This window comes from Streptomyces sp. NPDC056835, assembly GCF_042789485.1.
Classification (GTDB): Bacteria; Actinomycetota; Actinomycetes; order Streptomycetales; family Streptomycetaceae; genus Streptomyces.
Genome location: NZ_JBHUBB010000007.1, coordinates 1 through 113214, shown reverse-complemented (window position 1 = coordinate 113214; position 113214 = coordinate 1). Strand labels below are relative to the sequence as shown.

General features: G+C 70.0%; 104 protein-coding genes, 1 tRNA gene and 1 pseudogene (1 of these 106 only partly in view). 52 read left to right on the top strand and 54 right to left on the bottom strand.

The window, feature by feature from the left end; all coding sequences use genetic code 11:
• A protein-coding gene (locus tag ACFRMN_RS10040; RefSeq protein ID WP_383016101.1) for a helix-turn-helix domain-containing protein crosses the window boundary here: on the bottom strand, positions 1-34 show its 5' end (the start). 722 nt of this gene lie to the left of the window's left edge; 34 of the gene's 756 nt are visible here — the first part of the coding sequence; the start codon lies at positions 32-34; the stop codon falls past the left edge of the window.
• Positions 35-272: 238 nt separating this feature from the next.
• On the opposite strand from ACFRMN_RS10040, the gene ACFRMN_RS10035 reads away from it, so the two are divergent.
• From ACFRMN_RS10035 to ACFRMN_RS10010, 6 genes are all read left to right on the top strand, one after another.
• Entirely contained in the window at positions 273-938 is a 666-nt protein-coding gene (locus ACFRMN_RS10035; RefSeq protein ID WP_383016098.1) for a DUF4097 family beta strand repeat-containing protein, read from the top strand.
• 51 nt (positions 939-989) lie between these two features.
• A complete protein-coding gene (locus ACFRMN_RS10030) occupies positions 990-1808 on the top strand; it encodes an alpha/beta fold hydrolase (RefSeq protein ID WP_383016095.1) in 819 nt (272 codons plus the stop codon).
• A 171-nt stretch (positions 1809-1979) separates the two neighbouring features.
• Positions 1980-3092: a PucR family transcriptional regulator gene (locus ACFRMN_RS10025; protein WP_383016551.1), complete on the top strand. Its 1113-nt coding sequence runs from the start codon at positions 1980-1982 to the stop codon at positions 3090-3092.
• Between the two features lie 224 nt (positions 3093-3316).
• Positions 3317-3832, top strand: a complete 516-nt coding sequence (locus tag ACFRMN_RS10020; protein ID WP_383016548.1) for a hypothetical protein — start codon at positions 3317-3319, stop codon at positions 3830-3832.
• A gap of 160 nt (positions 3833-3992) precedes the next feature.
• Positions 3993-5423 (top strand): flotillin family protein, encoded by a 1431-nt coding sequence (locus ACFRMN_RS10015; protein ID WP_383016092.1) that lies wholly within the window; start codon positions 3993-3995, stop codon positions 5421-5423.
• 279 nt (positions 5424-5702) lie between these two features.
• The gene (locus ACFRMN_RS10010; protein ID WP_383016089.1) at positions 5703-6281 is read left to right on the top strand and encodes a molybdopterin-dependent oxidoreductase; all 579 of its coding nucleotides are present in this window, start codon (positions 5703-5705) and stop codon (positions 6279-6281) included.
• On the opposite strand, the gene ACFRMN_RS10005 is transcribed toward ACFRMN_RS10010, so the two are convergent.
• Together ACFRMN_RS10005 and ACFRMN_RS10000 are read right to left on the bottom strand one after the other, a co-directional pair.
• Positions 6254-7039 (bottom strand): SAM-dependent methyltransferase, encoded by a 786-nt coding sequence (locus tag ACFRMN_RS10005; protein WP_383016086.1) that lies wholly within the window; start codon positions 7037-7039, stop codon positions 6254-6256. The two genes, ACFRMN_RS10010 and ACFRMN_RS10005, sit on opposite strands and share 28 nt — an antisense overlap.
• 6 nt (positions 7040-7045) lie before the next feature.
• Positions 7046-7906, bottom strand: a complete 861-nt coding sequence (locus ACFRMN_RS10000; RefSeq protein WP_383016083.1) for a helix-turn-helix domain-containing protein — start codon at positions 7904-7906, stop codon at positions 7046-7048.
• A gap of 320 nt (positions 7907-8226) precedes the next feature.
• Here ACFRMN_RS10000 and ACFRMN_RS09995 point away from each other — a divergent pair, with 320 nt between their 5' ends.
• A complete protein-coding gene (locus ACFRMN_RS09995; protein ID WP_383016080.1) occupies positions 8227-9102 on the top strand; it encodes a glycosyltransferase family 2 protein in 876 nt (291 codons plus the stop codon).
• Positions 9103-9184: 82 nt separating this feature from the next.
• On the opposite strand, the gene ACFRMN_RS09990 is transcribed toward ACFRMN_RS09995, so the two are convergent.
• From ACFRMN_RS09990 to ACFRMN_RS09975, 4 genes are all read right to left on the bottom strand, one after another.
• Positions 9185-10411, bottom strand: coding sequence for a cytochrome P450 (locus ACFRMN_RS09990; protein WP_383016077.1), 1227 nt, complete (start codon positions 10409-10411; stop codon positions 9185-9187).
• A 12-nt stretch (positions 10412-10423) separates the two neighbouring features.
• Complete coding sequence (locus ACFRMN_RS09985; protein WP_383016075.1) at positions 10424-11815, bottom strand: NAD(P)/FAD-dependent oxidoreductase; 1392 nt, start codon at positions 11813-11815, stop codon at positions 10424-10426.
• Positions 11805-12014, bottom strand: coding sequence for a ferredoxin (locus ACFRMN_RS09980; RefSeq protein ID WP_383016072.1), 210 nt, complete (start codon positions 12012-12014; stop codon positions 11805-11807). The genes ACFRMN_RS09985 and ACFRMN_RS09980 overlap by 11 nt, the downstream gene beginning before the upstream one ends.
• Before the next feature lie 117 nt (positions 12015-12131).
• Positions 12132-12707 (bottom strand): hypothetical protein, encoded by a 576-nt coding sequence (locus ACFRMN_RS09975; RefSeq protein WP_383016069.1) that lies wholly within the window; start codon positions 12705-12707, stop codon positions 12132-12134.
• Between the two features lie 209 nt (positions 12708-12916).
• On the opposite strand from ACFRMN_RS09975, the gene ACFRMN_RS09970 reads away from it, so the two are divergent.
• The 4 genes from ACFRMN_RS09970 (at position 12917) to ACFRMN_RS09955 (ending at position 17096) form a co-directional block, all read left to right on the top strand.
• Positions 12917-13795, top strand: a complete 879-nt coding sequence (locus ACFRMN_RS09970) for a hypothetical protein (protein WP_383016066.1) — start codon at positions 12917-12919, stop codon at positions 13793-13795.
• Between the two features lie 83 nt (positions 13796-13878).
• Positions 13879-14397 carry a hypothetical protein gene (locus ACFRMN_RS09965; RefSeq protein ID WP_383016064.1) on the top strand — a complete coding sequence of 173 codons (519 nt, stop codon included), beginning with the start codon at positions 13879-13881 and terminating at the stop codon, positions 14395-14397.
• Positions 14398-14649: 252 nt separating this feature from the next.
• Complete coding sequence (locus tag ACFRMN_RS09960; RefSeq protein ID WP_383016061.1) at positions 14650-14919, top strand: DUF2630 family protein; 270 nt, start codon at positions 14650-14652, stop codon at positions 14917-14919.
• A gap of 32 nt (positions 14920-14951) precedes the next feature.
• Complete coding sequence (locus ACFRMN_RS09955) at positions 14952-17096, top strand: FUSC family protein (RefSeq protein ID WP_383016059.1); 2145 nt, start codon at positions 14952-14954, stop codon at positions 17094-17096.
• Here the strand turns inward: ACFRMN_RS09955 and ACFRMN_RS09950 are convergent.
• The 3 genes from ACFRMN_RS09950 to ACFRMN_RS09940 form a co-directional block, all read right to left on the bottom strand.
• Positions 17074-17523 (bottom strand): ATP-binding protein, encoded by a 450-nt coding sequence (locus tag ACFRMN_RS09950; RefSeq protein WP_383016057.1) that lies wholly within the window; start codon positions 17521-17523, stop codon positions 17074-17076. The genes ACFRMN_RS09955 and ACFRMN_RS09950 overlap by 23 nt on opposite strands.
• Positions 17524-17625: 102 nt before the next feature.
• Complete coding sequence (locus ACFRMN_RS09945) at positions 17626-18021, bottom strand: RNA-binding S4 domain-containing protein (protein ID WP_383016054.1); 396 nt, start codon at positions 18019-18021, stop codon at positions 17626-17628.
• 144 nt (positions 18022-18165) lie between these two features.
• Positions 18166-20253, bottom strand: coding sequence for a PhoX family protein (locus ACFRMN_RS09940; protein WP_383016545.1), 2088 nt, complete (start codon positions 20251-20253; stop codon positions 18166-18168).
• Between the two features lie 331 nt (positions 20254-20584).
• On the opposite strand from ACFRMN_RS09940, the gene ACFRMN_RS09935 reads away from it, so the two are divergent.
• Positions 20585-22054, top strand: a complete 1470-nt coding sequence (locus ACFRMN_RS09935; RefSeq protein ID WP_383016051.1) for a VWA domain-containing protein — start codon at positions 20585-20587, stop codon at positions 22052-22054.
• 162 nt (positions 22055-22216) lie between these two features.
• On the opposite strand, the gene ACFRMN_RS09930 is transcribed toward ACFRMN_RS09935, so the two are convergent.
• A complete protein-coding gene (locus tag ACFRMN_RS09930; RefSeq protein ID WP_383016049.1) occupies positions 22217-23341 on the bottom strand; it encodes a sensor histidine kinase in 1125 nt (374 codons plus the stop codon).
• Between the two features lie 107 nt (positions 23342-23448).
• A complete protein-coding gene (locus ACFRMN_RS09925; RefSeq protein ID WP_351394535.1) occupies positions 23449-24102 on the bottom strand; it encodes a response regulator transcription factor in 654 nt (217 codons plus the stop codon).
• A 293-nt stretch (positions 24103-24395) separates the two neighbouring features.
• Between ACFRMN_RS09925 and metG the strand changes: the two genes are divergently transcribed.
• Complete coding sequence (metG, locus tag ACFRMN_RS09920) at positions 24396-26120, top strand: methionine--tRNA ligase (protein WP_383016045.1); 1725 nt, start codon at positions 24396-24398, stop codon at positions 26118-26120.
• Between the two features lie 154 nt (positions 26121-26274).
• Here metG and ACFRMN_RS09915 read toward each other — a convergent pair whose 3' ends face one another.
• Positions 26275-27090 carry a hypothetical protein gene (locus ACFRMN_RS09915; RefSeq protein WP_383016042.1) on the bottom strand — a complete coding sequence of 272 codons (816 nt, stop codon included), beginning with the start codon at positions 27088-27090 and terminating at the stop codon, positions 26275-26277.
• A gap of 241 nt (positions 27091-27331) precedes the next feature.
• Positions 27332-29116, bottom strand: a complete 1785-nt coding sequence (gene aspS / locus ACFRMN_RS09910) for an aspartate--tRNA ligase (protein WP_383016039.1) — start codon at positions 29114-29116, stop codon at positions 27332-27334.
• Between the two features lie 154 nt (positions 29117-29270).
• Between aspS and ACFRMN_RS09905 the strand changes: the two genes are divergently transcribed.
• Together ACFRMN_RS09905 and ACFRMN_RS09900 are read left to right on the top strand one after the other, a co-directional pair.
• Positions 29271-31064: a PP2C family protein-serine/threonine phosphatase gene (locus tag ACFRMN_RS09905; protein ID WP_383016036.1), complete on the top strand. Its 1794-nt coding sequence runs from the start codon at positions 29271-29273 to the stop codon at positions 31062-31064.
• A complete protein-coding gene (locus ACFRMN_RS09900) occupies positions 30989-31459 on the top strand; it encodes an ATP-binding protein (RefSeq protein WP_383016542.1) in 471 nt (156 codons plus the stop codon). Before ACFRMN_RS09905 ends, ACFRMN_RS09900 begins: the two co-directional genes overlap by 76 nt.
• On the opposite strand, the gene ACFRMN_RS09895 is transcribed toward ACFRMN_RS09900, so the two are convergent.
• The 3 genes from ACFRMN_RS09895 to ACFRMN_RS09885 form a co-directional block, all read right to left on the bottom strand.
• Entirely contained in the window at positions 31420-32499 is a 1080-nt protein-coding gene (locus tag ACFRMN_RS09895; RefSeq protein ID WP_383016033.1) for an AI-2E family transporter, read from the bottom strand. The two genes, ACFRMN_RS09900 and ACFRMN_RS09895, sit on opposite strands and share 40 nt — an antisense overlap.
• 217 nt (positions 32500-32716) lie before the next feature.
• Entirely contained in the window at positions 32717-33670 is a 954-nt protein-coding gene (locus ACFRMN_RS09890; RefSeq protein ID WP_383016030.1) for a pirin family protein, read from the bottom strand.
• Between the two features lie 137 nt (positions 33671-33807).
• Positions 33808-34296 (bottom strand): SseB family protein, encoded by a 489-nt coding sequence (locus ACFRMN_RS09885; RefSeq protein ID WP_383016027.1) that lies wholly within the window; start codon positions 34294-34296, stop codon positions 33808-33810.
• Between the two features lie 163 nt (positions 34297-34459).
• On the opposite strand from ACFRMN_RS09885, the gene ACFRMN_RS09880 reads away from it, so the two are divergent.
• Entirely contained in the window at positions 34460-36286 is a 1827-nt protein-coding gene (locus ACFRMN_RS09880; protein ID WP_383016024.1) for an acyl-CoA dehydrogenase, read from the top strand.
• A 273-nt stretch (positions 36287-36559) separates the two neighbouring features.
• On the top strand, positions 36560-37861 hold the full coding sequence (locus ACFRMN_RS09875) for a M18 family aminopeptidase (RefSeq protein ID WP_383016021.1): 1302 nt from the start codon (positions 36560-36562) through the stop codon (positions 37859-37861).
• 155 nt (positions 37862-38016) lie between these two features.
• On the opposite strand, the gene ACFRMN_RS09870 is transcribed toward ACFRMN_RS09875, so the two are convergent.
• Positions 38017-39891 (bottom strand): NHL domain-containing thioredoxin family protein, encoded by a 1875-nt coding sequence (locus tag ACFRMN_RS09870; RefSeq protein ID WP_383016018.1) that lies wholly within the window; start codon positions 39889-39891, stop codon positions 38017-38019.
• Positions 39892-40050: 159 nt separating this feature from the next.
• Between ACFRMN_RS09870 and ACFRMN_RS09865 the strand changes: the two genes are divergently transcribed.
• Positions 40051-40548, top strand: a complete 498-nt coding sequence (locus ACFRMN_RS09865; protein ID WP_383016015.1) for an LURP-one-related/scramblase family protein — start codon at positions 40051-40053, stop codon at positions 40546-40548.
• A 128-nt stretch (positions 40549-40676) separates the two neighbouring features.
• Here ACFRMN_RS09865 and ACFRMN_RS09860 read toward each other — a convergent pair whose 3' ends face one another.
• Positions 40677-41522 (bottom strand): carbon-nitrogen family hydrolase, encoded by an 846-nt coding sequence (locus ACFRMN_RS09860; RefSeq protein WP_383016012.1) that lies wholly within the window; start codon positions 41520-41522, stop codon positions 40677-40679.
• Between the two features lie 184 nt (positions 41523-41706).
• Between ACFRMN_RS09860 and ACFRMN_RS09855 the strand changes: the two genes are divergently transcribed.
• Entirely contained in the window at positions 41707-42531 is an 825-nt protein-coding gene (locus ACFRMN_RS09855; RefSeq protein ID WP_383016009.1) for a maleylpyruvate isomerase family mycothiol-dependent enzyme, read from the top strand.
• Between the two features lie 133 nt (positions 42532-42664).
• Here the strand turns inward: ACFRMN_RS09855 and ACFRMN_RS09850 are convergent, their stop codons facing one another.
• Together ACFRMN_RS09850 and ACFRMN_RS09845 are read right to left on the bottom strand one after the other, a co-directional pair.
• Positions 42665-43966, bottom strand: a complete 1302-nt coding sequence (locus tag ACFRMN_RS09850) for a nitrate/nitrite transporter (RefSeq protein ID WP_383016006.1) — start codon at positions 43964-43966, stop codon at positions 42665-42667.
• Entirely contained in the window at positions 43963-44646 is a 684-nt protein-coding gene (locus tag ACFRMN_RS09845; RefSeq protein ID WP_383016003.1) for a GntR family transcriptional regulator, read from the bottom strand. The genes ACFRMN_RS09850 and ACFRMN_RS09845 overlap by 4 nt, the downstream gene beginning before the upstream one ends.
• 143 nt (positions 44647-44789) lie before the next feature.
• On the opposite strand from ACFRMN_RS09845, the gene ACFRMN_RS09840 reads away from it, so the two are divergent.
• Positions 44790-45821, top strand: coding sequence for a Bro-N domain-containing protein (locus tag ACFRMN_RS09840; RefSeq protein WP_383016000.1), 1032 nt, complete (start codon positions 44790-44792; stop codon positions 45819-45821).
• Positions 45822-45953: 132 nt separating this feature from the next.
• A complete protein-coding gene (locus ACFRMN_RS09835; RefSeq protein ID WP_383015997.1) occupies positions 45954-46886 on the top strand; it encodes a D-alanyl-D-alanine carboxypeptidase family protein in 933 nt (310 codons plus the stop codon).
• A 9-nt stretch (positions 46887-46895) separates the two neighbouring features.
• On the opposite strand, the gene ACFRMN_RS09830 is transcribed toward ACFRMN_RS09835, so the two are convergent.
• Together ACFRMN_RS09830 and ACFRMN_RS09825 are read right to left on the bottom strand one after the other, a co-directional pair.
• Positions 46896-47072: a DUF397 domain-containing protein gene (locus ACFRMN_RS09830; RefSeq protein ID WP_383015994.1), complete on the bottom strand. Its 177-nt coding sequence runs from the start codon at positions 47070-47072 to the stop codon at positions 46896-46898.
• Positions 47072-47962, bottom strand: coding sequence for a helix-turn-helix domain-containing protein (locus tag ACFRMN_RS09825; protein ID WP_383015991.1), 891 nt, complete (start codon positions 47960-47962; stop codon positions 47072-47074). Before ACFRMN_RS09825 ends, ACFRMN_RS09830 begins: the two co-directional genes overlap by 1 nt.
• A 262-nt stretch (positions 47963-48224) precedes the next feature.
• Between ACFRMN_RS09825 and ACFRMN_RS09820 the strand changes: the two genes are divergently transcribed.
• The 3 genes from ACFRMN_RS09820 (at position 48225) to ACFRMN_RS09810 (ending at position 51229) form a co-directional block, all read left to right on the top strand.
• The gene (locus tag ACFRMN_RS09820) at positions 48225-48671 is read left to right on the top strand and encodes an ATP-binding protein (RefSeq protein ID WP_383015988.1); all 447 of its coding nucleotides are present in this window, start codon (positions 48225-48227) and stop codon (positions 48669-48671) included.
• Positions 48668-48913, top strand: coding sequence for a hypothetical protein (locus ACFRMN_RS09815; protein ID WP_383015985.1), 246 nt, complete (start codon positions 48668-48670; stop codon positions 48911-48913). Before ACFRMN_RS09820 ends, ACFRMN_RS09815 begins: the two co-directional genes overlap by 4 nt.
• Before the next feature lie 1329 nt (positions 48914-50242).
• Positions 50243-51229: a hypothetical protein gene (locus ACFRMN_RS09810; RefSeq protein WP_383015982.1), complete on the top strand. Its 987-nt coding sequence runs from the start codon at positions 50243-50245 to the stop codon at positions 51227-51229.
• A gap of 98 nt (positions 51230-51327) precedes the next feature.
• On the opposite strand, the gene ACFRMN_RS09805 is transcribed toward ACFRMN_RS09810, so the two are convergent.
• The 3 genes from ACFRMN_RS09805 to pdhA (ACFRMN_RS09795) are packed head-to-tail and all read right to left on the bottom strand — an operon-like array spanning position 51328 to position 54994.
• Positions 51328-52815, bottom strand: a complete 1488-nt coding sequence (locus tag ACFRMN_RS09805; protein WP_383015979.1) for a dihydrolipoamide acetyltransferase family protein — start codon at positions 52813-52815, stop codon at positions 51328-51330.
• Positions 52816-52829: 14 nt separating this feature from the next.
• A complete protein-coding gene (locus tag ACFRMN_RS09800; RefSeq protein ID WP_383015976.1) occupies positions 52830-53810 on the bottom strand; it encodes an alpha-ketoacid dehydrogenase subunit beta in 981 nt (326 codons plus the stop codon).
• 2 nt (positions 53811-53812) lie between these two features.
• Positions 53813-54994 carry a pyruvate dehydrogenase (acetyl-transferring) E1 component subunit alpha gene (pdhA, locus tag ACFRMN_RS09795; protein WP_383015973.1) on the bottom strand — a complete coding sequence of 394 codons (1182 nt, stop codon included), beginning with the start codon at positions 54992-54994 and terminating at the stop codon, positions 53813-53815.
• Positions 54995-55317: 323 nt separating this feature from the next.
• Between pdhA (ACFRMN_RS09795) and ACFRMN_RS09790 the strand changes: the two genes are divergently transcribed.
• The 3 genes from ACFRMN_RS09790 (at position 55318) to ACFRMN_RS09780 (ending at position 57784) form a co-directional block, all read left to right on the top strand.
• Entirely contained in the window at positions 55318-55974 is a 657-nt protein-coding gene (locus tag ACFRMN_RS09790; protein ID WP_383016539.1) for a response regulator, read from the top strand.
• A gap of 133 nt (positions 55975-56107) precedes the next feature.
• On the top strand, positions 56108-56524 hold the full coding sequence (locus tag ACFRMN_RS09785; protein WP_383015970.1) for a pyridoxamine 5'-phosphate oxidase family protein: 417 nt from the start codon (positions 56108-56110) through the stop codon (positions 56522-56524).
• A 240-nt stretch (positions 56525-56764) separates the two neighbouring features.
• On the top strand, positions 56765-57784 hold the full coding sequence (locus ACFRMN_RS09780) for a phosphotransferase (RefSeq protein WP_383016536.1): 1020 nt from the start codon (positions 56765-56767) through the stop codon (positions 57782-57784).
• Positions 57785-57859: 75 nt separating this feature from the next.
• Here the strand turns inward: ACFRMN_RS09780 and ACFRMN_RS09775 are convergent, their stop codons facing one another.
• The gene (locus tag ACFRMN_RS09775; RefSeq protein ID WP_383015967.1) at positions 57860-59506 is read right to left on the bottom strand and encodes a protein kinase; all 1647 of its coding nucleotides are present in this window, start codon (positions 59504-59506) and stop codon (positions 57860-57862) included.
• A 407-nt stretch (positions 59507-59913) separates the two neighbouring features.
• Here ACFRMN_RS09775 and ACFRMN_RS09770 point away from each other — a divergent pair, with 407 nt between their 5' ends.
• The 6 genes from ACFRMN_RS09770 to ACFRMN_RS09745 all read left to right on the top strand — a co-directional run bounded on the left by ACFRMN_RS09770 (position 59914) and on the right by ACFRMN_RS09745 (position 67849).
• On the top strand, positions 59914-61611 hold the full coding sequence (locus ACFRMN_RS09770) for a protein kinase (protein WP_383015966.1): 1698 nt from the start codon (positions 59914-59916) through the stop codon (positions 61609-61611).
• Positions 61612-61867: 256 nt separating this feature from the next.
• Complete coding sequence (locus ACFRMN_RS09765; protein WP_383015963.1) at positions 61868-62500, top strand: hypothetical protein; 633 nt, start codon at positions 61868-61870, stop codon at positions 62498-62500.
• A gap of 142 nt (positions 62501-62642) precedes the next feature.
• On the top strand, positions 62643-63332 hold the full coding sequence (locus ACFRMN_RS09760) for a PadR family transcriptional regulator (RefSeq protein WP_383015959.1): 690 nt from the start codon (positions 62643-62645) through the stop codon (positions 63330-63332).
• A gap of 289 nt (positions 63333-63621) precedes the next feature.
• On the top strand, positions 63622-64338 hold the full coding sequence (locus ACFRMN_RS09755) for an ABC transporter ATP-binding protein (RefSeq protein ID WP_383016533.1): 717 nt from the start codon (positions 63622-63624) through the stop codon (positions 64336-64338).
• Positions 64335-67184, top strand: coding sequence for an FtsX-like permease family protein (locus ACFRMN_RS09750; RefSeq protein WP_383015956.1), 2850 nt, complete (start codon positions 64335-64337; stop codon positions 67182-67184). Before ACFRMN_RS09755 ends, ACFRMN_RS09750 begins: the two co-directional genes overlap by 4 nt.
• A gap of 122 nt (positions 67185-67306) precedes the next feature.
• Positions 67307-67849, top strand: a complete 543-nt coding sequence (locus tag ACFRMN_RS09745; protein ID WP_030350912.1) for a bacterial proteasome activator family protein — start codon at positions 67307-67309, stop codon at positions 67847-67849.
• Between the two features lie 133 nt (positions 67850-67982).
• Here the strand turns inward: ACFRMN_RS09745 and ACFRMN_RS09740 are convergent, their stop codons facing one another.
• The 7 genes from ACFRMN_RS09740 to pdhA (ACFRMN_RS09710) all read right to left on the bottom strand — a co-directional run bounded on the left by ACFRMN_RS09740 (position 67983) and on the right by pdhA (ACFRMN_RS09710) (position 76231).
• On the bottom strand, positions 67983-68972 hold the full coding sequence (locus ACFRMN_RS09740; protein ID WP_383015953.1) for an NAD(P)H-quinone oxidoreductase: 990 nt from the start codon (positions 68970-68972) through the stop codon (positions 67983-67985).
• A gap of 59 nt (positions 68973-69031) precedes the next feature.
• Positions 69032-70087: a potassium channel family protein gene (locus ACFRMN_RS09735; protein WP_383015950.1), complete on the bottom strand. Its 1056-nt coding sequence runs from the start codon at positions 70085-70087 to the stop codon at positions 69032-69034.
• A gap of 20 nt (positions 70088-70107) precedes the next feature.
• Positions 70108-71616: a molybdopterin molybdotransferase MoeA gene (locus ACFRMN_RS09730; protein WP_383015947.1), complete on the bottom strand. Its 1509-nt coding sequence runs from the start codon at positions 71614-71616 to the stop codon at positions 70108-70110.
• Positions 71613-72488: an NTP transferase domain-containing protein gene (locus ACFRMN_RS09725; RefSeq protein ID WP_383015944.1), complete on the bottom strand. Its 876-nt coding sequence runs from the start codon at positions 72486-72488 to the stop codon at positions 71613-71615. The genes ACFRMN_RS09730 and ACFRMN_RS09725 overlap by 4 nt, the downstream gene beginning before the upstream one ends.
• 70 nt (positions 72489-72558) lie before the next feature.
• A complete protein-coding gene (locus ACFRMN_RS09720) occupies positions 72559-74040 on the bottom strand; it encodes a dihydrolipoamide acetyltransferase family protein (RefSeq protein ID WP_383015941.1) in 1482 nt (493 codons plus the stop codon).
• Complete coding sequence (locus tag ACFRMN_RS09715; protein WP_383015938.1) at positions 74040-75044, bottom strand: alpha-ketoacid dehydrogenase subunit beta; 1005 nt, start codon at positions 75042-75044, stop codon at positions 74040-74042. The genes ACFRMN_RS09720 and ACFRMN_RS09715 overlap by 1 nt, the downstream gene beginning before the upstream one ends.
• A complete protein-coding gene (pdhA, locus tag ACFRMN_RS09710; protein ID WP_383015935.1) occupies positions 75041-76231 on the bottom strand; it encodes a pyruvate dehydrogenase (acetyl-transferring) E1 component subunit alpha in 1191 nt (396 codons plus the stop codon). Before pdhA (ACFRMN_RS09710) ends, ACFRMN_RS09715 begins: the two co-directional genes overlap by 4 nt.
• A gap of 188 nt (positions 76232-76419) precedes the next feature.
• Here pdhA (ACFRMN_RS09710) and ACFRMN_RS09705 point away from each other — a divergent pair, with 188 nt between their 5' ends.
• Positions 76420-76959, top strand: coding sequence for an Lrp/AsnC family transcriptional regulator (locus tag ACFRMN_RS09705; RefSeq protein ID WP_383015932.1), 540 nt, complete (start codon positions 76420-76422; stop codon positions 76957-76959).
• 69 nt (positions 76960-77028) lie between these two features.
• On the opposite strand, the gene ACFRMN_RS09700 is transcribed toward ACFRMN_RS09705, so the two are convergent.
• Positions 77029-77634, bottom strand: a complete 606-nt coding sequence (locus ACFRMN_RS09700) for a TetR/AcrR family transcriptional regulator (RefSeq protein ID WP_383015929.1) — start codon at positions 77632-77634, stop codon at positions 77029-77031.
• A complete protein-coding gene (locus ACFRMN_RS09695) occupies positions 77631-79151 on the bottom strand; it encodes a 3-hydroxyacyl-CoA dehydrogenase (RefSeq protein ID WP_383015926.1) in 1521 nt (506 codons plus the stop codon). Before ACFRMN_RS09695 ends, ACFRMN_RS09700 begins: the two co-directional genes overlap by 4 nt.
• Positions 79152-79409: 258 nt before the next feature.
• Between ACFRMN_RS09695 and paaN the strand changes: the two genes are divergently transcribed.
• The gene (paaN, locus tag ACFRMN_RS09690) at positions 79410-81143 is read left to right on the top strand and encodes a phenylacetic acid degradation protein PaaN (RefSeq protein WP_383015923.1); all 1734 of its coding nucleotides are present in this window, start codon (positions 79410-79412) and stop codon (positions 81141-81143) included.
• 123 nt (positions 81144-81266) lie between these two features.
• On the opposite strand, the gene ACFRMN_RS09685 is transcribed toward paaN, so the two are convergent.
• The 3 genes from ACFRMN_RS09685 to ACFRMN_RS09675 form a co-directional block, all read right to left on the bottom strand.
• A complete protein-coding gene (locus ACFRMN_RS09685; protein WP_383015920.1) occupies positions 81267-82058 on the bottom strand; it encodes a TrmH family RNA methyltransferase in 792 nt (263 codons plus the stop codon).
• Positions 82059-82110: 52 nt separating this feature from the next.
• Positions 82111-83361 (bottom strand): HTTM domain-containing protein, encoded by a 1251-nt coding sequence (locus tag ACFRMN_RS09680; protein WP_383016529.1) that lies wholly within the window; start codon positions 83359-83361, stop codon positions 82111-82113.
• 65 nt (positions 83362-83426) lie between these two features.
• A complete protein-coding gene (locus tag ACFRMN_RS09675; protein ID WP_383015917.1) occupies positions 83427-84209 on the bottom strand; it encodes a DUF5819 family protein in 783 nt (260 codons plus the stop codon).
• Positions 84210-84250: 41 nt separating this feature from the next.
• Between ACFRMN_RS09675 and paaA the strand changes: the two genes are divergently transcribed.
• From paaA to ACFRMN_RS09650, 5 genes are read left to right on the top strand one after another with little or no spacing between them, the layout of a single operon-like run.
• Complete coding sequence (paaA, locus tag ACFRMN_RS09670; protein ID WP_383015914.1) at positions 84251-85270, top strand: 1,2-phenylacetyl-CoA epoxidase subunit PaaA; 1020 nt, start codon at positions 84251-84253, stop codon at positions 85268-85270.
• A complete protein-coding gene (gene paaB / locus ACFRMN_RS09665) occupies positions 85267-85557 on the top strand; it encodes a 1,2-phenylacetyl-CoA epoxidase subunit PaaB (protein WP_383015911.1) in 291 nt (96 codons plus the stop codon). Before paaA ends, paaB begins: the two co-directional genes overlap by 4 nt.
• Positions 85554-86297, top strand: a complete 744-nt coding sequence (paaC, locus tag ACFRMN_RS09660) for a 1,2-phenylacetyl-CoA epoxidase subunit PaaC (protein ID WP_383015908.1) — start codon at positions 85554-85556, stop codon at positions 86295-86297. Before paaB ends, paaC begins: the two co-directional genes overlap by 4 nt.
• Positions 86291-86839 (top strand): 1,2-phenylacetyl-CoA epoxidase subunit PaaD, encoded by a 549-nt coding sequence (gene paaD / locus ACFRMN_RS09655; RefSeq protein ID WP_383015905.1) that lies wholly within the window; start codon positions 86291-86293, stop codon positions 86837-86839. Before paaC ends, paaD begins: the two co-directional genes overlap by 7 nt.
• The gene (locus tag ACFRMN_RS09650) at positions 86840-87901 is read left to right on the top strand and encodes a 2Fe-2S iron-sulfur cluster-binding protein (RefSeq protein WP_383015902.1); all 1062 of its coding nucleotides are present in this window, start codon (positions 86840-86842) and stop codon (positions 87899-87901) included. It abuts the gene before it with no gap.
• A gap of 28 nt (positions 87902-87929) precedes the next feature.
• Here ACFRMN_RS09650 and ACFRMN_RS09645 read toward each other — a convergent pair whose 3' ends face one another.
• From ACFRMN_RS09645 to ACFRMN_RS09630, 4 genes are all read right to left on the bottom strand, one after another.
• On the bottom strand, positions 87930-88274 hold the full coding sequence (locus ACFRMN_RS09645; RefSeq protein WP_383015899.1) for a rhodanese-like domain-containing protein: 345 nt from the start codon (positions 88272-88274) through the stop codon (positions 87930-87932).
• Between the two features lie 165 nt (positions 88275-88439).
• Positions 88440-89297, bottom strand: coding sequence for a J domain-containing protein (locus tag ACFRMN_RS09640; protein WP_383015896.1), 858 nt, complete (start codon positions 89295-89297; stop codon positions 88440-88442).
• A 49-nt stretch (positions 89298-89346) separates the two neighbouring features.
• Positions 89347-90756, bottom strand: coding sequence for a DUF2252 domain-containing protein (locus ACFRMN_RS09635; RefSeq protein ID WP_383015893.1), 1410 nt, complete (start codon positions 90754-90756; stop codon positions 89347-89349).
• A gap of 355 nt (positions 90757-91111) precedes the next feature.
• Complete coding sequence (locus ACFRMN_RS09630) at positions 91112-91462, bottom strand: winged helix-turn-helix transcriptional regulator (RefSeq protein ID WP_383015890.1); 351 nt, start codon at positions 91460-91462, stop codon at positions 91112-91114.
• A gap of 120 nt (positions 91463-91582) precedes the next feature.
• Between ACFRMN_RS09630 and ACFRMN_RS09625 the strand changes: the two genes are divergently transcribed.
• The gene (locus tag ACFRMN_RS09625; protein ID WP_383015887.1) at positions 91583-92200 is read left to right on the top strand and encodes an FMN-dependent NADH-azoreductase; all 618 of its coding nucleotides are present in this window, start codon (positions 91583-91585) and stop codon (positions 92198-92200) included.
• A 273-nt stretch (positions 92201-92473) separates the two neighbouring features.
• On the opposite strand, the gene ACFRMN_RS09620 is transcribed toward ACFRMN_RS09625, so the two are convergent.
• A tRNA-Leu gene (locus tag ACFRMN_RS09620) sits at positions 92474-92557 on the bottom strand.
• A gap of 315 nt (positions 92558-92872) precedes the next feature.
• Here ACFRMN_RS09620 and ACFRMN_RS09615 point away from each other — a divergent pair.
• The 6 genes from ACFRMN_RS09615 to pknB all read left to right on the top strand — a co-directional run bounded on the left by ACFRMN_RS09615 (position 92873) and on the right by pknB (position 100988).
• Positions 92873-93721 (top strand): FhaA domain-containing protein, encoded by an 849-nt coding sequence (locus tag ACFRMN_RS09615; RefSeq protein ID WP_383015884.1) that lies wholly within the window; start codon positions 92873-92875, stop codon positions 93719-93721.
• Positions 93722-93731: 10 nt separating this feature from the next.
• Positions 93732-94250 (top strand): FHA domain-containing protein, encoded by a 519-nt coding sequence (locus tag ACFRMN_RS09610; protein ID WP_383015877.1) that lies wholly within the window; start codon positions 93732-93734, stop codon positions 94248-94250.
• Between the two features lie 141 nt (positions 94251-94391).
• Positions 94392-95891 carry a PP2C family protein-serine/threonine phosphatase gene (locus ACFRMN_RS09605; RefSeq protein ID WP_383015874.1) on the top strand — a complete coding sequence of 500 codons (1500 nt, stop codon included), beginning with the start codon at positions 94392-94394 and terminating at the stop codon, positions 95889-95891.
• Positions 95892-95920: 29 nt separating this feature from the next.
• Positions 95921-97333, top strand: a complete 1413-nt coding sequence (locus ACFRMN_RS09600) for an FtsW/RodA/SpoVE family cell cycle protein (RefSeq protein WP_383015872.1) — start codon at positions 95921-95923, stop codon at positions 97331-97333.
• Entirely contained in the window at positions 97330-98796 is a 1467-nt protein-coding gene (locus tag ACFRMN_RS09595) for a peptidoglycan D,D-transpeptidase FtsI family protein (protein ID WP_383015869.1), read from the top strand. The genes ACFRMN_RS09600 and ACFRMN_RS09595 overlap by 4 nt, the downstream gene beginning before the upstream one ends.
• Before the next feature lie 167 nt (positions 98797-98963).
• Complete coding sequence (pknB, locus tag ACFRMN_RS09590) at positions 98964-100988, top strand: Stk1 family PASTA domain-containing Ser/Thr kinase (protein ID WP_383015866.1); 2025 nt, start codon at positions 98964-98966, stop codon at positions 100986-100988.
• A gap of 87 nt (positions 100989-101075) precedes the next feature.
• Here pknB and ACFRMN_RS09585 read toward each other — a convergent pair whose 3' ends face one another.
• From ACFRMN_RS09585 to ACFRMN_RS09565, 5 genes are all read right to left on the bottom strand, one after another.
• On the bottom strand, positions 101076-101849 hold the full coding sequence (locus ACFRMN_RS09585; RefSeq protein WP_383015864.1) for a class E sortase: 774 nt from the start codon (positions 101847-101849) through the stop codon (positions 101076-101078).
• A 47-nt stretch (positions 101850-101896) separates the two neighbouring features.
• Positions 101897-103234: a class E sortase gene (locus tag ACFRMN_RS09580; protein ID WP_383015862.1), complete on the bottom strand. Its 1338-nt coding sequence runs from the start codon at positions 103232-103234 to the stop codon at positions 101897-101899.
• Entirely contained in the window at positions 103231-103869 is a 639-nt protein-coding gene (locus tag ACFRMN_RS09575; RefSeq protein WP_383015860.1) for an aminodeoxychorismate/anthranilate synthase component II, read from the bottom strand. The genes ACFRMN_RS09580 and ACFRMN_RS09575 overlap by 4 nt, the downstream gene beginning before the upstream one ends.
• Positions 103866-104045, bottom strand: coding sequence for a hypothetical protein (locus ACFRMN_RS09570; protein WP_383015858.1), 180 nt, complete (start codon positions 104043-104045; stop codon positions 103866-103868). Before ACFRMN_RS09570 ends, ACFRMN_RS09575 begins: the two co-directional genes overlap by 4 nt.
• 144 nt (positions 104046-104189) lie before the next feature.
• The gene (locus ACFRMN_RS09565; RefSeq protein ID WP_383015856.1) at positions 104190-104957 is read right to left on the bottom strand and encodes a DUF881 domain-containing protein; all 768 of its coding nucleotides are present in this window, start codon (positions 104955-104957) and stop codon (positions 104190-104192) included.
• A 142-nt stretch (positions 104958-105099) separates the two neighbouring features.
• On the opposite strand from ACFRMN_RS09565, the gene crgA reads away from it, so the two are divergent.
• Entirely contained in the window at positions 105100-105357 is a 258-nt protein-coding gene (crgA, locus tag ACFRMN_RS09560; RefSeq protein ID WP_383015854.1) for a cell division protein CrgA, read from the top strand.
• A gap of 289 nt (positions 105358-105646) precedes the next feature.
• On the opposite strand, the gene ACFRMN_RS09555 is transcribed toward crgA, so the two are convergent.
• Both ACFRMN_RS09555 and ACFRMN_RS09550 read right to left on the bottom strand, forming a co-directional pair.
• Complete coding sequence (locus tag ACFRMN_RS09555) at positions 105647-106558, bottom strand: rhomboid family intramembrane serine protease (protein WP_383015852.1); 912 nt, start codon at positions 106556-106558, stop codon at positions 105647-105649.
• A gap of 140 nt (positions 106559-106698) precedes the next feature.
• Positions 106699-107226, bottom strand: coding sequence for a peptidylprolyl isomerase (locus ACFRMN_RS09550; RefSeq protein WP_383015849.1), 528 nt, complete (start codon positions 107224-107226; stop codon positions 106699-106701).
• A gap of 470 nt (positions 107227-107696) precedes the next feature.
• On the opposite strand from ACFRMN_RS09550, the gene ACFRMN_RS09545 reads away from it, so the two are divergent.
• Positions 107697-108407 carry a DUF5324 family protein gene (locus tag ACFRMN_RS09545; RefSeq protein WP_383015846.1) on the top strand — a complete coding sequence of 237 codons (711 nt, stop codon included), beginning with the start codon at positions 107697-107699 and terminating at the stop codon, positions 108405-108407.
• A 289-nt stretch (positions 108408-108696) separates the two neighbouring features.
• On the opposite strand, the gene ACFRMN_RS09540 is transcribed toward ACFRMN_RS09545, so the two are convergent.
• Positions 108697-109068 (bottom strand): DUF6344 domain-containing protein, encoded by a 372-nt coding sequence (locus tag ACFRMN_RS09540; RefSeq protein WP_383015843.1) that lies wholly within the window; start codon positions 109066-109068, stop codon positions 108697-108699.
• A 465-nt stretch (positions 109069-109533) separates the two neighbouring features.
• Between ACFRMN_RS09540 and ACFRMN_RS09535 the strand changes: the two genes are divergently transcribed.
• Positions 109534-110508, top strand: coding sequence for an alpha/beta fold hydrolase (locus ACFRMN_RS09535; RefSeq protein ID WP_383015840.1), 975 nt, complete (start codon positions 109534-109536; stop codon positions 110506-110508).
• Positions 110509-110677: 169 nt separating this feature from the next.
• Here ACFRMN_RS09535 and ACFRMN_RS09530 read toward each other — a convergent pair whose 3' ends face one another.
• Entirely contained in the window at positions 110678-111184 is a 507-nt protein-coding gene (locus ACFRMN_RS09530; protein ID WP_383015837.1) for a MarR family winged helix-turn-helix transcriptional regulator, read from the bottom strand.
• Positions 111185-111220: 36 nt separating this feature from the next.
• Here ACFRMN_RS09530 and ACFRMN_RS09525 point away from each other — a divergent pair, with 36 nt between their 5' ends.
• Complete coding sequence (locus ACFRMN_RS09525; RefSeq protein WP_383015834.1) at positions 111221-112390, top strand: DMT family transporter; 1170 nt, start codon at positions 111221-111223, stop codon at positions 112388-112390.
• A gap of 197 nt (positions 112391-112587) precedes the next feature.
• On the opposite strand, the pseudogene ACFRMN_RS09520 reads toward ACFRMN_RS09525, so the two are convergent.
• Positions 112588-112878: pseudogene (locus ACFRMN_RS09520) on the bottom strand (helix-turn-helix domain-containing protein); the annotation flags it as partial.
• 124 nt (positions 112879-113002) lie between these two features.
• Between ACFRMN_RS09520 and ACFRMN_RS09515 the strand changes: the two are divergent.
• The coding region (locus tag ACFRMN_RS09515; RefSeq protein WP_383015831.1) for an alpha/beta hydrolase at positions 113003-113214 on the top strand (212 nt) is incomplete at its 3' end.

Sequence of the window (113214 nt, the reverse complement as noted above, 5' to 3'; positions counted from 1 at the left end):
CGCGTTCCTGCTGGGTGAGTCTGCCTCCCGGCATCGCGATCTCCTCGGTGATCCTTCGCGGTGGTCCATGATCCCCCGACTATAGCGTTCACTCTTCACTCATTGCAATGCCAAGAGGGATCACCATTGCGTTACCACTCAAACCGTTGCAACACTTTGGCGGCTCCCACCTGCATGAATGCAACTTCAACGCAATAACGCTATTCACAGTTCTTGGAAAGCAACGTAGCGTTTCCGGTGTCAGAAAACACGAACGAACACCGGAGAGCACGATGCTGAAGTTCCACACCCCCGCCCCGATCTCCGTCGTCCTGGACATCCCCGCCGGACGCGTCCAGTTCATCGCCGCGGACCGCGCCGACACCACCGTCGAGGTCCTGCCCGCCGACTCCTCCAAGAGCCGCGACGCCAAGACCGCTGAACAGACCACCGTCGTCCACGCCGACGGCGTGCTGCGGATCACGGCCTCGAACCCCGGCAACCAGCTCCTCGGCCCCTCCGGATCCCTGGAGGTCACCGTCCAACTGCCCGCCGGCTCCCGCGTCGAGGCCAAGGCCGACAGCGCCGAGCTCCGCGGCGTCGGGCGCCTCGGCGACATCGCCTTCGACGGCGCGTACCGGCAGATCAAGATCGACGAGGCAGCGAGCGTCCGCCTCACCGCGATCGACGGCGACGTCGAGGTCGGCCGGCTCAACGGACCCGCGGAGATCAGTACCGCACGGGGCGACATCCGGATCACCGAGGCCGTGCGCGGCACGGTCGTGCTCCGCACCCAGTCCGGCGATATCTCGGTCGGCGCCGCCGCCGGAGTCTCGGCCGCCCTGGACGCCGGCACCGACTACGGCCGTGTCAGCAACGCCCTCAAGAACGACGGCACCGCCGGCCTCGACATCCGCGCCACCACCTCCCACGGCGACATCACCGCCCGCAGCCTCTGAAACCCGCGCCCTGAAGAACGTGACCACGCCTCACACGAACAGGTGGAACACATGACGAAGAACAGCACGTCCTCGACCGGTTCGAAGTGGACCGGCATGGTGCCGGTCGACGATACGGCCCTGGCCGTCACCGACACCGGCGGTCCCGGCATCCCCGTGGTCTACCTCAACGGCCAGTTCGCCACCCAGGGGTACTGGCGCCGGGTCATCGCCGAACTGGGCCCGGGGTGGCGGCACATCACCTACGACGAGCGTGCTCGCGGCAGGAGATCGAAGCGTTCGGCGGACTATTCCTTCGAGGCCGCCGTCCGGGACGTCGACGCCGTCCTCGCGGCCAGGGGGGTGAACCGGGCGCTGGCGGTGGGCTGGTCCTACGGGGCGAACGTCGGGGCGCACTGGGCCGGCCGGAATCCGGACCGCGCTCTGGGCGCGGTCCTGGTCGACGGCGCGTTCCCGTCCGACTGGCTCGACGAGGCCATGGAGCAGCGCGTCCGGAAGCTGTTCCGGCGGATGCGCTGGTTCATGCCGCTGCTGCGCCCGACGGGCCTGGCCCCGCGGATGACCGCCGCACAGCAGGCGGAGAGCAACATCGAGCTCGGCAGGCTCTCCCGCGAGTGCGAGCTGGGCCCCGTGCTGGACAGCATCACCGTCCCGGTGCGGTACGTGGTCGCTTCGGGAACGTCCTTCGGGAGCCGCGGTGATGAGCAGGAACGTATACGCGCCGGCCTCGGTACGGTGACCGCCCGCAACCCGAATATCCGGATCGGCGCGAAGGTCGCCGCCAATCACGGGGCGATCCTCAAGAAGGAGTTCCCGGCCATCGCCGAGGCCGTACGCGAGGTCGCCGCCCTCGACCCCCTGGGGCGCTGACGACACGACCTGCGCACCCTCGGCACACGCTCCTCGGGGCGCGCGACGGGCGGTCCGCGCGCCCCCGTGCACCATGGTGGGGACGCGCGACATCCGTATACCGCGCGACATCCGTACACCGCGAGACATCGCGAGACCAGGGCAGGGGCAGGCGTGACTGGCGTGACAGGCGTGACGGGGAACGGGATACCCGACGAGTATCTGGACGGGTACGCCCGCATCCTGGCGGCGGTCGCCCCGACGGGCCGCCGGCTCACCCGGGACGAGCTGCTGGCCCGCCGGGAGATGGGGGAACGCGCCGCCGAGGCCGGTTTCGGGCTGCGTGCCCTGGTCGGCGCGCATCTCGCCGCGGCCCGTGTCCACTGGCCCGTCACCGCGACCCCCGGCACCGGCGACAGCGGCGGGTCCGGCTCCGGGTCCGGGTCCGGGTCCGGGTCCGCCGACAGCGTGCTCGCCGCCATCGAGCAGGCCGTGGACGCGTTCGCCGAGGGGTACGAACGCGCGCAGCGGCTCGCCGTACGCCAGGAGGTCGCCGCGCGACGGGAGTTCATCGACGACCTGCTGTACGGGCGCAGCGATCTGGGGCGGCTGGCCGAGCGGGCCGAGCGGTTCGGGCTGCGGCTCTCGTACGAACATGCCGTGGCGGTCGCGGAGGGCTCCGCCGCGTACGACGAGGAGGACGCCGTTCCGCGCTCGGTGGAGCAGGCGCTGATCGGACGGTTCGGCGATCGCAGCGTGCTGCTCACGACGAAGGCGGGCCGGCTCGTCTGTATCGCGCCGGGCGACCAGGGGGAAGTCCTCACCTACTTCGCCAAGCAGGCGTTCGCCGCCACGGACGGCGGCCGGGTAGCCATCGGCCGGCCGCGGCCCGGGGTGGGCGGGGTGGTGCAGTCGTACGAGGAAGCGCTGAACGTACTCGACCTCGCCGGGCGGCTCGACCTGGACGGTCCCGTCCTGCACGCCGCCGATCTGCTCGTCTATCCGGTCCTCACCCGGGACCGGCAGGCCATGACGGAACTCGTCCTCAGCGCGCTCGGTCCGCTGGAGGCGGCGCGCGGCGGCGCCCGGCCGCTCATCGAGACCCTCACCGTCTACTTCGACGCGGGCTGTGTGGCGGCGGAGGCGGCGCGGCGGCTCTCGCTGAGCGTGCGGGCCCTGACATACCGGCTGGAAAGAATCCATAAGCTCACCGGCGCCGACCCCGCCGATCCGGTGCATCGCTACACCTTGCAAACAGCCGTGATCGGGGCCAGGCTCATGGACTGGCCGGCGAAGTCCTTCTGAACCGGAGGACGTTCGAACCGGAAGACGTTCGAGCCGGGAGTCGTTCGAACCGGGAGACCTTCCGGACGGAAGTCCTTCCGGCCGGGGAGAGCTGCGGCTGTCGGCATTAAGAACGCGTTAAGACTGCCGGAAAACGGCAATGTCCGGTTGGGGAAAAAGATGGGACCATGGGGCCCTGCCGCGGAAATCAGCGGCAGAGGGGGAGGGGGGAACCGATGGATCCGATGACCTTGTTTCTCGGTCTCGGCATCGCGGGGATCGTGCTGCTCGTCCTGTCGCTGATCTTCGACGGCATTCTCGAAGGGCTCTTCGACGGGGTCGGGGTACTGAACGGACTGTTCGACGGGCTGCTCTCGCTGCCGGTGATCGCCGGGTTTGTCTCGATGCTGGGCTTCGGGGGCGCGATCGTACTGGGTACCACGCAGCTCGGCACGGGACCGGCCGCCGTCACGGGGGTGGCGGCCGGTTTCGGTGCCGGGTGGCTGACCTGGAAGTTCAGCAAGGCGTTGATGCGTGACCAGACGGCCGTCACACCGCGGGGCGACGATCTCGTGGGCTCGGCGGGCACGGTGGTCACCGCGATCCCGGCCGGCGGCTACGGCGAGGTACTGCTGCGACTCGGCGGCCAGCCGGTGAAGTACTCCGCGAAGAGCGCGCAGCCCGTGGAGAACGGCGCCGAGATCTGGGTGGAGGAGACGCTTTCGTCGACCTCGGTCCTGGTGCGTCCCGTCCAGCGCTGACCCGCCCGGCACCGACAGCACCGGCCTGCCCGGCACCACCCTGCTCGGCGCCGCCCTATCCATCCCCATTCACCCCGATAACTCCAATCCATCGAATCATCCCAACTCGCGTCAATCGCCTTAATTTGCCGTCCCTTCGGGAGGCAAGGGAGAGAGCACCATGAGCCCACTTCTCATCGCCGTGCTGGGGGTCGTCGCACTCGTCGTCCTGCTGGCACTCGCCGTCATCACGCGCTACAAGGTCGCCGGGCCCAGCCAGGCGTTCATCGTCACCGGCCGGCGCGGCAAGCAGTCGACCGATCCGACCACCGGCCGGGTGTCCATGGACACCAGCGGCCAGAAGGTCGTGGTCGGCGGCGGCGTCTTCGTCGTCCCGTTCGTACAGCAGAAGTTCACGCTGGACCTGTCCAGCCGGCACATTCCGGTGGCCGTGCGCGGCGCGGTCACCCTGCGCGGGGTGAAGGCGAACCTCGAAGGCGTCGCCATCGTCAAGGTCGGCGGCACCGAGGACTCCATCCGGGCCGCGGCACAGCGCTTCCTCCAGCAGCAGGGCGGCATCGTCGGCTTCACCCAGGAAGTGCTCTCGGGTGCGCTGCGCTCCATCGTCGGCCGGATGTCGGTCGAGGACATCATCCGCGACCGCGCGGCCTTCGCCGGGCAGGTCGCGGAGGAGGCGGAGGCGAGCCTTTCCGGGCAGGGCCTGGTCCTGGACGCCTTCCAGATCCAGGACATCACCACCGAGGGCTCGTATCTGGAGGACCTGGGCCGGCCCGAGGCCGCGCGGGCCAAGCAGGAGGCCGACATCGCCGAGGCGGTGGCGCGCCGCGCCGCCGAGCAGGCACGGCTCAAGGCGGAGGAAGAGATCGCGATCGCCCAGCGGACCTTCTATCTGAAGCAGGCCGAGATCAAGGCCGAGACGGACGAGGCCGCGGCGCGCGCCGCGGCGGCGGGACCGCTGGCGCAGGCGGCGCGCGAGCAGGACGTGCTCATGGAGCAGGAGAAGGTCGCCCAGCGCCAGGCCGCGCTGACCGACCGCGAGCTGGACACCAAGGTACGTAAGCCCGCGGACGCCGCGCGGTACCAGGCCGAGCAGGAGGCCGAGGCCCGGCGGATCGCGCTGGTCAAGCAGGCCGAGGCGGACGCCGAGCGGTCCCGGCTCACCGGTGAGGGCGAGAAGGCGCACCGCGCCGCGCTCGCCGCCGCCGTACGGATCGAGGGTGAGGCGGAGGCCGCCGCGATCGGCGCCAAGGGTGCCGCGGAGGCGGACGCGATGCACAAGAAGGCGGACGCGTTCGCGCGGTACGGGGACGCGGCCGTCCTCCAGATGCTGGTCGAGGTGCTGCCGTCGGTCGTCGCGAAGGCGTCCGAGCCGCTGAGCGCGGTGGACAAGATGACGGTGATCTCGACGGACGGTGCCGGTCAGCTGGCGCGTACCGTCGCGGACAATGTCGCGCAGGGCGTCGAACTGCTCAGCTCCACCACCGGAGTTGACCTGGCCGAGCTGCTGAAGGGCATCGCCGCGGGCAAGACGGGCGGCGCGGGCGCGGCGGACGGCGCCAAGGTCAACGGACAGATCGAGGTCACGGACTGAGCGGTCTGTCCTGACCACGAGCAGGGCCCGGTCGGCGGCGGGGGAGCCGATCGGGCCCTCGGCGTTCCCGGCCCGGCAACCGGCGTGAGCGTGTACGCACTTGCCCTTGCCCGCCCTCCGCCCTTGCGCTTGCTAGCCGATGCGCGGGTATCGCCTCACAAAGGCGAGGCAAAGAAGCACTGTCGGCTCGTATCCGCGATTCCCCGGCGGGTCGGCGGGGCATCACCAGGGTGCAGCCGCCACGCGGACCTCTCAGCGAACCTCCCGAGGGGGAATCTGATGAGCCGACCCTGTCTTCCGCCGGGCACGACCGCATCGCCAGAGCCGAGCGCATCGCCGGACCCGGCCGCATCGCCGGACCCGGCCGCCCCGGCGCGTACGTCTCTCGCTCTCCGTGGAGAGGTCGCGTGCCCGGTCTCGCTGACCGTCGCCGATCTGCGGGAGCGCTGGGAGCAGCACCGCGCCGAGGTGGTCTTCGACTGCGCCACCAGCGGGCCGCGGCACCACACCTTCGAGGGCCCGCTGCTCCGGGAGGTGGTAGACGACGCGAAGCCGGTCTTCGACCCCCGCCGGCGCAAGGACAGGTCCCGGTTCCTGCTCGCCGTCACCGGCGGGGACGGGCACCATACGGTGCTCTCCTGGGCGGAGATCGACGCCGACTTCGGCAACGTACCGATCCTGCTGGCCACGACCATGGACGGGCGCAGCCTGGAGTCGGCGGGCAGCCAGCTGGTGGTGCCCACGGACCGCTGCGGGGCGCGCTACATCAGCGCGATCACCAGCGTGTGGGTGGGCGCGTGCGCGGTCCCGCCCGCGGTCACGGTCCCGCCTCAGCGGACCCGGGCCACGCCCACGTAGAAGTTGCTCTGCTCGTCCTCGGGCGCCGGTGTCCCCTTGAACCACTCCGGGGCCGTCACCAGCCCCGGGTCCACCAGATCCAGCCCGTCGAAGAACCGCAGGACCTCGGCCCGTGTGCGCAGCCGGAGCGCGATGCCGCCCTTGCCGTACGTATTGGTGACCCCGCCCGCCTTCAGCGGCTGGAAGTCGGCGGTGCCCTGCGAGAAGACGAAGAGACTGCCGGACGGCAGCGCGTCCACCAGGGTGCGGGTGATGCCGTACGGGTCGTCCTCGTCCGGGATGAAGTGCATCAGGGCGATGAGGGACAGGGCGACCGGCCTGCTGAAGTCCAGGAAGCCAAGGGCGTGTTCAAGGATCTCGTGCGGCCGGCGGACATCCGCCTCGATGTAGTCGGTGGCGCCCTCGGGCGTGCTGATCAGCAGGGCCTCGGCGTGACGCAGCACGATCGGGTCGTTGTCCGTGTAGACGACGCGTGAGGTCGGCGCGATCTTCTGGACGATCTGGTGGAGGTTCGGCTCGGTCGGGATTCCCGTACCGATGTCGAGGTACTGGTCGATACCGCTCTGCGCCACCCAGGCCGCGGCGCGGTGCATGAACGCGCGGTTCAGCCGGGAGTCGCGCCGGGAGTCCTCGGGCAGCTTGTGCCCTATCTCCCGGTCGACCGGGTAGTTGTCCTTACCGCCCAGCAGGTAGTCGTACACCCGCGCCGGGTGGGGCTTGCTGGTGTCGACCTGGGGCTTGGGTGTGCCTGCCGTCATCTCGGTTCACAGTTCCTTACGGAAATCGGCGAGGATTTGTTTGGTGCGGCGCGCGGATTCCGCGTGAGCCACCATGCGGTCCATCGCCTCCATGTGTTCCGCGACCTCGCCGGTGTTGTCGATATAGAGCGCGCCGGTCAGATATTCGACGATGACCATATCGGGCAATTCGGGTATGGCGAAGCGGAACAGCACGAAGGGGCTATAGGTGCCGGGGTGATGCCCGGCGGCGAACTCGGCTATCTGAAGCGTCACATTCGGCAGCTCGGTCGCGGCCAGCAGCCGGTCGATCTGGGCGCGCATCACGGCGGACGAGCCGACAGGGCGGTGGAAAACCGTCTCGTCCATGACAACCCAGAAGGCCGGGGCGTCCGGTCCGGTCAGCAATGACTGGCGCTCCAGACGCAGCGCCACATGGCGCTCTATGCGCGCCGGGTCGTTCCGGCCGACCTCGCCGTAGGTCAGTATCGCGCGCGCGTAGTCCTCGGTCTGGAGGAGTCCCGGCACGAAATGCGGCTCGTAGCACCGTATGGTCTTGGCCGCTTCCTCCAGGCTGACATGGCCGCCGAACCACTCCGGCAGAACGTCATGGAAGCGCTGCCACCAGCCGGGCTTGTTGGCCTCGTCGACCAGCTGGAGAAAGGCGGCGGCCTCGTCGCCCGTCACGCCGTACGCGGGCAGCAGCAGCTGTACGTACGGGACCTTGAGCGCGACCTCGGCCATCTCCATGCGCCGAATCGTCGCGGGGGCGACATGCAGCACTTTGGCGGCCTGGTCGCGGCCGAGGCCCGCTCTCTCGCGCAACCCCTGGAGCCGTTTGCTCAGGACGAGTTGCCCGATTGTCGGGGCAGACCGAGGTTCGCTCACACCCCACCACCAGCCACCAGCATGCGGGCAGTTTGCCACAGCGACCCGAACACGCACACGGGGGCATCGGCATGGATGGACGCCACGGTTCCGGCCGGACGGCAAGATGAACCCGCGACGTCGACGGGGATACCTTCCGGTGTCCTGAGGATGGCGCCCGCCGGTTAGCATCGAATCGCGGCACTTTTCTCGCTGCCCGTCGTTTACCTGCCCTGTCCCTTCTCTGCCCCGCCTCTTTCCTTTCCTGACTCTTTCCCTTCCTGCCTCTTCCCTTCCCTGCCTCTTCCCTTCCCGTCACCGAGAGCTGGAGTGATCTGGACGTGTCCCGACCGCGTGTGGGTGTGGCCGTGCTGACGATGGGGAACAGGCCCGTCGAACTGCGGGCCCTGCTGGACTCCGTCGCCAAGCAGCGGGAGGCCCCGACGCGGATCGTGGTCGTGGGCAACGGCGCTCCGCTGCCCGAGCTGCCCGAAGGCGTCATCGGGGTCGAGCTGACGAAGAACCTCGGGGTCTCCGGAGGGCGCAATGTCGCCATGAAGAAGCTCCGCGACTGCGGCGACGTGGACGTTCTGGTGGACCTGGACGACGACGGCCTGCTGATCGAGGCCGATGTGATCACCCGTGTCGCCGATCTGTACGAGGCGCACGCCCGGCTCGGCATCGTCAGCTTCCGTATCGCGGACGAGACCGGCCTCACCCAGCGGCGGCACGTGCCCAGGCTGCGGGTCGGCGATCCGATGCGCGCGGGCGAGGTGACCACGTTCCTCGGCGGCGGACACGCGCTGTCCATGGCGATGCTGGACGAGACGGGCGGCTGGCCCGACGCGTTCTTCTTCACCCACGAGGAGACCGACCTCGCGTGGCGTGCGCTGGACGCGGGCTGGACGATCCGTTACCAGCCGGAGCTGGTCCTCCAGCACCCGCGCACCTCACCGGCGAGACACGCCGAGTTCTACCGGATGACCGCCCGCAACCGGGTGTGGCTGGCGCGCCGGCACCTGCCCGCGCCGCTCGTACCGCTCTACCTCGGTACGTGGATTCTGCTCACCGTGGCGCGTACGCGGTCGGTGAGCGGGCTGCGCGCGTGGTTCGGCGGCTTCTTCGAGGGCGTACGGACGGCGTGCGGGACGCGCCGGCCGATGCGCTGGCGAACCGTACGGCGCATGACGGCGCTGGGCCGCCCGCCGGTCATCTGACGCGGGAGTGCGGGGTGCGGGTTCGTGCTGAGGGGTAGCCGGGGTTACCTCTCAGCACGAACCCAAACCCGCACCCACCCCCTCACCCACCCCCCGCCGGCTCGATCGGCAAGTGCCGGGGGCCCCGGAGGATCGGGCTGCGGCGGTAGGGGGGCGGGTCCTCGGACAGTTGGAAGCCCTCCAGGCGGGGGAGCAGCGCGTTCAGGGCGATCTGGGCCTCCACGCGGGCCAGCGGCGCGCCGAAGCAGTTGTGGACGCCGCTGCCGAAGCCGAAGTGCTGGTTGTCCTCGCGGGTCGGGTCGAAGTGGTCGGGTTCGTCGAACCGCAGCGGATCCCGGTTCCCCGCGGCGAGTACGAGGACCAGCGGGGCGCCCTCGGGGACGGTGACGTCCGAGACCTCGATGTCCGCGAGCGGGGTGCGCTGTGGGAGCAGGTGGACGGGCGGTTCGTAGCGCAGCAGTTCCTCGACCGCCCTCGGCATCAGTTCGGGCTTGTCGCGCAGGAGCCGGTAGGCGTCGGGGAAGCGCAGGAACGTGAGCGCGCCGTTGCTGATGAGATTGACCGTCGTCTCGTGCCCGGCGATGAGCAGGAGAGTCCCGGTCGCCTTCAGTTCGGCCCTGGTCAGCCGCCCGTCGGGGCCGGCGTCGTGGACGAGCGCGGAGAGCATGTCGTCCGAGGGGTGGTCACGGCGCTTGTCGGAGAGATCCCCGAGGTACTCCGACATCGCCTCCCGGGCATCCACTGCCGCCACGCGGTGGCTGTCGTCCTGCTTCCCCGGCTTCAGGTCGAGACTGGCGATGATCTCGTTCGTCCAGGCGCGGATCCGGGGCACGTCCTCGCGGGGCACACCGAGCAGCCGGCAGATCACGGTGACAGGGAGCGGGTACGCGAACTCCTCGACGATGTCGACGCGGTCCTTGTCCCGGAACGCGTCGATCAGTTCGTCGGAGATCCGGGTGATGTCCGCGCGCAGCGCGTCGATCCGGCCCGGGGAGTGGGGCGGTCCGAAGGGGCGCATCGCGATGCGGCGCAGCCGGTCGTGCTCGGGGTCGTCGAGGCCGATGAAGGCCGCCTGAGCGCCCCACCTGAGCAGTGGGACCGTGGACGGGTCGGCGCGGTTGCGGGAGTCCGAGCTGATCCGCGGGTCATGGAGCAGTGCGGCGATCTCGTGGTACGTGCCGACCAGATAGCTGCCGTCGGTCTGCCGCGTCACCCCGTTCTCGCGGAGTTCGGCGTAGAGCGGATAGGGGTCGGCGCGGTTCGCGTAGTCGGTGATGCGCTGGTAGAGGGTGTCCGGGGACGGGGACATGCGTGGGGCTCCTCAACGACGGTGGGCGGCGGTCGGGATCGGTTCGTGCCGCACCACGGTCAGGCGCCGGTCCGGCAGATGGCCGGTGAGGGCCACGGTCGGTCCGTGCGAGAGCAGTTGGGGGTCCGGCACATCGGAGGGGACGGGCACGGCCGAGTCGGGCCGGTCTGCGGCGCCGGGTTCGGGGGGAAACGGCGCCGCCGTCTCGATGAGGTACTGGTAGTGCTCAAGCCACTTGGCCCGGTTCACGGTGACCGCCGCGGTGATCCGCCCCCGGTAGCCGTAGACGGCGACGAGCCGGCGCTCCCGCAACGAGCCCTGGGCGATGACCACTTGGTCGGAGTAGGTCGGGACGCCGACGGACTTGATGTTGAGGCCGAACTGACTGGACCAGAAGGCGGGCACCGCCAGATGCGGGCGCCTGTGCGGGCCCGTGCTGACCATGTTGTGCGCCGCCACCTCCGCCTGCGCGACCGCGTTGCCCCAGTGTTCGAGCGCCAGCATCTGGTACTCGAAGAGCGGATGCGGGAAGCGGGCCACGTCACCCGCCACGAAGACGTCGTCGGTGACGATCCCGTACATGTTGAACGCACGGCACCCCGCGTCGCAGGCGACGCCCCGGGGGCCCGCGGCGAGTCCTGATTCGGCGAGCCATTCGGTGTTGCGTACGGCGCCCAGGGCGACCACGGCGACATCCGCTTCGATCCGGCCGCCGTCGGAGAACTCGGCGCCGGTGAGCCGGCCGTCGCGGCCTTTCAGGGAGGTGACGGTCACGCCGCAGCGCAGATCGACGCCGTGCGCGCGCTGAAGCTTGGCGGCGAACGCGCCGAGCGCGCCGCCGAGCGCCCCGACGAGCGGTGCGGGACCGCGTTCGGCGACGGTCACCTCCAGGCCGCGTTCCCGGCAGGCGGAGGCGATCTCCGAGCCGGTGAACCCGGCGCCGATCACCAGGACCCGGCGTGGCCCGGCGTCGAGCCGCCGCGCGAGTTGTGCCGCGTCGTCGCTCGTACGCAGGGTCAGTACGCCGTCCAGCCGGGCTTCCGCGGGGTCGGGCCAGGGGCGGGCCCGGGTTCCGGTGGCGATCAGCAGCCGGTCGTACGGCAGGAGTTCACCGTCGGCGAGGATCACCCGCTTCTCGTTCGCGTCGATCCCGCCGGCCCGTACGCCGAGCTTCCACCGCGCGTCCACCTCGCGGCGGCGCGGCAGCCCGATGTCCGCCGCGCGCGCCCGCCCGAGCAGTACCTGTTTGGACAGTGGCGGCCTGTCGTACGGGGGGTGCGGTTCGTCCCCGACCAGCGTCAGCGGTCCGGTGAAGCCTTCGTCGCGCAGTGTCTCGGCGGCGCGCAGACCGGCCAGCGACGCGCCGACGATGACGATCCGGCCGTCCCACGGTTCACCGGTCACCGGGGCCCGCCCGCTCGCCGACGAGGATGGCCTGCACCGGACACGCCGCCGCGGCCCTGCGTACGTGCCCACGCTGATCGTCGGGCACGGCCGGCGTGAACATCAGGGCCTCCTCGCCATGCAGCTCGAACACCTGAGGGGCGAGGAACACGCACTGCGCGTATGCCTGGCAGCGATTGAGGTCGACAACGATCTGCATCCCGGTCCACTCCTCCGCGCGCCGCCCACCGCCTCCGTCCTATGGCCTGCGGGGGAGCGGCGCGAGCGGTGGGGTGCCGATGGGGTGACCTCTGTGGCCTCTGTGACCTCTGTGTTCTCAGAGCTTTCGGGACCCTCGGAGCTCTTGGGGCTCCTTGGGCTCTCCGGGTTCATGGGTGTAGACCGCGTAGAAGTCCACGATGACCGTGGCGGCGCCGAACGCCAGTCCGATGCCCGAGGACAGCAGAACGCTGTGGTTGGTCAGGCTGTAGAGGAAGCCCATGCCCCCGCCGACGAGTACACCCCAGGCCGCGGCGCGTACTTCGCGCATCAGTCTGTGCTGTACGCGGACGAGGCCGAAGACCAGGAGGGCCGCGAGCGCGCCGGAGATCAAGGCCAGGGCGAGCTGTCCGAAGGTGGCGGGGCCGCCGCCCCGTGCGATGTACGACGCGTAGGCACCGTAGGCGATGCCCAGCAGGAGGGAGGTCCCCACCAGGCCGGGCGAGACACGGCGCCGCCCCGAGTCCTGGGGGCGTACGCTCGGCGCGCCCGGAGGCCGCGCGCCGCCGTGCCGCAGGCCTTCGCCGTGCCGCGGGCCTTCGCCTTCGTACCGCGCGCCGTCGTGCCGAGGGAGATGAGGGAGATGAGGCCTCAGCTTGCGGTGCCGCGTGGGCGTCGGTGTCTGGGTCGCCATGACAGGGGGCTCCTTCCGTCGCACTCCCCCACTCCCCCCATTTCCACTCCTCCCCCATTTCCGCCCCCCGCTACTTCCACCCCCGCTTATCCAGGGCACACCCGCCCGCCGTACGCGTCAACCTCAGCGGAGGTGACGAGCCGACGCGCTCTCACCGGGTCGGCGGCGCACCGCTCGCGCCCGTCGCCCCGTGCCCGTTCCCTTGAGGAGTGCGGACCTACCTCTCCACGGCGCTGATCGTCCTGCTGACGGTCCTCGCCCCGCTGAGCGCGGTCGCGGCCTGGGTCGATCTGGAGATCGGCGACACGGACCGCTTCGTCTCCACCATGGCGCCGCTCGCCTCCGATCCGGACGTACAGAACGCCGTCGCCGACCGGATCACCGCCGAGGTGCTGACCGAGGTCGAGGTGGGGCCGCTCCTACAGGAGGGGGTCCGCGGGCTGCTGCACGACGCCGTGCTGTCGTTCGAGACCACCAACGCCTTCAAGAACGCGTGGAAGACGGCGACCCGCGCCGCCCACGCCACCGCGGAACAGGCGCTGACCAGCGGCGGCGGTAATGCCGTGACAATCGATCTGGCGCCCATCACCGCGCGGGTGAAGAAGCAGCTGACCGACGACAGCGTGCCGTACGCGAACCGGATCCCCGTGCGGCATACGCAGATCATCGTCCTGGAGGCCAACGGACTCGGGATCTGGCGCGATGTCACCCAGGGGCTGCGCGCGGCGGGGATCTGGCCCGCCGTCGGAACGCTGGCCCTCACCGGCGCGGCCGTGCTGCTCGCCGTCCGCCGGCGCCGCGCGCTCATCGGCGCCGGTCTCGCGTACGCGGCCGGCGCGGGGCTGCTGTTCCTCGTTGTCGCCGTGGCGCGGGGGGCGGTCCTCCAGGACCTGCCGGACAACGGGGACAGGTCGGCCGCCGCCGCCATCTTCGACGCGCTGACCGCGTCCCTGCGTACCGCGGGCTGGTGCGTGCTCGCCGGCGGACTCGCCCTGGCTCTCGGCGCCTGGCTGAGCGGGCGGTTGCCCCGGGCTCCGCACGCGCCGCGTATCGCTCCCAGCGCCCCGCGCAGCTCCTCCCCCGTCTGACCTCCGTCCGACTTTACGAAATCTTTATGCCGATACCACTCGACCGAATGTCCCTTTTGAGGCATTTGGAGCACCATGGGGTTATGAGCCAGAACACAGCACAGAGGCCCCCCACCACGGGCATGGGCACAGGTACGGGCACAGGAACAGGCATGGGCACCGGCACCGGAGCAGGCACCGGCGCGCATACCGGCGCACATGCGGAAAGGAAGGCGGCCTGGGCTACTGGCGGTAGCTTCTTCGCCGGTGTTCTCATGCTGGTCGCGGGAGCGGTAGACATCCTTCAGGGCGTGGCGGCCGTACGACACGACGCGGTGTTCAACAGGGTCACCGGCTACGCCTACACGTTCAACCTCAGCTCCTGGGGCTGGATCCACGTAGCCCTCGGAATCCTGATCGCCATCACCGGGCTGGCCATTCTCATGCGAGTCCCGATGGCCAGGTACATCGGGATAGGAGTGGCGGCGCTCTATCTGGTCGCACAGTTCATGTACCTGCCGTACGCGCCGATCTGGGCGATCGTCGGCATGGCGCTGGCGGCGTTCGTGATCTGGGCACTGGCCACGGATCGCGCGGCGTCCTGGGCGGGCAACAGACACTGACGTCCGGCCCCCTCCCACCCAAAAGCCGACAATCCGACCGACCATCCGACAGCGCGTCAACAAGCGCTCGACCACGCAACGTCCGCGCATACGGACACAGCGGCTCCCCGCTTCTGTGCCCGTATGCGCGTGCGTACGGACACAGGCAGTACGGACAGAGGCCCTGCGGGCACGGACGTACGGGCACGGACGTATGGGCACGGACGTACGGGCCGAGGTGCGAGGGTGCCCGGGGAGCGCGAGGATCGAACCATGAACGCAGCCAGCAACGCCGCCGGCAAGGACGACGAGATCCTCGACACCATCAGTGCCCTCGTCGCGGAGGAGCGCACCCTGCGCGAACGCTCGTCCGAGAATCTCGGCCTCGGCTCCGACGAACAGGCGCGGCTGCGCTCCGTCGAGGTCCAGCTCGACCAGTGCTGGGACCTGCTGCGGCAGCGGCGCGCCAAATCGGAGTTCGGCGAGAACCCCGACGAGGCGGCGGTACGGCCCCCGAGCGAGGTCGAGGGCTACCAGGGCTGAAGCCGCCCCACCGCCCCGCCTCAAACCCTCATATGACGCGGAAAGATCGACACCCCCGACAACCCCGTCCGCTCCGGCGGCGCCTGTCCGCACGCCTGGCACCGGCCTCCCGGCTCGCCCCGCCCGAATGGCTGCTCGCCGGGCTGCGCCCCGGGTCCGCACCCATCCCCTGGGCCGCCGTCGCCCGCGCCTCCGTCGCCCTGACCGTGCCCCTGGCCGTCGGTCTCGCCATCGGCGCCCCCGGCTACGGCGCGCTCGTCTCGTTGGGCGCCCTGCTCGCCGTCGCCGGCCACACCGCGGACGCGTACCGGATGCGGATCCTCACTATCGCGGTCCCCCAGTTCTTCGGCGCCCTCGGCGTCACGTTCGGCACGCTCGTCTTCGGACACGGGTGGGTGGCCGTCGGGGTACTGACCCTGGTCGCGCTCGTCTCCGGGATGATCTCCTCGATCGGCGCGGTGGCCTCGTCCGCCGGGCTGCTGCTCCTGATCGACGCGGTGATCGGCGCGGGATTGCAACTGCCCCAGCCCTGGTGGAAGGCCCCGCTGCTGTTCGCTCTCGGCGGGCTGTTCGTGCTCGCGCTCTCGCTGCTGGCCTGGCCCCTGCGCCGCGGGGTGCCGGAACGGACCGCCGTGGCCGCGACGTACCGCGCGCTGGCCGGTCTGCTGGAGGCGGCGGGCCGTAGCACCGGGGGCGGGAAGGCGGACACGTACGACACCGAACGGCAGGCCGTCACCGAGTCCCTCAACCACGCCTACGACCTCATCCTCGCCCGCCGCGCCCGCGAACACGGCCGTTCCAGCCCGCTCGTACGGCTGCTCGCGCAGCTCAATGTGATCATCCCGCTGATCGAGGCCGCGCCCGCGGCCCATCTGCGCGGCCGGCCGCTGCCCGCCGCGATCCCCGCCGCCGTAAGGGAGTTGGCGGACGTGGTCGCCATGGGCCGTACCGAAGGCCCGGTGCCGGAACCGCCCGAGCTGCCCGCGCCCGACGACCCGTCCGCCCGCGCCGTCGACACCGCGCTGCGGCACGCGTTCACCGTGGTGCACCGCCCCGACACCCACCGCGGCACCGACCCCCGCACGCTCCACGTCCACGTCGACACGGGCATGGACGCCGACGCGGACATGGGCGGTGGCGTGGACATGGGCGGTGGCGTGGACATCGACGACCAGCTGGGGCGCCCCGCCCCGCTACGGGTCCGCGCCCGCCGCGGCGCGCGCAACGTACTGCTCTCCGAGGCGTCCTGGCGGTACGGGCTGCGCCTCGCGCTCTGCATCGGCCTCGCCCAGGCGCTGGTGTCGCTCATCCCCGTACCCCGTTCGTACTGGGTGGCGCTCACCGTCACCTTCATCCTCAAACCGGACTTCGGCTCGGTCTTCTCGCGCGCCGTGCTGCGCGCGCTCGGCACGGCGCTCGGCCTCATCACCTCCGCCGCGATCCTGGCGGCGGTGCCGCTCGGCTGGTGGGACGTGGCGGTCATGATCGTCATCGCGGGGCTGGTCCCGGCGTTCTCCGCGAAGGGGTACGCGTTCCAGACGGCGGCCATCACGCCGGTGATCCTGCTGATTTCCGACACCCTCAACCACGAGGGTTTCGAACTCGTGGTCCCGCGCTTCGTCGACAGCATGATGGGCTGTGCGATCGCCCTGATCGTGGGCTATCTGCTCTGGCCGGAGAGCTGGCGCAGCCGGATCGGGCACCGGCTCGCGGACACGGTCGAGGACACGGCGGAGTATGTGCGCCGCGCGTTCGCGTACGGGCCGGACCACGGCGAACGGGTGCGCATGCGGCGCCGTCTCTACCGCGATCTGTCCGTCGTACGCAGCGAGTTCCAGCGGGCCGTGACCGAGCCGCCGCCCACCGGGCCGCGCGCCACGGCCTGGTGGCCGCTGGTCGTCGCGGTGGAGCGCGTCGTGGACGCGACGACGGCGGCCCGGGTCCGCGTCGACTACGGCGCCGAGCCGCCCACCCCGGCCGAGATCGCCGGCATCGAGCGGCAGTTGCGTGAGCTGGCGGCCGGGGTGCGGTCGAGCGAGGTCCCGGTGGCGGTACGGCCGGAGCCGGCGGGCGACGAGAAGGGCGTGCTGGCTCCACTGCGCCAGGAGGTACGGGCGGCGCGGGCGATCACCTCTCCGCAGCGCGGGACCGGTCTCACCGATCGGACGACGCCCTGAGCGTCCGCTCGGGCACTTTGAGCGTCACCCAGACTCGCTTCCCCGGCCCCAGCCTGGGCGCCACACCCCAGTCGTCGGCGAGCGCGGCCACCAGCGCCAGCCCCCGCCCGCACTCGTCCTCCGGATCGGGGGTACGCGGGCGCGGCAGATAGTCCCCCGCGTCCTCGACCTCCAGCCTGAGCAGCCCTTCGGCCCGCTCCAGGGTGACGGCGATCTCCCGGCCCGGCGGGCTGCCATGGCGCAGCGCGTTGGTGACGAGCTCCGACAGCAGGAGGGCGGCGGTCTCGCCGGGATCTCCTGGCAGATCAACTTCCGTATGAAGAACTTCGCGGGCCCGGCCGACGCTACGGGGGTGACTGGGGAGGCGGAACGTGAAGCGCTGTGTGTGCTGGTGCGGCTGGTCGCGCTGTTCACCGTCGTGGTTCATGGGGAGGACCTTCCCAATGGTGCCGGTTTTACTTTCCGTGCACCAAAGGTGACTGTATGCAGCTAAACTCACCCGTTCGCTGACATTCCCGGAACCCCGTGATCAGCCCTGAAACCGCCGTTCCTGAAGCCGGTCCAGCTCTCTGCGATCGCGCTTCGTCGGGCGGCCCGTACCCCGGTCGCGAAGGGCGATGGGAACGGTCAGTTCGCGCGGCGGGGGCGGCGGGCTGTTGTCCACGTAGCACTCCACGGCGACCGGCGCGCCGACCCGCTTCTTCACGACGCGCGAGACCACCACGACCCGGTCGCGGGCCGCGTGGCGCAGCCGGATCTCATCGCCCGGCTTGATCGCGTACGCGGGCTTGACCCGCTCGCCGTTGACGCGGACGTGGCCGGCGCGGCAGGCGGCGGCGGCCTGGGAGCGGGTCTTGGTGAGCCGTACGGACCAGATCCAGGAGTCGACCCGTGCGGTCCCCGCGTCCGAAGCCTCAGAAGTCATACATCGAGGGTAAGCGCGGACACCCCGGCGGCTCTCCCTCTTTATCCGTGTCAATATCCGTGTCAATGCCGAGCGGGGTGACGCCGGTCCGAGACGGCGCCACCCCGCGGTCAGGTCAGGTCAGGCGGGTCAGGTCAGTCGGCGTCAGACGCCGATGTCGCCGCCGTCCTTGCGCCAGACCGAGACCACCGACGGACGGACCATCTTGCCGGGGCCGTCGGGCCACGCGCTCGCCGGCTTCTCGACGGTCGCGCCGTCGATCTCACCCGGGTGCTGCACCGCGACCAGGACCCGGCGGTCCTGGATGACCGGACCACAGGTCTCCGCGCCGTTCGGCATGGTCAGGAACTGCTTCAGCTCACCGCGCCGCTCGCCCTGCGTCGCGACGCCGAACAGACCGTCGTGATTGCCGAGCGCGTTGCCGTCCGTCGAGATCCACAGGTTGCCGTGGGCGTCGAAGGCGACATTGTCCGGGCAGGAGATCGGGCTGACCTTGTCCTTGGGGAAGCCCGCGAAGTAGGTGGCCGGGTCGTTGGGGTCACCCGCGACCAGGAAGAGCCGCCAGGCGAACCCGTCGCCCGCCGGGTCGTCCCAGTTCTCCGCCAGCTCCAGGATGTGACCGTGCTTGTTGGCGTTACGGGGGTTGGCCTCGTCGGCGCCCGCCTTGCCCGCCTTGCCGCGGTCGGTGTTGTTCGTCAGCGCGACGTAGACGCGGCCGGTGCGCGGCGACGGCTCGACGTCCTCGGGACGGTCCATCTTGGTGGCGCCGACCTTGTCGCCCGCGAGGCGCGTGAAGACGTACACCTCGTCGGCGCTCATGCCGGGCACGTGCGAGACATCGCCGGTCGCCAGCGGTATCCAGACGCCGGAACCGTCGAACTCGCCGTCGTTCGGGAGCTTGCCCGTGCCGTCGAACTCGCCCGCCGGGCTGTCACCGGTCAGCTTGGCCACGTACAGCGTGCCCTCGTCGAGCAGCGTCAGGTTGTGCTCGTGGGCGGCGCGGCTGTCGCCCTTCTTCATCTGCTTCGACGAGACGAACTTGTAGAGGTAGTCGAAGCGCTCGTCGTCACCCATGTAGACGACGGGGCGGCCGTCGGCGGTGAGGCGGGGCTGCGCGGCCTCGTGCTTGAAGCGGCCGAGGGCGGTGCGCTTACGGGGTGTGAAGTCCGGGTCGTACGGGTCGAGCTCGACGACCCACCCGTGGCGGTGGACCTCGTTGGGCTCCTGCTTGAGGTCGAAGCGCTTGTCGAACAGCTCCCACTTGCGCTCGCTGGCCGCGGTGCCGACGCCGTAGCGCTTGTCCGTGTCGCTCGAACCGTTGGCGAAGTACTGGTTGAAGTTCTCCTCGCCGTGCAGCGTCGTACCCCAGGGGGTGGTGCCGCCGGCGCAGTTGTTCAGCGTGCCGAGCACCCTGCTGCCCGTACGGTCCGCCGAGGTACGGAGCAGATCGCTGCCCGCGGCCGGGCCGGTGAGCCGGAACTCGCTGGTGACGGTGAGGCGGCGGTTGAGCTGGTGACGGGTGACGGCGGTGAGCTTGCCGCTCTTGCGGTCCTCCTCGACCACGACGACGGAGAGACCGTGGGCGGCCCAGGCGATCTCCACCTGCTCGCGGGTCGGCTTGGCCGAGTCGTAGCCCTTGAACATCAGGATCTCGTCGGTGTACTCGTGGTTGGCCACGAGGACCTGACGGTCGCGCTCGCCCTTCAGCGGGAGCAGGCTCAGGAAGTCGTTGTTGTAACCGAACTGGCCGGCCTGCGCCTTGGCGGTCTGCTTGTCCGGGTTGAAGTCCGGCGCACCGCGCAGGATCGGGTCGCCCCAGCGGATGACCACGTTCTGGGCGTAGCCGGAGGGGATGGTCACCTTGTCCGCGGTGTTGGGGGCGACCGGGGTGAAGCGCAGACCGCGGGCGCCGTCGGCCTTGCCTGCCGCGCCACCGGCGTTGCCGTTGCCGTTTCCGTTACCGGCGAGCGCGGCGGCGGACGCCGGGGACTCACCGGGGCCGAACGCGAGCGCGCTGCCCGCCGCGGTGGCGACCGTCACGACGGCGGCGGCGCGCATCATCGAACGTCTCGACATGGCACCGGCGATGATGTCACCGACGTACTCGTTGTCGCTCTTGTTCGGGACCTCGTGGAAACAGGCGTCGCCGCAGCGGAAGCGGCAGGTCAGGGCCGAACGCCCGCCCGGGTGAGGGCTGGAACTTGAGTTGAGCAGCGGCAGCAGTTTGCGCACGTTCGCCTCCAGGAATGCGATGTGTTCGGCGCGCACCGCGCCGACAGGGTGTCGGGATGTCTCGGCTGGTGACGCTAGGTGCGGTCGCCACCACGATGGCGGCCTCCAGGTGAACGACACATGAATCTGCGCCGACCGCATGGTCGGGGAAGAGTAATGGCGCGGGCGGCGGGGAGGGTACCGTCCTGCCCGTAGGGCCCGTCCTACACGTGGACCGACCCTGCCGGAGATCATTCGCGGCGGCCGCTAACCTTACGTATCCGCCCTGGCCAGGGATGCGTGTTTCCCCGGTGGCGGACACCGCACCCAACTCATCTGAAAGGCCTCGCCCATGGGCATTCGGAGCTTGCTGCGCAAGGTGTTCGGACGCGACCGTGCGGAGGAGCACCACGAGTCGGCGCCGGTCTCGGCCTCGGTACCGTCTCAGGCGGGGCGTTCCGACCGTACGGATCCGGCGGAGCCGACGCCCAAGGACTCGGGTACGGATACGGACACGACGGCCGTCCCGGACGCGACCACGGCCACGGTCTCGGCTACGGCCTCGGCCTCGGACCCGGCGCCTGCCGCCGCTCCCGCCCGGGTTGAGTCCAAGGAATCGGTGGAGCCCAAGGAATCCGTGGAGCCCGGGGACTTGGCGGAGCCCAGGGACGTCGGAGGGGCGGCGGCGGATCTGGTGGCCGCGGCGTTCGACAACCCCCGTCCGGCCGACCCGGACCGCGCCGTCCCTTCGCAGCTGCCGAGGACGAGCGCGATCGAGGAGCCGCCGGCGGCCACGGCCTCGCCCGCCCCGGCTGCCACCCCTGCCGCGGCCCCCACGCCCACGGTCCCCGCGCAGGCCACGGCGGAGCCCGAACTCGATGTGCCTCCCGTACGGGAGGCGGTTGTTCCGGCGGAGCCGGAACGGGAACCGGAACCCGAACCCGAGGTCACGGCGGAAGCCAAGGCCGAGGTCAAGGCCGAGGTCAAGGCCGAGGTCGCGCCCGTACTCGAAGCCGAGCCCGTACGTGAAGCCGAGCCCGTACCGGCGCCCGCCGCCGAGCCGGAGCCGGAGCGGGAAACCGTCCCCGAGCCCGAGCCCGTCGCCGCCGACGCCGGCACCACCACCGGTGCCGCCGCCCGCCCCGCCTTCACCCTCGCCCGCGTCAAGTCCCGCGCCCCCGGCCTCGCCGACCACTACAAGGCCGCCGGCGCCGCCCTCAAGAAGCGCGGCCTCGCCGGGCAGCGGGCCACCGTCTATCTGGTGCTCGACCGGTCCGGCTCCATGCGGCCGTACTTCAAGGACGGCAGCGCCCAGCACCTCGGCGAGCGGGCCCTCGCGCTCTCCGCGCAGCTGGACGAGAGCGCGACCGTCTCCGTCGTGTTCTTCTCCACCGAGATCGACGGGACCGGCGAGATCGGTCTCACCGACTACGAGGGGAAGATCGACGAACTGCACGGCTCCCTCGGGCGCATGGGGCGTACGAACTACCACCGCGCCGTCGAAGAGGTCGTCACGCTGCACGAGAAGTCCGGTTCGGCCGGGCCCGCCCTGGTGATCTTCCAGACGGACGGTGCGCCCAGCGCCGTACGCCTCGCCGAGCAGGCTCTCGCCGAGGCCGCGAAGCTGCCGCTCTTCTGGCAGTTCGTGGCATTCGGCGAGGAGGACGCCAAGGGCTTCGACTTCGCGCGGAAGCTCGGCGCGGACGAGGCCACGGCGAACGTCGGCTTCTACCACGCGGGTCCGGCGCCCAGCGAGGTCCCGGACGCCACGTTCTACCGCGAACTGCTCGCCACCTGGCAGCCGTCCGCCCCCGCCAACTGACCTGCCCTTAACGGCACTTACCGGCTCTTACCGACCCTTACTGGCCCTTACCGCCGTCGGCCCGCGTCCCGTACGCGGCGCCGGCGGCGGTTTCCGTCGCGGCCCAAGTCGCAGTGCTGGCAACCGTTTTGGCCGCCGTAGAAGCCGCTGTAGTGGCCGCCGTCAGCCACCGTCGCGCTCCGCCTTCGGCAGCGACACCGTCACGCTCAGCCCCCCGCCCGCGCCGCCCGGCTCCGCCGTGGCCGTCCCCCCGTGCGCCACCGCGATCGAGCGGACGATGGAGAGGCCGAGCCCCGCGCCGAGCCCCATCCGGTCGCGGCCCTCACCCCGCCGGAACGGTTCGAACAGCGCGGGGATGTCCGCCTCGGCGACGACAGGGCCGGTGTTGCGCACCACCAGCTCCGTGCCGCGTACATCGACGTCCACGGTCCCCCCGGGCACGTTGTACGTCACCGCGTTGGCCAGCAGGTTTCCCATCAACTGCCCGAGCAGCAGCCGGTTTCCGCGTACCACTCCGGCGTCAACGACACACAGGGACACCCGCCGCCCGTAGCGCGCCGTCTCCTCCGCCACCGCCTCGCCCAGATCGACCGGCTCCAGGTCCTCCACCTCGCGCTCGCTGCGCGCCAGCACGAGCAGCCCTTCGATGAGCCGCTCGCTGCGCCGGTTGTTGTCGAGCAGGGTCTCCTTCGTACGGGCCAGCTCGTCCGGCGTGCAGAGGTCGTCCAGCCCGACCTGGATCGCGGCGCGCTGGGTAGCGAGCGGGGTGCGCAGCTCGTGCGAGGCGTTCGCGATGAACCGGCGCTGGCTGTCGAAAGCTTTCTGCAGGCGCGCCAGGAGCGCGTCCAGGGTGTCGCCCAGCTCCTTCAGCTCATCGTCCGGGCCGCTCGCGCCGATCCGTTCGTGAAGATTGTGTTCGGACAATCGGCGGGCCTTCGCCGTCATCGCGTGCACCGGACGCAGCACGCGCCCCGCCGTCCACCAGCCGACCCCGACCGCGCACGCCGCCATGACCAGCAGCGCGGCGACCGACCAGAACAGCATCTCGTCGGAGGCGGCGTCCGTGACCGTGTCCGTGAGCTGGTACACGGCGATGGGCTGGCCCTGTTGCCGGCGGATCAGCCCGCTCCCCGGCGAGTCGGGGAGCGCGGGCGACACCTGGACCGGCGCCACCCGGGCGGCGATCTCCTGCGCCTCGTTCTGCGTACCGACGGTGGAGAGCAGATTGACGACGGTGAGCAGACAGCCGCCGAGGACGACGAAGACGCCCCCGTAGATCAGGGCCATGCGGGTACGGATGGTGGAGCCGGGCCCCAGCGCCCTGCCCCGCCCAGGTCGGCATGTGCGGCCCGTTCGCCCCGTTCCCTTCGCGGCGCGCGCGCTCGCGTCGCCTATCACAGCGCGTACCCCACCCCCTGGACCGTACGGATCAGCGGCGGATCCCCGAGTTTCGCCCGCAGCTTGCTGAGACAGACCCGGACCGCGCCGGTGAACGGATCCGCGTGCGCGTCCCAGGCCCGCTCAAGCAGCTCCTCGGCCGAGACCGGCGCCCCGTCCGCCTCCAGCAGGATCTGGAGCACCGAGAACTCCTTGGGCGAGAGGTCGAGCGCCACCCCGTCCCGCGACGCCGTCCGGCGTACGGAATCGAGCCGTACGCCGTGCCGCTCCAGCTGCGGTGGTACGGGCCTGGCGCTGCGCCGCCGCAGCGCGCGCACCCGCGAGACCAGTTCGGGGAAGTCGAAGGGCTTGCCCAGATAGTCGTCGGCGCCCAGATCGAGCCCCTCGACGCGCTCCTCCATGGAGGCGGACGCGGTGAGCATCAGGATGCGCGTACGGGACGACTCGGCGACCAGCTTGCGCGCGACGTCGTCGCCGTGGACACGTGGCAGATCGCGGTCGAGGACGACGACGTCGTAGTCGTGCAGTCCCAGATAGGCGAGGGCGGCGTCACCGCTGTACACGGTGTCGACGGCGAATCCCGCCCGCCGCAGCCCGGTGGCCACCAGCTCGGCCAGGACCTCCTCGTCCTCGGCGACCAGTACCCGCATGCTGCCGTCCCCTGCCCCTGCCCCTGCACCCAGCCCCGCCTCGTACATGATGCCCTTTCTCTCCCGGGATGTGCCTGTCTACTGGAAGGGGTGTTTCGGAAAGCTCTCTCCACGCCCCAGTGCTTCCACGCGCTTCCACCCGGCCCCCCGCGCCTCGGCCCCCCCGCGCACCCCCGCGCACCCTCGGGCACCCCCGGCAAACGCGGGCGACTCGCGCTTGATGGGTCGGATACGATATTGACATTCCGTAGACCAATCGGTCACTCCATGTAGCGACTTGGGAGCAGCCCGCAATGGCTCGACACCTCATCACCAGCGCCCTTCCGTATATCAACGGGATCAAGCACCTGGGCAACATGGTGGGGTCCATGCTCCCGGCGGATGTGTACGCCAGGTACCTCCGCCAGCGCGGCCACGAGGTCCTGTACATTTGCGCCACCGACGAGCACGGCACCCCCGCCGAGCTGGCGGCCAAGGAGGCGGGCGTACCGGTCGACGCCTTCTGCGCCGAGCAGCACGACGCCCAGAAGGCGATCTACGACGGCTTCGAGCTGGCCTTCGACTACTTCGGGCGCAGCTCGTCCGCGCAGAACCGCGAGATCACCCAGCACTTCGCGCGTCGGCTGAAGGAGAACGGCTTCATCGAGGAGCGGGCGATCCGCCAAGTCTTCTCGATCGCCGACGACCGCTTCCTGCCGGACCGCTACATCGTCGGTACGTGCCCGCACTGCGGCTACGACAAGGCCCGCGGCGACCAGTGCGAGAACTGCACCCGCGTCCTGGACCCGACCGACCTGATCAACCCGCGCTCCGCGATCAGCGGCAGCAGCGAGCTGGAGGTCCGCGAGACCAAGCATCTCTTCCTCCTCCAGTCGAAGCTGGCGGGCGAGGTCGAGACCTGGATCGACGCGACCAGCACGGAGTGGCCGCAGCTCGCCTCCTCGATCGCCCGCAAGTGGCTGACCGAGGGCCTGCACGACCGCGCGATCACCCGCGACCTGGACTGGGGCGTACCGGTCCCGGCCGACACCTGGCCGGAGCTGGCCGCCGAGGGCAAGGTCTTCTACGTCTGGTTCGACGCGCCCGTCGAGTACATCGGCGCGACGAAGGAGTGGTCCGACCAGGACCCGGCGAACCGCGACTGGAAGTCCTGGTGGTACAAGGCCGACGACGCCGTCCGCTACACGGAGTTCATGGCCAAGGACAACGTCCCGTTCCACACGGTGATGTTCCCGGCCACCCAGCTCGGCACCCGCGAGCCCTGGAAGAAGGTCGACTACGTCAAGGCCTTCAACTGGCTCAACTACTACGGGGGCAAGTTCTCCACCTCACAGAAGCGGGGCGTCTTCACCGACGCCGCGCTGGACCTGCTGCCCGCCGACTACTGGCGCTACTTCCTGATCGCGAACGCGCCGGAGTCGGACGACACGTCCTTCTCGTGGGAGCACTTCACGGCGACGGTGAACAAGGACCTCGCCGACACCCTCGGCAACTTCGTCAACCGCGTCCTGTCCTTCTCGCGCAAGCGCTTCGGCGACGCGGTGCCGGCCGGCAAGCCGGCGGGCCAGGCGGAGGCGAAGCTCGGCGAGGAGATCGCGGGGCTGCTCGCCGAGTACGAGGGCCACATGGAGACGCTCCAGTTCCGCAAGGCCGCCGCCGCGCTGCGTGCCCTGTGGTCCGCGGGCAACTCGTATCTGGAGGAGAAGGCTCCGTGGCTGGAGATCAAGTCCGACGAGGAGGGTGCGGCGCTGACCCTGCGGACGGCGATGAACCTGATCCATCTGTACGCGGTGATCTCCGAGCCGTTCATCCCGGCGTCCTCCAGGGCCATGCGGGAGGCGTTCGCGCTGACCGACGACACGGCGCGCTGGGTCACGGCCGAGGAGGCGAAGGCGCTGGCGTCCGTTCCGGCCGGTACGGCGTTCACCGTCCCGCCGGTGCTCTTCGCGAAGATCAGCGACGAGGACCTGGCGGCGTACCGGGAGCGCTTCGGCGGCGAGGACCCGGCGGCGGCGTAACGCGCGGACGCGTAACACGCGGCTGCCGCTGACAGCTGGAGGGCGAGGGCCCGGGACGGCAGGTCCCGGGCCCTCGCGCGTACGTACGGACGTATGTACGGAACGGGGCGAGCGCCTTCGTAGCGTCAGTCGCCGAGCGAGCCCGCGTCACCGATCAGTCGCTGAGCGAATCCGCGTCGCCCATCACCACGGTCGGCCGCTTCGCCGGGTCCAGCATCCTCAGCAGCTCCTTCATGCGCCGGCGCGGCAGCGAGACACACCCCTGGGTGGGCCCGCCGTGGTCCACGTGGAGCCAGATGCCGCCGCCCTTGTCCTCGCCGAGCGGCCGGGTCCAGTCAAGGGGTGAGGTGCCTGGCAGCCGGTTGTAGTTGATCGCGACCACATAGTCGAAGGACCCCGCGAGCGCCTCGCCCTCGAAGCCGTCGCCCGACGCCTCGAAGATGGAACGGCGGTCGTACGGGAGCTTCGAGCCGGGGTCGGGCAGCTTGCCGCCCGCATCGGTGAGGTCGAACACCCCGATGGGCGAACGCAGATCGCCCTGGAAGTGGTCGTCGGTCCAGCCGCGCACGGCGTTGTGGGCGGGCCAGACGTCCGAGACGGCATGCCAGCCGGTGACCGGATCGCGTTCGTAGACGACGGCCGAGGCCGTGCTGGAGTTCCGGTCCTTGCCGGTCACCACGACGGCCTGGAACGCCTGGGGGGAGATCTCGGCGCGGGTCGCGGGACCGAGCCCGGGGATCTCCTCCGGCTCGACGATCTGCGGCTCGGGGGCGGGCTGTCCGGCGGCGCCGCTGGTGGCATCGGCGCCGGGCTTGTCCTTCGCGGCCGTCCCGCCCGGCGCCGAGCCCACGTTGTCCGCGTGGTCCGTGGTGCCGGTGAGGCCCGAGCAGCCGGTGAGCAGCAGGCCGGTCGCCAGCAGCGCGGCGATCAGCGGGCCTCTGCGGACAGGGCGGACAGGGCGCACGGACATGTACGGGCCTCTTTCATCTCGCGTTCCGGGGATGCTCGGTAGTGCTGGGAGCGATCGCAGGTGCTCTGCCGAAGTCTGCGCCGGTGATCAACGCGCGGGGCGTCCTCGACGGTCCCCGGCGAGTCGCCCGCGACGCACAGAGTGACGGTGACCGCCGAGCAGGGACTGACCCGGCGGCCGGACACGCGGAAGGGGCCCGGAACCGTGTGGTTCCGGGCCCCTTCGGGTGGGTCTGGAGGGACTACTCGCCGGACTTCTCGCCGGACTTCGCGGCCGGCTTGCGCAGCGCGATGTTCAGCTCGCGGAGGCGGGACTCCGCCAGCTCCGTGGGCGCGCCCATCATCAGGTCCTGCGCGTTGCCGTTGAGCGGGAAGGCGATCGTCTCGCGGATGTTCGGCTCGTCGGCCAGCAGCATCACGATGCGGTCGATGCCCGGGGCGATACCGCCGTGCGGCGGGGCGCCGAGGCGGAACGCGCGGAGCATGCCCGCGAACTCCTGCTCGACGGTCTCGCGGTCGTAGCCGGCGATCTCGAACGCCTTGATCATCAGCTCGGGCTCGTGGTTACGGATCGCACCGGAGGACAGCTCGATTCCGTTGCAGACGATGTCGTACTGCCACGCCAGGATGTCCAGCGGGTCCTTCGTCTCCAGGTCTTCCAGACCGCCCTGCGGCATCGAGAACGGGTTGTGCGAGAAGTCGATCTTCCCGGTCTCCTCGTCCTTCTCGTACATCGGGAAGTCGACGATCCAGCAGAACCGGAAGACGCCCTCCTCGAAGTGGCCCGCGCGCTTGGCGGCCTCGACGCGCACCGCGCTCATGATCTTGGAGACCTCGTCGAACTCACCGGCGCCGAAGAAGACGGCGTGGCCGGGGACGAGCCCCAGGCGCTCGGTGAGCAGCTTGACGTTCTCCTCGGTGAGGAACTTGGCGATCGGGCCGCTCAGCGCGCCGTCCTCGCCGACCCGCACCCAGGCCAGGCCCTTCGCGCCGTGCTCGACGGCGTACTCACCGAGCCCGTCGAAGAACTTCCGCGACTGGCCCGCCGTGTCCGGCACCGGCAGCGCGCGGACGTGCTTGCCGGCGAACGCCTTGAACTCGGAGCCCTCGAAGACATCCGAGATGTCGGACAGTTCGAGCTTGGCCCGCAGGTCCGGCTTGTCGTTGCCGTACTTCAGCATCGACTCGCGGAACGGGATGCGCGGGAACGGCGAGGTGACATGGCGGCCGTTGCCGAACTCCTCGAACAGCTCGGTCATCAGCTTCTCGATCGGCCGGAAGACATCCTCCTGCTCGACGAAGCTCATCTCGACATCGAGCTGGTAGAACTCGCCGGGCGAGCGGTCGGCGCGGGCGTCCTCGTCGCGGAAGCACGGCGCGATCTGGAAGTAGCGGTCGAAGCCCGAGATCATCAGCAGCTGCTTGAACTGCTGCGGGGCCTGCGGCAGCGCGTAGAACCTGCCCGGGTTCAGCCGGGACGGGACCACGAAGTCACGGGCGCCCTCGGGGGAGGTCGCGGTGAGGATGGGCGTGGCCATCTCGTTGAAGCCCAGCGCCGTCATCTTGTGCCGGATGGCGGAGATGACGGACGTACGCAGCATGATGTTGCGGTGCATGCGCTCGCGGCGCAGGTCGAGGAAGCGGTACTCCAGGCGCCGCTCCTCGTTCACTCCGTCCTCGGCGTTGACCGTGAACGGCAGCGGGCCCGCCGCGCCGAGGATCTCGACCTCGGAGACCTCGATCTCGATCTCGCCGGTCGACAGCTCCGGGTTGACGTTCTCCGCACCGCGCGCGGAGACCTTGCCGTCGATACGGACGACGGTCTCCTTCGTGAGCTTGGACAGCTCCTCGTTCGCGGGGGTGCCGGGGCGGGCCACGAGCTGGACCAGACCGTAGTGATCGCGGAGATCGATGAAGAGGATGCCGCCCAGGTCTCGGCGATTGTGCAGCCAGCCGCTCAGCCGGACGTCGGCACCGACGTCAGAGGCGCGGAGCTCGCCGCAGGTGTGGGACCTGTACCGATGCATCGTCGTTTCATCCAGTTCTTGGCAAGTCGGGGGTGGCCGGGCGGAAGCGCTGCGTCGGACGACAGCGTTACGTCGTACGACGTAACAGGTTACCGCCCGGCCATGACACACCCCTCGGTGGCGTTTGTTCTACTCATATTCATAAAGTGGGACAATGCGCACCGAGGATGTCCTGGCCGCGATCGCGACCGGTCTATGGCGCTGGGAGAACGCGTCCGGCACAGTCACCCTCGACGGGGAGGCGGCCCGGCTGCTCGCCATGCCCGGAGAACCCGTGACGCTCACCGAGTCCGCCACACGCTCCCGTTTCCACCCCATCGACTGGAACGAGATCGACGGCATCGTCCATCTCGCGCTCGCCGAGGGGACCCTCGCCGAGGCCCGGCTGCGGGTCGTGGACGAGGGCGGCCGGGTGCTCCGTACCGTACGGGTCAGGGCCAGGCCGATCATCGCGTCCCCGGCCGAGGGGGACCACGAGATGGTCGGCACGGTCCAGGAGGTCACCGAGCCCCACCCGGACGCCACCGTCGAACGGTCCTCCGTCACCGGCGACTGGCGCCGCTCCCGCGAGGCCTTCCTGCTCGACGCGGGCCGCGCGCTGGCCGAGGCGCGCTCCACCGCCGAGGTGCTGCGGGTCGCCGCCTCCCTCTCCATGCCCGGCTTCTCGCCGGACGGCCTCGCGGTCTACGGCGTCTCCGGCGAGCGGCTGACGATCATCGGCCACCACGGGCACGCCCCCGAGGACACGGCCCCGTTCGAGACCATGACGCTGGACTCCGACTACCCGGCGTCCGAGGTCGTACGGACCGGCCGGGCCATCTACCTGCCGACCCCGGACGCGTATGCCGACCGGTACCCCGCCACCTGGCGCTACGTGAAGCGCTTCGGCCGCCGCTCCTGGGCCTTCCTCCCGCTGATCGTCGCGGGCCGCACGCTGGGCACCTGGATGGCCGCCTTCAAACACCGGGTCGCGTTCTCGCCCGACGAGCGGTCCGTCCTGACGACGGTGGCCCGCATGCTGGCGCAGGCGCTGGCCCGCGCGAGTGCCGCCGAGACCGAGCGCGAGCTGTCCCTCGGCCTCCAGCGCACGATGATGCCGACGCTCGGGCCCCAGATCCCCGGTATGACGATGGCGGCCCGCTACGTACCGACCGGCGGCGGGCTCCAGATCGGCGGCGACTGGTACGACATGATCCCGCTGCCCGGCGGCACATCGCACTCCGAGGGCCGCTGGCGCGGGCGCTTCGCGCTGGTCATCGGGGATGTCCAGGGCCATGACGTACGGGCCGCCGCCCTCATGGGCCAGCTGCGGATCGCCCTGCGCGCGTACGCCTCGGAGGGCCACCGGCCGGACGCGGTGCTCGCCCGCGCCTCCCGCTTCCTGGCCGGTCTCAACCACTACCCGGGGCGCGACGGCGGACCACCCAGGGACGCGGGCGCCGCCGTGATGAACGAGTGGTACTCCGTGGCGGGCCCGCGCTTCGCGACCTGCCTCTATCTGGAGGTCGACCCGGAGAACGGCACCATCGACATCGCCCGCGCGGGCCACCCCGACCCGGTGATCCGCACGGCGGACGGGACGGCGTTCGTCCGGCAGACCGAAGGCGGGCTGCCGCTCGGCATCGAGACCGACTCCGACTATCCGACGACCCGGCTCGTCCTGGGGCCCGGCGAAACGCTCATGCTCTACACGGACGGGCTCATCGAGACCGCGGACACGATCTGGCGAGCGGCTGGGCACGGCTGCGGCCCGTACTGGAGCAGGACAGCGGCGGATCCCTGGAGAAGCTCGCCGACAGTCTCATCCAGGCCGTGCACGGCCCCACCTCGCACTACACGACCGGACCGCTCGCGGACCGCCGCGAGGACGACATCGCGCTCCTGCTCCTCTCCCGGGACCTCGCGACGGCCCGGCTCCCCGGCGGGATTCCCCGGCGTGCCGCGCTGACCGTCGCCCAGGCCGAGCCCGAGCGGATCGCGGGCGTACGGCGGCAGCTGCGCGAGCTGCTGCACGACTGGGCGGACGAGGAGCAGATCGACTCCGCGGAGCTGATGGTCTCCGAGATGATCACCAACGTCCTCCTGCACACGGACGGCGACGCCCTGCTGGTCGCGGAGGCGCGCGGCGAGCCGGGAGACCGGCGTCTGCGCGTCGAGGTCGCCGACACCAGCGACGAACTGCCGCATCGCAGGCACCCCGGGGAGCTGGCGTCCAGCGGGCGCGGCCTGGTGCTGATGGAGGTGCTGGCCGACGCCTGGGGGGTGGATCCGCGCGGCGAGGGGAAGTCGATCTGGTTCGAGCTCTACGAGTGCGGAGGGGCGGAGCCCGGGGCCTCCTCGTAGTGGCCGTAGCGGTCCCTGAGCTCGGAGAGGACACCGAACGCGGCGGCCGTCAGCGGTACGGCGAGCAGCATGCCCAGAATCCCGGCCACGCTGGCGCCCGCGGTGATCGCCAGTATCACCACGGCCGGGTGCATCTGGACCGTACGGCTCTGGATCATCGGCTGGAGCACATGCCCCTCAAGCACCTGCACGGCGAGCACCACCCCCAGCGCCCACAGCCCGATCACCCAGCCCCGGTCGGCCAGGGCGACCAGCACGGCGACGGCGCCCGAGAGGAAGGCGCCGAGATACGGGATGTACGCCCCGACGAAGACGAGCGCGCCGAGCCCGACCGCGCCGGGGACGCGCAGGATCAGCAGGCCGACGGTGATACAGACCGCGTCGATGAGGGCGATGACGGTGGTGCCGCGCATGAACCCCTCGACGGCGCCGAAGGCACGGCGGGCCATGGCCTCGACGGTGTCCCCGGTCGTACGCGGGGCGAAGGCCCTGAGCGCGCCGGCCGCGCGCTCCGAGTCGCGCAGGAAGAAGAACATCAGCAGCAGCGCGAGCACGGCGGTGGCGATCAGCTCGCCGACGACACTGATCCCGGTGAGGACCCCGGAGGCGGCGGTGGCGCCGAACTTCCCGATCAGGTTCTTGGCGTTCTTCGCCAGATCGTCGAGCGAGGTCCCGGCGGCGCCGAAGTGCCGGGCCAGGTCCCGCGCCGCCTGCCGCAGCGAGGTCATGATCTGGTCCCCGTTGTCGACCAGCGCGCTGACGACGATGTACCCCGCGCCGCCGACCACGGCCACGACGGCGACGCAGGTGAGCCCGGCGGCGAGCGACCGGTTCAGCCGCAGTGCGACGAGCCGGCGGTACAGGGGGCCGAGCAGCGCCGTGCCGAGGATGGCGAGCAGTACGGGCGTGACGGCGGTCTTGAAGGTGACGACCAGCCAGATCCCGACGGCCCCGACCCCGGCGATCACCAGCACCACGACGCACCATGCGGCGAGGCGCCGGGCGCTCTCGGGGAGGACGGACGACGGCGAGATCTGCACGCTCCCACCCGACCACGCGGGAGGGGGCCTGTCCCCTGTAGGGCTCCGCGTGGGTGACGGTGCGCACGGGGTGCGTTCTCCTCGGCGGGGGCCGGTTTCCGGGGGCGGGTGCGTCCGTCGTGGTGCCGGGTGCCGGGGCCTCCGGAGGTCCGTGGGCGCGGTTGCCCCGGAGCGCACCCCGCCGAGGAGAACGCGCCCCGGACAACGCCCCCGCCGGTTACGCCGGCCCCGCCGGCACCGTGCCCAGGCGCCCCGACTGGAAGTCATCGAACGCCTGCTTGAGCTCCGCGTGACTGTTCATCACGAACGGGCCGTAGTGCGCCATCGGCTCCCGGATCGGACGCCCGCCCAGCAGCACGACCTCCAGGTCCGGCGTGTTCCCGTCCTGGGACTCGTCCGCGCGCACGCTCAGCGCGCCGCCCGCGCCGAACACCGCCGTCTGCCCCATGTGGACCGGACGCCGGTCCGTACCGACCGTGCCGCGCCCCGCCAGTACGTACGCGAGACCGTTGAAGTCCTCGCGCCACGGCAGGTTGATCTCCGCACCCGGCCGCAGTGTCGCGTGGATCATCGTGATCGGGGTGTGCGTGATGCCTGGACCCTCGTGCCCGTCCAGCGCGCCGGCGATCACCCGGAGCAGCGCGCCGCCGTCGGGCGAGGTCAGCAGCTGGACCTGGCCGCCGCGGATGTCCTGGTACCGAGGGTTCATCATCTTGTCGGACGCCGGGAGGTTCACCCAGAGCTGGAGGCCGTGGAACAGCCCGCCGGACATGACCAGCGACTCCGGCGGAGCCTCGATGTGCAGCAGGCCGGAGCCCGCCGTCATCCACTGGGTGTCGCCGTTCTGGATGGTGCCGCCGCCACCGTTGCTGTCCTGGTGGATGAAGGTGCCGTCGATCAGGTACGTGACGGTCTCGAAGCCGCGGTGCGGGTGCCACGGGGTGCCCTTGGGCTCGCCCGGCGCGTACTCCACCTCACCCATCTGGTCCATCATGATGAACGGGTCGAGGTACTCGTAGTTGATCCCCGCGAACGCGCGACGCACCGGGAAGCCCTCGCCCTCGAAACCGCCGGGGGCGGTCGTGACGGCGAGCACGGGGCGGGCCACGGCGTCGGCCGGAGCCGCCACCCGGGGCAGGGTCAGCGGGTTTTCGACAGTCACAGCGGGCATGGGGGCCTCCTTGATGATTCAACGTTCAATTTAGTTGAACAGTGAACATCTGGCAAGGCGCACCGATTCCCCCGTCCGCGGCACCCCGGCGGACGGGCTGATAAATGGGGTTCTGGGCCTTGTCCGGTCGACAGGACCTAGCCGTACATACGGCGCATGGCGAAGTCCACCATCTGCTCGACCGCCTTCGCGTCGAACACCATGCGGTGGTCGCCCTCTATGTCCAGGACGAAGCCGTAGCCCGTGGGCAGCAGATCGATCACCTCGGCGCCGGTGATCACGAAGTACTTCGACTCCTTGCCCGCGTACCGCCGCAGCTCCTTGAGCGTGCTGAACATGGGGATCACCGGCTGCTGCGTGTTGTGCAGCGCCAGGAACCCGGGGTTGTCACCCCGCGGGCAGTAGACCTTCGACGTCGCGAAGATCTGCTGGAAGTCCTCGGCCGACAACGACCCCGTCGTGAACGCCCGCACGGCGTCCCCGAGCGATGGGGGCGAGGGCTCCGGATACAGCGGCTGTTCGCCGTATCCGCCCGCGCCGGGGCCGCCCATCGGCTGCTGCTGCGGCTGCTGAGGCGGGTGCGTGTACTGCTGCTGAGCGCCCGGGTTCTGGTCGTAGCCGTACATGAGCGCAAGAGTACTGAGGAATGGTGCCCGGGGGAGCCGAGTCGACCTCGTCACAGTATCCCGGACGGGGTTGCGCCTTATTACCCATGGGTAGCATCATCGTAGCTACTTACCGGTACATGTATGAGGAACCTGCCTCCCCGAGCCTTACGGAGTCGTCGCCATGGGGCACTACAAGTCGAATCTGCGCGACATCGAGTTCAACCTCTTCGAGGTCCTCGGACGCGACAAGCTGTACGGCTCCGGACCGTTCGCGGAGATGGACGTGGAGACCGCCAAGAGCATCCTCGAAGAGGTCACGCGCCTCGCGGAGAGCGATCTCGCCGAGTCGTTCGCGGACGCCGACCGCAACCCGCCGGTCTTCGACCCGGAGACCAACACGGCTCCGGTCCCGGCGGCCTTCAAGAAGAGCTACCAGGCGTACATGGACTCCGAGTACTGGCGTCTGGGCCTGCCGGAGGAGATCGGCGGCACGACCTCTCCGCGTTCTCTGATCTGGGCGTACGCGGAGCTGCTTCTCGGCGCGAACCCCGCCGTGTGGATGTACGCGTCGGGCCCCGCCTTCGCCGGCATCCTCTTCGACGAGGGCAACGAGGCACAGAAGAAGGTCGCCGCGTTCGCCGTCGAGAAGCAGTGGGGTTCCACGATGGTCCTCACCGAGCCGGACGCCGGCTCGGACGTCGGCGCGGGCCGTACGAAGGCCGTCGAGCAGGAGGACGGCAGCTGGCACATCGAGGGCGTGAAGCGCTTCATCACCTCCGGTGAGCACGACATGTCGGAGAACATCCTTCACTACGTCCTCGCCCGCCCCGACGGCGCCGGCCCCGGCACCAAGGGCCTGTCGCTGTTCCTCGTACCGAAGTACGAGTTCGACTGGGAGACCGGCGAGCTGGGCGCGCGCAACGGCGTGTACGCCACGAACGTCGAGCACAAGATGGGCCTCAAGGCCTCCAACACCTGCGAGATGACCTTCGGCGACCGCCACCCCGCCAAGGGCTGGCTGATCGGTGACAAGCACGAGGGCATCCGCCAGATGTTCCGCATCATCGAGTTCGCCCGGATGATGGTCGGTACGAAGGCCATCGCCACGCTGTCCACCGGCTATCTGAACGCGCTGGAGTACGCCAAGGAGCGCGTCCAGGGCCCCGATCTGGCGCAGTTCATGGACAAGGCCGCGCCCAAGGTCACCATCACGCACCACCCCGACGTACGCCGCTCGCTGATGACGCAGAAGGCGTACGCCGAGGGCATGCGCGCCCTCGTCATGTACACCGCCTCCGTCCAGGACGAGATCGCCGTCAAGGAGGCCGAGGGCGAGAACGCGAAGGCGCTGCACGGGCTGAACGATCTGCTGCTGCCGATAGTGAAGGGCTACGGCTCGGAGCGGTCGTATGAACAGCTCGCGCAGTCCCTCCAGATCTTCGGCGGCTCCGGCTATCTCCAGGAGTACCCGATCGAGCAGTACATCCGGGACGCCAAGATCGACACCCTCTACGAGGGCACCACCGCGATCCAGGGCCAGGACTTCTTCTTCCGGAAGATCGTCCGCGACCAGGGCCAGTCGCTGAACACGCTCGCCGAGGAGATCAAGACGTTCCTGGCGGTCGGCACCGGCGGTACGGAGCTGGCCCCGGCCCGCGACGCGCTCGCCAAGGCGGCCGTCGACCTGGAGGCGATCGTCGGCCGGATGCTGACCGACCTCACCTCCACCGGCGAGGACGTCAAGAACATCTACAAGGTCGGGCTGAACACGACGCGGCTGCTGATGGCCTCGGGCGATGTGGTCGTCGGCTATCTGCTGCTGCGCGGCGCCGCGGTGGCCACCGAGAAGCTGGAGACGGCCGCCGCGAAGGACGTGGCGTTCTACCAGGGCAAGATCGCGGCGGCGAAGTTCTTCGCCGCGAATGTCCTGCCGGACGTCTCGACGCAGCGCGCGCTCGCCGAGTCCGTCGACGACTCCCTCATGGAGCTGGACGAAGCGGCCTTCTGACCGGACCCGCCCCCGCGGCCCCGCGCGGACCCGCTTGATCGCGACGACAGGACAACAGGACGGCAGGACACCTCTCCCCGGGGAGGTGTCCTGCCGTCTGTCCTGCCGTCTGTCCCGCCGTCTGTCCTGCCGTCTGTCCTGCCGTTCCCAGCCGCCCGAAGCTCCGTCCCGCGTGCCTGTTCTCCCCATGTGCGGGAGCTTGTCCCGCCCAGTTCCGTGCCGTTCCAACCGGTGGCGGGCCCGGTGCCAGGGCCCGTCGTTATGGTGAACCCCATGAGCACTTCCGCCCGCTTCGACCGCGGCCACACCGACGACCTCATCTCCTTCTTGACGGCCAGTCCTTCGCCGTATCACGCGGTGGCCAACGCCGCGGAGCGGCTGGAGAAGGCCGGCTTCCGGCAGCTGCGGGAGACGGACGCCTGGGACGGATCGGCGGGCGGGCGGTTCGTGCTGCGCGGCGGGGCGATCATCGCCTGGTTCGTGCCGGAGGGCGCCGACCCGCACACCCCCTTCCGTATCGTCGGGGCCCACACGGACTCCCCGAATCTGCGGGTGAAGCCGCTGCCGGACACCGGCTCGTACGGCTGGCGCCAGATCGCCGTCGAGATCTACGGCGGGACGCTGCTCAACACCTGGCTCGACCGCGATCTGGGCCTCGCGGGCCGTATCTCCCTGCGCGACGGCTCGCACCGGCTGATCAATGTCGACCGCGCCCTGCTCCGCGTCCCGCAGCTGGCCGTGCACCTGGACCGCTCCGTCAACACCGACGGTCTGAAGCTGGACCGGCAGCGGCACATGCAGCCGATCTGGGGCCTCGGGGACCCCCAGGAGGGCGATCTGATCCGCTTCGTGGCGCAGGAGGCGGGCGTCGACGCCGCGGACATCACCGGCTGGGACCTGATGCCGCACGCCATCGAGCCGCCCGCCTATCTCGGCCGCGACCGCGAGCTGCTGGCCGGGCCCCGGATGGACAACCTGCTGTCGGTGCACGCGGGTACGGCGGCGCTGGCCGCGGTCGCCACGTCCGCCGCCGCCGAGCCGCTTCCGTACATCCCGGTGCTCGCCGCCTTCGACCACGAGGAGAACGGCTCACAGTCGGACACCGGCGCGGACGGACCGCTGCTCGGCACCGTCCTCGAACGCTCGGTGCTCGCCCGCGGCGGTACGTACGAGGACCGGGCACGGGCCTTCGCCGGCACGGTCTGCCTGTCGTCCGACACCGGCCACGCCGTGCACCCGAACTACGGCGACCGCCACGACCCGACGCACCACCCGCGCGCCAACGGCGGCCCCATCCTCAAGGTCAACGTCAATATGCGGTACGCGACGGACGGCAGCGGCCGGGCCGTGTTCGCCGCCGCCTGCGAGAAGGCCGGCGTGCCCTGGCAGTCGTTCGTCTCCAACAACTCGATGCCGTGCGGCACGACGATCGGTCCGATCACCGCGGCGAGACACGGCATCCAGACCGTCGACATCGGCGTGGCGATCCTGTCGATGCACAGCGCGCGCGAGCTGTGCGGCGCGGACGACCCGTATCTGCTGGCGAACGCCCTGGTGGCGTTCCTGGAGGGCTGAGCGTCCGCCGGGCCGAACTCCCGGCTCCCGCATGGCTGTTACGGAACGGGGTACGCGAATCCCATGGCCCGGACGGTCACCACTCGGGCCCCTTCTCCCACCGTTCCCCCTCCAGGCTCCTTCCGGGCTCCTTCCGGCCCGGTCACACCGTCGGATTACGCGCCGAGGCCCGCCAGTACGAGTGCGAGCCGGGACGTCCCGGTGTCGCCGACCCGGACGGGCACGCCCCAGTCCTGCTGATGAACGTGGCAGGCCGGGTACTCGTTCGCCGGGTCGTCGTCGCAGGAGGCCGCCATCGCGGAGACATGCAGCACGCCCTCGGTGACTCCGTCGGCCAGCACCAGTTCGCGGTGGAGGTCCGTACCTGCGCCGCCGCCCTCCGCCAGCAGTTCGGGCGGGGTGGCGGAGACCAGCAGCCGGGTCGAGGGGCCGTAGCGCGTGTCGAGCTTCTGGCCCGTCGGCGCCGTGAAGACGACGTCCAGCGTCAGCGCGCCGGGGGCGACCTCGGTGGCCTCGCGCTGGGTGCGGTGGGCGACGGCCTCGACCTTGACCGCCTCGTCGGGCAGCCGCAGCCGGGTCAGCCGGTGCCGCGCGGACTCGACGACCACGATGTCCTCACCGACGAGCACCGCGTCGCTCGGCTCCCGCAGATCCGTTGCCAGCGTGGTCACTTCACCGGTCGCCGGGTCGTAGCGGCGCAGCGCGTGGTTGTACGTGTCCGAGACGGCGACCGAGCCGTCCGGCAGCGCGGTGACGCCCAGCGGGTGCTGGAGCAGGGCCTGTTCCGCGGCGCCGTCGCGGTGCCCGAAGTCGAAGAGCCCGGAGCCGACGGCCGTACGGATCACGAACCCGTCCCCGTCCCCGTCGCCGTCCCCTTCGCCGTCCCGGTCGCCGTCTCCCGCCCGCTCCACGTAGCGCAGGGCGCTGGTCTCCGAGTCCGCGATCCACAGCCGGTCCCCGGCCGCCGCGAGTCCGGACGGCTGGGCGAACCACGCCTCGGCGGCGGGCCCGTCCACCAGCCCCTCATTGGTCGTACCGGCCGCGACCGCGACCGTCCCGGCGGCCGGGTCGTACGTCCACAGCTGGTGGACCCCGGCCATCGCGATCCAGACCCGGTCCGCCCACCACGCGACGTCCCACGGCGAGGAGAGGTCCACCTCCAGGGCGGGCCCCTCGGTCGGCGAGCCCTGCCACCACTGCCTGCCGGTCCCGGCGACGGTCTCGATCGCGCCGCTGACCGGGTCGTACGTCCGCAGCGCGTGGTTCACGGTGTCCGCGACGATCACCTTGCCGTCGGGGAGCAGCGCGAGCCCCTGCGGTTCGCTGAAGGAGTCCGGGCCCGAGCCGCGCACGCCACCGCCGATCCGCCGGACGACCGTCTCGCCGTCCGCCTCCAGCTCGACCAGCTGATGACGGGTGGAGTCCGAGACGAGGAAGTGCCCGCCGGGCAGCACCAGCGCCTTGCCGGGGAAGCGCAGATCGGTCGCGACGGGCTCCGGCGGCACGTACGGGCCGTCCCCGCGCCGCAGCGTCCCCTTCGCCGCGTGCTCGGACTCCAGCTCCTCCACCAGCTTCGCGATGGCGTGCGCATGACCCTCACCGGCGTGCTGGGCCACGACATAGCCCTCGGGGTCGATGACGACCAGCGTCGGCCAGGCGCGTACGGCGTACTGCTTCCAGGTCGCCAGCTCGGGATCGTCCAGCACCGGGTGGTGCACCCCGTACCGCTCGACGGCGTCGACGACGGACTGGTGCTCGGCCTCGTGCACGAATTTCGGCGAGTGGACACCGATGATCACGACCGTGTCCCGGTGCTTCTCCTCCAGCTCCCGCAGCTCGTCGAGGACATGCAGACAGTTGATGCAGCAGAACGTCCAGAAATCGAGAATGACGATGCGTCCGCGCAGGTCGGCGAGGGTGTACGACATCTCGCCGGTATTGAGCCAGCCGCCCTTGCCGATCAGCTCGGGGGCACGGACCCGGGCGCGGCGGGACGGGGGTGAAGCGGGGGCGGGGGTCGCGTCGGTCATGAAACAAGGGTGCCACCACCGAAAACGCCCCGGCGTCCAGGGACCCCACAACCGCGGGCGCCGCACCCCGCGCACGGCCGTACGCGTGCGCCCGCGCTCGTATGCGTGCACCTGCGCCCCTGCCGACCGTCGTCTCCGCTCCCCGGGTACCCGTCCTCCATGAGATATCTCGTGCGCGACAAGATCTTCGCGATCGGCGACGACTACTGGATCGAGGACGAACAGGGCCGGCGGGCCTTCCGCGTCGACGGCAAGGCGCTGCGGCTGCGCGACACCCTTGAACTGAAGGCACCCACCGGGCAGGTGCTGATCACCCTGCGGCAGAAACTGCTCAGCCTGCGGGACGCCATGATCATCGAGCGGGACGACCGGACGCTCGCGACGATCCGCAGAAAGCGGCTCTCGCTGCTGCGCAATCACTACCGGGTCTCCCTGGCCGAGGGCACCGAGCTCGATGTGAGCGGGCGGATCCTGGACCTGGAGTTCGCGATCGAGTACGACGGCGAACTGCTGGCCCATGTCTCACGGCGCCGGCTGCGGATGCGGGAGACGTACGGCGTGAATGTCGTACGGGACGACGCGGACCACGCGCTGCTGATCGCCGTGGCGGTGTGTGTGATCAGGATGGCGGAGAAGGAGTACGAAGAAGACGTCTGAGCGGGGGCTCGGGGGGCGCGGCTGAGCGGGGCGCGGGGGCGCGGGGCGCAGGGCGCGGCGCCTTCGGCCATGGGCCTGAGCGGGCGCGCGGGGCGCGGCGCCCTTCGGCCACGGGCCTGACCGCGGGCCTATCCGGTCACTCTCGGCGTCTCCAGCCCCAGCCGGCGGTCCTTCAGAGCCGGGAAGCGCTCGCGGGTCGTCGCGACCACCGCCGGATCGAGATCCACGGTCAGGACCTCCTCGTCCGTCCCCGCTTCGGCAAGCACCTCGCCCCAGGGGTCCACCACGATGCTGTGCCCGGACTGCTCCACCCCGGCGTGCGTACCGGCGGTCGCGCAGGCCAGGACGTACGCCTGGTTCTCCACGGCGCGTGCGCGGGCGAGCAGCGTCCAGTGCGCGCGCCTGCGGGCGGGCCAGCCGGCCGGGACGACGAGCGTCTCGGCGCCCGCGTCGACCAGCCCGCGGAACAGTTCGGGGAAGCGCAGGTCGTAGCAGGTGGCAAGGCCGAGGGTGGTCTCCGGCAGCCGGACAGTGACCAGTTCGCCGCCCGCGCCCATCAGCGTCGCCTCGCCCTTGTCGAAGCCGAAGCGGTGGATCTTGCGGTACGTACGGACCAGCTCACCGGCGGGGGAGAGCACGAGCGAGGTGTTGTAGAGGGTCCCGTCCGGAGCGTGCTTGTCCGGCGCGTAACCGTCCGGAGCATGCCCGTCCGAGGCCCGCTCCACGATGGATCCCGCGTGCAGCCAGACGCCCGCGTCCCTCGCCGCCCTGGACATCTCCCGGAAGGTGGGCCCGTCCACCGGCTCCGCCTCGTCGGCGAACGACTCGTACGCGAAGGCCCCCACCGGCCAGAGCTCCGGAAGCACGACCAGATCGGCGCCGCGCTGCTCCATTACCATCGCCGCCGCGCGCTGTCTACGCGAATCGACCGATTCGTACGGGTCTACTGCGATCTGAATCAACGAGGCGCGCACGGTACCACCGTCCTGGCATTCGAGCCGTCAACACGGGCCTACGATCGTCACACGAAAGCACTGCCGGGGTGCCATCGGGCAGCGTAACTTAGCTGCCAAACCTCCCACGCAGCCCGCAGCCCGCAGCCCGCAGCCCGCCCGCCAGCAAGCCAGCCCGCGTACCGCAGAACCGCCGAGGGGTCCCGTGACCGTCCATCCCAGCCTTCAAAACTACGCCGATGCCTGGACCCACTCCATCGATGCCATAGCCGAGCTGGTGCAGCCGCTCGTCGAGGGCGAATGGAACCGCCGCACACCGTGCCCCGGTTGGTCCGTACGAGACATCGTCTCGCATGTCATCGGCCTGGAATGCGAGATGCTCGGGGACCCGCGGCCCATTCACTCGCTGCCGCGCGACCTGTACCACGTACGGGACGACCACACTCGCTACATGGAGATGCAGGTCGATGTGCGGCGCCACCACACCGCGCCGGAGATGACCTCCGAACTGGAGTACACGATCATCCGCCGCAACCGGCAGCTGCGGAACGAGAACCGCTCCCCCGACACCATGGTCCGCGCCCCGCTGGGCGCCGAGCAGACCCTCGAAGCCGCCATGCGCGCGCGGGCGTTCGACATCTGGGTGCATGAGCAGGATCTGCGCACCGCGCTGAACAGGCCCGGAAACCTGGACTCACCGGGCGCGGTGGTCGCCCGCGACGCGCTGCTGGCCGCGCTGCCGAAGGTCGTCGCCAAGAAGGCGGGCGCGCCGCCGAACTCGGCGGTCGTCATCGATGTCAGCGGCCCGGTGGAGTTCCTCCGTACGGTCAGGGTGAACGCCGACGGACGCGGTTCGGTGGACGGCTCCCCCTCGCTCGGCCCCTTGGTGACGCTCGCGACGGACTGGGAGACGTACTTCCGGCTGGCGTGCGGACGCGTGCGGCCCGCGGCGGTGGCGGATCGCGTCAAGATCGACGGTGATCTTGATCTGGCCGAGGCGATTCTGCGGGAGTTCGCGGTCACGCCGTAGGGCGGCCGGGCACGGCGGCAGGCACCGGGCCCGGCTCGTACGTACGCGTCATCCGGTACGTAGGCGTCACCGGTACGCACGCGTCAGCCGGTACGTACGTACACGTCACCTCACGTCACGCCGGTCACGCCGGTCACGCCGGTACGTGCACGGCCTCCACCCGGCTCGCCACCAGCCGCTCCCGCTCCCGGCGCGCGGTGCGGTTCCGCAGCCGCAGGATCTGCACGATCCCGATCGCCTGGAGAACGAAGACGGTCGAGAACGCGATCCGGTAGTTGTCGCCGGTCGCGTCCAGCAGGACGCCGACCGCGAAGAGCGTCGTCATCGAGGCTGTGAAACCGCCCATGTTGACGATTCCGGAGGCCGTGCCCTGACGCTCCGGCGGGTTCGCGGGCCTGGCGAAGTCGAAGCCGATCATCGACGCGGGCCCGCACGCGCCCAGGACCGCGCAGAGCGTGATCAGCAGCCACATCGGGGCATGGTCACCGGGGTACACGATCGTCACCGCCCAGGCCAGCGCCGACGCCCCGACGGTGCCCAGGGCCAGCGGCGCCCTCGCCGCGTGGTGGCGGGCGATGACCTGCCCGTACACGAGCCCGACGACCATGTTGGAGAGCACGATCAGGGTGAGCAGTTCGCCCGCGACGGCACGGGACAGGCCCTGCGCCTCGACGAGGAACGGCATCCCCCACAGCAGCAGGAAGAACATCGCCGGGAACTGGGTGGTGAAGTGCACCCACATCCCCAGCCGGGTACCGGGTTCACGCCAGGACTCGGCGATCTGCTTCCGTACGTACGCGGCGCCCGCGTGCTCGGCGGGCGGCGGCTCATGGCCCTCCGGGTGGTCCTTGAGGAAGAGCAGCAGCAGTACGAGGACGAAGACCCCGGCGAGCGCGCTGCCCGCGAAGGTCGTGGTCCAGCCGAGACCGTTCAGGGTGCGGGAGATGAAGATGGTGGAGACGAGATTGCCCGCCATCCCGAAGAGCGCGGCGACCTGGGCGATCATCGGCCCGCGCCGGGCCGGGAACCAGCGGGTGCCGAGCCGCAGCACGCTGATGAAGGTCATCGCGTCACCACAGCCGAGAAGCGCGCGGGAGACGAGGGCGGTGCCGTACGAGGGGGAGAGCGCGAAGCCGAGCTGCCCGACGGTGAACAGCACGACGCCGATGGTCAGCACCTTCTTGGTGCCGAGCCGGTCGACCATCAGGCCGACGGGTATCTGCATGCCCGCGTACACGAGCAGCTGAAGTATGGAGAACGTCGACAGGGCCGAGGCGTTGACCCCGAAGCGGTCGGCGGCGTCGAGGCCGGCCACGCCCAGGCTGGTACGGAAGATGACGGCGACGAAGTAGACGGCGACGCCTATGCCCCATATCCAGGTGGCACGGCGCCCGCCGGGTGGATCGCCTGGGAGGGCGACCGAGGCGGCGCTCACCGGGCCTCACCCCGGACCAGCACCTTGACCCGGCTGACATGCCGGCGCAGACACTGCGCGGCGCCGTCCGCGTCGCCGGTTCTGATGGCGTCGAGCATCTCGGTGTGCTCGGTGATGTTCTTGGCGATGCGGTCGGGGTGCGCTTCGAGTACGGCGACGCCCATCCGCAACTGACGGTCCCTGAGCTGGTCGTAGAGCTTGGAGAGGATCTCGTTGCCCGCGTGGCGCACGATCTCGGCGTGGAAGCACCGGTCCGCGACGGCGACGGCCGCGAGATCCCCGTCCTCGGCCAGCCGCCGCTGCTCGTCCAGCACCTCCTCAAGCCGCGCGATCAACCGCACGGACGCCGGCACGGCCTTCCGTACGGCGAACTCCTCGACCAGCAGCCGGGTCTCGACGACATCCGCGATCTCCTGCGCGGAGACGGCGAGCACGAGGGCACCCTTTTTCGGATAGAGCTTGATCAGCCCCTCGACCTCCAGCTTGAGCAAGGCCTCCCGCACGGGCGTACGAGACACCCCGACGGCTTCGGCCAGCTCACCTTCGGTCAGCAGGGTGCCGCCTTCGTAACGGCGGTCGAGAACGGCTTCCTTGATGTGGCTGTACACGCGGTCGGCGGCGGGCGGTTGCTTCATGGAGGCGGCAGGGGCAGCAGGGGCGGGGGCAGGAGCGGGCGGCATGCGCACAGCTTAGATACAACAGAGGCACAACAGCAGGCCGCGTCCGGGATTCGGACATGAGTCACCCAGAGTGATGAACCTCGTCGCGGACGCTGGCATATTCGATTTGCTCCGCTTTACGTTCCGCCAAGGAGGTGGTTCGTATGAACGGACCTAGCAGGCAATCGAACACGCCCGCACGGCGCGAGGCGATCGACATCAACGACTTCGTGTACGGAGCGACGGGCTTCCGGATCCGGCGGCTGACGATGCCGGACGGGAGGCACTGGTTCCCGGCGGTGGACGTATGCAAGCAGCTTGGGCACAGTAATTCGAGACAAGCTCTTCTCGACCATGTCCCCGAGAGACATCGAGACTTTCTTGAGACCGTCACTCAGGGATATGGTCTCAGCATTCCCGCAGGTAGAGAGTGGCGCCGAGACTTGCAACTCATCGACCTGAAGGGCCTGATTCTTCTCGTCAACGGGTGCACGAAAGTCTCGTGCAGACCGTTCAAGGAGTGGGTCACCGAGGTCATCCTGACGGTCCAGCGCGAGGGTTCCTACACGTTCCCCGAAGCCGGAACGGAGTCGGCCGGTCCGGCGGCGACGAGGGCAGTGCCGGAGCCGGCGGCACCCGTGTCGTACGCGCTGCCCGAACAGGTCGCCGACGCGATCGTCCGTCTCGAAGAGCGGAACGTTCGAATGGACGAGGAGTTCGCGGCCGTACAGCGCGAATCCCTCGCGTTACGACGCGAATCGCTCACCACCCAGCGTGAGGTGCTCGCGGCGCATCAGGCCACCGCGCGCGCGATGGAGCGGATAGCGGACCGCCTCGACGGCCTGCTCACCGAGCGTTCGGCAGCCACCGCCCCGGCACCGGCCGCCCAGCCCCCGCGCCCCACCGCCGAGGCGGTCCTCGCCGACTGGAAGACGCGGATGTCCGTGACGGAGGACGTCTGGGCCGTCGCCGTCACCATCGCCCCGGCACTCGCCGAAGAGGGAGAGTTGCGTCAGCCGCTGGAGACCATCGCGGCCAGGACGGGCCTGTCGGTCCGCCGCGTCAACGAGTGCCTGCGGTTCATGCGGAAGCACGCGTGCATCGAGGCGCGGGGCGGGGCCCCGGACGGCTCACCGGTCTACGTACTCCGCAGCCGTACCGACTCACCGCAGCGATCCGAGCCGGAGCCGTCATGACCTGAATCACGGATTCCCTCCCGTGTCGCGTACATCCCTCCGGTCCGCTCGTGCGTCATCTAGTGGGGCCCGTTTCCCAAGACGGCCCCACTTGGTGCTTTCCCTCGCATTCGCGGATTCGGAGCGTTTCTCTTGATACCCAGCCTCCCGGGCGCGCGCAGAGCCGCCGTTATCTCCCTCACCGCCGGCGCTCTCATGGCCGTCTCGGCCCTGGCCTCACCCGCTCAGGCGGCCACCGCGCCGTCCGTCAGCGCCAAGGGCGGGTTCGTGCTCAACAACGCGACCGGCGCGACGGTCTACAGCAAGACCGCCGACACCAGGCGTCAGATGGCGAGCACGACGAAGATCATGACCGCCGCCGTGGTGCTCAGCACCAAGGGCGTCGACCTCAACCGCAAGGTGACCGTCAAGCAGGCCTACCGCGACTACGTCGCCAAGGAGGGCGCGAGCACGGCGGACCTGCGGACCGGTGACAAGGTCACCGTGCGGCAGCTGCTCTACGGCACGATGCTGCCCTCCGGCTGCGACGCGGCCTACGCCCTCGCCGACACCTTCGGCACCGGCTCCACCAACGCCGCCCGCACCAAGTCGTTCATCGCGAAGATGAACGCGAAGGCCGTCGAACTCAAGCTCAAGAACACCAAGTTCGACTCCTTCGACGGCATATCGCAGGCCGGGAACAACTACACCACCCCGCGCGACCTCGCCAAGATCGCCCAGTACGCGATGAAGAACTCCAACTTCCGCGCGGTCGTGAAGGCCACCTCGTACAAGACCACGGCGCCGACCAGCACCGGCGGCACGCGCACCTACACCTGGTACCAGACGAACAAGCTGCTCGGCTCCTACAACGGCGCCATCGGCATCAAGACCGGAACCGGCACGGCTGCCGGCCCCTGCCTGGTCTTCGCCGCCACGCGCGGCAGCAAGACCCTCGTCGGTGTCGTCCTGAACGGCGCCGACCGTTACAAGGACGCGGCGAAGCTGCTGGACTACGGCTTCGGGACGTCGACGGCGAAGACGATGAAGCTGCGGACGCTCCCGGCGGACGCGCAGCAGGACTGATCCAGGGTTCTACGACTTGAGCAGGCCGGCCCGGAACGCCTCCCATGCGGCGGGGGCGAGGAGCAGCACCGGGCCGGCTGAGTCTTTGGAGTCACGGACGGCGACGGTTCCGGGGAGGTTGAGGGCCACCTCTACGCAGTCGTTGGATGCTGCGCTGTAGCTCGACTTCTTGAACTCAAACAACATCACTTGCTCAATCCCTTGCTAATGCTGCCAATGAACCGGATGGAGTCGTAGGGCGACAGACTCGCCCTGGCCGCTCGGTCGAAGAGCGTAGCGAAAACGGCGCTCTCCTCAGCGTTTTCAATCCAGATCGTGGACCCAAGAGCGTCCATGTGCACGACGTCGACAGCCTCATCCTCCCCGAAGGAGAGGATGTTGAACGGACCACCGCTGCATGGGTGCGCGCCAGCCCGGAAGGGCAGCACCTGAATCTGAACATTCGGGAGTTCTGCCAGCTCGCAAAGGTGTGCGAGCTGCCGACTCATCACCTCCGGTCCGCCCATCAACTGCCGGAGCGCCCCCTCCCAAATCACCGCGTGGATCCGCAGCGGTTGCTCACCGTACAGCCGCTCCTGACGCTTCGCCCGTCCCGTGACGACGTCCTCAATCCGATCGATGTCATCCCAGGACATGTCCGCGACACACATTGCCCGAACGTATTCCGGTGTCTGGAAGAGCCCTGGGATGAGGGCCAGTTGCCATTGTCTGACCCTGTGCGCTCCGTCTTCCATCTCGATGTACTCGACTTGGGTGGCGATGGTGGGAGTGTCGTTCCACCACCCTTTCACTTTGCGTCGCTCCCGGTCCGTCTTCGCCAGTTCCAGCATCCGGTTGACGACCTCGGTGTCCTTTACTTCATACAGTTGACACAGCGCCTTGATGTCCGGGTCCCGCATAGGAACCCAGCCACGCTCCATCTTGACGATCTTCGTCGCGGTCGCGCTCAGTATCTGGGCCGCTTCCTGCTGCGTCTTGCCCGCAGCCACTCGCAAAGCGAGTAGCTCGCCACCCAACCTGCGGCCAAGCACTGTGGAAGCTCGGTTGCCATTTGCGCGCGCTCCGGATGTCGCCATATCGCCCTCCTGCTGACTTGCGAACAGTGTTGCAGTCCGCACCTTCGGGTTGACCCTCGTCACCCGTCTGGGGAATATATTCCCCAGACATCTTGCTCTCAAGTTGCCGACGCAGTTACGTTCAGCGCCCAACCGCTCGCACTGTGGCGCCAACTTGGTGGAAGTGCACCGCCCTGCCCTGCGCCAGAGCAGCCCGCGGCATCGCCACTGCCATGCGCACCACGTGCGGGCAGACCCGCCGCACACGGAAAGGTGCGCGTCCATGACCTCAGCCCAACAAGAGGCGTCCGAACCCGAGTTCTCTCCGGTTCTCCAGGAGGACCGGCTGAACTACACCCCCACCGCCGGCAGCGTCAGCCTCGCGCGGCGGCGCGCCGCGCGGCTCGTCACTCAGTGGGGGCATCCCGAACTCGCCTGGTCCACCGCCCTGGTGGTCAGCGAGCTCGCCACCAACGCCCTGCTGCACGGCAGCTTGCGTGACCGCCTCTTCCAGGTACGAACCACCCTCCGGCCGAGGACCCTCCGTATCGAGGTCAGCGACCCGCGCGGAGAGCGACTGCCGAGCCTGCGCATCACCGAGGACGACGAATGCTTCGGTCGGGGACTGCACATCGTCACGCAGCTCGCGGACCGCTGGGGCACCCAGCCCCGCAGCGTCGGCAAGACCGTCTTTGCCGAGCTCAACGTACGGACAGGCACCGCGCGGTGATCGATCCCGTCACCGACAGAGCCCTGTGGGGCGTCGTCGCGCTCGCCATCAGCCTCATCGTGCTGGTGATCGGCATTCTGTACGCGGCGACCTGGCGCCCCGAGCACGAGCCACCCCAGGCTCCGGCAGCCGCCGAAGAGGTGTACACGTACATCTGTTACTGCCACCGCGAGCCGGTCCACATCACCCTCCGCGCCTCCGAACTCCCCCGCAGACACGCACGCGGACACTGGAGACGGTGAGGGGCGGGAAGTAGCCGGGGGGGGGCTGGGTTTGTGGGCCGGTTCTGTTCTTGGCTTGCTGGCTGGTGGGTGGTCTACGCAGTAGTGGAGTGGGGCGGCCCGGCACAGGCTCAGCGGCTGCCCCCCGTGGGCGGCTGGGATTCATGCCCCGCTGGTGGAGAAGGACTTCGACTGCCGGTCAGGACCGAGGGGTAGTCGGGGTGACCCGGTAGGTTTGGTGTCGGGTGGGGGCCGCCCCTAGGTTTCAGTTTCGCGGTTCCGGGTCGGGCGTCAAGGGCGCTCCTGCGTCGCGTCGGCTGCGCCGATTGCGCTTCGCTCCACCCTTGACACCCGCCCCTCCACCGCAAGTGCAGCTTTGAGGGGGGCGGCCCGGGGGAGGGGTCCCCGGAGGGGATCCGTGCATGGGGGCGGTCCGTTGCCGACCGTCGGTCCGGTGGGTGGGGGCGCGGCAGTGGAGTGGGGCGGCCCGGCACCGGCTCAGCGGGCTGGTGTGGATGGTTGGTCAGGACTCATGCCCCGCTGTGAGGGTCCTTTGTCGGGTGGCACCTGTTGGCAGGGGTGGACGAGCCCGCCACCTGCTCCCTATGTCCCAGTTTGGAAGGGGCTTTGGGGGGTCCTCCGGCGGGTGATGCGTCCTGAGGTCGGTTAACCCGTCACCACGACACATCACCGCCCCTGACCGGCCCACTCGGCGCCTCATCAGTCACACCTGTCCCCTCACCCACACACCCTCACCAGCGGGGCATGAGTCCCGGCCACTTCCCGACCGTCAGACGCTTTGCCGGGGCCGGGCCGCCCCACTCCACTGCCGCGCAGACCAACCACCGGACCAGCGGTCGGCAACCGGCCCCCGGAACAAGCGAGCCTCCCCGGGGACCCCTCCCCCCGGGCCGCCCCCCTCAAAGCAGCACTTGCGGTGGAGGGTTGGGTGTCCAGGGTGGAGCGAAGCGCAATCGGCGCAGCCGACGCGACGCAGGAGCGCCCTTGACGCCCGACCCGGAACCGCGAAACTGAAACCTAGGGGCGGCCCCCACCCGACACCAAACCCCCGGCCATATCACCGCGTCGCAGGTGGATTCTCGAACGAACGCCCCGCAATTACCCGATTGGGCACCGGCCTTACTCAGAAAATCTCCCCCAAGAGGAAAAGCGCCCGGCCCCGATCTCCCGCGCTCGAACTGGGAGCCGAATTCAAGCCGTAGAGGGGTTCGACGTGTACTCCTCCATGTCGGCGTGGCTGTGCCGGTGGCGTGCGGAGGTATGCGCAATTCTGAGTCACGGACCGCGAGGAGCGCGGGCCATGGGGAACGTTCCTGCTGGAGGTAAAGAGTGTCAAGACAGCGTCTACGGCTGGGAGTTCTCGCCGCCGCGGCCCTGGTTCTGTCGGGTCCTTCGGTCGCTCCGACCGCCGCGGTAACCCCTTGGTCGGTCGGCACGAGCGTCCATGCGCAGACCGTCCGAGCGAGCCCGTCGGCCGACGAGGACCCCGGCTTTGCCAAGAGGCGCCAGGAAGCCCAGGCCAAGGGGCTCATCGACGCCGACGGCAGGGTCCCGGGAAGTCAGCGCGAGGGGATCCGGGCGTGGCCACACGATGACACGGGATACCGAATCCAGCCCCGGGACCTGGCGTTCCTCGGGCTGACGCGGCAGCAAGTCGACTGGTGGCGCCGCTACCAGGCACCCTTGGGGACGACTCCGAAGCAGTTCAAGGACATGTCGTCGTCTCTGTCCAGGGTCCTGTGCTCCGACTGCAAGCGTCCTCAGGACTACGACGTACGGCTCCAGGGATCATGGGCGTTCTTCTTCTCGGGCCGCCACAAGAACTTCCCGACCGAACGGGAATTGGCCGGACAGCCTCTGGCGCTGGAAAGGCTCCGGCAGTGGATGGGCTCCACACCTCCCAGCGAGCGACCGGCACGCCGTCCATTCGAAACGCTGTACAAACTGGGGGCGCTCGATGAGAACGGGCAGCCGGTCGGACCCAGCGACGGCGACTTTCACATCTCATCCGATGTAATGGTGGCCGCGGCCCGGCAGAAATGGGATGAGCTGAGGGACGCGGGAAAGCTCACCGATGAAGATCTCCGGAAGGGGTTCATTCATCAGAAGTACAGTTTCGTCAACCGGACGGCGGTTCGGGAGGCATTCCCGGAGCTTGAGAAGTGGGCGATCATGTGGGAGGAGCGATTGGGGCGTCCTGTCGCTCCTTCGCTGTTCCCCAGCTCCGGACCTCCCAACAAGTCCCAGGTGGGGACTGGGGTGTCCACTCATTTCCGGAACTCCGACTGGCTGGTGACGGTCTCGTCGAAACGCTGATTCCGTCCCGGTCCTGCGGGAGACCGCGAGGACCGAAGGAGCCCCACGGCCGTGCGCGCCGTGGGGCTCCGTCGTCGGGGCGCTCGGGCCCCATGCTGCTACGCCCAGGTGATCAGGCGCTTCGGCTGCTCCAGGATCGCGGCGATGTCCGCCAGGACCTGGGAGCCCAGTGCGCCGTCGACCAGGCGGTGGTCGAACGAGAGCGCCAGCGTGGTGACCTGCCGGGGCTTCACCTTGCCCTTGTGGACCCACGGCTGGGGCTTGATCGCGCCGACCGCGAGGATCGCGGACTCGCCCGGGTTGAGGATCGGCGTACCGGTGTCGACTCCGAAGACGCCGACGTTGGTGATCGTGACCGTGCCGCCCTGCATCGCCGCCGGGGTCGTCCTGCCCTCGCGGGCCGTGGACACCAGCTCCCCCAGCGCTTCGGCCAGTTGGGGCAGCGTCTTGTCGTGCGCGTCCTTGATGTTCGGGACGATCAGACCGCGCGGGGTCGCCGCCGCGATGCCCAGGTTGACGTAGTGCTTGAGGACGATCTCCTGGTTCGCTTCGTCCCAGGCCGCGTTGACCTCGGGGTTCCGCTTGATCGCGACCAGCAGCGCCTTGGCGATGAGGAGCAGCGGGTTGATCCGCAGGCCCGCCATGTCCTTGTCGGACTTCAGCTCCTCGACCAGCTTCATCGTGCGCGTCACATCGACGGTGATGAACTCCGTGACATGCGGCGCGGTGAAGGCGCTGCCGACCATGGCCGCCGCCGTGGCCTTCCGTACGCCCTTGATCGGGATACGGGTCTCCCGGCCGGTCGCCACGCCCGTCACCTGGGCCGGCGTCGCCGGTTCGGCGGCCGGAGCCGGGGCGGGAGCCGCGACCGCCGGGACGGTGGCCGCCGCGGGAGCCGTCGCCGCGTGGACGTCCTCGCGGGTGATGATCCCGCCCGGACCCGTCGGCGTGATCGTCGCCAGGTCCACGCCGAGGTCCTTGGCGAGCTTGCGTACGGGGGGCTTGGCCAGCGGACGGGACTGCGGCGGCGTGGCCGGGTGCCCGTTCATCTCCGCCTGGATGGCCGCGGTCGCCGCCTCCGCGGCGGTCGCCTGCTCCGGCACCGAGGCACCCGGAGCGCCCTTGCGCGCGCGCCGCTTCGTGGACGCCTCGGCGACCCCGTACCCGACGAGGACCGGCGTACGCCCCATCGGCTCGGCGGGCTCCGCCGGTTCCCCGGTGACAGCAGGGGCAGCGGGGGCAGGCGTGGCAGACGCGGCAGGCGTGGCAGACGCGGGAGGCGTGGCAGGCCCCGGTTCAGCGCTGCCCGGTGTCACGTCCACCGAGATGATGGACGCGCCGACGTCGACCGTCGTGCCCTCCTCGAAGCGCAGCTCGTGCACCACCCCGTTGTACGGAATGGGCAGTTCGACAGCCGCCTTCGCGGTCTCGACCTCGCACACCACCTGGCCGTCGGTGACGGAATCGCCCGGCTGTACGTACCACTTGAGGATCTCGGCCTCGGTAAGGCCCTCGCCCACGTCGGGCATCCTGAACTCGCGGTAGCGAGCCGAGGCGCCGGAAGCGGTGGAAGTGTCAGCAGTCATGGTCACGGCACTCCTCAGTACGCGAGCGAGCGGTCGACGGCGTCGAGCACCCGGTCCAGACCCGGAAGGTACTCGTCCTCCAGCCTGGCCGGCGGATACGGCGCGTGGTAGCCGCCGACCCGCAGCACGGGGGCCTCCAGGTGGTAGAAGCACCGCTCCGTGAGGCGCGCGGCGATCTCCGCGCCGGAGCCGTAGAAGACCGGTGCCTCGTGCACCACGACCAGCCGGCGCGTCTTCTCCACCGACGCCTGGATCGTGTCGAAGTCGATCGGGGACATCGACCGGAGATCGACGACCTCCAGCGACTTGCCCTCCTCCTCGGCCGCCGCGGCGGCCTCCAGACAGACCTTCACCATCGGACCGTACGCCGCGAGCGTCAGGTCCGTACCCTCCCTGGCGACCCGCGCGCCGTGCAGCGGGCCGGGGATGGCCTCGGTGTTGACCTCGCCCTTGTCCCAGTAGCGCCGCTTCGGCTCGAAGAAGATCACCGGGTCGTCGCTCTGGATGGCCTGCTGCATCATCCAGTACGCGTCCGACGCCGTGGACGGCGAGACGATCTTCAGACCCGCGACATGCGCGAAAAGCGCCTCGGGGGACTCGCTGTGGTGCTCGACAGCGCCGATGCCGCCGCCGTACGGGATACGGATCACGACGGGCAGCTTGATCTTGCCCAGCGAGCGGGCGTGCATCTTCGCGAGCTGCGTGACGATCTGGTCGTAGGCGGGGAAGACGAAACCGTCGAACTGGATCTCCACCACCGGCCGGTAGCCGCGCAGCGCGAGACCGATGGCCGTGCCGACGATGCCCGACTCGGCGAGCGGGGTGTCGATGACGCGGTCCTCGCCGAAGTCCTTCTGCAGGCCGTCCGTGACGCGGAAGACGCCGCCGAGCTTGCCGACGTCCTCGCCCATGATCAGGACCTTGGGGTCGGTCTCCAGCGCCTTGCGGAGCGACTCGTTGATCGCCTTGGCGATCGGGAGCTTCTGTACGGCCATGGCTACTTGCCCTCCCCGGCGGAACCACTCTGGGTGTCCTCGAACGACGCCTGGTACGCGGCGAACTGCGCGCGCTCCTCGTCGACAAGCGCGTGCCCGTCGGCGTAGACATGGTCGAAGATCGCCATGGGGTCCGGGTCGGGCATGGCCCGCACTACCTCTCGTACCCGCTTTCCGAGCGTCTCGCTCTCCTCGTCCAGAGCCGTGAAGAACGCCTCGTCGGCATGGCCCTCCCGCTCCAGGTACCTGCGCAGCCGCAGGATCGGGTCCTTGGCCTCCCAGGCCTCCCGCTCCTCGTCCGCGCGGTACTTGGTCGGGTCGTCGGAGGTGGTGTGCGCGCCCATCCGGTAGGTGAAGGCCTCGACCAGCATGGGCCCCTCGCCCCGGCGGGCCCGCTCCAGCGCGGCGCGGGTCACGGCGAGACAGGCCAGTACGTCATTGCCGTCGACCCGGACGCCGGGGAAGCCGTACCCCTGCGCGCGCTGGTAGAGCGGCACCCGGGTCTGCTTCTCGGTCGGCTCGGAGATCGCCCACTGGTTGTTCTGGCAGAAGAAGACCACCGGCGCGTTGTAGACCGCGGCGAAGGTGAACGACTCGGCGACATCGCCCTGGCTGGAGGCGCCGTCCCCGAAGTACGCGATCACGGCCGAGTCCGCGCCGTCCTTGGCGACGCCCATGGCGTAGCCGGTGGCGTGCAGGGTCTGGGAGCCGATGACGATGGTGTAGAGGTGGAAATTGTTGCTGTTGGGGTCCCAGCCTCCGTGGTTCACACCACGGAACATCCCCAGCAGATTCGTCGGGTCGACCCCGCGGCACCAGGCCACGCCGTGCTCACGGTAGGTCGGGAAGACATAGTCGTCGTCGCGCAGCGCGCGACCCGAGCCGATCTGCGCGGCCTCCTGGCCCAGCAGTGAGGCCCATAGTCCCAGCTCGCCCTGTCGCTGGAGCGCCGTGGCCTCGGCGTCGAAGCGGCGGGTCAGGACCATGTCCCGGTACAGCCCGCGCAACTCCTCCGGGGTCAGGTCGATCCCGTAGTCCGGGTGCTCGACCCGCTCGCCCTCGGGGCTGAGCAGTTGTACGAGCTGAGGCTCAGAACTCTGGGGCTGCGGCGTCCTCTTGGCGCTTGCGCGCTTGGTGCCGCTGCTGCGTCGCGGTTTGCGAGCGGCAGTGCTCTCCACGGTCACGTGCGTGCTCCTCCGTCTGTCCGGCTCCCGGGATCCGCCGGGAACCAGTCGGCTCGCCTGTTTCCGCCGCGTGCACGGGGTGGGTGCGACCCGGCCGGGACAGGCGTGACAGGTGCCCCGGCGAGCGCCCTGTCACAGGCACGTTACCCAGTGGGGGCTATTACTGTGAAACCCCTTCTGACCTGCAATTTTGCTTGGATTTCCAAGTAAATCGCCAAAGTCTGGAACAACCACTGGTCACAGCCTTGCAGGCCGCCGGAACAACGGCACGTTATCCCGCTGATCTGCGGCAGGGAAGGGGTGAATGTGTGAGACTGGATTCTGTGTACAAGGACGGAAAAATTACGGTATTTCTTGTTGATGACCATGAAGTCGTCCGCAGGGGCGTCTTTGAGCTTCTGTCCGTCGAGGACGACATCGAGGTGGTCGGGGAAGCGGGTACGGCGGCGGACGCGACGGCCAGAATCCCGGCGACCCGGCCCGATGTGGCGGTGCTCGATGTCCGGCTGCCGGACGGCAGCGGCGTGGAGGTCTGCCGGGAGATCCGCTCGCGGGACGAGTCCATCAAGTGCCTGATGCTCACCTCGTTCGCCGACGACGAGGCGCTGTTCGACGCGATCATGGCCGGGGCCTCGGGTTACGTACTGAAGGCGATCCGCGGCAATGAGCTGCTCACAGCGGTACGGGACGTGGCGGCGGGGCGGTCGCTGCTCGACCCGGAGGCGACGGCGCGGGTGCTGGAGCGGCTGCGTACGGGCAACACCCCGAAGGACGACAAGCTGGCCGGCCTCACCGACCAGGAGCGCAGGATCCTGAATCTGATCGGTGAGGGCATGACCAACCGCGCGATCGGCGAGGAGCTGCATCTCGCCGAGAAGACGATCAAGAACTATGTCTCCAGCCTGCTCTCCAAGCTGGGGATGGAGCGCCGGTCGCAGGCGGCCGCGTATGTGGCGCGGCTCCAGGCGGAGAAGCCCTGACCCGGACTCCGCGGCAGTACGTGCCGGGACGGTGCGTACCGCGTCCGGCCCGGTCCTAATCGGGACCTACGTCCCGCGCATCCGGGGCCGCCTCCTCTGTTGGCGCGCCCTTTGGTAACGGACAGTGGACAACATGTTCACCGAGGAACTCCGAGCCATCGACCTGCTCAGCCGGGTGTCTTACGGGCGGGTGGCGACGAGTATGCGCGCGATGCCGTTCGTGGCGCCCGCCCGCCATGTCGTGGCCGGCGGTTCCGTCCTGCTGTGCATGCACGCGGGCCTCGGCTACCACCGGGCGTGCGGCGGCGGCGTGGTGGCGTACGGAGCGGACAACTTCAGCAGCGACGAGGCGGACCGGTGGTCGGTGGAGTTCACCGGCACCGCCGAGATCATCGAACCGACGGCCCCCGAGCGGGAAATGTTCGGCACGGGCCCGCATCGCGTGGACGGTGAACCATTCGATCCGGTCTATATACGGCTTACACCCCAGTTCGTTACCGTACATACGCTCGACTATTCCTTGGAGCGACGAAGCAAACACGTTGCGTGATCTAACATCTGACAAGTGCCGCGCTCATATGAAATCGCCGCACCTGCTGCGACCGCCGTGATCCCCATTCCCGCGCCTGCCGCCGCTCGTGCATCTCGTACCGTGCTTCCCCCCGTACATCCCTCCGCACCACCGCATCGCTCCGCACCACCGCACCCCTCAGCCCCGCTCCACCCGTCAGGCCCGCTCCACCCGTCAGCCCCGCTCCACCCGTCAGCCCCGCCTCACCCCTCCGCACCACTGCACTCCACCCTCCCGCTCCACGCCGCCGCTCCCCCCGTCCGCACGCTGCTCCGCCGCTACCGGAACGCGGGCGAACCGCTCTCCTGCGAGCCCGTCGCCCAAGGGCTCCTCAACCGCGGCTACCGGCTCCGCACCACCCGGGGCGCCTACTTCCTCAAGCACCATCTGGACGGCGACCGCGACACCATCACCCGCCAGCACCGCGCCACCCAGCGGCTCCAGACGCTCGGCGTGCCCGTCGCCCCGCCCGTCGAGAACGCCGACGGCGACACCGTCGCGGTCATCGGCGGCCACTGCTACGCCCTGCACCCGTGGATCGACGGACGCCATCGCGACGGCTCGCAGCTGTCCACCGCCGGGTCGGGGCACCTGGGCGCGCTCCTCGGGCTGGTGCACACCTGTCTGGAGCGGGTGATGGAACCGGACCCGACGACGCTCGCGTATGTCAGCCCCGACCCCGCCGACACCTTCGACCTCATCGATGAGCTGCTCTCCCTGGCCCGGGGCCGTACCCGCAGGGACGTCTTCGACGCGCTGGCCGAACACCGCCTCATGGAGCGCCGGGACCTGCTGGAACTCCACGCCCACCGCCGACCGCCCCCCGGCGCGGAACCGGCCACGGGCTGGGTGCACGGCGACTTCCACCCGCTGAATCTGCTCTACCGGGGCGACGAACCGGTCGCGATCATCGACTGGGACCGGCTCGGCGTACAGCCGCGCGCCGAGGAGGCGGTACGGGCCGCGGCGATCTTCTTCGTACGGCCGACGGGCGAGCTGGAGCTGACGAAGGTACGGGCGTACGCGCGCGCCTACCGCCGGGCGGCCGGAGCCCGCGCCTCCGAGCTGGCCGCGGCCGTGCACCGGGTGTGGTGGGAACGGCTCAACGACTTCTGGATGCTGCGCTGGCGCTACCAGCTGGACGACCGAAGGGCCGACCCGCTGTTCGCCGCGGTGTCGGCCCTCGCGGTGTGGTGGACGCGGGAGTACGAGGCGGTGCGCGAGGCCTTCGCCGGCTGATCCCGGCTCGGGGAGCGGCGCACGGCCCGACGGTCAGTCAGTGACGGTCAGTCAGTGACGGTCAGTTAGTGACGGTCAGTTAGTGACGCCTCCGGCGGTGAGTTCGCCGGTCGTGCCGCTCCCGCCGGGGGCGCCGTTGCCCGCGGTCGTGCCGCCGTCGGTGGTGCCGCCGTCGGTCGCGCCCCCGTCGGTCGTACCGCCGTCGCTCGTACCGCCGTCGGTGGTGCCCCCGTCGGTCGCGCCCCCGTCGGAGGTGCCCCCGTCCGACGTGCCCGTGCTCGTCCCGTTGCTGGAGCCGGTCGAACCCGTCTCCGGAGGGCTCGGCGGCGCCTCACTCGTCTTGCCGGACTCGCTCGGCGTCTCCGACGGCGTATCACTCGGCTTGTAGCTCGGCCAGTGGTCGCCCTCCGTGGAGGTGTCCTGCTCCGAGTCGTCCGCGCTCTGGGAGTCGGAGGGCGAGGGCGAATCGCTCGGCGTCGACTCGCTCGTGCTGACCGACGGCTTGTTCTCCCCCTTGTCGCCGGTGCCCGTATTGCCCATGCCCTGAATCGCGTAGGCCGCCCCCGCCACGATCGCGATCACCGCGAGCGCGACGAAGAGCCACATCTTGCCGCGACCGCCGCCGTTCTGGTGCCCGCCGTCGTACCCGCCGTCGTCCGGGTTCATCGGCGGCAGGATCGGGCCGTGTGAGGTGTCGCCGTGCGGCGGGTGACCCAGCGCGGTCGTCGCGGCCATGCCCATCGCCGGGGTGTTGCCGCCCATGTGCGGCTCGACCACGCCGGTGTTCCACGTGCCCGTATGGCTGCCCTGCTGCTGGAGCATCTGCATGCCGTACTGGATCAGCCCGCGCATCTCCTCGGCGCTCTGGAACCGGTCGTCCGGCTCCTTCGCGAGCGCGCGCATGACCAGGCCGTCCAGCTCCGGCGGCGCCACGTCCGAGACCTCGGACGGCGGGACCGGGATGTCCTGGACGTGCTGGTAGACGACCGAGAGCGGGGTCTCCCCGGTGAAGGGGGGACGCAGGGCGAGCAGTTCGTAGAGCAGACAGCCCGTGGCGTACAGGTCGCTGCGGTGGTCGACGGCCTTGCCCAGCGCCTGCTCGGGCGAGAGGTACTGCGGCGTGCCCATGACCATGCCGGTCTGGGTCATCGTCGACTGCGCGCCGTGCAGGGCGCGCGCGATGCCGAAGTCCATCACCTTCACCGCGCCGGCGTCCGTGATGATCACGTTCGCGGGCTTGATGTCCCGGTGCACGATGCCGTGCTGGTGCGAGTAGGCGAGCGCCTCAAGCACCCCGGAGACGATGATCAGTGCCTGCTCGGGCGGCGGGGCCTCCGCGCTGACCAGCAGATCGCGGATGGTGCGGCCCTCGACCAGCTCCATCACGATGTACGGCACGGTCTGGCCGTTGACGGTGTCCTCGCCCGAGTCGTACACCGCCACCACCGCGTGGTGGTTCAGCCCGGCGACCGACTGTGCCTCGCGGGTGAATCGGGCCTTGGAGACCGGGTCCTCGGCGAGATCCGCCCGGAGCAGCTTGACGGCGACGATGCGTCCGAGCCGTACGTCCTCGGCCGCGAACACCTCGGCCATGCCGCCGCGGCCCAGGCGGTGGGTCAGGCGGTAGCGGCCGTCGCCGACCATTCCGCCGACCAATCCGTTGTCGCCCCAGGAGTCCGCCGCATCCGGCACTCCGCCGCCTGCTTCGGGTTCGGGTGCCATCAGTCCTCGCCGTCGTTTCTGTCCGCGGAGCGACCGCGCGCTCGGTCCGCGGTATGTCTGTGTGTCTCAGGGGATGTCTCAGGAGTGGCTATGCCACATCACGCTACAGCCTCCATGTGACACGCCGGTCCGGGATGGACCGGTCATGAAACCCGCTCACACGCCGCCCATGCAAATTCCATGGGTTTCCTGTAACGCTTCCGAGACGCTTGTTGTGCGTACGGTCACGGAACGGGCACCCGGCTTGACGTGTCACTGCCCTCGGGCAGACTTGGCGCGTATTCGCGTATCGCGGGATCTTCACAGCGGATCTTCATTGCGGATCTTCGACAACGGGTCTTCGACAACGGGTCGTCGCGTGGCACCACCGCGTCAGCGCGCCGAGGGGGAAGCGGGGAAGCACAGTCATGAGCCAGGACGGCGCACGGGGCCGCCATGCGGGCGGTTCGGTCGCGGGCGGCCGGTACCAGCTTCGCGACCTGCTCGGCGAAGGCGGAATGGCGTCCGTATATCTGGCGTACGACGTGGCCCTGGACCGCCAGGTGGCGATCAAGACCCTCCACACCGAGCTGGGGCGCGAGCAGTCCTTCCGCGAGCGCTTCCGCCGTGAGGCCCAGGCCGTCGCCAAGCTGTCGCACACCAATATCGTCTCCGTCTTCGACACCGGCGAGGATGAACTCGCGGGCGCGCTGATGCCGTACATCGTCATGGAGTACGTCGAGGGGCAGCCGCTCGGCTCCGTACTCCAGGCGGACATCGCCCAGTACGGCGCGATGCCTGCCGACAAGGCGCTGAAGGTGACGGCCGATGTGCTGGCCGCGCTGGAGACCAGCCATGAGATGGGGCTGGTCCACCGGGACATCAAGCCCGGCAACGTGATGATGACCAAGCGCGGCGTCGTCAAGGTCATGGACTTCGGCATCGCGCGTGCCATGCAGTCGGGTGTGACGTCGATGACACAGACCGGCATGGTCGTCGGTACGCCGCAGTATCTGTCGCCCGAGCAGGCGCTCGGGCGTGGTGTCGACGCGCGCTCCGACCTCTACTCGGTCGGCATCATGCTCTTCCAGCTGCTGACTGGCCGGCTGCCGTTCGACGCGGACTCGCCGCTGGCGATCGCGTACGCGCATGTGCAGGAGGAGCCGGTCGCCCCCTCCAGCATCAACCGTTCGATCACCCCCGCGATCGACGCCCTGGTCGCTCGGGCCCTGAAGAAGAACCCGAACGAGCGCTTCCCGAGCGCGGAGGCGATGCGCGACGAATGCGCGCGGGTGCTGCCCGGCGGGCAGACGGGCGCGCCGGTGATCGTGCAGGGCATTCCGCCGAACAGCGGCGCGGGCGTGGGCTCCGCGGTCTTCCCGCCGGTGGACAGGTCGGCCCAGGGGCCGCCGAGCGGGGCGGGCGTACGGACGCCGTACCAGCCGGGTCCTTACGGGCCGCCGACGCCGGCGCCGACGCATACGCCGGGACCCGGTGCCGGCCACGGTACTGGCCCCGGCTACGGCTACGGCTATCCGCAGGCGCCGTCGTCGGCGTACCAGGCCCCGTCGCCTGCTCCGCGGCCGTACACGATGTCACCCCAGCCCCAGACGACGCCGGGACACGGTGGCCACGGGGGGCATGGTGCGCATGGTGCGTACGGCGGGGGCGGCCGGCCCGGCGGCCGACGCAACATGCCGGTCGTCGTGGGCTCGATCGCGGTCGCGATCCTCGCGATCGGTGGGCTGATCACCGCGCTCTCGATGAACAAGGGCTCGGACGACAACGCGAACGGGGATCCGGTCACCAGCGACTCCGCCGCGCCGGCCGCGGGCCACCGCGACCCGGAGCGGAACCGCACCATCGACGCGACGAAGTGCTCGGACGCCTCGGAGGACGGCCTCGACCCGACCAAGGTGAGGGTCCCCGACCTGCGGTACAAGGACATCCTCTCGGTGAAGGACTGTCTGCGTGCGGCCGGCTGGACCTGGTCGGAGCCGAAGAAGCAGAACGACGGCACGCAGGCCGAGGACATCGTGATCGGCCAGTACCCGCGGCCGGGTGCCGCCGTGCTGCCCAAGGAGCAGGAGTTCGAGCTGACGATCTCCACGGGGGACCCGGAGTAGCGGGACGGGCCCGCGGCAGCGGGACGGGCCCGGAGTGCGGGCGGGCCCGAAGCAGCGGGATTGGCCCGGAAGAGTCGGACTGGGGGCCGGAGCGGTCGGCCTGGGGGCCGCAGCGGTCCGTTCGGACAGGCCCTGTCCGTCGTACTTCCGAGCGGCGTGTAGCACTCGCGACGGACTGACCGTTCGCCCCCTGCGCCCCCGTCACATACGGAACATCCGGGATGCCGGAGTTGTCGCCCCATGTGACGCTGGATCGGTGACTCCAAGGTTCCGCACCTCTTGCGCGATCGCGGTCGCATCCCTGCTGCTGACCGCACCAGCCGCGTACGCCGAGGAGTCCGCCCCACCTCCGTCACTCACGTCCGTCGCCCCGGAGCCCGCGGTCTCCTCGCTGGCCGGGCGGCTCGCCGGGGAGGGGAAGACACGGCCGGGCAGGCCGCCGGACCCGGACTCCGAGGACGCGCCGCCGGAGGACGCGCCACCGGAGGACGTGGGCCCGAGCGCGAGCGCGGAGAGCGCCGCCCCCGCGCGTCCCGGCCGGCCCTCCTCCCCGGCGAAGCCGCACGCCCCTTCCCGTAAGCCGTCGTCCTCCTCCTCCGCACCCGCGAAGCCGTCTGCCTCCGCCGAGGCGCGTACGGACGAGGAGGCGGCGGACGAGTGGGACGCGGCCGACGAGCCGGGGGAGGCCCCGAGGCCGCCGGAGCCGCAGGCGGACACGGGCGAGCCGACGGCATCCGACTCCGCGCCGCCCACCGCCGCCCGCAGGCCTGACGCGACGGCCCTCGGCAGATCGGGCACGCGGCCGATTCCCGTACTGACCCTGGGCGCCGGGATCACGCTGCTCGGCCTGGGGCTCGGCTTCCTCGGGCTGCGCCTCCGACGCCGCTGAGACCTCTGGTGGCTCTTGAGACCTCCCGGTGGATTCCCGGTGGCCGCCTGGTGGTCCTCCCGGTGGTCCTCCTTATGGCGTACTTATGAGGTCCATCTCAGGTCCCTTGCGAGCCGGGACTTACTCGGTATACATACTGAGTATGTCCATTCGCCACGGGCTTCTCGCCCTCCTCGAACGCGGTCCGCGTTACGGCTCTCAGCTCCGTACGGAGTTCGAGTCGCGCACCGGTTCCACCTGGCCGCTCAACGTCGGCCAGGTCTATACGACCCTGAGCCGGCTGGAGCGCGACGGCATGGTCGCGCAGGAGGGCGTGGACGAGGGGGGGCACGCGCTCTACGTGATCACGGAGACCGGCCGTGCGGAGCTGCGGTCCTGGTTCCGTACACCCGTCGACCGCGCCAGCCCTCCCCGCGACGAACTGGCGATCAAGCTCGCCATGGCGGTCGGGGCTCCGGGGGTCGACATCCGGGAGGTCATCCAGTCGCAGCGGCACCACACCATCCAGGCGATGCAGGACTACACACGGCTGAAGGCACAGGCTCTGGAAGCCGTCCCGACCGACCGGGACGAGGTGGCCTGGCTCCTCGTCCTGGAACAGCTCATCTTCCAGACCGAGGCCGAGGCCCGCTGGCTCGACCACTGCGAGGTCCGGCTGATCCGGCTCGCGATGATGCCGAAGCGGAGCGGCGACACCTCGCAGACGACCTCGGGGAATCCGGGCACCGGGTCCACGCACACGCCCGCGCCCATGCCCGCGTCCGCGTCCGCACCGGCTTCCTCCACACCGGCTTCCGCGTCCACGCCGTCCGTCGGCCCGACGGCCGACTGACCGCGGTCGCGGACACCACCGCCCGCGGGTTCCGGCCGCCACCCCGAACCACCTGGCCGGAGCCCGCAGGGCCTCTGGGGCTGACCGCACCATCTCCCGCCCCACCTCACCCGTCACACCGAACCGCTCGTACGTGCGCGTACGCCCAAAGGGGGGACCCCTCATGGCTCGCAAATCACATCAGCCACACCAGTCACAGCCGTCACATCCGACGCCACAGCAGCATCAGCCGTCGCAGGATCAGGCGTCGCAGGATCAGCCGTCGCACCAGCGCTCGTCGCGGCGGCCCGTGCTCCAGCTCCAGGAGCTGACCCGCGTCCACGGCAGCGGCGCCACCGAGGTGCACGCGCTGCGCGGGATCAACCTCGATGTGTTCCCCGGCGAACTGGTCGCGGTCATGGGCCCGTCCGGCTCCGGCAAGTCCACGCTGCTCACCATCGCGGGCGGCCTCGACAGCCCCACCTCGGGCCGTGTGATCGTCGAGGACACCGACATCACCACCGCCGACCGCAAGAAGCTCGCGGCCCTGCGCCGCCGCAGCATCGGCTATGTCTTCCAGGACTACAACCTGATCCCCGCGCTCACCGCCGCCGAGAACATCGCGCTGCCCCGCGAACTCGACGGCGTCTCCGCGCGCAAGGGACGCGTCGAAGCCCTGGCCGCGCTCCGTGAGATGGGGTTGGAGGAGCTTGCCGACCGGTTCCCCGACGAGATGTCCGGCGGCCAGCAGCAGCGGGTGGCGATCGCCCGCGCCCTGGTCGGCGAACGGCGTCTGGTCCTCGCGGACGAGCCGACCGGCGCCCTGGACTCCGAGACCGGCGAGTCCGTACTCGCGCTGCTGCGCACGCGCTGCGACGCGGGCGCGGCCGGCATCCTGGTCACCCATGAGCCGCGCTTCGCGGCCTGGGCGGACCGTGTGATCTTCCTGCGGGACGGCGCGGTCGTCGACCAGACGCTGCGCAGCCAGGCGGACTCGCTTCTGACGGGCCAGGCGGCCGAGCTGTGAAGAACTGGTTCCACTCCTGGCGCGCCGCGGTACGGATAGCCCGCCGCGACGCCTGGCGCTTCAAGGGACGCAGCTTTCTCGTCCTCGCCATGATCGCGCTGCCCATCCTCGGGGTGAGCGCCTTTGATCTGACCGTGCGCAGCTCGCAACTCTCCACCACGGAGAGCCTGAGCCGCGACATCGGCCGGGCCGACGCGCGGATCACCGACCCCTCGTTCGCCGGTGAGCCCCTCAATCAGGACCCGACAGGCGATCAGTACGCGCCGGTGGGCGATTTCGAGAACAAGCCGTGGCCCGATGGTCCCGCGAACATCGAGAAGGCCATCCCGGCGGGCTCCACGGTCCTGGAGGACACGGTCGGGTCCGGAAAGCTGCACACCACGCACGGGCTGCTGCACACCGAGATCCGTGAGCTCAAGGCGTCGGACCCGATGGCCCGGGGCATCATGCGTCTCCTCGACGGCCGCTTCCCTGAGAGGGGCGGCGAGGTCGCCGCGACCACGCACTTCCTGGAGTCCAGCGGGCTGCGGGTGGGCTCGAAGCTCACCGCCCGGGGGCTCGACGCCGACTACCGGATCGTCGGCGCGTACGAACTCCCCAGCTCCCTCGACACCGACCAGGTCAACGCGCTTCCCGGCGCGTTCCTGGCTCCGCTCGACAAGGCGCTGAAGGCCGACGATCTGCCGGGCACCTCCCCGACCACGACACAACTGATCAGCGTCCCCGGTGGTTTCACGTGGAACATGGTGCGGGAGGCCAACGCCAAGGGTGTCATCGTCACCTCACGTGCCGTACAGCTGAACCCGCCCGCCGACTCGGACATCCCGCTCTACCAGCAGGAGGGCTGGGAGAAGTACGAGGAGAGCACGGCGGCCAAGACCGCCGCGATGGCCGCGCTCGGCACCGTCGTCGGTCTCGCGATGCTGGAGATCTGTCTGCTGGCGGGGCCCGCCTTCGCGGTCGGCGCCCGGCGCTCGCGCCGTCAGCTCGGCCTGGTCGGGGCGAACGGCGGCGACCGGCGTCATATCCGGGCCATCGTGCTCGCCGGCGGTCTGGTGATCGGTGTCGCCTCGGCCGTCATCGGTACGGCCCTCGGTGTCGCCCTCACTTTCGCCCTGCGTCCGGTACTTGAGGACTACATGGGGCAGCGCTTCGGCGGCTTCGAGATCCGGCCGCTGGAGCTGATCGGTATCGCGGCGCTCGCCGTGGTCACCGGTCTGCTGGCCGCGATCGTCCCGGCGGTCACCGCCTCCCGTCAGACCGTCCTGGCCTCGCTCACCGGTCGGCGCGGGGTGCGCAAGAGCAGCAGGGTGCTGCCGATTCTCGGACTGATCGCGTTCGTGCTCGGTGCCGCGATCGCGCTGTACGGATCGACGATGACCGAACAGTTCGCGATCGTCGCGGGCGGCAGTGCCCTCGCCGAGCTGGGTGTGGTCGCGCTGACACCGGCCCTGGTGGGTCTGTTCGGCCGGATCGGCCGCTGGATGCCGCTCTCACCGCGGCTGGCGCTGCGTGACGCCGTACGCAACCGGGGGCGCACGGCCCCCGCCGTGGCCGCGGTGCTCGCCGCGGTCGCGGGCACGGTCGCGGTCGCCACGTACGCCGCGAGCATCGATGCCCAGGGCCGGGCCGGGTACACGCCTCAGCTGCCCCACGGTGCGGTCTCCGCCATGCTCGACGAGGGCGGCGGCCGGGATGTCCCGACCGTCCGTACGGCCGTCCAGAAGAATCTGCCCACCGAGATACGGGCCGATGTGGACCGGATCTCCGTCGGGAGGCCGGGCTGCTCGATGTACAGCAGCGGGGAGGGCTGCGGCCGGTACGAGGTGGTCGTACCGAAGGCCAACCAGTGCCCGCTGTGGATGACCAGCGGGACCGAGGACCCCACGGAGAAGTTCAGCAAGGCCGAGCGGCGCAAGCTCACCAAGGACTGGCGTTGCAAGGAGAACGAGGTCTACCTCAGCGTCGAGGGCGGTGTACTGATCGGGGACGCCAAGCTGCTGGCGGTCCTCAGGATCAAGGACGCGGGCGCCGAGAAGGCGCTGGCGGACGGGCGGATCGTCTCGTTCGACAAGCGGAACATCGACACGAACGGCAAGATCGGCATCCGCCTGGTCACCGACATCGAGGCAGCCGACGCGGCCATCGAGAAGGGCAAGGATTCGCCGGGCGTCGTCAAGTCCCTCACGGCGCACCAGGTCGCGGGGTCGCCCAACGCGTACGGCGTCTCGATGATCCTGACCCCGGACACGGCGAAGGCGGCGGGCTTCAGCACCGTCCCGCTCGGCGCGTACTACTCGACCGGCGCCATGCCGAGCGACGCCCAGAAGCAGAAGCTGGACGGCGAGCTCGCCAAGACCGGCAGCGATGTGAAACTCCATATCGAGGGTGGCTACACCAGCGAGAACAACATCGTGCTGCTGGCGCTGACCGTCTTCGCCGGGCTGATCACCATCGGTGCCGCCGGTATCGCCACCGGTCTCGCCCAGGCCGACGCCGAGGCGGACCTCAAGACACTCGCCGCGGTCGGCGCCCCGGCGCGGGTCCGCAGGACGCTCAGCGGGTTCCAGTGCGGGGTGGTGGCCGTGATGGGTGTGGTGCTCGGCTCGGTGGCCGGGGTGCTCCCGGCGATCGGGCTACGGCTGACGGACCGACGCGGCCAGTGGAAGTGGTACCAGCAGGCGCTCGACGAGGGCTGGGGCGCCGTCAGCCCACCGAACGCCCCGATCGTGATCCCCTGGGGGACGCTGGCCGCGCTGCTGATCGCCGTCCCGCTGGGCGCCGCGATCCTGGCGGCGCTGGTCACCCGCTCGCACCGGGTGCTCGGCCGCCGGGCGGCGACGTAACCCCACGGCTCGCCCCGCCGACCGTGTGACCCCCCGCCCGTCCGTGCCCCCGTACGAAGGTCATCCGCCTTCGTACGGGGGCACGCCATGTGGTGAAGCACATGTGCGAGACAATGGGCGGCATGGAGATGCCGAGGAACGAACGGTCGCAGGAGAGCCCCCACGTCCTCGTGGTGGGACAGGACGGGATGGCGCTCGGCGGCGGTGGAACCGACGACGGCGCACGTGAGATTCCGGTGACGGAGATGGTCGAGCAGCCCGCGAAGGTCATGCGGATCGGCAGCATGATCAAGCAGCTTCTGGAGGAGGTGCGGGCGGCTCCTCTGGACGAGGCGAGCCGGGTACGGCTCAAGGAGATCCACGCCGGCTCGGTGAAGGAGCTGGAGGACGGGCTCGCCCCCGAGCTGGTCGAGGAGCTGGAGCGGCTCTCGCTCCCCTTCACGGACGAGGCCATTCCCTCGGAGGCGGAACTGCGTATCGCGCAGGCCCAGCTGGTGGGCTGGCTGGAAGGCCTCTTCCACGGGATCCAGACGGCGCTGTTCGCCCAGCAGATGGCGGCCAGGGCCCAGCTGGAACAGATGCGCCGCGCGCTGCCGCCGGGCTCGGTCCAGGAGGACGACGGAGAGCAGGGGCACGGCGCGATCCGCTCGGGCCCGTACCTGTAACTCTCCGGACCGCCCGATGACCCTGTCCGGCGCGACTGCCCCTGCCCAGCGCCGCTGACTGACTCTGTCCGGCGCGACTGACTCTGTCCGGCGCGGCCCGGCGCACCGTGTGGTGTGCCGGGCCGCGGGCGTATCAAGCGCTCGCGGATGTGAGCAGCAGGATCTTGCCGACGTGCGTGCTCGCCTCCAGGGCACGGTGCGCCTCGGCCGCCTCCGGCATCGGCAGCGTCCGGTCCACGATCGGGCGGACCTGACCGTCGGCGATCAGCGGCCAGACATGCTCCCGTACGGCCGCGACGATCGCCGCCTTCTCGGCCAGCGGCCGGGCGCGCAGCGAGGTCGCCGTAATGGCCCCGCGCTTGCTCAGCAGGACGCCCAGATCGAGTTCGGCCTTCACTCCGCCCTGGAGACCGATCACCGCCAGTCGGCCGTTCACGGCCAGGGCCCGTACATTCCGTTCCAGATACTTCGCGCCGACGATGTCGAGAATGACATCCGCGCCCGCGCCGTCCGTGGCCTTGCGGATCTCCTCCACGAAGTCCTGCTCGCGGTAGTCGATCAGGATGTCCGCGCCCAGTTCGGCGCAGCGCGCCAGCTTCTCGGGGCTGCCCGCCGTGACCGCGACCCGCGCGCCCACCGCCTTGGCCAGCTGGATCGCCATCGTGCCGATCCCGCTCGCCCCGCCGTGCAGGAGCACCGTCTCGCCCGGCCGCAGCTGGGACACCAGGAAAACGTTCGACCAGACCGTGCAGGTGACCTCGGGGAGCGCCGCGGCCGTGGCCAGATCCAGGCCGTGCGGTACGGGAAGCAGCTGCCCGGCCGGGACGGCGACCTTCTCGGCGTACCCCCCGCCGGCCAGCAGCGCGCACACCTCGTCGCCGACGGCCCAGCCCGAGACCCCCGGGCCCAGCGCGGCGATCGTGCCCGCGCACTCCAGGCCGGGGTACGGGGAGGAGCCGGGCGGGGGATCGTAGAAGCCCTGCCGTTGCAGCAGGTCCGCGCGGTTGACGGCGCTCGCCGCCACCTCGACGAGCACCTCGCCCTCGCCGGGTACGGGATCGGGCACCTCGGCCCATACAAGCGCCTCGGGGCCACCGGGTTCCGGAATCGTGATCGCATGCATGGCCGCGAGGCTACTCCGGCGGGCCGTTGAGCGGGCCGTGAGACGGCCCCCGGGTACGGTCAGTTCGAGTTGTCCGGCGCCGAAGGGCTCTGCGCCCTGACGATGGTGATCAGACGGTCGGTCAGCTGGAGCGGGCTGGCGGCGGGGTCGTCGTACCCCATCAGCCGGTGGCCGCGGAGCACGCTCACCACCAGGTCTTCGGTCTCCCGTACATTCCGGCCCACCTCGGCCTTTATGACGGGGCGTTCGATGATGTCGAGACCGCTGCCCTGCTGGATCAGATCCTCCATCACCGTGCCCGCGCTCGGACTGAGCACGGACAGCCCCAGCAGCCGGCCGGCCGCGCTCGCGCTCGTGATGACCGCGTCGGCCCCGGACTGGCGCAGGAGAGGTGCGTTCTCCTCCTCGCGCACGGCGGCCACGATCTTCGCCCCCCTGTTGAGCTGACGTGCGGTCAGTGCCACCAGCACGGCCGTGTCGTCGCGCTGGGTGGCGATGACTATCTGACGCGCCCGCTGCAACTCGGCACGGATCAGCACATCGCTCCGGGTCGCGTCGCCGATCACGCCCACGAACCCCTCCGCGTTCGCCGCGTCGATGACCTTGCTGGACGGATCGACGATAACGATCTGTTCCTTCTTCAGACCCGTGGCGCAGAGCGTCTGCATCGCCGAGCGCCCCTTGGTGCCGAAGCCGACGATGATGGTGTGGTCACGCAAGTTGGACCTCCAGCGGTTCAGCCGCCACTCCTCCCGGGTGCGCTCCGTGAGCACTTCGAGAGTGGTACCGACCAGGATGATCAGGAAAAGCACCCGCAGTGGGGTCACCAGCAGCACATTGACCAGCCGCGCGCTGTCGCTGTACGGGACGATGTCGCCGTACCCCGTCGTCGAGAGCGTGACGGTCGCGTAGTAGACGGAGTCGAGGAAGTCGACCGATTCATCAGCGTTGTCGTGGTAGCCCGTTCTGTCGATATAGACGATGAAAACCGTCAGGGCGAGGACGAACAGCGCCATCAACAGCCGTCGGGTGACCTGGCGCAGCGGCTGTACGGCCGTACGACGCGGAAGCTTTACCCGCGCCGAGACGAGATGTTCGTCGGCGTGCCTGGCCATCGCATCATGGCCGGGAAGTTTCACGTGAAACACCCTCCATCGACCGAAGCCGCCCACGGCAGGTCGAGAACTTCCAGTTCGTCTCCGGGCCGCGCGCCGCCCGGCGGCACGACCACGAGTCCATCGGCGGCGGCGATACCGCGCAGCATGGCGGGACCGTTGAAGTGCAGCGGTACAAGGCCCTCGTCATGGTGCACGAACGGCACCAGCCGGGTGTCGTACGAGTGGCCGTGCACCGCGTCCCGCAGCGGTGCGCGATACGGGGGCCGGGGCGCGCGTCCCGCCAGCGTGCGCAGCAGGGGCTCGGCGAGCGTCAGCAGCCCGGAGACCGCGGCGAGCGGATTGCCGGGGAGCCCGACCAGATGCCGTCCCGATGGCAGCCGGGCGAGCAGCATGGGATGCCCGGGGCGTACGGCGACCCCGTCGACCAGCAGCTCGGCGCCCGTCTTGTGGAGCACCGGGTGGACATGGTCGACCGGTCCGCCGGCCGTACCGCCCGTGGTGAGGACGAGATCGGCCGTGGATCCGGTGATCGCGCGGCACAGCGCCCCCGCGTCGTCGCGAATCCGACGGGTGGCGATCACATCCGCGCCGAGCGTACGGAGCCAGGGGGCGAGCATCGGCCCCAGCGCGTCGCGGATCAGCCCGTCGTGGGGCAGCCCCTTGGTGAGCAGTTCGTCTCCGAGGACCAGCACCTCCACGCGCGGGCGCGGGACGGTGATCAGCTCGTCATAGCCGGCCGCCGCCGCGAGCCCCAGGACGGCGGGGGTCACCAGGGAACCGGCGGGAAGCAGCCGGTCGCCGGCCCGGCACTCCTGGCCACGCGGCCTGATGTCCTGCCCGGGGATCACCTCGCGGTCGGCATGGAGATGGCCGCGGCTGTCCGTACGGGCGTGCTCACTGCGGACCACCGCGGTCGTGTCGGCGGGGATACGGGCGCCGGTCGCGATCCGTACGGCCGTGCCGTCCTGGAGCGGCGCCACCGCCCCACAGCCGGCCAGAATGCCGAGGTCACCGGCTCCCCGGCTGCCGAGGTCGCCGGCCGTCTCCTCTTCTCGTGGGGAGCCCTTGACGGGCCGCACGGACCAGGGGCCCGGCCCCGAGACCGCCCAGCCGTCCATGGCGGAGGTGTCGAATGACGGCAGATCGATGAGTGCGGTCAGCGGCTCGGCGAGTGCCCGGCCCACGGCCCGGTCGAGGGGTACGGAGACGGCACGGGCGGCCGGGGCCGACCCCGCGGAGCGGGCCGCGAGGGCACGGGCGGCGTCCCACGGCTCGGCGCGGTGCCGAAGAGTCGTGGCGTAGCCGGTGCCATGGCCCGGCTCGGTGCCGTGACCCGGCTCGGTGCCATGACCTGCCTCGGTGCCATTGGTCCGGTTCCATTCCTGGCCCTGGCTGTGATGCGGGTCGTGATGCGGATCGTGGGCCGGGCCGGTGGCGCGGTCCGGCTCACGGCCCGCGCCCGGCTCTCTGTGGACCAGAGCCAGGGCATCGTCGAACCCGTCGACCTCGCGGTCCTGGGCCGTCATCCGGCGTCGGCCCCCTTGGCATTCGGTCCGTCGGTGCCCTCCGTCTCGTCCGCCCAGCGCACGGCGAGCGCGGCGGCCTTACGGGCGGCCTCGGCGACCGCTTCGGGACCGTCCCCACCAGCCTTGGCCGCCGCGTAACCGACCAGGAAGGTCGTCAGCGGCGCGGCGGGCCTCGCCACGCCGTGCGCGGCGTCGCGGGCGAGATCGAGGAGTACACGGATGTCGACATCCAGCTCGATGCCGAGTTCGTCCTTGACTGCGGTGATCCATTCGTCCAGCACGGTCCCATGCTCTCTGATCCTGGCCCGCGCTGTGGAGATGTCTTCCCAGGTGTCGCAGTCGAAGGAGGCGAGCGGATCGGCGTCGACCCGGGCGAGGTCGAGCTCCGCCACCAGCAGCCGGAGCGGCAGGCCGGGCAGACTGCCGTACTCGGTGGCGAGCAGGGCCAGTTCACGGCGGAGCGGTTCGGCGCGGTAGGCGGCGACCAGCGGCTGGTCACGGCCTTCGGCGTCGGTGAGCAGCGCCCCCTCCCGGCCGGTTGTGTCCAGCGTCTCGATCAGGCGGCGCACCGTCGGCTCCCCCATGAACGGCAGATCCGCGGAGAGTACGAGCACGGTCTCCGCCTCGGCGCACCGCATCCCGGCGTCGAGCGCGGCGACCGGACCGCCGCCGGGCGGGTTCTCACGCGCCCAGCGCACCGGCCGCACCGTGGGCCGCCTGCCGCCCACGACGACGGTGCGGGCGGCCCCTTCACAGGCCGCCAGCACCCGGTCGAGCAGCGACCGGCCCCCGACGCGTACCCCTGGCTTGTCGGCGCCGCCGAGCCTCTTGGCGGCACCTCCGGCGAGCACGATGGCGTCATACGCGGTCATGGCTGAAGTATGGGCCGCGACCGCCCGCCCGATGCATCCGAGGTGGCCTGTTCTTCGAGCGGACACCTCACTACAGCGTGCGCAGCAGCACCGCCGGCTGTTCGACGCAGTCCGCCACATAGCGCAGGAAGCCGCCGGCCGTACCGCCGTCGCAGACACGGTGATCGAAGGTGAGCGACAGCTGGACGACCTGACGGACGGCCAGCTCGCCCTCGTGCACCCATGGCTTGGGCACGATCCTGCCGATCCCGAGCATCGCCGCCTCGGGGTGGTTGATGATCGGCGTCGAACCGTCGACCCCGAACACCCCGTAGTTGTTGAGAGTGAACGTCCCGCCGGTCAGCTCGCCCGGCGTGAGCGTGCCTGCCCTGCCCGCCTCCGTCAGCCGCGCGAACTCGGCGCTCAGCGACTCCGCCGAGCGGACGTGCGCGTCCCGTACGACAGGGACGACCAGGCCACGGTCGGTCTGCGCGGCGAAGCCGAGATGCACCTCCGGCAGGCGCACGATCTCCCGCGCGGCCATGTCCACGGTGGAGTTGAGCTCGGGGTGGCGGGCGAGGGCCGCCGTGCAGATCCGGGCCATCAGGGCGAGCACCGAGATCTTGGCCCCTCCGGCCGCGTTCATCGCCGCACGCGCGACCATCAGTTCCGTGGCGTCCGCGTCGACCCAGCAGGTCGCGTCAGGGATCTCCTGACGGCTGCGGGTGAGCTTGTCCGCGACCGCGCCGCGTACGCCGCGTAGAGGCACCCTGGTGACGCCGGGCCGCGCGGACGGGGCGGACGGCGTGGCTCCCACAGAAGCCGGGGCCGGAGCGGGGGCCGAAGCCGGGGCCGGAGCCGTGCCCCGGACCGTGGCCGGAGCCGGAGCCGGAGCCGGAGCTGAGGTTGGGGCGGGTACGGGGACGGCGGGTGGTGCCTGCGTGACGCCCCGGCGGATCGCCTGCTCGACGTCGCACCGCAGGATCAGACCGTCCCGCCCCGAGCCCGTCAGCTCCCGCAGATCAAGGCCGTGCTCCCGGGCCAGCCTGCGTACCAGCGGGGAGACGACCGGCACCGCTCGGGCACCGCCGTTCACCGGTTCACGAGTGGCGGCGGGGGCGGCGACGGACGCGCTCATCGGCGCCCGGCGGACCCGGCGCCGACGCGCCGCCGGGGCGCCCGTGCCGTATCCGACCAGCACATTGCCCGATGTCTCGTCGGAGGCCGGAGCCGAGGTGGGGGCAGCCGCGGGGGCCCGGAGTGGGGCCGGGGCCGGGGCGGCGGCCTTCGCCGAGGCAGCCGCCGTCGGCGCGTCGGCCGGTTCCGACGCCCCCACCGCCACCGTCAGCAGCGGCGCCCCGACGGGCAGCTCCGTGCCCTCTTCGCCGTAGCGCGCCGTGACCACACCCCCGTATGGGCAGGGCACCTCCACCATCGCCTTGGCCGTCTCGACCTCGACCACCGGCTGGTCGACGGCGACGACATCCCCCACCGACACCAGCCAGCGGACGATCTCCGCCTCGGTCAGCCCTTCCCCGAGGTCCGGCAGTTTGAATTCCAGCACCTGGGCCATCAGCTCTCCGTCTCCCACTGGAGTCGCGCGACCGCGTCCAGCACCCGGTCCACTCCCGGAAGATGGTGCCTCTCCAGCATGGGCGGCGGATAGGGAATGTCGAATCCGGCCACGCGCAGCACCGGCGCCTCCAGATAGTGGAAGCAGCGCTCCGTGACCCGGGCGGCGATCTCCCCGCCGGGTCCGCCGAAGCCGGTGGACTCGTGGACGACGACCGCGCGCCCCGTGCGCCGTACGGACTCGGCGACCGTCTCGTCGTCGAACGGCACCAGTGAGCGCAGATCGACGACCTCCAGGTCCCAGCCCTCGGCGCGGGCCGCCTCCGCCGCCTCCAGACAGACCGGCACGGAAGGACCGTAGGTGATCAGCGTGGCGCTGCTGCCCCGGCGCCGCACGACGGCCCGTCCGATCGGTCCGACCTCGGCCGGCTCGTCCGGCGACCACGTGGCCTTCGACCAGTAGAGCCGCTTCGGCTCCAGGAAGATCACCGGATCGTCGGAGGCGATCGCGGCCCGCAGCAGCCCGTACGCGTCGTCGACCGTGGCGGGCGTGACGACATGGAGGCCAGGGGTCGCCATGTAGTACGCCTCCGAGGAGTCGCTGTGGTGCTCGACCCCGCCGATCCCGCCGCCGTACGGCACCCGCACGGTGATCGGCAGCGGCATCGCACCCCGCGTGCGGTTCCGCATCTTCGCCACATGGCTGATCAGCTGCTCGAACGACGGATAGGCGAAGGCGTCGAACTGCATCTCCACGACGGGCCGCAGCCCGTACATCGCCATCCCGACGGCCGCCCCCAGGATGCCGGCCTCGGCGAGCGGCGTGTCCGTACAGCGGTCGTCGCCGAACTCGGCCGCGAGCCCGTCGGTGATCCGGAAGACCCCGCCGAGCGTGCCGACGTCCTCACCGAGGACATGGACAGAGGGGTCCTCGGCCATCGCGTCGCGCAGCGCGCGCCGCAGGGCCTGCGCCATGGTGGCGGGCTTCACCGCGACAGTGGTCATCGCGCCTCACCGGATCCTTCCGCGCGTCCTTCTCCGGAGCCTTCCTCGGCCGATGCCTCAAGCTCGGCACGGAGCTGGGCGGCCTGTTCACGCAGCTGGACGGTCTGTTCCGCGTAGACATGCGTGAAGAGGTCCATGGGATCGAGCACCGGCTCTGCGTTCATCCGGTCACGCAGCCGGGCGGCCATCGTCTCGGCGGCCTCGGCGGCCTTGCCGATGCCGTCCTCGTCGAGCACCCCGCGCGCGGTCAGCTCGTGTTCGAGCAGCCGGACCGGGTCGTGCGCGCGCCAGATCTCGACCTCGTCGCCGGCTCGGTAACGCGTGGCGTCGTCGGCGTTCGTATGGGCATCGATGCGGTAGGTCACGGCCTCCACCAGCGTCGGTCCCTCGCCGCGCCCGGCGCGTGCCAGGGCCTCGCCGAGGACCGTGTGCACCGCGACCACGTCATTGCCGTCGACCAGCCGGCCCGGCATGCCGTACCCGACGGCCTTGTGGGCCAGGGAGGGCGCCGCGCTCTGCTTGGAGAGGGGCACGGAGATCGCGAAGCCGTTGTTCTGGACGAGAAAGACGACCGGGACCCGCCACACGGCGGCGAAGTTCAGCGCCTCGTGGAAGTCGCCCTCGCTGGTGCCGCCGTCGCCGACGAGAGCGAGCGCGACCACATCGTCCCCCTTGAGCCGGGCCGCGTGCGCCAGGCCGACGGCGTGCGGCAGCTGGGTGGCCAGCGGTGTCGACAGCGGCGCGATCCGGTGCTCGTGCGGGTCGTAGCCGGTGTGCCAGTCACCGCGCAGCAGCGTCAGTGCCTGTACGGGATCCAGCCCCCGCGCCACGGCCGCGAGGGTGTCGCGGTAGCTGGGGAAGAGCCAGTCCTGCTCCCGCAGGACCAGCGCGGCGGCGATCTGGCAGGCCTCCTGGCCGGTGCTCGACGGGTAGACGGCCAGCCTGCCCTGCTTGGTGAGCGCCGTGGCCTGCGTGTTGTACCTGCGCCCGCGGACCAGCTCTGCGTAGAGCCGGAGCAGCAGGGCGGGGTCGGCCCCGGCCGCGGCGTCCGTACCCAGCACGCGGTACGGCTCGGGGTCGGGCAGCAGCGGCGCGGGGTCGGTACGCGGCCGCCACGCCGGGGGCGGGTGCGGCAGGTGGCCCGCGGCACCGGGCAGTTCCTGAACCGACGTACTGCTCTTCTTCACGCGTGCACCTCCTCGTGGGAGTGGGCGAACGGGTGCCAAAATGTGGCACGCCTCACCTACCGATTGTTCGGTCGTCAGGGCATTTTGGCTACACGCGGCTCCAGCCTGTGGACAAACGGTTCTCCACAGCTTGGGATGGACGCAGGCCGTCCATGGCGCGGAGGCGAGGAGACAGGGGAGCTGAACAAATGGCCGACGGCACGGACCAGGAGATCGACGGGGTGGGGGTCGGGCCCGGCGCCGAAACACGCGGCGGCGGTACGGAAGCCATGCTTCCGGCGCGCCCGCTGGACGCCATCGACCAAGACATTCTGCGCATCCTGCGAGCCGACGGCCGCGCCTCGATACGTTCGGTGGCCGAGCGCGTCCATGTCTCGCGCGCCAACGCGTACGCCCGTATCAACCGGCTGATCGACGACGGCGTGATCCGCGGTTTCAGCGCCAGCGTCAACCATGAACGCGCCGGCCAGGGCGCCTCCGCGTACATCACCCTGAAGATCGTGCAGAACTCCTGGCGCACCGTGCGCGAACAGCTCCAGGAGCTGCCGGGAGCCACCCATATCGCGCTGGTCAGCGGTGACTTCGACGTACTGCTGCTGGTGCACGCCCCCGACAACCGCTCCCTGCGGGAGCTGGTCCTGACCAGGCTCCAGTCCATCCCCGAGGTGCTTTCGACCCGCACGCTGCTGGTCTTCGAGGAGACGGACCTGAATGGGCCCCCTCCGTAGAAGACGGCCTCCTCAGAAAACGGCCTCCTCATTAAAGAGGAGGCCGTTAACGGGTTCGGGACGGGGCCGCTACGAGCCCTGCTGCGGGGCGGTGCGCAGCCCGTCGAAGGCCAGCCGTACGACCGCCTCCGCCACCTGGTCGCGGTCATAGCCGCCGGGCGCGTGCGGCCGGTACCACTCCACCAGCGAGTTGACCATGCCGAAGAGCAGCCGGGTCGCCAGCCTGATGTCCATGTCGGCGCGCAGATCACCGTCCGCCGCGGCGGCCTTCAGCAGGTCCGCGACCCGCTGGTCGAATTCGCGGCGCCGTTCCATCGCCCAGCGCTCGGTCTGGGTATTGCCCCTGACCCGCAGCAGCAGCGTCACGTACGGCAGCTCCGCGATCAGCACCTCGACCGTACGGCGGGTCACGTACTCCACCCGTCCGATGGCCCGTCCGCGCGTCGCCCCCTCCTCTTCGAGGATCCCGAAGAGACCGTCCAGGGCGCGGCTGACGGCACGGCGCAGCAGCTCCTCCTTGCCCACGACGTGGTGGTATATCGAGGACTTGGAGATCCCGGCCGCCTTGGAAAGATGCTCCATGGAGGTGCCGTCGTACCCGCGCTCGTTGAAGACACGGACAGCGACGGTCAGCAGGGTCTCGGGCGTGTAGGTGTCGCGCTTCGCGGTGGTCATGACGCGTCGTCCTCCTGAGCGGCGGCCAGGCGCCGCAGTGCCTGGGAGGGGGCATAGCGGCCCGTGGGGTACTCCTCGTGCAGCGCCTCCAGCGTGTCGAGCGCCCATCGCGCGCCGAGCCGGTCGCCCCAGTCGAGTGGTCCGCGCGGGTAGTTGACGCCGAGTCGCATCGCGAGGTCGATGTCCTCCGGGGCCGCCACCTGGCGCGCTGCCGCGTCGAGGGCGAAGTCCACGAGCATCGCGACCGTACGGGCCACGATCAGGCCGGGGATGTCACCGATCACGCTGACGTCCTTGCCCAGCGCCTGGAAGAGGCCGGTGGCCTCCTTCAGAGCCGTGTGGGCCACCCGGGCGGCGGGCGCGAGGGCGATCCGGGTCGCGTCCCGGTAGTCCAGTGCCAGATCGAAGTGGATGACCGGCATCCCCGCGTCGTCGGCGGCCGAGCCGTCCGCCAGGAAGAGGCGTGTGCCGTCGGACAGTTCGATCCAGCCGGGATAGCCGGGAACGGCGTCGTCCTTATGGATGACGCCGATCCCCGCTTCCTCGATCAGGCCGGGCAGCGCGTCCGCCGCGAACAGCTCGCCCCGCACCGTGACGGACGCGGGCGCCCTTTCGGGCCCCGCCGTGTGCGCGACGGGCCGCGGCGCGTCCTCGCCGTACGCGTACCACCCCCGGCCCGACTTGCGCCCCAGCCGTCCCGACTCCACCAGCCGGCGCTGCGCGAGCGACGGCGTGAACTTCGGGTCCTGGAAGAAGGACTCCCAGACCGACCGGGTGACGGCCTCGTTGACGTCCTGGCCGATCAGGTCGGTCAGCTCGAAGGGGCCCATCCTGAAGCCACCGCACTCCCGCAGGACAGCGTCGATGGTCGCGGGGTCGGCGGCCCGCTCCTCGTACACGCGCAGGGCTTCCGCGTAGAAGGGGCGGGCAACGCGGTTGACGACGAAGCCGGGGGTGTCGGCGCAGCGCACTGGCGTCTTTCCCCAGGCCAGCGCCGTCGCGTAGGCACGCTCGGCGGCTGTCTCGTCGGTCGCGAAGCCGCTCACGACCTCCACCAGCAGCAGCAGCGGGGCGGGGTTGAAGAAGTGCAGTCCCACGAAGCGGCCTGGGTGGCGCAGCGCGCCCGCGACCGCCGTGACGGAGAGGGAGGAGGTGTTGGTGGCGAGCAGAGTGTCGTCGGCGACGATGTCCTCCAGCGCCGCGAACAGTTCGCGCTTGACGGAGAGTTCCTCCAGGACCGCTTCGACCACGAGTGCGGCGTCCGCCAGCTCGGTGAGGTCCCGGGCCGGGTGCAGCCGGGCGCGGGCGGCGTCGCGGGCCACGGCGTCGAGCCGGCCCTTCTCGACGAGCCGGTCGAGTCGCCCGGCGAGCGTGGTGGCGGCCTGCTCCGCACGGCCGGGCACGGCGTCGTAGAGCCGTACGGGATGGCCTGCGACCAGCGCCACCTGGGCTATGCCCTGCCCCATCGTGCCGGTGCCGACGACCGCGACGACGCGGCCGGGCTCGATTGCTGTCATGGACGCAATCCTCCCGTATGAGTGAGCCATTGAGTGAGCCAGTTGTCCGAGTGAGCCAGTTGTCCACAGACGAGTCGTCCACGGACGGGTTGTCCACGGACGAGTCACGGCCGAGTGCGGACGAGTGCGGACGAGTTATGCACAGGTTCGCCGGACACCCTTGTCCCGACCGATCGTTCGGTTACTCTAACTCTGTCCGCCAGTTCATGTCCCTGTCCGTGTCCCTGATGCTCAGCCCGACCGAGGAGTGGGTCCGTCATGGCCGCCGCCCAGCTCAGTCCCCAGCAGCTCTCCGACAAGCACCGGCCCACGCTCGACCGGGCTCTCGACGCGATCAGCACCCGCGCCTACTGGTCCCCGCATCCCGAGCACCCCAAGGGGTACGGGGAGACCGCGCCGGCGGACGGGCTCGCCGCCTTCCAGGCACTGCGCGGGACCCGCTTCGAGCTGGACCAGCCGGGGACGGACGGCTGGACCGGCGGCGAGATCTCGCCCTACGGCCCGGCGCTGGAGGTCGAGTATCCGCACGCGGACCTGGAGGTCCTGCTGCCCGCCATGCGCGCGGGCATGGGCGCGTGGCGCGACGCGGGGCCCGAGACGCGCGCCCTGGTCTGTCTGGAGATCCTGGCCCGGATCAGCGCCCGTACGCACGAGTTCGCGCACGCGGTGATGCACACCAGCGGCCAGGCGTTCATGATGGCGTTCCAGGCGGGCGGGCCGCACGCCCAGGACCGCGGCCTGGAGGCCGTGGCGTACGCGTATCAGGAGCAGGTCCGTACGCCGGCCGGGGCCGACTGGTCCAAGCCGCAGGGCAAGCGCGACCCTCTTGAGCTGCGGAAGACCTTCACCCCGGCCGCGCGCGGGATCTCGCTGCTGGTCGGCTGCAACACCTTCCCGACGTGGAACGGCTATCCGGGCCTGTTCGCCTCCCTGGCCACCGGCAACCCAGTCCTGGTCAAGCCGCATCCGCGGGCGGTCCTGCCGCTCGCACTGACGGTCCGGGTCGCCCGTGACGTGCTCGCCGAGGCCGGATTCGACCCGAATCTGGTCGCCCTGGCCGTGGAGCGGCCCGGCGAGGGCATCGCCAAGACGCTGGCCGTACGCCCCGAGGTCCGGATCATCGACTACACCGGCTCCACCGCCTTCGGCGACTGGCTGGAGTCCCACGCCCGTCAGGCGCAGGTGTACACGGAGAAGGCCGGCGTCAACACCGTCGTGATCGACTCCACCGACGACTACAAGGGGATGCTCTCCAACCTCGCGTTCTCTCTCTCGCTGTACAGCGGCCAGATGTGCACCACCCCGCAGAATCTGCTGATCCCCCGGGACGGCATCACGACGGACGCGGGCGAGAAGTCGTACGACGAGGTGGTGGCCGATCTCGCGGCCTCGGTGAGCGGACTGCTGGGCGACGACGCCCGCGCCAACGCGCTGCTGGGCGCGCTGGTCAACCCCGAGGTGAAGGCCCGTCTCGACGCGGCGGGCGGGCTCGGGGACGTCGCGCTCGCCTCGCGTGAGATCGCCAACCCGGAGTTCCCGGACGCGGTGGTCCGCACCCCCGCGATCGTGAAGGCCGACGGCGCCCGCAAGTCCTGGGAGAAGGCGTGGGAGGGCGCGGCCGAGGGCGGGAGCGCCGCTGCCGCTGAGCTCCCGTATCTCGCGGAGTGCTTCGGTCCGGTGTCCTTCGCGGTCGCCGTGGACTCGACGGAGGACGCGCTGGAACTGCTGCGGCGCACGGTGCGGGACAAGGGCGCGATGACGGTCGGCGCGTACACGACCTCGGGTGAGACGGAGCGCGCGATCGAGGAGGTCTGCCTGGAGGAGTCCGCGCAGCTCTCGCTGAATCTCACGGGCGGGGTCTATGTGAACCAGACGGCGGCCTTCTCGGACTTCCACGGCTCCGGCGGCAACCCGGCGGCGAACGCGGCGCTGTGTGACGCGGCGTTCGTGGCGAATCGCTTCCGGGTGGTGGAGGTACGACGCCAGGCCTGAGGCGCGCGGATACCTGAGAGGGACGGAAAGCGGATACCTGAGAGGCACGGATACCTGAGACGCCGGCGCCCGGGACGCTGACACCCGGGCGCCGACGCCTGAGGTCTGGGCGCCGCCCGCCGGTCAGGAGGCGGGCGGCGCCGATCGCCCTTCGGGGAGGGCCCCGGCCGGCCCTCCCCAGTGGAACAACGTCATGGCCACGCTGGTGGCGAGGTTGTAGCTGGACACCTGCGGTCGCATCGGGAGCGACAGCAGCTTGGCGGCCCGGCTCCGGACGTCCGCCGAGAGCCCGTGCCGCTCGGAGCCGAAGGCGAGCAGCGCGTCATCGGGGATGGTCACGGACCGGATGTCGTCGCCCTCCGGATCCAGGGCGTAGAGCGGTCCCGGAGGAAAGCCGTCGGGAGAAAGCCGCTCGACGGCGGTGGCGAAGTGGAGCCCGGCTCCGGCGCGTACGGCGTTCGCGTGCCAGGGGTCCATATCGCCGGTCGTGATCACACCGGTCGCCCCGAATCCGGCGGCGAGCCGGACGACGGCCCCGACATTCCCCAGATTGCGCGGGTTGTCGAGGACGACGACGGGTGACGGACGGGGCAACGCCGCCAGCGCGTCCAGGTTGGTCCGGCGATCGCGTCTGACCGCCAGCGCGGCGATCTGTGTGGCATGGACGCGCGGCACCAGTTCCCGCAGGACGTGGGCCGGAATCTCAACGACTGATTCCTTGATCGCGTCGGTCAGGTCGTCGGCGAGTTCGGCCGCCAGAGCCAGCGCGGAATCCTTGTCGCTCGTGACGGCCGACCGTACGTCCGCCCCGAACCGGAGCGCGTGTTTCAGCGCGTGGAAGCCGTCGAGCACCACCAGGTCGGGGCCGGCCTCGCGCCACTGCCGTACGGCGAGGGCGGCCTCAGCGTCGTTCATCGCCTCAGAGTACGGCGTACCCACGGTGAGCAGGCAGTTCGCGGCCCGTCGGTCACCCGACAAGGGTCCGGGACTGGTCAGGGCTCTCGCTCCGTTGCTCCGGAAGCGGTTTGCCCCGCTGGAGGAAAAGCCGGTCCCACAGGCCCGCGATCCGGCCGCCGAGCCATTGCAGGAAGTTCGTCGGCAGGAATACGGCGTCGGCGGCGATCATGGCGAGCGAGAAGAACGGCAGTCCGAGGAGCACGGCGATGCCCGCGTGCTCCAGCATCATCGCGACCAGCAGCACATTCTTGACGCGGCGGTTGAAGAGCGTGAACGGGAAGGCGACCTGCACGATGACCGTGCCGTAGCTGAGCAGCATCACCATGACGCCACTGGTGGCGAGCAGCCCGGAGAGCTCCGGCCAGGGCGAGAAATAGTCCAGCTTGAGCGGGTAGTACAGGGCGGTGCCGTCCTGCCAGCGCGAGCCCTGGATCTTGTACCAGCCGGCGGTGGCGTATACGAGACAGACCTCTGCCATGATCACGGCGAGTCCGGCATTGTGGACAAGGTTGGCGAGGACGTCGAGCAGGGCGCGGGGCTCGCCGTCCGGCGCGTACCGGTTCGCCGCCCACCACAGGCCCTGCGCGACCCAGAGTCCCCAGAACAGGATCAGCATCCACAGCTCCGCATGGACCCGGTCCAGCGACGTGCCGATGAGGAGGAACCCTCCGAGAACGACCCACAGGACCGGTCCGACGCGGTCCGGTGCGGCACCGGACGGTGCGGCATCGGCCGGAGCGGCATCGGCCGCCTTGCGGGCGGCACGCGCCGCGCGCCTGGCGTCCAGCGACCAGACCTGGCCGCACCGTGTCAGCACCAGATAGATCGCGATCAGATGGATGATGTTGTCGCCGCCGTCGCCCATGAAGATGGAGCGGTTCTGCAGCGACAGCACGCCGAACATGAACAGCACGGACATCGTGCGGGTGCGCCAGCCGAGCATCAGCAGCGCGCTGGACAGCACGGCGACGGCGAACACGATCTCGAACCACACCGTGCTGTCCGACCACATCAGCCCGGTGAAGGCACCGTTCTTGGCGATCAACTGCTGGGCGATGTCCCAGCCCCACGGGGCGTCGGGCCCGTACATCTCACGGCGGTGGGGCAGCTCGCGCAGCAAGAAGAGCAGCCAGGTGCCGGCGAACCCGATCCGGACGACGGCGCTCTGGTACCGGCCGAGAGGGCCGGCGGTGACGCGCTGGATACCTCCGGCGGCCCAGCGGTCGAAGGTGACCCGCTTGCCGGTCCGGCCACCCGGCATCCCGCCCGGCCGCTCGTCCGGCAGCCCGCCCGGCCGGCCGCCCTGCTCATGCTCCAGCCGCTCGCTCACTCGCCCGCCTCCGTACGGCCGTTCCGTACGCCGCCGGGAAGATCGGACGCGTTCACCGTCCACCAGGGGAAGACCCGGTAGAACGGTCGCGTATTGACCTTCTCCTTGCTCCAGGAGGGGGCCGCGATGGCGGTCGTGGCGGACCTGAGCTGGAGGCGTTCCACGGAACCGCCCAGATCGTGGCCCTCTAGGCGCAGCATCACTATGCGGCGGATATAGCTCTCGGAGAGCTGCCCGCGCAGACCGTTGGGACGGTTCTTGTTGTCTCGCGCCCCGACGAAGAAGTCCCAGCCCCGGCGCAGCTGGTTCTGGTCGACATGGCTGGGCAGGAGATTGCCGCGGATGGCCGCGCCGTCCTCGGCGGAGAGATTGATCCAGCCGGTGGTCCTGCGCGCGCCGTCGGGGGTCTCGACCTCGGCGCGCGCCTCGACGGCGACGTTCTGCTGGAGCGGGTTGGGCGCGAAGAGCTTCCAGTTCTGTTCGAACTCGGGGTAGATCCACCCGTCGACGGACTCGCCGTGCTGCTTGGTGACCGTGTTGGACGGGGCGACATGCAGAAACACCATGGCCACATGACCGCAGGCCAGCACCCCGATGACCGCCAGGGCCACGGCGGCCACCACCTGGTAGCGCAGGGAGAGGCCGGCTATCCCCGCGCCCGGCGGTGGCCCGGCCGGCACACCCTCGTCGTCGTACGAATCCATCCCGCCCCGATCCCCGTTGGTGCCACAGTCAGTTATCCACAGCGGTTGACACCCTACGGGCCGCCGACTCACCATTGAAGTCCATGAACCGAACGATCGGTCGGTAGGGGGTCCGGATGACGGCAGTGACCGCGGGGACAGCTGCGGAGGCGACGATGGAGACGACGGCGGAGGGGTTCGAGGCGGCGTTCGATGCCGCGGTGGCCGCCGATGAGCGCATCGAGCCGCGCGACTGGATGCCGGAGGCGTACCGCGCCTCGTTGGTCCGCCAGATCGCGCAGCACGCCCACTCCGAGATCATCGGTATGCAGCCGGAGGCGAACTGGATCTCGCGCGCGCCGTCGCTGCGCCGCAAGGCGATCCTGATGGCCAAGGTGCAGGACGAGGCGGGACACGGGCTGTATCTCTACAGCGCGGCCGAGACGCTGGGCACCGGCCGTGAGGAGCTGCTCGACAAGCTCCACGCGGGCCGCCAGAAGTACTCCTCGATCTTTAACTATCCGACGCTGACCTGGGCCGATGTCGGCGCGATCGGCTGGCTGGTGGACGGCGCGGCGATCACCAACCAGGTGCCGCTGTGCCGCTGCTCGTACGGCCCGTACGCCCGCGCGATGGTCCGGATCTGCAAGGAGGAGTCCTTCCACCAGCGGCAGGGGTACGAGCTGCTGCTCGCGCTCAGCAACGGGACCCCGGCGCAGCACGAGATGGCGCAGGACGCGGTGAACCGCTGGTGGTGGCCGTCACTGATGATGTTCGGCCCGCCGGACGACGAGTCGGCCCACTCCGCGCAGTCCATGGCCTGGAAGATCAAGCGGCACTCCAACGACGAGCTGCGCCAGCGCTTCGTGGACATCTGCGTCCCGCAGGCCGAAGCCCTCGGACTGGCCCTCCCCGACCCGGATCTCCGCTGGAACGAGGAGCGGGGCAGGCATGACTTCGGTGCCATCGACTGGGCCGAGTTCCGCGAAGTCCTGAAGGGGAACGGCCCCTGCAACGAACAGCGCCTCACGCAGCGCCGCCGGGCGCATGAAGAAGGTGCCTGGGTACGGGACGCGGCGGCGGCGTACGCGACGAAGCGCGGCGCCGGCGGCGTGCCGGCGGAAGACGGGGTCCGGATGATGGAGGCGACGGCATGAGCAGCTCGACCGACTGGCCGCTGTGGGAGGTGTTCGTACGCTCCCGTCGCGGGCTGTCCCACACCCACGCGGGGAGCCTGCACGCGCCGGACGCGGAAATGGCCCTCCGCAACGCCCGCGATCTCTACACCCGGCGTAACGAAGGGGTGTCGATCTGGGTCGTCCCGTCCTCGTCGATCACCGCCTCCTCCCCCGACGAGAAGGACCCGTTCTTCGCGTCGGCCGCCGACAAGCCGTACCGGCACCCGACCTTCTATGAGATCCCGGAAGGGGTGAAGCACCTGTGAACGACGCATCGGTGAGCGCCCCGTCGATCGCCCCGCCCAAAGCCGCGGCCCTCGCCCTCGGCGATGACGCGCTGGTGCTCTCGCACCGGCTGGGGGAGTGGGCGGGACACGCGCCCGTACTGGAAGAGGAGGTCGCGCTCGCCAATATCGCGCTGGATCTGCTCGGACAGGCACGGATCCTGCTCTCCCTCGTCGGGGACGAGGACGAGCTGGCCTATCTGCGCGAGGAGCGGGCCTTCCGCAATCTCCAGCTGGTCGAGCAGCCCAACGGCGACTTCGCGCACACGATCGCCCGTCAGCTCTACTTCTCCACCTACCAGCTCTTCCTGTACCGGCAACTGGCCGCCGGGGACAATGTGTTCACCGGCCTCGCGGCCAAGGCCGTCAAGGAGGTCGCGTACCACCAGGACCATGCCGCGCACTGGACGCTGCGGCTCGGCGACGGCACGGCCGAGAGCCATGAGCGGATGGCGCGGGCCTGCGAGGCACTATGGCGGTTCACCGGCGAGATGTTCGAGCCGGTGGAGGGGCTGGACGTCGACTGGCCCGCTCTGGAGGCCAGTTGGCGCGAATCCGTCACCGACGTGCTGGAGCGGGCGACGCTGACGCCTCCGGACGGCCCCCGCTCCGGCGCCTGGCGGGCGGGCGCCGGCCGGCAGGGGCTGCACACGGAGCCGTTCGGGCCGATGCTCGCCGAGATGCAGCATCTGCACCGCAGCCACCCGGGGGCGTCATGGTGACCGGCACGGGCTCCCGGCCCGCCCCCGCCGCCCCGGCCGCTTCGGGCGATACGCGTCCGACCGCGTTGGAGACCGAGCTGCGCGCGCTCGCCGGGGCGGTGCCCGACCCCGAGCTGCCGGTGCTGACGCTGGAGGAGCTGGGCGTGCTGCGTACGGTCGTGGTGTGGGGCCCCGGCAAGGTCCGGGTCGAGCTGACCCCGACCTATACGGGCTGCCCGGCGATCGAGACGATGTCCGAGGACATCGAGCGCGTGCTGCGTGAACACGGAATACCGGACGTCTCGGTCGTCACGGTCCTCTCCCCGGCCTGGTCGACGGATGACATCAGCGCCGAGGGCCGGCGCAAGCTCGCGGAGTTCGGGATAGCCCCGCCCCGCCCGGCCGCCGCGGACGGGCCCGTACCGCTCTCGCTCTCGATCCGCTGTCCGCACTGCGGCTCGACCGACACCGAGCTGCTGAGCAGGTTCTCCTCCACCGCGTGCAAGGCGCTGCGCCGCTGCGTGGCCTGCCGTGAACCGTTCGACCACTTCAAGGAGTTGTAGATGTTCCATCCGCTCCGGGTCAGCGAGGTCGTGCCGCTCACGGACGACGCGGTGACCGTCACCTTCGCCGTCCCGCCCGAGCTGCGCGCGTCCTTCCGGCACACCCCCGGCCAGCACATCGCCCTGCGCCGTACCGACGCCCAGGGCGAGGAGATCCGGCGTACGTACTCGATCTGCGCGCCCGCCGGGGCCGATCCCGTACTGCGGGTGGGGATCCGGCTGGTCGAGGGCGGTGAGTTCTCGACGTACGCCCTCAAGGAACTCGCCGTGGGCGACGTGGTCGAGGTCATGGAGCCGACAGGCCGTTTCACGCTGGAGCCGCGTGCCGGACACTTCGCGGCGGTCGTCGGCGGCAGCGGCATCACGCCGGTGCTGTCGATCGCGGCCACCCTGCTTGCGCGGGAGCCCGGTGCCCGGTTCTGTCTGGTCCGCAGTGACAGGACCGTCGCGTCCACGATGTTCCTGGAGGAGGTCGCCGACCTCAAGGACCGCTATCCGGACCGGTTTCAGCTGGTCAGCGTGGTCTCCCGGGAGGAGCAGCAGGCCGGGCTGCCGTCCGGCCGGCTGGACCGGGAGCGGCTGGCGGGGCTGCTGCCCGCGCTGCTGCCGGTCGCCGAGGTCGACGGGTGGTTCCTCTGCGGCCCGCTGGGGCTGGTGGTCGGCGCCGAACGGGCGCTGCGCGGTCTCGGAGTGGCCCGTGACCGTATCCACCAGGAAATCTTCCATGTCGACGACGCGGTGACCATCACCACCGCGCCGGGCACGGCGAGCGCGCCGGTCCCCGCGCACAGCACGCTCACCGCGACCCTCGACGGCCGCTCGGGCAGCTGGCCGGTCAGGGACGGGGACTCGCTGCTGGAGACCGTGCTGCGCAGCCGCGCGGACGCGCCGTACGCCTGCAAGGGCGGGGTCTGCGGGACCTGCCGGGCGTTCCTGGTCTCGGGCGAGGTCAGGATGGACCGCAATTTCGCGCTCGAACCGGAAGAGACGGAAGCGGGCTACGTGCTGGCCTGCCAGTCCCATCCGGCCACCGCGGAAGTGGAGTTGGACTTCGACCGCTGAGCGAGCCGGAAGGGCCCTGGGGCGGGTCTCAGAGGACGAACGCCGGGCTGCCGTTGTCGGTGACCATCGCACGCCCGGCGCCGTCCCAGGCGAGCATCCCGCCGTCCACGTTCACCGCGTCGACGCCCTGCTGGACCAGATACTGGGTGACCTGAGCGGACCGGCCGCCGACCCGGCACATGACATAGGCCCTGCGGCCCTCGGCCACCGCCTCGGTCACCTCTCCGAAGCGGGCCACGAAGTCGCTCATCGGGACATGCAGCGCGCCCTCGACATGACCGGCCGCCCACTCGTCGTTCTCCCGGACATCCAGCACGAGGCCGTCGGCCGGGACCGCCGCGGCATCGACCGAGGGCAGTGGGGCGAAGTTCATGGGTAGTGCCTTCTCTCGTACGTGACCGGGGGCGGGGCGGAGCTCCGGACGGGACCGGCACCGGACCAGGACCAGGATTCGGACCGGCACTGGTACCTGGTGCCGGCACCGGCACCGGCACCGGCACCGGATCAGCGGGCTTCCGACCGGAGGCCCCGAAAAAACCTACTGCACCAGCTTGGCCAGTTCCGTCTCACGCTCGGAGACCTCCGCGAGCAGTTGCTCGGCGATTTCCTCCAGCAGCCGGTCCGGGTCGTCCGGAGCCATCCTGAGCATCGCGCCGATCGCGCTCTCCTCCAGCTCCTTGGCGACCACTGTCAGCATCTCCTTGCGCTGCGCCAGCCACTCCAGCCGGGCATAGAGCTCCTCGCTCTCGCTCAGCCGGGGCGCCAGCGGCGCCGGCCCCGCCGCCCATTCCGCGACGAGTTCCTGGAGCAGCGGCTCATCCCCACGCCCGTAGGCGGCGTTGACGCGTGTGAGGAACTCCTCACGCCGTGCCCGCTCCTTCTCGTCCTGCGCCAGATCCGGATGCGCCTTGCGCACCAGATCGCGATAGAGCTTGCGGGCCTCGTCGCTCGGCCTGACCCGCTTGGGCGGCCGCACCGGCTGATCCGTCAGCATGGCCGCCGCCTCCGGCGACAGGCCGTCGGAGTCGAGCCAGTCGTGAAACAGCTCCTCCACGCCCGGCATCGGCTGCACCAGCGCACGGGCCTCGCGCGCCTTGCGCAGATCCTCGGGATCGCCGGTGCGCGCCGCACGGGCCTCGGCGATCATCGCGTCCAGCTCGTCGAGCCGGGCATACATCGGGCCGAGCCGCTGGTGGTGCAGGCGGGAGAAGTTCTCCACCTCGATCCGGAAGGTCTCCAGCGCGATCTCGAACTCGATCAGCGCCTGCTCAGCGGCGCGCACGGCCGTCTCCAGCCGGGCCTCCGGACGCGGCGCCGCCCCCGCGTCCGGCGCGTCTCGTACGTCCTGCTCGTCGTCGTTTCGGATCGTCGGCTCCCCAGGGGCGTCGTGCATCACCCGTCCAGCGTAAGGGCGAACGCGGCGGCCCCCGCCCCGTCCCGGACCGTCACACCCCCAGCTCGGCCGCTATCCGCCCGCTCCTGACGGCCGCCAGCAGCTCGGCGTGGTCCGCCTCCGTACGGTCCGCGTACGCCATGGCGAACGCCGCCACGGCCCCGTCCAGCTCCTCGTTCTTGCCGCAGTACCCGGCGATCAGCCGCGGGTCCACGCTGTGCGTATGGGCCCTGGCCAGCAGCGCGCCGGTCATCCGTCCGCAGTCGTCTATCTGGTCGGCCGGAAGCGCCGCCGGGTCCACGCTCCCCTTGCGGTTCCTGAACTGCCGCACCTGACAGGGCCTGCCCTGCACCGTCGTCCACCCCAGCAGGCTGTCACTGACCACCTGCATCCGCTTCTGCCCAAGAACCACACGGCGCCCCTCGTGCACGACCGCGGGCGCCTCGAATCCGACGGCCGGCAGGTGAGGCAGCAGGGCGGAGGCCCGCGCCTCCTTCACCTGGAGCACCAGCGGCTCGCCCCGGTGGTCGAGGAGCAGCACCACATACGACCGCGTACCGACGCTGCCGGTGCCGACCACCCGGAACGCCACATCGTGGATCGCGTAGCGCGCGAGCAGCGGCAGCCGGTCCTCCGAGAGCGTTCCCAGGTATTCCTCCAGTGAGGCGGCGACGGCCGCGGCCTCCTCGTCGGGCACCCGCCGCAGGACGGGCGGCGCGTCCACGAACCGCCGCCGCACGCCCTCTCCGCCGTCTCCGTCCCCGTCGGGCACCGTCTCGGTGGACCTGGCCGCGAACCGCGCGCTCGTGTTGTTGCGCGCCTTCTCCGAGACGCGCTCCAGCGTGCCGGCCAGATCGCGCGCGTCCGCGTGCGAGACCAGTTCCTCGTCCGCGATGGCGTTCCACGCGTCGAGCGCGGGAAGCTTCGCCAGCAGCCGCATCGTGCGCCGGTAGGCGCCCACCGCGTCGTACGCCCCCTGCCTACAGGTGTCCTCGTCCGCGCCCGCCTCACGGCCGGCCAGCACCAGTGAGGTGGCGAGCCGCTTGACGTCCCACTCCCAGGGGCCGACCACGGTCTCGTCGAAGTCATTGAGGTCGATGACGAGCCGGCCGCTCGCGTCCCCGTACAGACCGAAGTTCGCCGCGTGCGCGTCCCCGCAGATCTGCGCGCCGACCCCGGTGACCGGGGTGCCCGTCAGATCGTGGGCCATCAGCCCGGCGGAGCCCCGCAGAAAGGCGAACGGCGTCGCGGCCATCCGCCCCACCCGCAGCGGCGCCAGCTCGGGCACCCGGCCCCGGCTCGACTCCTCGACGGCGCGCACCGCGTCGGGCCGCCCCGCCGTGAACACCACCGAGTCGTGCGCGGACCGCGGCACCCGGTCCCGCAACGCCTTCCCCCGGCCCTTGGGCGTCTCCGCCCCGCCCACGGCCGTACGCGGCGCGAACCCCGGCACCACCGGCATGCGCTCCACCCCGGAGACCCCGGAGACCCCGGAAACCCCGGAAACCCCGGAAACCCCGGAAAGCCCAGAGGCCCCGGAAAGCCCCGAAGCGCCGGAAACCCCGGAGACCCCGAAGCCCCCCGAAACCGCGCGCGACTTCTCCGCCGCCGACCCGACATCGCCCATGGCGTGCCGCCTCCCCCCGTACTCGTGCGAGATCAACCGCACACGACGGTACCGCCGGGCCCGACCACCGTCTCCCCCTGTGGATAACCACCCGTGCCGCCCCGCAACCACCCGCAACGGCCTGTGGACAACGCCGGTCCGCTCACGCGACGGCCCCGGGGACAGGCCCTGACGGGCCCTCGGACAGCGCCTAGCAGCCGCCCTCCGACACCCCTCCCAGATGGGATTCGGCCCACAGCGACAGCTCCTTCAGCGCGGGTTCCATCGCCGCCCCCGCCTTCGTCAGCCGGTACGAGACCCGCAGCGGCGGCCCCTCATCGACCTCGCGCACGACCAGCCCCGCCGCCCCCAGCTCCGTGAGCCGGTCCGAGAGCATGCGCTCGCTGATGCCGGGGATCGCCCGGCGCAGCTCCGCGAAGTAGACCGCTCGTTCCATCAGTACGGAGATGATCGGCCCGGTCCACCGCTTGCCTAGCAGCTCGAAGACGCGCGTGATGCTCACGTCGACCTTCTTGCACGCGTCCTCACTGTGGTCCGCCATACGCATAGAGTACTGGTTTCCCGAGGAGGGATGAAAAAAAGTAAGCAACTGTGTTATTCATAGGAGCGAACGGGAGTTTCGTCCGTTCGCCGTCATACGCCACCCCTCATGGAGACCCCCATGGCCACGCTTCTGCACATCGACTCCGCCGTCTTCCCCGAAGGCTCCGCCTCGCGCGACATCACCGCCGCCTTCGTCCGGTCCTGGCGGGAGCAGCACCCCGAGGGCAAGGTCATCTACCGCGACCTCGCCGCCGCCCCGCTGCCCCATCTGACCGTCAGCGCCGCCGCCGCGGGCGCGGACGACGCGCTGCGCGCGGAACTCGCCGCCGAACTGGCCGAGGCGGACGCCGTACTGGTCGGCGCGCCGATGTACAACTTCACGATCCCGTCCACCCTGAAGGCCTGGCTCGACCAGGTGATCATCGTCGGCCACAACGCGGGCCGCCCCGACGCCCCGCTGGCCGCCACCCCGTTCACGATCGTCGCCAGCCGCGGCGGCTCGTACGCCGCGGGCACCCCGCGCGAGGACTGCGAGTTCGTCCAGAACTACCTGGAGAAGGTGCTGTCGAACATGTTCGGCACCACCCGCATCGACTTCATCGTCCCCGAGCTGACCCTGGCCCACACCAACCCGGGCATGGCCGACCTCATCCCGCTCGCCGAGGCGTCCCGCGCCAGGGCGGAGGAAGAGGCCACGCAGAAGGGCAAGGATCTGGCCGCCCGCCTCGCCGCCTGAGCCCGCGACTCCGACGCGCACACCCCGACGCGCACAACCCCGACGCGCACAACCCGGACGCACGCAGCCCGGACGCGCACAGCGCTCACACAGCGCACACAAAGACATGCCTCCCGCGGGATCCCGCCCGCGGGAGGCATGTCTCACACCCGGGCGCCACGAAACGCCCCGCCCCCAAGATCCCCAGAGTCCCCGGGATCCCCGACATCCCCGAGATCTCCGGGACACGACGAAGAAGCCCCGTAGGTCGATGACCTACGGGGCTTCCATCTGTGCGCGAGGGGGGAGTTGAACCCCCACGCCCTTTCGGGCACTGGAACCTGAATCCAGCGCGTCTGCCTATTCCGCCACCCGCGCATTGGGTGTGCCGTTCGGTGCCTCACCTGCTGGTGTGTGCTCCTGGCGACATCGAGAAGATTAGCACGGTGCGGAGGGTGGGTTCACATCCGTTTGTTTCGACAACCCCGCCGCGGAACAGGGAACGGACAGCGGCCGCCCCCCACTCCTCCTGAGTGCACCCCGGGTGCGGGACACTGGCGTCAGGCCGCCTCTACGATCCGTGTGAGAGGTGACACTCATCGACGGGGCAGACAAGGGGAACCAGCCGATTTCCCGACGCGTGGATACGATCAGTAAGCAGTACCAGGACGGCCACTACGGAGGAGGTGCCCCATGGGAGTCATGAAGCGTTTCGAACAGCGTCTCGAAGGTTTGGTCAATGGCACCTTCGCGAAGGTGTTCAAGTCCGAGGTCCAGCCCGTCGAGATCGCGGGTGCCCTCCAGCGCGAATGCGACAACAACGCGACGATCTGGAACCGCGAGCGGACGGTCGTCCCCAATGACTTCATCGTGGAGCTGAGCACGCCCGACTACGAGCGCCTCAGCCCGTACTCCGGCCAGCTCGGCGACGAGCTGTCCGGGCTCGTACGCGACTACGCGAAGCAGCAGCGCTACACCTTCATGGGCCCGATCAAGGTCCATCTGGAGAAGGCCGAGGACCTCGACACCGGCCTGTACCGCGTCCGCAGCCGCACGCTGGCGTCGAGCACGTCCCAGGCGCCCGAGCGCGGTCCCGCGGGCCATCCGGTCCCCGCCTCCCCCCAGGGTGGCGCTCCGGGCGGTTACGGGTATCCGCCCGCCGCGGTCCCTCCCATGCCGGCGGCCCCGCCGCCCGGCGGCGGCCACGCACCCGCGGCGAACCGTCCCCCGGCCCCCGGCCCCGGCGCGCCGCCGCACGGCCAGGTGCGCCGCTGGATCGAGATCAACGGCACCCGCCACCAGATCTCCCGCGCGACGCTCGTCCTGGGCCGCAGCACCGACGCGGACGTACGGATCGACGACCCCGGTGTATCGCGCAGGCACTGCGAGATCCGGGCCGGAACGCCCTCGACCATCCAGGACCTCGGGTCGACCAACGGCATCGTGGTAGACGGACAGCACACCACCCGCGCTACGCTCCGCGACGGCTCGCGGATCGTCGTGGGCAACACCACCATCGTTTACCGGCAAGCCGAAGGGTGAAGCGGGGGCAATGTCAGAGCTGACCCTGACGGTCATGCGGCTAGGTTTCCTGGCCGTTCTGTGGCTGTTCGTGATCGTGGCCGTACAGGTCATCCGCAGCGACCTGTTCGGAACACGCGTCACGCAGCGCGGCTCGCGCCGCAACGCCGACGCCCGACCGCAGCAGGCACGCCAGACGCCGGCGCCGCCCCAGCAGCGCCAGCAGCAACAACAGGGGGGCAGGCAGCGCCGAGGAGCCCCCACCAAGCTCGTCGTGTCCGAGGGCAACCTCACCGGCACCACGGTGGCGCTCCAGGGACAGACCATCACGCTGGGCCGCGCGCACGACTCGACGATCGTGCTGGACGACGACTACGCGTCCAGCAGGCATGCCAGGATCTACCCGGACCGCGACGGCCAGTGGATCGTCGAGGACCTCGGCTCCACCAATGGCACGTATCTCGACCGGACCCGGCTCACGACCCCGACACCGATCGCGCTTGGCGCTCCGATCCGCATCGGCAAGACCGTCATCGAGCTGCGGAAGTAGTACGACAATGAGCGAGCGGAGCGAGCGAGCCGCGGCGGTACCGACGGCGGACCGCGGCCGACTCCCGACCGGAGGGTGGGCAGTGTGGCTCGAGACCGGCTGGCGCGACAGTCGACCGGCGAGCCGACGGGCGAGGTGCGCATGAGTCTGTCTCTGCGCTTCGCCGCCGGATCGCACAAAGGCATGATCCGGGAGGGAAACGAGGACTCCGGTTACGCCGGTCCCCGGCTGCTGGCCATCGCCGACGGCATGGGCGGTCAGGCCGCGGGCGAGGTCGCCTCCTCCGAGGTGATCTCCACCCTCGTCCAGCTCGACGACGATGTCCCCGGGTCGGACCTCCTCACCTCGCTCGGCACGGCGGTACAGCGCGCCAACGACCAGCTGCGCGTGATGGTCGAGGAGGACCCCCAGCTGGAGGGCATGGGCACCACGCTCACCGCCCTTCTCTGGACCGGCCAGCGCCTCGGCCTCGTCCATGTCGGCGACTCCCGCGCCTACCTCCTGCGCGACGGCGTACTGACCCAGATCACCCAGGACCACACGTGGGTGCAGCGGCTGGTCGACGAGGGCCGGATCACCGAGGAAGAGGCCACCACCCACCCGCAGCGCTCCCTGCTGATGCGCGCGCTGGGCAGCGGCGACCATGTGGAGCCCGATCTCTCCATCCGTGAGGTCCGGGCCGGCGACCGCTATCTGATCTGCTCCGACGGCCTCTCCGGCGTCGTCTCCCATCAGACGATGGAGGAGACGCTCGCCAGCTACCAGGGCCCGCAGGAGACCATCCAGGCGCTCATCCAGCTCGCTCTGCGCGGCGGCGGCCCCGACAACATCACCTGCATCGTGGCCGACGTCCTGGACGTCGAGTCCAACGACACCCTGGCCGGGCAGCTCAACGACACCCCGGTCGTGGTCGGGGCGGTCGCCGAGAACCAGCTCCCGCTCAGCTCCGCCGAGAACGCCGCCGCGATGCAGACCCCGGCCGGCCGCGCCGCCGGCCTCGGCCGCGCCGTACCGCCGCAGCCCGGCGGGGGCGGCTTCGGCCCGCCCGGCAGCGGCGACAGCGCCGGCTACGACGGAATGCCGCCCGGAGGCAGCTTCGGGGCCTACGACGACGAGGAGTTCATCAAGCCCCGCCCGCGCCGCCGGTGGCTCAAGACGTCCTTCTACGCCGTCCTCGCGCTCGCCGTCGTCGGCGGGGGTCTGTACGGCGGCTACTACTGGACGCAGACGCAGTACTACGTCGGCGCCAACCAGGAGCGCGTCGCGCTCTACCGGGGTATCAGCCAGGATCTCGGCTGGGTCTCCCTCTCGAAGATCGAGAAGGAAACCGACATCGAACTCAAGTACCTTCCGGACTACCAGCGCAAGCAGGTCGAGGCCACCATTGCCGAGGGCAGCCTCTCCGGCGGACGCGACAAGATCGATGAGCTCGCCGTCCAGGCATCAGCCTGCAAGAAGGACGAACAGCGCCGCCAGGCCGACCGCGAGACCAATGTGATCACCGGCGAAGGACAGGCCGGCGGCACGACCGGTACGAACACCTCCGCGAAGACCGACACCAAGCCGAAAGCAGCTCCGAGTCCGGGCCCCAGCCTCTCGGAAGAGGAGCAGAAAGTGGCCTCGAACTGCGGTAAGCAGTAGGAGCCGGCCGTAGGGGGCCCTTCACCACCATGAGCGTAGTCACGAACACGACCACCATCGGCGCCATCGAAGCACCGAGCCGCCGCAACACCGAGCTTGCCCTGCTCGCCTTCGCCGTCGCCATCCCGGTGTTCGCGTACCTGAACGTCGGGCTCGCGCTCGACGGCAAGGTGCCCGCGGGCATGCTCGGTTACGGCCTCGGCCTCGGCCTGCTCGCCGGCGTCGCCCACCTCGTGGTGCGCAAATTCGCCCGCTACGCCGACCCGCTGCTGCTGCCGCTGGCGACGCTGCTCAACGGCCTCGGGCTGGTGCTGATCTGGCGTCTGGACCAGTCACCCAGGCTCATCCGGCTCGCCGAACTCAGCTACGGCGTCTTCAGTCCGTCCGCGACGAAGCAGCTGATGTACTCGGCGCTGGGCATCGCGCTCTTCGCGGCCGTCCTGATGCTCCTCAAGGATCACCGCATCCTCCAGCGCTACACGTACATCTCGATGGCCGCCGCGCTGTTCCTGCTGATCCTGCCCATGTTCTTCCCCGCCAGGAACGGCGCCAAGATCTGGATCAGCATCGCCGGCTTCAACGTCCAGCCCGGTGAGTTCGCGAAGATCATCATCGCGATCTTCTTCTCCGGCTACCTGATGGTCAAGCGCGATGCCCTGGCCCTGGCCAGCCGCCGCTTCATGGGGCTCTACCTCCCCCGAGGACGCGACCTCGGACCGATCCTCGGCATCTGGGCGCTCTCGATCCTCATCCTGGTGTTCGAGACCGACCTCGGTACCTCACTGCTCTTCTTCGGCCTCTTCGTGGTCATGCTCTACGTCGCCACCGAGCGCACCAGCTGGATCGTCTTCGGCCTGCTGATGTCGGTCGGCGGAGCCGTCGGCGTCGCCACCTTCGAACCGCACGTCCAGGCCCGCGTCAACGCCTGGCAGGACCCGTTCTCCTGCTACGCGACCGACGGCGCCTGCCAGCAGATCGGCGACGCCCTGCTGTCCTTCGGCTCCGGCGGCACGCTCGGCACGGGGCTCGGCCAGGGCAACTCCGACCTCATCGGCTTCGCCGCCAACGCCGACTTCATCCTCACCACCGTCGGCGAGGAGCTCGGCCTCGCCGGCACGATGGCGTTCCTGCTGCTGTACGGACTGATCGTGGAGCGCGGCGTACGTACCGCCCTCGCCGCCCGTGACCCCTTCGGCAAGCTCCTCGCCATCGGCCTCTCCAGCGCCTTCGCCATCCAGGTCTTCGTGGTCGCGGGCGGCGTCATGGGGCTCATCCCGCTGACCGGTATGACCATGCCGTTCGTCGCGGCCGGCGGCTCCTCCGTACTCGCCAACTGGGCCCTGATCGGCATCCTGATCCGTATCAGCGACACCGCGCGCCGGCCCGCCCCGGCCCCGGCACCCTCACCCGACGCCGAGATGACCCAGGTGGTCCGACCGTGAACAAGCCCCTGCGCCGCATCGCGATCTTCTGCGGGCTGCTCGTCCTCGCGCTGCTGCTCCGGGACAACTGGCTCCAGTACGTCCGCGCCGACGAGCTGAACTCGCACACGAACAACCGCCGCGTCCTGATCGAGCGGTACAGCAACGAGCGCGGCAACATCATCGTCGACGGCAAGCCCATCACCGGCTCCGTCAAGACGGACGACACCGACTTCGTCTACAAGCGCACCTACACCAACGGGCCCATGTGGGCGCCCGTCACCGGCTACGCCTCGCAGGCCTTCGACGCCAACCAGATCGAGAAGATCGAAGACGGCATCCTCACCGGCAACGACGACCGGCTCTTCTTCGACCGCACCATGAGCATGTTCACCGGCGAGGAGAAGAAGGGCGGCAACGTCGTCACCACCCTGAGCGGCGCCGCCCAGAAGGCAGCCTTCGAGGGACTCGGCGACAAGAAGGGCGCCGTCGCCGCGATCGACCCCCAGACGGGCAAGATCCTGGCGCTGGCCTCCACCCCCAGCTACGACCCCTCCACGTTCGCCGGGAACAGCAGCAAGGACACCAAGGCCTGGGTCGGCCTGGACAAGAAGAACAACCCCGACGACCCGATGCTCAACCGCGCGCTGCGCCAGACCTACCCGCCCGGCTCCACCTTCAAGGTGGTCACCGCGGCCGCCGCCCTGGAGCACGGCCAGGTGACGGACATCGACGCGGCCACCGACAGCCCGCTGCCGTGGATCATGCCCGGGACCACCACCCCGCTGCCGAACGAGGGCAACATCCCCTGCGAGAACGCCACGCTGCGCACCGCGCTGCGCGTCTCCTGCAACACCGTCTTCGGCAAGCTCGGCGCGGACCTCGGCAAGGACAAGATGCTGGAGACCGCGAAGAAGTTCGGCTTCAACCAGGAGCAGTTCATCCCGGTACGCGCCGACGCCTCGATCTTCCCCGAGGAGCTGAACACCTCGCAGACCGCGCTCTCCTCGATCGGCCAGTTCGACACCCGTACCACCCCGCTCCAGATGGCCATGGTCACCGCCGCGATCGCCAATGACGGCAAGCTGATGAAGCCGTACATGATCGACCGCCTTGAGTCGCCGAACGTGGACGTGCTCGACAAGACCGAGCCCGAGGAGCTGAGCCGCCCCCTCACCCAGGAGAACGCGCAGAAGCTCCAGAGCATGATGGAGACGGTCGTCAACGAGGGCACCGGACAAAAGGCGCGCATTCCGAACGTGACCGTCGGCGGCAAGACCGGTACCGCCCAGCACGGCGAGAACAACAGCAAGAACCCGTACGCCTGGTTCATCTCGTACGCCAAGGCGGACAACGGCTCCCCCGTCGCCGTCGCGGTCGTCGTCGAGGACAGCAACGCGAGCCGCGACGACATCTCCGGCGGCGGCCTCGCGGCCCCCATCGCGAAGAGCGTGATGAAGGCGGTTCTCGACAGCAAGAAGTGACGCCGGTCACGGCTGACGTCCATTCCTGCACATTGCGATACCGGTCGTATATCAGGTGACCGTTACGGGCCAACCGCATGCGGCGTGCCCGGTAGCGTAGGCGCGAACAGCACACCGCCGGACCACACACCGGTGCGGTCGGGACTGACGGAGAGGGCTGGAACGTTATGGAAGAGCCGCGTCGCCTCGGCGGCCGGTACGAGCTGGGCTCGGTGCTCGGCCGTGGTGGCATGGCGGAGGTCTACCTCGCGCATGACACCCGGCTCGGTCGCACCGTCGCCGTGAAGACGCTCCGGGCGGACCTCGCCCGCGATCCGTCTTTCCAGGCCCGGTTCCGCCGAGAGGCCCAGTCGGCCGCCTCGCTCAACCACCCGGCGATCGTCGCGGTCTACGACACCGGCGAGGACTACGTCGACGGGGTGTCCCTCCCGTACATCGTGATGGAGCACGTCGACGGCTCGACCCTGAGAGAGCTGCTGCACTCCGGGCGCAGACTCCTGCCCGAGCGCACGCTGGAGATGACGGTCGGCATCCTCCAGGCTCTGGAGTACTCCCACCGCAACGGCATCGTCCACCGTGACATCAAGCCGGCGAACGTCATGCTGACGCGCACCGGCCAGGTCAAGGTCATGGACTTCGGCATCGCCCGCGCCATGGGCGACTCCGGCATGACGATGACGCAGACCTCCGCCGTCATCGGCACCGCCCAGTACCTCTCCCCCGAGCAGGCCAAGGGCGAGCAGGTCGACGCGCGCTCCGACCTCTACTCCACCGGCTGTCTGCTCTACGAACTGCTGACGGTCCGGCCCCCGTTCATCGGGGACTCCCCGGTGGCCGTCGCCTACCAGCACGTACGGGAAGAGCCGCAGACGCCCAGCGTCTTCGACCCGGAGATCACGCCCGAGATGGACGCGATCGTGCTGAAGGCCCTCGTCAAGGACCCCGACTACCGCTATCAGTCCGCCGACGAGATGCGCGCCGACATCGAGGCGTGCCTCGACGGCCAGCCCGTCGCCGCCACCGCTGCCATGGGCGCGGTCGGCTACGGCGGCGGCGGATACGGCGGCCCGCCGGACCAGGCGACGACGGCGATGCGCCAGGGAGACCCGGGCGGCCAGACGTCCATGCTCCCGCCCGTCGGGCCGGACGACGGCAGATACGGCGGCTACGACGACCGCCCGGCCCGGCGCCGGCAGAAGAAGTCCAACACCTCGACGATCCTGCTGGCGGTCGCGGGCGTCCTGGTACTGGTCGGCGCCATCCTGATCGGCAAGTCGGTCTTCGGCGACAACGGCGGCGGTGCCAGCGAGCTGGATGTCCCCCAGCTCGTCGGCAAGACGCTGACCGAGGCCGAACGGCTCGCGGACAACGCGAGCGTGAAGGTCGCGCAGTCCGGCTCGGAACGCTGCGACGTGCCCAAGGGCTCCATCTGCAGTCAGAACCCGGCCAGCGGCAGGATGAGCCAGGGCGAGACCATCCAGGTCGTCGTCTCGGAGGGCGCTCCGCAGGTCAAGGTCCCGGATGTCGTCGACAAGAAGAAGCAGAGTGCGACGGACATCCTGGAGGCCGAGAACTTCACGGTCGACTACAAGCAGGAGGAGTCCGAGGAGGACCCCGGGACGGTGCTCTCGCAGGACCCGGCGGGCGGCTCCATGGTCGAGAAGGCGTCCAAGATCACGCTGACGATCGCCTCGCAGAGCCAGATTCCGGTTCCTCCGGTGGTCGGCGGACTCTACGACGACGCGCAGAACCAGCTGCAACAGCTCGGCTTCACGGTCGTACGGAACGACGTGGACTCGCCGCAGCCCCTGGGTCAGGTTCTTGAGCAGGACCCGCAGGGCGGCACCAAGGCGGCCAAGGGCTCCCAGGTCACCCTGAAGGTCTCCAAGGGCCCGCAGCAGGAGAAGGTCCGGATCCCCGAGGTCCGCGGGAAGACGTTCGGAGAGATACAGGGCACGCTCCAGGGCATGGGCCTCAATGTCGCCCTCGCGCCGAACTCACCGAACGACCCCAATGCCTTGGTGATAGCCAGCGATCCCCAGCCTGGTCAGGAAGTCAACAAGAACGACACCGTCACCCTGACCACCGTGGGCGGCCAGGGCAACAACAACGGAGGCGGCGGCAACAACGGGGACAACAACGGAGGCGGCTTCTTCGGCGGCCCCTCCGGCGCCAACTTCCGTAAGGACTGACAAGCAGGACAGGCTGAACGCGAACAGCCCCGGCTCCTTGTACAAGGAGCCGGGGCTGTTCCGTACCGTGCCTGGGCCGGACAGGACCTAGCCGAGCTCGGGCGGGGGCGTGCGGTTCTTGTCGACCTTCTCCGTACGCTCCAGCTCGGCCCAGACGATGTAGCGGTAGTCCGAGGTGTAGATCGGCGTGCAGGTCGTCAGAGTGAGATAGCGGCCGGCCTTCTTCTTCCCCGACTCCTTGGGCACCGGCTGGAGTACGTCCACGTTGTACTTCGAGGTCTTCGGAAGCTCCTTGAAGACCTTGTAGATGTACCAGGTGTCGCGGGTCTCGAAGACGACCGGATCACCGGTCTTGAGCTTGTGGATGTTGTGGAACCTCGCCCCGTGGCCGTCCCGGTGCGCGGCCAGCGTGAAGTTGCCCTTCGCGTCCCAGGGGAGGGCCGACTTGACGGGTTCGGTGTAGTAGCCGGCGATCCCGTCGTTCAGCGACGAGGTCGTGGTGCCCTTCTTGACCAGCACCTCGCGGCTGTCCATCGCCGGAACGTGCAGAAAGCCGATGCCGTCCTCGGAGTCGTAGGCCCGGGGGGCCCCGTCCGGCTTCTTCTCCTGCGCCCAGTTATGACGTACGTCGTCGCCCTGCTTGGCGGCCTCGCGATCGGCCAGAACGTTCGTCCACCACAGCGAGTAGACGACGAAGAGACCGAGCACCACGCCCGCGGTGATGAGCAGTTCGCCGAAGACGCTGACGGCGGACGCGAGCGGGCTCCTGGAACGGCGGGCCCGTACTGGAGCCGAGGCGGTGGCCGCGTCCGACAGCGGCGGTGCGTCGGCCTGCTCGTCGTGCTCGGTACTCGCTGCCACCGCACCCGTCCCCAAGTCCCTGAAATGTGTCCGCGCCCGGATCGGCGTCAGCCGACGAGAGCGTCGGGCTTGCCCTTGCTGCGCGGCCGTTCGTCCACCATTTTGCCCCACACGATCATTCGATAGGTACTGGTGAACTCCGGGGTACACGTCGTCAGCGTGATGTAGCGACCGGGCTCCGTGAACCCCGAACCGGGCGGCACCGGACCGATCACGCTCACATTCGACGGCGACGTCTGCGGAAGGATGCTGGCCATGGCGTATGTGTAGTACGCGTCGCGCGTCTCGACGATGATCTCGTCGCCGGGCTTCAACTGGTTGATGTAGCGGAAGGGTTCGCCATGGGTGTTGCGGTGGCCGGCCACCGCGAAGTTGCCCTGTTTGTCGGCGGGCATCGCCGTCTTGAGACGGCCCTCCGCGTAATGGCCGACCATTCCGTGGTCGAGGACCTTCGACTTGCTGATGCCCTCGGCGATCGGCACGACGACGTCCAGCTTCGGGATATGCATGATGGCGAAGCCCTGCCCCGGCTCGAAGGCGCCCGGCTGCCGCTCCTGCGTCCAGCTGTCCTGGATCTTGTTCGTCTCCTTGCCGGCGTACTGGTCGGCCCGGACGTTCGTCCACCAGAGCTGGTACGTGACGAACAGCAGCATCAGGACGCCGAAGGTGATGAACAGCTCGCCGACCACCCGGCTGGCGATGACGGCGGGGCTCTCCTTCTGGGCACGCGCCGCGCGCCGCGCTTCGACCCGGGAGAGCGGCCGGGCGGGCGCCGGCTCCTCGGAGCCGTGCCCTGCGTCGGCCCCGGCGGTTTCCGCGCGTCTACGGCCCCGGCCACCGCCCTTGGCGGCCCTGCGCCGCTCGGCCCGGCCCCCCGTCACGGGCTCCGGCTCGGCCGCCCGGCCCGTGTCCGCCGCCCGGCGCGTGTCCGCCGTCCGGAGTCCGACGGTCTGATCGTCCAGCCGGGGCTCGGGTACGGGTATCAGGGCCGGGTCGGCCGTCGGCGTCGCACCGTCCGCGTAGTACGAGGGGGCGCCGGACTCCGGTCCCCTGGGCGGCTCCGCCGCGTACTGGCGGTAGTAGTCACCGGACCACTCAGGCCCTGGGGCCGTGGCTTCCGGTACGGGCTCCGGCTGCCGGGGGCCCCGGTGCCGCCCCTGCTTCCGTACCGGCTGCGGTCCTTGATCCTGGACCTGCCCCTGCCCCCGCCCCTGTACTTGTCCCGCTTGTACTGGTCCCGGTTGTCCCGGTTGTCCCGGGAGCGGATCCTTCAGTGGGTCCGCCAGCCCGTCCACCGCCGCCTCGAACGCTCCGGAGACCTCGTACCCTCCCTGCTCGTACGAGGCTCCGTAACCCGCTTCGTGTTCGGGGCGGAGTGCCGTCACGCGAACGCCTTGCCCACCACCGGCGCCAGTCCCGTCGACCGGCCCACCGCACCCGGATCGCCGCACTGCGCCAGCCAGTTGGCCAGCATCAGATGCCCGTGTTCGGTCAGGACCGACTCCGGGTGGAACTGCACGCCCTCGACGGCCAGTTCACGGTGGCGTACGCCCATGATGATGCCGTCCGCGGTGCGCGCCGTGACCTCCAGCTCGGCAGGCAGCGTGGCGGGCTCCGCCGCGAGCGAGTGATACCGGGTCGCGGTGAACGGCGAAGGCAGCCCGGCGAAGACGCCCTTGCCCTCGTGGGTGACGAGCGACGTCTTGCCGTGCAGCAGCTCGGGGGCGCGGCCGACGACACCGCCGTACGCCACCGCCATCGACTGCATACCGAGGCAGACCCCGAAGACGGGCACCGACGTCTCGGCGCAGTGACGCACCATCTCGACGCAGACACCGGCCTGTTCGGGCGTGCCCGGCCCGGGGGACAGCAGAACGCCGTCGAAGCCGTCCTGGGCGTGAGCGGTCGTCACCTCGTCGTTGCGCAGCACCTCGCACTCGGCGCCGAGCTGGTAGAGGTACTGGACGAGGTTGAAGACGAAGCTGTCGTAGTTGTCGACGACGAGAACGCGCGCGCTCATCCGGCCGCCCCCGCTCCCTCTCCGTCAACCGTCACATCGTTGAACGGCAGCAGCGGCTCCGCCCACGGGAAGACGTACTGGAACAGCACATAGACGACGGCGAGCGCCAACAGGAGCGAGATCGCCGCCCGCAGCCACACGTTGCCCGGCAGATGCCGCCAGATCCAGCCGTACATGCTGTCCCTTCCGTCCGGTACCGCGCCAGGCGGTACGGCACCAGACTAAAGGGCTCCACCGACACATGGGCGGTTCATCGGTCAGCTGCACAGAGGTTCGGGGTTGCTCTTCGTCACAAGAGCCGGCGAACCGCCGGCCGTCCCCTACCCGACCGGCTCCGCGTAGTGCAGATCCACCGTGCCCGTGTAGCCCGGCAGCGTCTCCTTGTCGCGCTCGTCGACCTTCCAGCCGAGGCCGTACGCCTTGACGTACAGCTGGTAGTTCTGGATCGCCGGGGCGTCCGCGAGCGCCTTGCGGAGCTTGCCCTGGTCACCAACAGCGGTGATCTTGTAGGGCGGCGAGTAGACGCGGCCCTGGAGGATCAGCGTGTTCCCCACGCACCGCACGGCGCTGGTGGAGATCAGCCGCTGGTCCATGACGCGGATGCCCTCCGCGCCGCCCTTCCACAGGGCGTTGACGACGGCCTGCAGATCCTGCTGGTGGATGACGAGGTCATTGGGCTGCGGCTCCGGATAGCCGGGGTTGGCCGTGGCGTTCGGGGGCGCGTCGTCGAGAGTGACGGTGAGCGACTGACCGGTGACCTTCTTGGTGCCCGCGGCCTCCTCCAGGGCGTTCAGCCTGTCCTCCTCGGCCGCGGTGGTGCCGTGGTCGCGGCTGACGAGGGTGTCGATGTCCTGCCGTACCGCCGCGTTGGCATCGCCCAGTTCGGCGTTCTTGCGGTCGCGTTCGTGGATCAGGTCGGAGAGCTTGAGCAGCGAGGTGTCGGTACGGATGTTGGTGCCCTTGGCCGTGTTGAAGCTGGTCACGAAGATCAGCCCGGCGAGGGCGAAGACGGCAGCCGTGAGCAGCCGGACGGGCCGCCTGTTCGGTCGGCGGACCGGCCCTGGGGGAGAGTCGGCGGAATTGCTCAACGTACCCTTATCTCCTTAGGCGCCACGGAAGCACTACGCTAACGGACGCCCGGGGGCGGCGGTGTTCCCCCTGCTCTCCGCCCCGGCACACCGTTTCAGTCCCCCTGCGCGGTCACGCAGCGCATCGACAGGAGAGTCCCTCGTGCCGAAGTCACGTATCCGCAAGAAGGCCGAGTTCACGCCGCCTCCGGCCGCGAAGCAGACGGCCACCATCAAGCTGACCAACCGGAGCTGGGTGGCCCCGGTCATGCTTGCCCTGTTCCTGATCGGCCTGGCCTGGATCGTCGTCTTCTATGTGACCGAGGGCGATCTTCCGCTGCAGAGCTTCGGGAACTGGAACATCGTGGTCGGGTTCGGCTTCATCGCCGCCGGCTTCGGTGTCTCGACCCAGTGGAAGTAGCGGGTCCACCGCTCCGCCGTCAAGCTCTACCCCTACTTATCCACAACGTTGTCCACAGCAGGGGAAAAGGTCAGACGATCTGTGGATAACTCCACGGGACGTTGACGCCGGTGTGACTGCATCCGCCATTCTGATGATGCGCTCGCCCCTTGTCGCCGCTGGTCAAACCCACACCGGCGACAAGGGGCACGCACGTTCCCCACAGGATGCACAAGATCCGCCACACACTGTGGACAACTGTGGAGTACGGGCCGTCCGCACAGGGTCACGCTGAGCTGAGCCGGACGGATCAGGTGAGCGAGGCCGTTCTGGCCACGACGATCACGACCGTCGCCACCAGCACCAGCGCGCAGGTCCCGTACTGCACGAGAGCCCGCCGCTCGCGAGGCGCGTGCACCATCCCTATGGCGATCACCACGCCCGCCACCAGCCCGCCGACATGTGCCTCCCAGGCGATGTTGGACCAGGTGAAGGTGAAGAGCAGGTTCAGCGCCAGCAGGACGAGGACCGGCCGCATGTCGTAGTTGAGCCGCCGCATCAGTACGACGGTCGCGCCGAGCAGCCCGAAGATCGCGCCGGACGCGCCCAGCGAGAACTGGTTGGGTGCGGCGAGGAGATACGTGAGGGCGCTGCCGGCCAGCCCGGAGAGCAGATAGAGCGCCAGAAAGCGGACACGGCCCAGCGCCGCCTCCAGCGGCCCGCCGAGCCACCACAGCCCGAGCATGTTGAAGGCGATGTGCCAGATCTCCTGGTGCAGGAACATGGCCGTGACCAGCCGGTACCACTGGCCGTCCGCGACGCCGACGACACCGATGTGGTCAGGGCTGAAGGCATAGCCGATGAGGGCGAGGTCCTCGACGAGCCGGTTGCGGTCGCCCACCGCGAAGACGGCGATGAACAGCGCGACATTGATGCCCAGCAGGATCTTGGTGATCAGCCGGGGGTCGGCCGCGATCGTGCCGCCGGCGAGGGTCCGCGGCCGGTTGGCGGTCGCGCCGTGCCCCGTACCCGAGCCCTGCCGGACGCATTCCGGGCACTGGAAGCCGACAGAGGCACTGATCATGCACTCGGGGCAGATGGGGCGCTCGCAGCGCGTGCAGCGTATGCCCGTCTCCCGGTCCGGATGCCGGTAACAGTTGGGCAGGCCTTCGGTGACGGCAGGCTGGTCCTGGCCTCCGTGGCCGCCTGGCGGGTGGTCCATCGGTCCCCTCGGTCCTCGTGACGGCGGACAGTGCGCGGCACGGCACAGCGCACCGCCCCGCCCGTCCGGTATGTAACCACTACGGACGGGCAGGGCGGGATGGTTCCCCGAACCGGGGAACCGGACAGTGTGCGAGCGGGTCAGCGCGTCTCGACGACGACCGACTCGATCACGACCTCCTGGAGCGGGCGGTCGGTGCGCGGGTTGGTCTGGGTACCGCCGATGGCGTCCACGACCTTCTTGCCGGCCTCGCTGGTGACCTCGCCGAAGATGGTGTGCTTCCGGTTCAGCCAGGAGGTCGGCGCCAGGGTGATGAAGAACTGCGAGCCGTTGGTCCCCGGGCCCGCGTTGGCCATCGCCAGCAGGTAGGGCCTGTCGAAGCCGAGGTCCGGGTGGAACTCGTCCTCGAACTGGTAGCCGGGGCCACCGGTGCCGTTGCCCAGCGGGTCCCCGCCCTGGATCATGAAGCCACTGATCACGCGGTGGAAGACGGTGCCGTCGTACAGCCTGTCCGTGGTCTTCTGACCGGTCTCCGGGTTGACCCACTCCCGCTCGCCCTGCGCGAGCTCGACAAAGTTCTTGACCGTCTTCGGCGCGTGGTTCGGCAGGAGCCGGACCTCGATGTCGCCGTGGTTGGTCTTCAGGGTGGCGTAAAGCTGCTCGGCCACGATCTGCCTTCCGTAAGTCTTCTCTGACCCTCACGATCCTCGCACGGAAGGCGTGATCGCCGCCCGGCCACTGCCCTCGAACAGGCTTTACGCCCGTCTTGGGGCGGTTTCGGGGCCGGATGGAGGCGGCGAGAAGAGGGAACGAGACGCGGGGAGACGTGCCGGGGCGACCGCGGAAGCGAGAGACAAAGCGACGAGAGGCCCGAGTTCAGGGCAGCCGAATGCGAGCAGTCGCGGAGAGGGCGGTGTGGTCACGCCGGAACCCGCGCATGCTGGAGAGAGGCATGACATCGTCGCCCGCGAATATGTACGTACGGAATGTACGCATAGGACCGCGATGTCCGGACATCACCCACGTCGCATTCCATGACCCGGATGCCCGCAACGCATGCCGAGACCGAACCCAGCAGGCATGATCTCGAAAAGGGTGGATAGGCGAAATACGGAACGCCACCGAGGAGGATGATCCTGTGACCCGCATGGACAGCGTGCGCGCCGCTACCGGTTCGGCGAAGGAAAGCGTGCAGCACGCCGCGGTAGTGGTGGCCCCTTACGCCGGTACGGCCAAGGAACAGGCCGCTCTGGCCAAGGAACAGGCCGCGATCTACGCCCGCGAGGCGCGTGTACGGCTCGCGCCGACAGTATCGAAGGCCGCTCAGCAGGCTCGTGTGCAGTACGGCGCCCATGTGGCGCCCCGGGTACCCCCAAAGGTCGATGAAGCCGCCCACCGCGCCGCGGTGCGCACTCGTCAGGCCGCCCGTCAGGCGGCGGATTACACGGTGCCGCGAGTGAATCAGGCGATGGCCACCGCACAGCCGGTGGCCGAACAGGCCGCGGCACGTTCCGCGGCCGCCCTGGCCGCTCTGCGCGGGCAGGTCACGGCGAAAGAAATCCAGAAGCTGGTGAGGAAGCATGAACGGCGGGCCAGGGCCGGCCGGTTGGCCAAGGGCCTGGCGGTCCTCGGCGTGCTGGCCGGTGGGGCTTTCGCCGCCTGGAAGTGGTGGGACAAGCAGGCGAATCCGGACTGGCTCGTGGAGCCGCCGGCCGCTACCGAGGTCTCGGAGCGTGGTCCGCTGACGTCCGTGGACGGCAGCCATGTGGTCGATCCGCTGGATCCGGAGGTCCAGGCGAAGCAGGCCGAGGCCGAGGCGTCGGAGAACGACCGGGACGACCGTCCCTGATCAGACAGACCACGGAGACCACGGAGACCACGGAGACCACGGAGACCAGGGAGATCGCAGACCGGGCGTGGCACTCGCCGCGCCTGTAGTCCTTGTCCCCTGCGCTCTTGCCGTCTGCCCTCTTGTCGACCGCACTCACAGGCTCGTCGACCGCGTTCTTGCTGTTCGCGTTCTTGCTGTCCGCGTTCTTGTTGTTCGCGTCGTCCTCGTCGCGCCACCGGCGTACGGGGTTCGGTGACGGGCGCACCGGAGGTGAAGGGCGCCGGGAGACCACGGGGTTCCCGGCGCCTCATGCCGCGACGAGTGCCGCGTCGGCGGCGTACGCGCTCACCTGTGCCGCTCGGGCATCGGCCTCGCTCGGCGCGGTCGCCGGCAGATGACGGACCGAGGGTGACGAGCCGTGCGCCTCCGCGTGGATACGCTGTTTGATCGTGGGCGGCAGCGACCGGCCGCGTGGCAGCGACCTGGGTACGGTCGCCCTGGCCGGAGTGGCCTCGGTGACGTGGTGCGCGGCGGCGGGAGCCGGCGCGGGCTGCTCGGCCGGCTGCTGCACGGCGTTGCCGGCGGCAGCGGCCGGGGCGGTCAGCCCCAGGGAGGCGAGCACCGCGAAGAACGCGGTGATGAAGACAGTCCACAGTTTCTTGACCTTGAAGGCGGCCATGACCCCTCGCTTTCGGGTTGAGCGGTTTACATACCTTCCTCATGATGTGGACGCATCTTGAAAATCCACGGAGCTACGCCGCCGTCCGGCAGTTCTTCGGATGAACACCACTCGTACGGTCCAACCGGCCCCGCTGATCCGCGGTCGGAGCGCGCCCGAAGCCGTACCCGAAACAGCGCTCGCTCCTCGCTGACCGACGCGTAGCAGCGCACGTCAGCGCCCCTCCGGCGACTCCGTCCCGCCCCTCCACGCCGGCCGAGGCACGACTTTCGCTCCGCCGCCACCCGAAGCGATCGCCGCCGGGCGGGCCCCACCACCTGCTCGGCCGCGCGGCGTCACCCGCCTGCCGCTCAGAGCGCGCCGTATCGGCACAAACCGGAAAAGCTGATGCTCGGCCCGCCCCTAGGTCCGTCTTCGGCCCGCCGCTCGGCCCGCCCTACCGGCAGAAGAGAAAGAGAGAACGCCATGACGCTGCGCCCGTCCCGAGAGCTCATACGCTCGCGGCCCGTCGCCGCCCTCGCCTCTGTGTGCTCCGTGGCGGCGCTCACCGCGCCCGCCGTCGCCGACGGCGCTTCCAACGGTTCGGGCGCCGGAGGCGGCATAGCCAAGCCGACCGTGGTGCTGGTGCACGGCGCGTTCGCCGACGCCTCCGGGTGGGACGGGGTGGTGGAGCGGCTTCAGCGCGACGGCTATCCCGTCATAGCCCCGGCGAATCCGCTGCGCGGGCTGGCCAGTGACTCCGCCTATGTCGCAAGCGTGCTGAAGAGCGTCAAGGGACCGGTCATCCTCGCCGGCCACTCCTACGGCGGTGCGGTGATCGGCGAGGCCGCCGCCGGCAACCGCAACGTCAAAGCGCTCGTCTACATCTCGGCGTTCATGCCGGACAAGGGGGAGACGCTGGGGGCGCTGGGCGCGAAGTTCCCCGGCAGCGAGCTCAATCCGGCGCTCAGACAGGTGCCGTTCCGGAACGGCGACGGCACGACGGGCACCGATCTGTACATCAAGCCCGACAAGTTCCACCAGGTCTTCGCCGCGGACCTCGCGGCCTCCACCGCCGCGCAGATGGCCGCCACCCAGCGCCCGATCAGCGCCGTGGCCTTCACCGAGAAGGCCGGCGCCGCCGCCTGGAAGACCATCCCGTCCTGGTTCCTGGTCGCCACCAAGGACCGCGCGATAGCCCCGGACCTGGAGCGCTTCGAGGCCAAACGGGCGGGCTCCCACACCATCGAGGTGAATTCCTCGCACGTGGCGATGATCTCCCACCCCGGGACCGTCACCAGCCTCATCCTCGACGCCGTCCGCACCGAGGCCTCCGGCACCCCGTCCCTGGCCACGACGGGCGGCACCGCCTCGACAACGGGGCTGATCGGCGTCGTCGCGATCGCCGCGGGCGTGGGCCTGATCGTGGCCGTACGCAGACACCAGGCACGCGACCGCTGACCGCCGACCGCTGCCCCCGAGGACCGGCACTCAACGCACAAGACCCCCTCTGGACCGCGTCCGCGCAGTTCAGAGGGGGTTACTTGCTCCCTGGTGTCCGAGCTGGGGTTAAAGGGCCTTCACCAGGCCCACGCTTGGAAGGCAGGTCAAGCCCGGAACGGGCCGCTAGTCATGGTTTGAGATGGTTTAGATAGGAAAGCTCAACCGGGCACTCGGGCTGCGGGCACGCCGACAGTTCGCAGAGCCGACAGACGACAGTCGCGTGGTCTGCGCTTCGAGGCAGGGCTTCAAGGACGGTGGCGAGGAGGCGTTCGAGATGCCGGCGGTCATCAGGGAGGAGCGGCGCCAGAACGGTCGCGAGCACCTTCGATCGGGCAGCTAGCACATCGGCCGCCCTTTCATGTCCCGCCGATGTCAGGGTCAGCGCGACGGCCCTACGGTCCTTGTCGGTCCGGCCACGACGGACGAGGCCGTGCGCCTCAAGCTGCGCCACCATCCGCACTGCCGCCGAGTGCGTCAGGCCGGTTCGGCGACCCACCTCCATGATGGTGATCCCCGGGTGGTCCGCCAGTTGCACCACCGCGGCATCCGCCGTCGTCACCCGGAGCTCATCAGCTACCGCGACACACAAGGCGCCAAGGAGGTTCTCGACTCGCAACTCATGTGCAACACTCATACACATATTGTCCGGCATTCCGAGGTGGTTGTCCAGATGACACGTGGTGTCTCGTTCGGTGTGGGGGCCGGTCTGCTCTGGGGTCTGGCCTTCGTCCTTCCGGATCTTGTTCCGCGCTGGTCGGCACTGGCGGTCACCACCGGTCGGTACCTGGCCTACGGGGCGGTGTCGGTTGTGGTCCTCACCGTCATCACACGGCGCCGGCCGGGCACGCTGGAAACGCTTCGCCGCCACTGGCGGCCCGCATTGGTGTTCGCGGCCACCGGCAACGTCGGCTACTACCTTCTCCTCGTGGTCGGCATCCAGGCGGTCGGCGCTCCCGTCGCCACAGTCGTCGTAGGGTCGACGCCGGTGGTGGTTGCGGCGGTGTCAAACATTCGCGAGCGCCTTTACGCGTGGCGCCGGATCGCGCCTCCTCTGATCCTGGTCGGCGTTGGCCTGGCAACGGTCAGCGGCCCGAACGTGCTGCGGCCGGCAGGGTCTTCCCTGGCCGCTGTGCTGGGCATCGCGGCAAGTGCGGGCGCGGTCGCTCTGTGGACGATCTACGGGATCGGCAACGCGACGTTCTTGCGCCGGCACCGCGAGATAGGAGGGTCCTCGTGGTCGGCGACCGTCGGGATCTTCACCGGCCTGCTCGCGTTGGCGCTTGTACCCATGGCTGTCCTTCTCGGACCTGTCGAGGCCGGCCGAGGGGTGACCGGTAGCGACATCGGGGGCATTGTCGCGGTAAGCGCCGTGCTGGGGTGCGTGGTCTCCTGGGGCGGTACGTGGTCGTGGAACGAAGCATCCAGCCGGTTGTCGACGACTTTCGCCGGCCTGCTCATCGCCACCGAAACGATCTCCGGATACACCTACTCCTACGTCCTCGACGCCCGCCTGCCCCCGTCGACAGAACTGCTTGGCCTCGGCCTTGTCGTTGCGGGTGTCGTTGCCGTCACAGGTATCCGCCCCCGAACCCCGTCCTCGCGGACGCCGGGGACCAACGGCTTCAGCACCCGAGCAGGTGCTGATGGTGCAGCTCAGCTCGGAGGCGGATGTGGTGGCACCCGCCATGCGGTCGCCGGCTCCCTTGATGCCCCTCGTACTGGCGGGCTCGGTGATTCCAGTGAGTCCGGACCTCGGCGCCGCCCCTCGGCACGCGACGCCGCCCCACCTATCCGCGCGGCCTCTAAGTCCGAAGTGGCGTCGAACCGCTGTTGCACCTGACCGGGGTGGACGGAGACCGGGCACTCGAACCCGCGCAGGTCGGTGGTGAGTTGGTCGAGGGCGGGGGCCGGCTGGGACGTTGCGGTACGAGACGTAGTTGAGCAGCCGCTGCCCCTTGGCGATACCGCCGTCCAATCCGGGGACCGGATACAGGACCGCTGGTCGGTTTTGCCGGCGAGTTGGAAGAGGTAGTCGCGTTCGTCTTCGCCCAGGCGCAGGGCGCCGGCCAGGACGTCGAGGACTCTCGGGGAGGCGCCGGCCAGACGGCGTTGCTCCAGCCGTGTCCAGTAGTCGGTGCTGATCGAGGCGAGCTGGGCCACCTCCTCGCGGCGCAGGCCCGGCACGCGGCGAGACTGCCCGGGTGTGAACAGGCCGACGTCCGCCGGGTCGAGGCGGCCGCGGTGCGCTTTGAGGAACGCGGCGAGTTCCCTGGGACGGTCCGTGTGTGCGCTCACGCCACTCGTCGTCTCCCATGGACAGACCGACATGAAGGGGTATGGCGAACCTAGGAAAGCTCTTTCCCAGGAAGACTCTTTCCCCTGGTCAGGGCGGTGAGGCCACCGAATACTCAAGACCGAGCCCGAGAGAACTTCCCCTGAAAGGAAGTCAGCCATGCGTATCGACATCACCTTTGACAGCCACGGCAACCGTCTGGCCGGCCACCTTTACCTCCCTGAGGGGCGTACCGGGGCGGCTCCGGGGATCGTCGTGGTCGGAGCCGCCTCCGGCACCAAGGAGCAGTCCCCGGCGGCCTACGGCGCCCGGCTCGCCGAACTCGGCTATGCGGCCCTGGCGTTCGACCACACCAGCTACGGCGACAGCGA

Coding starts and splice junctions, on each gene's coding strand:
- ACFRMN_RS09770 (WP_383015966.1), top strand. CDS start 59,914: ATGAGCCAGGACGGCGCACGGGGCCGCCATGCGGGCGGTTCGGTCGCG.
- ACFRMN_RS10015 (WP_383016092.1), top strand. CDS start 3,993: ATGAGCCCACTTCTCATCGCCGTGCTGGGGGTCGTCGCACTCGTCGTC.
- ACFRMN_RS09925 (WP_351394535.1), bottom strand. CDS start 24,102: ATGCGGGTACTGGTCGCCGAGGACGAGGAGGTCCTGGCCGAGCTGGTG.
- paaD (WP_383015905.1), top strand. CDS start 86,291: ATGGTGACCGGCACGGGCTCCCGGCCCGCCCCCGCCGCCCCGGCCGCT.
- ACFRMN_RS09530 (WP_383015837.1), bottom strand. CDS start 111,184: ATGAGTGTTGCACATGAGTTGCGAGTCGAGAACCTCCTTGGCGCCTTG.
- paaA (WP_383015914.1), top strand. CDS start 84,251: ATGACGGCAGTGACCGCGGGGACAGCTGCGGAGGCGACGATGGAGACG.
- ACFRMN_RS09735 (WP_383015950.1), bottom strand. CDS start 70,087: ATGGCCAGGCACGCCGACGAACATCTCGTCTCGGCGCGGGTAAAGCTT.
- ACFRMN_RS09915 (WP_383016042.1), bottom strand. CDS start 27,090: ATGTCCGTGCGCCCTGTCCGCCCTGTCCGCAGAGGCCCGCTGATCGCC.
- ACFRMN_RS09935 (WP_383016051.1), top strand. CDS start 20,585: ATGGGCATTCGGAGCTTGCTGCGCAAGGTGTTCGGACGCGACCGTGCG.
- ACFRMN_RS09555 (WP_383015852.1), bottom strand. CDS start 106,558: ATGGACCACCCGCCAGGCGGCCACGGAGGCCAGGACCAGCCTGCCGTC.
- ACFRMN_RS09840 (WP_383016000.1), top strand. CDS start 44,790: ATGAACGGACCTAGCAGGCAATCGAACACGCCCGCACGGCGCGAGGCG.
- ACFRMN_RS09705 (WP_383015932.1), top strand. CDS start 76,420: ATGGCCGACGGCACGGACCAGGAGATCGACGGGGTGGGGGTCGGGCCC.
- ACFRMN_RS09680 (WP_383016529.1), bottom strand. CDS start 83,361: ATGCCGGGTGGCCGGACCGGCAAGCGGGTCACCTTCGACCGCTGGGCC.
- ACFRMN_RS09695 (WP_383015926.1), bottom strand. CDS start 79,151: ATGACAGCAATCGAGCCCGGCCGCGTCGTCGCGGTCGTCGGCACCGGC.
- ACFRMN_RS10030 (WP_383016095.1), top strand. CDS start 990: ATGACGAAGAACAGCACGTCCTCGACCGGTTCGAAGTGGACCGGCATG.
- ACFRMN_RS09885 (WP_383016027.1), bottom strand. CDS start 34,296: ATGTACGGCTACGACCAGAACCCGGGCGCTCAGCAGCAGTACACGCAC.
- ACFRMN_RS09950 (WP_383016057.1), bottom strand. CDS start 17,523: ATGAACCACGACGGTGAACAGCGCGACCAGCCGCACCAGCACACACAG.
- ACFRMN_RS09800 (WP_383015976.1), bottom strand. CDS start 53,810: ATGGCCGTACAGAAGCTCCCGATCGCCAAGGCGATCAACGAGTCGCTC.
- ACFRMN_RS09720 (WP_383015941.1), bottom strand. CDS start 74,040: ATGGCCCAGGTGCTGGAATTCAAACTGCCGGACCTCGGGGAAGGGCTG.
- ACFRMN_RS09740 (WP_383015953.1), bottom strand. CDS start 68,972: ATGCATGCGATCACGATTCCGGAACCCGGTGGCCCCGAGGCGCTTGTA.
- paaN (WP_383015923.1), top strand. CDS start 79,410: ATGGCCGCCGCCCAGCTCAGTCCCCAGCAGCTCTCCGACAAGCACCGG.
- ACFRMN_RS09760 (WP_383015959.1), top strand. CDS start 62,643: ATGTCCATTCGCCACGGGCTTCTCGCCCTCCTCGAACGCGGTCCGCGT.
- ACFRMN_RS09785 (WP_383015970.1), top strand. CDS start 56,108: ATGTTCACCGAGGAACTCCGAGCCATCGACCTGCTCAGCCGGGTGTCT.
- paaB (WP_383015911.1), top strand. CDS start 85,267: ATGAGCAGCTCGACCGACTGGCCGCTGTGGGAGGTGTTCGTACGCTCC.
- ACFRMN_RS09820 (WP_383015988.1), top strand. CDS start 48,225: ATGACCTCAGCCCAACAAGAGGCGTCCGAACCCGAGTTCTCTCCGGTT.
- ACFRMN_RS09775 (WP_383015967.1), bottom strand. CDS start 59,506: ATGGCACCCGAACCCGAAGCAGGCGGCGGAGTGCCGGATGCGGCGGAC.
- ACFRMN_RS09825 (WP_383015991.1), bottom strand. CDS start 47,962: ATGGCGACATCCGGAGCGCGCGCAAATGGCAACCGAGCTTCCACAGTG.
- ACFRMN_RS09960 (WP_383016061.1), top strand. CDS start 14,650: ATGAACGCAGCCAGCAACGCCGCCGGCAAGGACGACGAGATCCTCGAC.
- ACFRMN_RS09955 (WP_383016059.1), top strand. CDS start 14,952: ATGACGCGGAAAGATCGACACCCCCGACAACCCCGTCCGCTCCGGCGG.
- ACFRMN_RS09730 (WP_383015947.1), bottom strand. CDS start 71,616: ATGACGGCCCAGGACCGCGAGGTCGACGGGTTCGACGATGCCCTGGCT.
- ACFRMN_RS09905 (WP_383016036.1), top strand. CDS start 29,271: ATGCGCACCGAGGATGTCCTGGCCGCGATCGCGACCGGTCTATGGCGC.
- ACFRMN_RS09830 (WP_383015994.1), bottom strand. CDS start 47,072: ATGTTGTTTGAGTTCAAGAAGTCGAGCTACAGCGCAGCATCCAACGAC.
- ACFRMN_RS09575 (WP_383015860.1), bottom strand. CDS start 103,869: ATGAGCGCGCGCGTTCTCGTCGTCGACAACTACGACAGCTTCGTCTTC.
- ACFRMN_RS10020 (WP_383016548.1), top strand. CDS start 3,317: ATGACCTTGTTTCTCGGTCTCGGCATCGCGGGGATCGTGCTGCTCGTC.
- ACFRMN_RS10035 (WP_383016098.1), top strand. CDS start 273: ATGCTGAAGTTCCACACCCCCGCCCCGATCTCCGTCGTCCTGGACATC.
- ACFRMN_RS09890 (WP_383016030.1), bottom strand. CDS start 33,670: ATGCCCGCTGTGACTGTCGAAAACCCGCTGACCCTGCCCCGGGTGGCG.
- metG (WP_383016045.1), top strand. CDS start 24,396: ATGGCTCGACACCTCATCACCAGCGCCCTTCCGTATATCAACGGGATC.
- ACFRMN_RS09600 (WP_383015872.1), top strand. CDS start 95,921: ATGAGCGTAGTCACGAACACGACCACCATCGGCGCCATCGAAGCACCG.
- ACFRMN_RS09865 (WP_383016015.1), top strand. CDS start 40,051: ATGAGATATCTCGTGCGCGACAAGATCTTCGCGATCGGCGACGACTAC.
- ACFRMN_RS09870 (WP_383016018.1), bottom strand. CDS start 39,891: ATGACCGACGCGACCCCCGCCCCCGCTTCACCCCCGTCCCGCCGCGCC.
- ACFRMN_RS09535 (WP_383015840.1), top strand. CDS start 109,534: ATGACGCTGCGCCCGTCCCGAGAGCTCATACGCTCGCGGCCCGTCGCC.
- ACFRMN_RS09570 (WP_383015858.1), bottom strand. CDS start 104,045: ATGTACGGCTGGATCTGGCGGCATCTGCCGGGCAACGTGTGGCTGCGG.
- ACFRMN_RS09630 (WP_383015890.1), bottom strand. CDS start 91,462: ATGGCGGACCACAGTGAGGACGCGTGCAAGAAGGTCGACGTGAGCATC.
- ACFRMN_RS10005 (WP_383016086.1), bottom strand. CDS start 7,039: ATGACGGCAGGCACACCCAAGCCCCAGGTCGACACCAGCAAGCCCCAC.
- ACFRMN_RS09540 (WP_383015843.1), bottom strand. CDS start 109,068: ATGGCCGCCTTCAAGGTCAAGAAACTGTGGACTGTCTTCATCACCGCG.
- ACFRMN_RS09980 (WP_383016072.1), bottom strand. CDS start 12,014: ATGCAGATCGTTGTCGACCTCAATCGCTGCCAGGCATACGCGCAGTGC.
- ACFRMN_RS09685 (WP_383015920.1), bottom strand. CDS start 82,058: ATGAACGACGCTGAGGCCGCCCTCGCCGTACGGCAGTGGCGCGAGGCC.
- ACFRMN_RS09725 (WP_383015944.1), bottom strand. CDS start 72,488: ATGACCGCGTATGACGCCATCGTGCTCGCCGGAGGTGCCGCCAAGAGG.
- ACFRMN_RS09610 (WP_383015877.1), top strand. CDS start 93,732: ATGTCAGAGCTGACCCTGACGGTCATGCGGCTAGGTTTCCTGGCCGTT.
- ACFRMN_RS09745 (WP_030350912.1), top strand. CDS start 67,307: ATGGAGATGCCGAGGAACGAACGGTCGCAGGAGAGCCCCCACGTCCTC.
- ACFRMN_RS09525 (WP_383015834.1), top strand. CDS start 111,221: ATGACACGTGGTGTCTCGTTCGGTGTGGGGGCCGGTCTGCTCTGGGGT.
- ACFRMN_RS09880 (WP_383016024.1), top strand. CDS start 34,460: ATGGGGCACTACAAGTCGAATCTGCGCGACATCGAGTTCAACCTCTTC.
- aspS (WP_383016039.1), bottom strand. CDS start 29,116: ATGCATCGGTACAGGTCCCACACCTGCGGCGAGCTCCGCGCCTCTGAC.
- ACFRMN_RS09975 (WP_383016069.1), bottom strand. CDS start 12,707: ATGGCGACCCAGACACCGACGCCCACGCGGCACCGCAAGCTGAGGCCT.
- ACFRMN_RS09715 (WP_383015938.1), bottom strand. CDS start 75,044: ATGACCACTGTCGCGGTGAAGCCCGCCACCATGGCGCAGGCCCTGCGG.
- ACFRMN_RS09805 (WP_383015979.1), bottom strand. CDS start 52,815: ATGACTGCTGACACTTCCACCGCTTCCGGCGCCTCGGCTCGCTACCGC.
- ACFRMN_RS09635 (WP_383015893.1), bottom strand. CDS start 90,756: ATGCCGGTGGTGCCGGGGTTCGCGCCGCGTACGGCCGTGGGCGGGGCG.
- ACFRMN_RS09645 (WP_383015899.1), bottom strand. CDS start 88,274: ATGAACTTCGCCCCACTGCCCTCGGTCGATGCCGCGGCGGTCCCGGCC.
- ACFRMN_RS09945 (WP_383016054.1), bottom strand. CDS start 18,021: ATGACTTCTGAGGCTTCGGACGCGGGGACCGCACGGGTCGACTCCTGG.
- ACFRMN_RS09875 (WP_383016021.1), top strand. CDS start 36,560: ATGAGCACTTCCGCCCGCTTCGACCGCGGCCACACCGACGACCTCATC.
- ACFRMN_RS09675 (WP_383015917.1), bottom strand. CDS start 84,209: ATGGTGAGTCGGCGGCCCGTAGGGTGTCAACCGCTGTGGATAACTGAC.
- ACFRMN_RS10010 (WP_383016089.1), top strand. CDS start 5,703: ATGAGCCGACCCTGTCTTCCGCCGGGCACGACCGCATCGCCAGAGCCG.
- ACFRMN_RS09615 (WP_383015884.1), top strand. CDS start 92,873: ATGGGAGTCATGAAGCGTTTCGAACAGCGTCTCGAAGGTTTGGTCAAT.
- ACFRMN_RS09965 (WP_383016064.1), top strand. CDS start 13,879: ATGAGCCAGAACACAGCACAGAGGCCCCCCACCACGGGCATGGGCACA.
- ACFRMN_RS09930 (WP_383016049.1), bottom strand. CDS start 23,341: ATGGCCCTGATCTACGGGGGCGTCTTCGTCGTCCTCGGCGGCTGTCTG.
- ACFRMN_RS09990 (WP_383016077.1), bottom strand. CDS start 10,411: ATGTCCCCGTCCCCGGACACCCTCTACCAGCGCATCACCGACTACGCG.
- pknB (WP_383015866.1), top strand. CDS start 98,964: ATGGAAGAGCCGCGTCGCCTCGGCGGCCGGTACGAGCTGGGCTCGGTG.
- ACFRMN_RS09700 (WP_383015929.1), bottom strand. CDS start 77,634: ATGACCACCGCGAAGCGCGACACCTACACGCCCGAGACCCTGCTGACC.
- ACFRMN_RS09845 (WP_383016003.1), bottom strand. CDS start 44,646: ATGCCGCCCGCTCCTGCCCCCGCCCCTGCTGCCCCTGCCGCCTCCATG.
- ACFRMN_RS09650 (WP_383015902.1), top strand. CDS start 86,840: ATGTTCCATCCGCTCCGGGTCAGCGAGGTCGTGCCGCTCACGGACGAC.
- ACFRMN_RS09625 (WP_383015887.1), top strand. CDS start 91,583: ATGGCCACGCTTCTGCACATCGACTCCGCCGTCTTCCCCGAAGGCTCC.
- ACFRMN_RS09605 (WP_383015874.1), top strand. CDS start 94,392: ATGAGTCTGTCTCTGCGCTTCGCCGCCGGATCGCACAAAGGCATGATC.